General features: G+C 65.7%; 106 protein-coding genes, 1 tRNA gene and 1 pseudogene (2 of these 108 only partly in view). 29 read left to right on the top strand and 79 right to left on the bottom strand.

What is annotated here, in order from left to right:
• From IY145_RS07250 to IY145_RS07205, 10 genes are all read right to left on the bottom strand, one after another.
• A protein-coding gene (locus IY145_RS07250; protein ID WP_196407589.1) for a protein-glutamate O-methyltransferase CheR crosses the window boundary here: on the bottom strand, positions 1-406 show its 5' portion. Its footprint begins 431 nt before the window's first position; the window shows 406 of its 837 coding nt (coding positions 1-406); its start codon is at positions 404-406; its stop codon lies beyond the left edge, outside the window.
• A gap of 103 nt (positions 407-509) precedes the next feature.
• Positions 510-875, bottom strand: coding sequence for a response regulator (locus tag IY145_RS07245; protein WP_196407588.1), 366 nt, complete (start codon positions 873-875; stop codon positions 510-512).
• Positions 872-1,417, bottom strand: coding sequence for a chemotaxis protein CheW (locus IY145_RS07240; protein ID WP_196407587.1), 546 nt, complete (start codon positions 1,415-1,417; stop codon positions 872-874). The genes IY145_RS07245 and IY145_RS07240 overlap by 4 nt, the downstream gene beginning before the upstream one ends.
• Positions 1,414-3,984 (bottom strand): chemotaxis protein CheW, encoded by a 2,571-nt coding sequence (locus IY145_RS07235; protein ID WP_246721837.1) that lies wholly within the window; start codon positions 3,982-3,984, stop codon positions 1,414-1,416. Before IY145_RS07235 ends, IY145_RS07240 begins: the two co-directional genes overlap by 4 nt.
• A 146-nt stretch (positions 3,985-4,130) precedes the next feature.
• Entirely contained in the window at positions 4,131-4,820 is a 690-nt protein-coding gene (chpT, locus tag IY145_RS07230) for a histidine phosphotransferase ChpT (protein ID WP_196407585.1), read from the bottom strand.
• A 171-nt stretch (positions 4,821-4,991) separates the two neighbouring features.
• The gene (locus IY145_RS07225; RefSeq protein ID WP_196407584.1) at positions 4,992-7,121 is read right to left on the bottom strand and encodes a TonB-dependent siderophore receptor; all 2,130 of its coding nucleotides are present in this window, start codon (positions 7,119-7,121) and stop codon (positions 4,992-4,994) included.
• A gap of 232 nt (positions 7,122-7,353) precedes the next feature.
• Complete coding sequence (locus IY145_RS07220; RefSeq protein WP_196407583.1) at positions 7,354-8,673, bottom strand: di-heme oxidoredictase family protein; 1,320 nt, start codon at positions 8,671-8,673, stop codon at positions 7,354-7,356.
• Positions 8,670-10,052 carry an ABC transporter substrate-binding protein gene (locus IY145_RS07215; protein ID WP_246721836.1) on the bottom strand — a complete coding sequence of 461 codons (1,383 nt, stop codon included), beginning with the start codon at positions 10,050-10,052 and terminating at the stop codon, positions 8,670-8,672. The genes IY145_RS07220 and IY145_RS07215 overlap by 4 nt, the downstream gene beginning before the upstream one ends.
• 73 nt (positions 10,053-10,125) lie before the next feature.
• Positions 10,126-10,917: a TOBE domain-containing protein gene (locus IY145_RS07210; RefSeq protein ID WP_196407582.1), complete on the bottom strand. Its 792-nt coding sequence runs from the start codon at positions 10,915-10,917 to the stop codon at positions 10,126-10,128.
• Between the two features lie 88 nt (positions 10,918-11,005).
• A complete protein-coding gene (locus IY145_RS07205; protein WP_196407581.1) occupies positions 11,006-11,896 on the bottom strand; it encodes an N-acetylmuramic acid 6-phosphate etherase in 891 nt (296 codons plus the stop codon).
• Between the two features lie 154 nt (positions 11,897-12,050).
• Between IY145_RS07205 and IY145_RS07200 the strand changes: the two genes are divergently transcribed.
• On the top strand, positions 12,051-13,082 hold the full coding sequence (locus tag IY145_RS07200) for an SIS domain-containing protein (protein WP_196407580.1): 1,032 nt from the start codon (positions 12,051-12,053) through the stop codon (positions 13,080-13,082).
• Complete coding sequence (gene nagA / locus IY145_RS07195; protein WP_196407579.1) at positions 13,079-14,239, top strand: N-acetylglucosamine-6-phosphate deacetylase; 1,161 nt, start codon at positions 13,079-13,081, stop codon at positions 14,237-14,239. The genes IY145_RS07200 and nagA overlap by 4 nt, the downstream gene beginning before the upstream one ends.
• A gap of 9 nt (positions 14,240-14,248) precedes the next feature.
• On the opposite strand, the gene IY145_RS07190 is transcribed toward nagA, so the two are convergent.
• A complete protein-coding gene (locus IY145_RS07190) occupies positions 14,249-15,250 on the bottom strand; it encodes a glycoside hydrolase family 3 protein (protein WP_196407578.1) in 1,002 nt (333 codons plus the stop codon).
• A gap of 170 nt (positions 15,251-15,420) precedes the next feature.
• Here IY145_RS07190 and IY145_RS07185 point away from each other — a divergent pair, with 170 nt between their 5' ends.
• From IY145_RS07185 to IY145_RS07175, 3 genes are all read left to right on the top strand, one after another.
• Positions 15,421-16,350 (top strand): DMT family transporter, encoded by a 930-nt coding sequence (locus IY145_RS07185; RefSeq protein WP_196407577.1) that lies wholly within the window; start codon positions 15,421-15,423, stop codon positions 16,348-16,350.
• A gap of 82 nt (positions 16,351-16,432) precedes the next feature.
• Positions 16,433-16,621 (top strand): DUF3008 family protein, encoded by a 189-nt coding sequence (locus IY145_RS07180; RefSeq protein ID WP_196407576.1) that lies wholly within the window; start codon positions 16,433-16,435, stop codon positions 16,619-16,621.
• Between the two features lie 27 nt (positions 16,622-16,648).
• Entirely contained in the window at positions 16,649-17,050 is a 402-nt protein-coding gene (locus IY145_RS07175; protein WP_196407575.1) for a four-helix bundle copper-binding protein, read from the top strand.
• Between the two features lie 66 nt (positions 17,051-17,116).
• On the opposite strand, the gene IY145_RS07170 is transcribed toward IY145_RS07175, so the two are convergent.
• Positions 17,117-17,758, bottom strand: a complete 642-nt coding sequence (locus tag IY145_RS07170; protein WP_196407574.1) for a TetR/AcrR family transcriptional regulator — start codon at positions 17,756-17,758, stop codon at positions 17,117-17,119.
• 176 nt (positions 17,759-17,934) lie between these two features.
• Here IY145_RS07170 and IY145_RS07165 point away from each other — a divergent pair, with 176 nt between their 5' ends.
• From IY145_RS07165 to IY145_RS07155, 3 genes are read left to right on the top strand one after another with little or no spacing between them, the layout of a single operon-like run.
• A complete protein-coding gene (locus tag IY145_RS07165; protein WP_196407573.1) occupies positions 17,935-19,587 on the top strand; it encodes an efflux transporter outer membrane subunit in 1,653 nt (550 codons plus the stop codon).
• Complete coding sequence (locus IY145_RS07160; RefSeq protein ID WP_196407572.1) at positions 19,577-20,758, top strand: efflux RND transporter periplasmic adaptor subunit; 1,182 nt, start codon at positions 19,577-19,579, stop codon at positions 20,756-20,758. The genes IY145_RS07165 and IY145_RS07160 overlap by 11 nt, the downstream gene beginning before the upstream one ends.
• 15 nt (positions 20,759-20,773) lie before the next feature.
• Entirely contained in the window at positions 20,774-23,893 is a 3,120-nt protein-coding gene (locus IY145_RS07155; RefSeq protein WP_196407571.1) for an efflux RND transporter permease subunit, read from the top strand.
• A 61-nt stretch (positions 23,894-23,954) separates the two neighbouring features.
• On the opposite strand, the gene IY145_RS07150 is transcribed toward IY145_RS07155, so the two are convergent.
• The 22 genes from IY145_RS07150 to IY145_RS07045 form a co-directional block, all read right to left on the bottom strand.
• The gene (locus IY145_RS07150; RefSeq protein WP_196410442.1) at positions 23,955-25,346 is read right to left on the bottom strand and encodes an ATP-binding protein; all 1,392 of its coding nucleotides are present in this window, start codon (positions 25,344-25,346) and stop codon (positions 23,955-23,957) included.
• A complete protein-coding gene (locus IY145_RS07145; protein WP_196407570.1) occupies positions 25,333-26,832 on the bottom strand; it encodes a sigma-54 dependent transcriptional regulator in 1,500 nt (499 codons plus the stop codon). Before IY145_RS07145 ends, IY145_RS07150 begins: the two co-directional genes overlap by 14 nt.
• Positions 26,833-26,845: 13 nt before the next feature.
• Positions 26,846-27,895 carry a hydrogenase expression/formation protein HypE gene (gene hypE, locus IY145_RS07140; protein WP_196407569.1) on the bottom strand — a complete coding sequence of 350 codons (1,050 nt, stop codon included), beginning with the start codon at positions 27,893-27,895 and terminating at the stop codon, positions 26,846-26,848.
• Positions 27,892-29,034 carry a hydrogenase formation protein HypD gene (hypD, locus tag IY145_RS07135; protein WP_196407568.1) on the bottom strand — a complete coding sequence of 381 codons (1,143 nt, stop codon included), beginning with the start codon at positions 29,032-29,034 and terminating at the stop codon, positions 27,892-27,894. The genes hypE and hypD overlap by 4 nt, the downstream gene beginning before the upstream one ends.
• Positions 29,031-29,261, bottom strand: a complete 231-nt coding sequence (locus IY145_RS07130) for a HypC/HybG/HupF family hydrogenase formation chaperone (RefSeq protein WP_196407567.1) — start codon at positions 29,259-29,261, stop codon at positions 29,031-29,033. Before IY145_RS07130 ends, hypD begins: the two co-directional genes overlap by 4 nt.
• 6 nt (positions 29,262-29,267) lie before the next feature.
• The gene (gene hypF, locus IY145_RS07125; RefSeq protein ID WP_196407566.1) at positions 29,268-31,571 is read right to left on the bottom strand and encodes a carbamoyltransferase HypF; all 2,304 of its coding nucleotides are present in this window, start codon (positions 31,569-31,571) and stop codon (positions 29,268-29,270) included.
• 13 nt (positions 31,572-31,584) lie between these two features.
• The gene (gene hypB / locus IY145_RS07120; protein ID WP_196407565.1) at positions 31,585-32,520 is read right to left on the bottom strand and encodes a hydrogenase nickel incorporation protein HypB; all 936 of its coding nucleotides are present in this window, start codon (positions 32,518-32,520) and stop codon (positions 31,585-31,587) included.
• On the bottom strand, positions 32,520-32,861 hold the full coding sequence (gene hypA, locus IY145_RS07115) for a hydrogenase maturation nickel metallochaperone HypA (protein WP_196407564.1): 342 nt from the start codon (positions 32,859-32,861) through the stop codon (positions 32,520-32,522). Before hypA ends, hypB begins: the two co-directional genes overlap by 1 nt.
• Positions 32,854-33,924 carry a nickel-dependent hydrogenase large subunit gene (locus IY145_RS07110; protein ID WP_196407563.1) on the bottom strand — a complete coding sequence of 357 codons (1,071 nt, stop codon included), beginning with the start codon at positions 33,922-33,924 and terminating at the stop codon, positions 32,854-32,856. The genes hypA and IY145_RS07110 overlap by 8 nt, the downstream gene beginning before the upstream one ends.
• The gene (gene hybE, locus IY145_RS07105) at positions 33,921-34,415 is read right to left on the bottom strand and encodes a [NiFe]-hydrogenase assembly chaperone HybE (protein WP_196407562.1); all 495 of its coding nucleotides are present in this window, start codon (positions 34,413-34,415) and stop codon (positions 33,921-33,923) included. Before hybE ends, IY145_RS07110 begins: the two co-directional genes overlap by 4 nt.
• Positions 34,412-34,609 (bottom strand): rubredoxin, encoded by a 198-nt coding sequence (locus tag IY145_RS07100; RefSeq protein ID WP_196407561.1) that lies wholly within the window; start codon positions 34,607-34,609, stop codon positions 34,412-34,414. Before IY145_RS07100 ends, hybE begins: the two co-directional genes overlap by 4 nt.
• Positions 34,606-35,460, bottom strand: coding sequence for a hydrogenase expression/formation protein (locus IY145_RS07095; protein ID WP_196407560.1), 855 nt, complete (start codon positions 35,458-35,460; stop codon positions 34,606-34,608). Before IY145_RS07095 ends, IY145_RS07100 begins: the two co-directional genes overlap by 4 nt.
• A complete protein-coding gene (locus tag IY145_RS07090; RefSeq protein ID WP_246721831.1) occupies positions 35,457-35,897 on the bottom strand; it encodes a hydrogenase accessory protein in 441 nt (146 codons plus the stop codon). The genes IY145_RS07095 and IY145_RS07090 overlap by 4 nt, the downstream gene beginning before the upstream one ends.
• Before the next feature lie 177 nt (positions 35,898-36,074).
• On the bottom strand, positions 36,075-36,368 hold the full coding sequence (locus IY145_RS07085) for a HypC/HybG/HupF family hydrogenase formation chaperone (RefSeq protein ID WP_196407558.1): 294 nt from the start codon (positions 36,366-36,368) through the stop codon (positions 36,075-36,077).
• Positions 36,369-36,381: 13 nt separating this feature from the next.
• Positions 36,382-36,618, bottom strand: a complete 237-nt coding sequence (locus tag IY145_RS07080) for a hypothetical protein (protein ID WP_196407557.1) — start codon at positions 36,616-36,618, stop codon at positions 36,382-36,384.
• The gene (locus IY145_RS07075; RefSeq protein WP_196407556.1) at positions 36,615-37,196 is read right to left on the bottom strand and encodes a HyaD/HybD family hydrogenase maturation endopeptidase; all 582 of its coding nucleotides are present in this window, start codon (positions 37,194-37,196) and stop codon (positions 36,615-36,617) included. Before IY145_RS07075 ends, IY145_RS07080 begins: the two co-directional genes overlap by 4 nt.
• Before the next feature lie 43 nt (positions 37,197-37,239).
• Positions 37,240-37,965 (bottom strand): Ni/Fe-hydrogenase, b-type cytochrome subunit, encoded by a 726-nt coding sequence (gene cybH, locus IY145_RS07070; RefSeq protein WP_196407555.1) that lies wholly within the window; start codon positions 37,963-37,965, stop codon positions 37,240-37,242.
• Positions 37,966-37,979: 14 nt separating this feature from the next.
• Positions 37,980-39,770 (bottom strand): nickel-dependent hydrogenase large subunit, encoded by a 1,791-nt coding sequence (locus IY145_RS07065; protein ID WP_196407554.1) that lies wholly within the window; start codon positions 39,768-39,770, stop codon positions 37,980-37,982.
• A 204-nt stretch (positions 39,771-39,974) separates the two neighbouring features.
• Positions 39,975-41,048, bottom strand: a complete 1,074-nt coding sequence (locus IY145_RS07060; RefSeq protein ID WP_196407553.1) for a hydrogenase small subunit — start codon at positions 41,046-41,048, stop codon at positions 39,975-39,977.
• Positions 41,049-41,238: 190 nt separating this feature from the next.
• A complete protein-coding gene (locus IY145_RS07055) occupies positions 41,239-42,690 on the bottom strand; it encodes a nickel-dependent hydrogenase large subunit (RefSeq protein WP_196407552.1) in 1,452 nt (483 codons plus the stop codon).
• Entirely contained in the window at positions 42,687-43,718 is a 1,032-nt protein-coding gene (locus IY145_RS07050; RefSeq protein ID WP_196407551.1) for a HupU protein, read from the bottom strand. Before IY145_RS07050 ends, IY145_RS07055 begins: the two co-directional genes overlap by 4 nt.
• Before the next feature lie 42 nt (positions 43,719-43,760).
• Positions 43,761-45,998, bottom strand: coding sequence for a carbohydrate porin (locus tag IY145_RS07045; protein WP_196407550.1), 2,238 nt, complete (start codon positions 45,996-45,998; stop codon positions 43,761-43,763).
• 853 nt (positions 45,999-46,851) lie between these two features.
• Here IY145_RS07045 and IY145_RS07040 point away from each other — a divergent pair.
• From IY145_RS07040 to IY145_RS07025, 4 genes are all read left to right on the top strand, one after another.
• Positions 46,852-48,267 (top strand): circularly permuted type 2 ATP-grasp protein, encoded by a 1,416-nt coding sequence (locus IY145_RS07040; protein WP_210332748.1) that lies wholly within the window; start codon positions 46,852-46,854, stop codon positions 48,265-48,267.
• Between the two features lie 42 nt (positions 48,268-48,309).
• Positions 48,310-49,251 (top strand): alpha-E domain-containing protein, encoded by a 942-nt coding sequence (locus IY145_RS07035; RefSeq protein WP_196407548.1) that lies wholly within the window; start codon positions 48,310-48,312, stop codon positions 49,249-49,251.
• Positions 49,252-49,299: 48 nt separating this feature from the next.
• On the top strand, positions 49,300-50,121 hold the full coding sequence (locus IY145_RS07030) for a transglutaminase family protein (RefSeq protein ID WP_196407547.1): 822 nt from the start codon (positions 49,300-49,302) through the stop codon (positions 50,119-50,121).
• A gap of 151 nt (positions 50,122-50,272) precedes the next feature.
• Positions 50,273-50,357: transfer RNA gene (locus IY145_RS07025), tRNA-Tyr, on the top strand.
• Positions 50,358-50,399: 42 nt separating this feature from the next.
• Here IY145_RS07025 and IY145_RS07020 read toward each other — a convergent pair.
• Positions 50,400-52,883, bottom strand: coding sequence for a bifunctional diguanylate cyclase/phosphodiesterase (locus IY145_RS07020; RefSeq protein WP_196407546.1), 2,484 nt, complete (start codon positions 52,881-52,883; stop codon positions 50,400-50,402).
• 271 nt (positions 52,884-53,154) lie between these two features.
• Here IY145_RS07020 and cobT point away from each other — a divergent pair, with 271 nt between their 5' ends.
• A complete protein-coding gene (gene cobT, locus IY145_RS07015) occupies positions 53,155-55,065 on the top strand; it encodes a cobaltochelatase subunit CobT (protein WP_196407545.1) in 1,911 nt (636 codons plus the stop codon).
• Positions 55,066-55,587: 522 nt separating this feature from the next.
• Here the strand turns inward: cobT and rpmB are convergent.
• A complete protein-coding gene (gene rpmB, locus IY145_RS07010) occupies positions 55,588-55,881 on the bottom strand; it encodes a 50S ribosomal protein L28 (protein ID WP_196407544.1) in 294 nt (97 codons plus the stop codon).
• Positions 55,882-56,058: 177 nt separating this feature from the next.
• Positions 56,059-56,460, bottom strand: coding sequence for a nuclear transport factor 2 family protein (locus IY145_RS07005; protein ID WP_196407543.1), 402 nt, complete (start codon positions 56,458-56,460; stop codon positions 56,059-56,061).
• A 154-nt stretch (positions 56,461-56,614) separates the two neighbouring features.
• On the opposite strand from IY145_RS07005, the gene IY145_RS07000 reads away from it, so the two are divergent.
• The 4 genes from IY145_RS07000 (at position 56,615) to IY145_RS06985 (ending at position 59,780) form a co-directional block, all read left to right on the top strand.
• Positions 56,615-56,848 (top strand): hypothetical protein, encoded by a 234-nt coding sequence (locus tag IY145_RS07000; protein ID WP_196407542.1) that lies wholly within the window; start codon positions 56,615-56,617, stop codon positions 56,846-56,848.
• 234 nt (positions 56,849-57,082) lie between these two features.
• The gene (locus tag IY145_RS06995; protein WP_196407541.1) at positions 57,083-57,973 is read left to right on the top strand and encodes an NAD(P)-dependent methylenetetrahydromethanopterin dehydrogenase; all 891 of its coding nucleotides are present in this window, start codon (positions 57,083-57,085) and stop codon (positions 57,971-57,973) included.
• A gap of 183 nt (positions 57,974-58,156) precedes the next feature.
• A complete protein-coding gene (fae, locus tag IY145_RS06990) occupies positions 58,157-58,666 on the top strand; it encodes a formaldehyde-activating enzyme (protein ID WP_196407540.1) in 510 nt (169 codons plus the stop codon).
• Between the two features lie 76 nt (positions 58,667-58,742).
• Positions 58,743-59,780 (top strand): hydantoinase/oxoprolinase family protein, encoded by a 1,038-nt coding sequence (locus IY145_RS06985; RefSeq protein WP_196407539.1) that lies wholly within the window; start codon positions 58,743-58,745, stop codon positions 59,778-59,780.
• A 1-nt stretch (position 59,781) separates the two neighbouring features.
• Here the strand turns inward: IY145_RS06985 and IY145_RS06980 are convergent, their stop codons facing one another.
• The 7 genes from IY145_RS06980 to IY145_RS06950 all read right to left on the bottom strand — a co-directional run bounded on the left by IY145_RS06980 (position 59,782) and on the right by IY145_RS06950 (position 66,748).
• Positions 59,782-61,371, bottom strand: a complete 1,590-nt coding sequence (locus tag IY145_RS06980; RefSeq protein WP_196407538.1) for an ATP-binding protein — start codon at positions 61,369-61,371, stop codon at positions 59,782-59,784.
• A gap of 215 nt (positions 61,372-61,586) precedes the next feature.
• A complete protein-coding gene (locus tag IY145_RS06975; protein WP_196407537.1) occupies positions 61,587-62,153 on the bottom strand; it encodes a DUF4337 family protein in 567 nt (188 codons plus the stop codon).
• A gap of 78 nt (positions 62,154-62,231) precedes the next feature.
• Entirely contained in the window at positions 62,232-62,801 is a 570-nt protein-coding gene (locus IY145_RS06970) for a DUF447 domain-containing protein (protein WP_196407536.1), read from the bottom strand.
• Between the two features lie 34 nt (positions 62,802-62,835).
• Entirely contained in the window at positions 62,836-64,233 is a 1,398-nt protein-coding gene (locus IY145_RS06965; RefSeq protein WP_196407535.1) for a DUF6513 domain-containing protein, read from the bottom strand.
• Entirely contained in the window at positions 64,226-64,795 is a 570-nt protein-coding gene (locus IY145_RS06960) for a flavoprotein (protein WP_196407534.1), read from the bottom strand. The genes IY145_RS06965 and IY145_RS06960 overlap by 8 nt, the downstream gene beginning before the upstream one ends.
• Complete coding sequence (locus tag IY145_RS06955) at positions 64,792-65,589, bottom strand: aspartate kinase (protein WP_196407533.1); 798 nt, start codon at positions 65,587-65,589, stop codon at positions 64,792-64,794. The genes IY145_RS06960 and IY145_RS06955 overlap by 4 nt, the downstream gene beginning before the upstream one ends.
• Positions 65,570-66,748, bottom strand: a complete 1,179-nt coding sequence (locus IY145_RS06950) for a (5-formylfuran-3-yl)methyl phosphate synthase (protein WP_196407532.1) — start codon at positions 66,746-66,748, stop codon at positions 65,570-65,572. The genes IY145_RS06955 and IY145_RS06950 overlap by 20 nt, the downstream gene beginning before the upstream one ends.
• Positions 66,749-66,909: 161 nt before the next feature.
• On the opposite strand from IY145_RS06950, the pseudogene IY145_RS06945 reads away from it, so the two are divergent.
• Positions 66,910-67,595: pseudogene (locus IY145_RS06945) on the top strand (type 1 glutamine amidotransferase domain-containing protein).
• Between the two features lies 1 nt (position 67,596).
• Here the strand turns inward: IY145_RS06945 and IY145_RS06940 are convergent.
• From IY145_RS06940 to trpA, 3 genes are read right to left on the bottom strand one after another with little or no spacing between them, the layout of a single operon-like run.
• The gene (locus IY145_RS06940) at positions 67,597-68,904 is read right to left on the bottom strand and encodes a folylpolyglutamate synthase/dihydrofolate synthase family protein (RefSeq protein WP_196407531.1); all 1,308 of its coding nucleotides are present in this window, start codon (positions 68,902-68,904) and stop codon (positions 67,597-67,599) included.
• Positions 68,905-68,921: 17 nt separating this feature from the next.
• The gene (gene accD, locus IY145_RS06935) at positions 68,922-69,782 is read right to left on the bottom strand and encodes an acetyl-CoA carboxylase, carboxyltransferase subunit beta (RefSeq protein WP_196407530.1); all 861 of its coding nucleotides are present in this window, start codon (positions 69,780-69,782) and stop codon (positions 68,922-68,924) included.
• Positions 69,779-70,675, bottom strand: a complete 897-nt coding sequence (trpA, locus tag IY145_RS06930; protein ID WP_196407529.1) for a tryptophan synthase subunit alpha — start codon at positions 70,673-70,675, stop codon at positions 69,779-69,781. The genes accD and trpA overlap by 4 nt, the downstream gene beginning before the upstream one ends.
• 91 nt (positions 70,676-70,766) lie before the next feature.
• Between trpA and IY145_RS06925 the strand changes: the two genes are divergently transcribed.
• Complete coding sequence (locus IY145_RS06925; RefSeq protein ID WP_196407528.1) at positions 70,767-71,045, top strand: type II toxin-antitoxin system RelE/ParE family toxin; 279 nt, start codon at positions 70,767-70,769, stop codon at positions 71,043-71,045.
• Positions 71,046-71,052: 7 nt separating this feature from the next.
• The gene (locus tag IY145_RS06920) at positions 71,053-71,379 is read left to right on the top strand and encodes a HigA family addiction module antitoxin (RefSeq protein WP_196407527.1); all 327 of its coding nucleotides are present in this window, start codon (positions 71,053-71,055) and stop codon (positions 71,377-71,379) included.
• 16 nt (positions 71,380-71,395) lie between these two features.
• Here IY145_RS06920 and IY145_RS06915 read toward each other — a convergent pair whose 3' ends face one another.
• From IY145_RS06915 to IY145_RS06900, 4 genes are all read right to left on the bottom strand, one after another.
• The gene (locus IY145_RS06915; protein ID WP_196407526.1) at positions 71,396-71,602 is read right to left on the bottom strand and encodes a hypothetical protein; all 207 of its coding nucleotides are present in this window, start codon (positions 71,600-71,602) and stop codon (positions 71,396-71,398) included.
• A gap of 24 nt (positions 71,603-71,626) precedes the next feature.
• Positions 71,627-72,874: a tryptophan synthase subunit beta gene (trpB, locus tag IY145_RS06910; protein WP_064033784.1), complete on the bottom strand. Its 1,248-nt coding sequence runs from the start codon at positions 72,872-72,874 to the stop codon at positions 71,627-71,629.
• A gap of 370 nt (positions 72,875-73,244) precedes the next feature.
• On the bottom strand, positions 73,245-73,538 hold the full coding sequence (locus tag IY145_RS06905; RefSeq protein WP_196407525.1) for a type II toxin-antitoxin system PemK/MazF family toxin: 294 nt from the start codon (positions 73,536-73,538) through the stop codon (positions 73,245-73,247).
• Between the two features lie 199 nt (positions 73,539-73,737).
• Positions 73,738-74,391 carry a phosphoribosylanthranilate isomerase gene (locus IY145_RS06900; protein ID WP_196407524.1) on the bottom strand — a complete coding sequence of 218 codons (654 nt, stop codon included), beginning with the start codon at positions 74,389-74,391 and terminating at the stop codon, positions 73,738-73,740.
• Between the two features lie 238 nt (positions 74,392-74,629).
• On the opposite strand from IY145_RS06900, the gene hpnH reads away from it, so the two are divergent.
• On the top strand, positions 74,630-75,781 hold the full coding sequence (hpnH, locus tag IY145_RS06895; protein WP_196407523.1) for an adenosyl-hopene transferase HpnH: 1,152 nt from the start codon (positions 74,630-74,632) through the stop codon (positions 75,779-75,781).
• On the opposite strand, the gene IY145_RS06890 is transcribed toward hpnH, so the two are convergent.
• The 3 genes from IY145_RS06890 to IY145_RS06880 form a co-directional block, all read right to left on the bottom strand.
• Positions 75,722-76,432 (bottom strand): phosphorylase, encoded by a 711-nt coding sequence (locus tag IY145_RS06890; protein WP_246721829.1) that lies wholly within the window; start codon positions 76,430-76,432, stop codon positions 75,722-75,724. The genes hpnH and IY145_RS06890 overlap by 60 nt on opposite strands.
• Positions 76,433-76,439: 7 nt before the next feature.
• A complete protein-coding gene (gene shc / locus IY145_RS06885) occupies positions 76,440-78,410 on the bottom strand; it encodes a squalene--hopene cyclase (RefSeq protein WP_196407522.1) in 1,971 nt (656 codons plus the stop codon).
• A gap of 87 nt (positions 78,411-78,497) precedes the next feature.
• Positions 78,498-78,797, bottom strand: coding sequence for a helix-turn-helix domain-containing protein (locus IY145_RS06880; protein WP_196407521.1), 300 nt, complete (start codon positions 78,795-78,797; stop codon positions 78,498-78,500).
• Between the two features lie 223 nt (positions 78,798-79,020).
• On the opposite strand from IY145_RS06880, the gene IY145_RS06875 reads away from it, so the two are divergent.
• The 3 genes from IY145_RS06875 to IY145_RS06865 all read left to right on the top strand — a co-directional run bounded on the left by IY145_RS06875 (position 79,021) and on the right by IY145_RS06865 (position 81,175).
• A complete protein-coding gene (locus IY145_RS06875) occupies positions 79,021-79,392 on the top strand; it encodes a Rieske 2Fe-2S domain-containing protein (RefSeq protein ID WP_196407520.1) in 372 nt (123 codons plus the stop codon).
• Positions 79,393-79,435: 43 nt separating this feature from the next.
• Positions 79,436-80,188, top strand: a complete 753-nt coding sequence (locus IY145_RS06870) for a hypothetical protein (RefSeq protein ID WP_196407519.1) — start codon at positions 79,436-79,438, stop codon at positions 80,186-80,188.
• Between the two features lie 99 nt (positions 80,189-80,287).
• On the top strand, positions 80,288-81,175 hold the full coding sequence (locus IY145_RS06865) for a hypothetical protein (RefSeq protein ID WP_196407518.1): 888 nt from the start codon (positions 80,288-80,290) through the stop codon (positions 81,173-81,175).
• A 43-nt stretch (positions 81,176-81,218) separates the two neighbouring features.
• On the opposite strand, the gene rpsD is transcribed toward IY145_RS06865, so the two are convergent.
• The 3 genes from rpsD to IY145_RS06850 all read right to left on the bottom strand — a co-directional run bounded on the left by rpsD (position 81,219) and on the right by IY145_RS06850 (position 83,491).
• Entirely contained in the window at positions 81,219-81,836 is a 618-nt protein-coding gene (rpsD, locus tag IY145_RS06860) for a 30S ribosomal protein S4 (RefSeq protein ID WP_024878548.1), read from the bottom strand.
• Positions 81,837-82,149: 313 nt separating this feature from the next.
• Positions 82,150-82,521: a hypothetical protein gene (locus IY145_RS06855; RefSeq protein ID WP_196407517.1), complete on the bottom strand. Its 372-nt coding sequence runs from the start codon at positions 82,519-82,521 to the stop codon at positions 82,150-82,152.
• A 139-nt stretch (positions 82,522-82,660) separates the two neighbouring features.
• Positions 82,661-83,491: a hypothetical protein gene (locus IY145_RS06850; RefSeq protein WP_196407516.1), complete on the bottom strand. Its 831-nt coding sequence runs from the start codon at positions 83,489-83,491 to the stop codon at positions 82,661-82,663.
• A 285-nt stretch (positions 83,492-83,776) separates the two neighbouring features.
• Here IY145_RS06850 and IY145_RS06845 point away from each other — a divergent pair, with 285 nt between their 5' ends.
• On the top strand, positions 83,777-84,079 hold the full coding sequence (locus IY145_RS06845) for a hypothetical protein (protein WP_196407515.1): 303 nt from the start codon (positions 83,777-83,779) through the stop codon (positions 84,077-84,079).
• A gap of 10 nt (positions 84,080-84,089) precedes the next feature.
• Here the strand turns inward: IY145_RS06845 and IY145_RS06840 are convergent, their stop codons facing one another.
• A complete protein-coding gene (locus tag IY145_RS06840; RefSeq protein ID WP_196407514.1) occupies positions 84,090-84,335 on the bottom strand; it encodes a hypothetical protein in 246 nt (81 codons plus the stop codon).
• Between the two features lie 235 nt (positions 84,336-84,570).
• Between IY145_RS06840 and IY145_RS06835 the strand changes: the two genes are divergently transcribed.
• From IY145_RS06835 to IY145_RS06825, 3 genes are all read left to right on the top strand, one after another.
• The gene (locus IY145_RS06835; protein WP_196407513.1) at positions 84,571-85,047 is read left to right on the top strand and encodes a MarR family winged helix-turn-helix transcriptional regulator; all 477 of its coding nucleotides are present in this window, start codon (positions 84,571-84,573) and stop codon (positions 85,045-85,047) included.
• Between the two features lie 74 nt (positions 85,048-85,121).
• A complete protein-coding gene (locus tag IY145_RS06830) occupies positions 85,122-88,310 on the top strand; it encodes an efflux RND transporter permease subunit (protein WP_196407512.1) in 3,189 nt (1,062 codons plus the stop codon).
• Positions 88,307-89,584 carry an efflux RND transporter periplasmic adaptor subunit gene (locus IY145_RS06825; RefSeq protein ID WP_196407511.1) on the top strand — a complete coding sequence of 426 codons (1,278 nt, stop codon included), beginning with the start codon at positions 88,307-88,309 and terminating at the stop codon, positions 89,582-89,584. The genes IY145_RS06830 and IY145_RS06825 overlap by 4 nt, the downstream gene beginning before the upstream one ends.
• 51 nt (positions 89,585-89,635) lie before the next feature.
• Here IY145_RS06825 and IY145_RS06820 read toward each other — a convergent pair whose 3' ends face one another.
• The 6 genes from IY145_RS06820 to IY145_RS06795 form a co-directional block, all read right to left on the bottom strand.
• The gene (locus IY145_RS06820) at positions 89,636-89,884 is read right to left on the bottom strand and encodes an exodeoxyribonuclease VII small subunit (RefSeq protein WP_196407510.1); all 249 of its coding nucleotides are present in this window, start codon (positions 89,882-89,884) and stop codon (positions 89,636-89,638) included.
• Positions 89,885-89,937: 53 nt separating this feature from the next.
• Positions 89,938-91,293, bottom strand: a complete 1,356-nt coding sequence (locus tag IY145_RS06815; protein WP_196407509.1) for a cytochrome P450 — start codon at positions 91,291-91,293, stop codon at positions 89,938-89,940.
• A 23-nt stretch (positions 91,294-91,316) separates the two neighbouring features.
• Entirely contained in the window at positions 91,317-92,948 is a 1,632-nt protein-coding gene (locus tag IY145_RS06810; protein WP_196407508.1) for a hypothetical protein, read from the bottom strand.
• Between the two features lie 9 nt (positions 92,949-92,957).
• Entirely contained in the window at positions 92,958-93,941 is a 984-nt protein-coding gene (locus IY145_RS06805; RefSeq protein WP_196407507.1) for a hypothetical protein, read from the bottom strand.
• A gap of 42 nt (positions 93,942-93,983) precedes the next feature.
• Positions 93,984-94,649 (bottom strand): hypothetical protein, encoded by a 666-nt coding sequence (locus IY145_RS06800; RefSeq protein ID WP_196407506.1) that lies wholly within the window; start codon positions 94,647-94,649, stop codon positions 93,984-93,986.
• 102 nt (positions 94,650-94,751) lie between these two features.
• Positions 94,752-96,155 carry a cation diffusion facilitator family transporter gene (locus IY145_RS06795; protein WP_196407505.1) on the bottom strand — a complete coding sequence of 468 codons (1,404 nt, stop codon included), beginning with the start codon at positions 96,153-96,155 and terminating at the stop codon, positions 94,752-94,754.
• A 187-nt stretch (positions 96,156-96,342) separates the two neighbouring features.
• Here IY145_RS06795 and IY145_RS06790 point away from each other — a divergent pair, with 187 nt between their 5' ends.
• Positions 96,343-96,852, top strand: a complete 510-nt coding sequence (locus IY145_RS06790) for a thiol-disulfide isomerase (RefSeq protein WP_246721828.1) — start codon at positions 96,343-96,345, stop codon at positions 96,850-96,852.
• A gap of 28 nt (positions 96,853-96,880) precedes the next feature.
• On the opposite strand, the gene IY145_RS06785 is transcribed toward IY145_RS06790, so the two are convergent.
• The 15 genes from IY145_RS06785 to ccoN form a co-directional block, all read right to left on the bottom strand.
• Entirely contained in the window at positions 96,881-97,459 is a 579-nt protein-coding gene (locus IY145_RS06785; RefSeq protein ID WP_196407504.1) for a cob(I)yrinic acid a,c-diamide adenosyltransferase, read from the bottom strand.
• Between the two features lie 29 nt (positions 97,460-97,488).
• Positions 97,489-97,680: a twin transmembrane helix small protein gene (locus IY145_RS06780; protein ID WP_196407503.1), complete on the bottom strand. Its 192-nt coding sequence runs from the start codon at positions 97,678-97,680 to the stop codon at positions 97,489-97,491.
• Positions 97,681-97,941: 261 nt separating this feature from the next.
• Positions 97,942-98,064 carry a hypothetical protein gene (locus IY145_RS26140; protein WP_281433664.1) on the bottom strand — a complete coding sequence of 41 codons (123 nt, stop codon included), beginning with the start codon at positions 98,062-98,064 and terminating at the stop codon, positions 97,942-97,944.
• A gap of 76 nt (positions 98,065-98,140) precedes the next feature.
• A complete protein-coding gene (locus IY145_RS06775) occupies positions 98,141-98,389 on the bottom strand; it encodes a hypothetical protein (RefSeq protein ID WP_196407502.1) in 249 nt (82 codons plus the stop codon).
• Between the two features lie 188 nt (positions 98,390-98,577).
• A complete protein-coding gene (locus IY145_RS06770) occupies positions 98,578-101,067 on the bottom strand; it encodes a TonB-dependent receptor (RefSeq protein WP_196407501.1) in 2,490 nt (829 codons plus the stop codon).
• Between the two features lie 278 nt (positions 101,068-101,345).
• A complete protein-coding gene (locus tag IY145_RS06765) occupies positions 101,346-103,817 on the bottom strand; it encodes a TIGR02302 family protein (protein WP_196407500.1) in 2,472 nt (823 codons plus the stop codon).
• Between the two features lie 113 nt (positions 103,818-103,930).
• Complete coding sequence (locus IY145_RS06760; protein ID WP_196407499.1) at positions 103,931-105,067, bottom strand: hypothetical protein; 1,137 nt, start codon at positions 105,065-105,067, stop codon at positions 103,931-103,933.
• The gene (gene ccoS / locus IY145_RS06755) at positions 105,064-105,222 is read right to left on the bottom strand and encodes a cbb3-type cytochrome oxidase assembly protein CcoS (RefSeq protein WP_196407498.1); all 159 of its coding nucleotides are present in this window, start codon (positions 105,220-105,222) and stop codon (positions 105,064-105,066) included. Before ccoS ends, IY145_RS06760 begins: the two co-directional genes overlap by 4 nt.
• A complete protein-coding gene (locus IY145_RS06750) occupies positions 105,219-107,435 on the bottom strand; it encodes a heavy metal translocating P-type ATPase (RefSeq protein ID WP_196407497.1) in 2,217 nt (738 codons plus the stop codon). Before IY145_RS06750 ends, ccoS begins: the two co-directional genes overlap by 4 nt.
• A gap of 9 nt (positions 107,436-107,444) precedes the next feature.
• The gene (locus tag IY145_RS06745) at positions 107,445-107,951 is read right to left on the bottom strand and encodes a FixH family protein (RefSeq protein ID WP_196407496.1); all 507 of its coding nucleotides are present in this window, start codon (positions 107,949-107,951) and stop codon (positions 107,445-107,447) included.
• A gap of 10 nt (positions 107,952-107,961) precedes the next feature.
• Positions 107,962-109,413 carry a cytochrome c oxidase accessory protein CcoG gene (gene ccoG / locus IY145_RS06740; RefSeq protein ID WP_196407495.1) on the bottom strand — a complete coding sequence of 484 codons (1,452 nt, stop codon included), beginning with the start codon at positions 109,411-109,413 and terminating at the stop codon, positions 107,962-107,964.
• 32 nt (positions 109,414-109,445) lie between these two features.
• Positions 109,446-110,333: a cytochrome-c oxidase, cbb3-type subunit III gene (ccoP, locus tag IY145_RS06735; protein WP_196407494.1), complete on the bottom strand. Its 888-nt coding sequence runs from the start codon at positions 110,331-110,333 to the stop codon at positions 109,446-109,448.
• Positions 110,334-110,337: 4 nt separating this feature from the next.
• Positions 110,338-110,490 carry a cbb3-type cytochrome c oxidase subunit 3 gene (locus IY145_RS06730; protein WP_196407493.1) on the bottom strand — a complete coding sequence of 51 codons (153 nt, stop codon included), beginning with the start codon at positions 110,488-110,490 and terminating at the stop codon, positions 110,338-110,340.
• A gap of 4 nt (positions 110,491-110,494) precedes the next feature.
• Complete coding sequence (gene ccoO / locus IY145_RS06725; protein WP_196407492.1) at positions 110,495-111,253, bottom strand: cytochrome-c oxidase, cbb3-type subunit II; 759 nt, start codon at positions 111,251-111,253, stop codon at positions 110,495-110,497.
• A gap of 12 nt (positions 111,254-111,265) precedes the next feature.
• Positions 111,266-111,672, bottom strand: partial view of a cytochrome-c oxidase, cbb3-type subunit I gene (gene ccoN / locus IY145_RS06720; RefSeq protein ID WP_196407491.1) — the 3' end only. The gene runs 1,249 nt beyond the window's last position; 407 of the gene's 1,656 nt are visible here — the last part of the coding sequence; its start codon lies off the right edge, out of view; the stop codon is at positions 111,266-111,268.

Here is a 111,672-nt window from a genome sequence, read left to right as displayed (position 1 = left end):
TTTCGACGGTCCAGTCCTCGAGGTCCGGCTCGGACTCCTCGAGCGCCATGGCGATGGAATAGGCCTCCTGGCCCGTCGAGCAGGCCGCCGACCAGATGCGCAGGCGGCGCGTCGCGGCGCGCCGCGCCATGAGATCGGGCAGCCATTCCTGCTTCAGCTTCTCGAAGGGGACGCGGTCGCGAAAAAAGGAGGTCTCGTTGTTCGTCATCGCGTCGATGACGCGCTGCAGCAACGATTCGTCCTCGCGCTTCTCGATCAGGCGCATGAGCTGGGCGAGGTCGAAGCAGCCATGCGCGCGCATGATCGGCTCGAGCCGGCTTTGGGCGAAATAGAGCTTGTCGGCGTCGAGCGATATTCCTGCGAGCGAGCCGATCAGACGCCGCAGCCGCGCGAAGGCGACGCTCATCGCCGCCTCCAGCTGCGCGCCGCGCCGGAACAAAGGTCGGGAGCCGCCCCCTCTTGTCGCATTCCGCCGCCGCTCGAATGAGCGTCCCTCGTTCTCGGCGCGCTCAGATGACGCCGATGTCCTCGAGCTTGGAGCGCACGACATGCTGGTCGAACGGCTTCATTATGTATTCGTCGGCGCCCGCGTCCATCGCCTGCGCGATATGGCTCGCCTCGTTCTCGGTGGTGCAGAACACCACTTTCGGCCCGGCGCCGCCCGGCATTTTGCGCAGCGCGCGCAGGAATTCGACGCCGTCCATCTCCGGCATGTTCCAGTCGAGCAGGATCGCGTCCGGCATCGCCTGCTCGCAGGCGACGAGCGCCTTGCGGCCGTTCTCGGCCTCCACAGTGGTGAACTGCATCCCTTCGAGAATGCGGCGCGCGACTTTGCGGATGACCGCCGAATCGTCGACGACCAGAATCTGCTTCATATGTCTCCTCCTCGGGATGCGTCTCTCGTATGCCCGTCGCGTCCGCCGCTCTCGCTCGGCCTCGACAGGCGCCTGACCAGCGCGCCAATGTCGAGGATCGGCAAAAAGTCGTCGTCGAGGCGGTAGCAGGCGTTGGTGGTTTCGACGAATTGCAGTCCGACATGAGTCGGGCAGCCGATGCGGTCGTCCTCGTCGCAGGTGACGACGTCGCCGGTCTCGTCGATGAGCAAAGCGTAGCGTTCGCCATTATGTTCTATGCAGACGGCGAGAGTCGTGTCGGGACGGGCGCCATCGTCGATCTCTAGGCAGCGATCGAGGCGCAGAGTGGTGACGATGCGGCCGCGCAGATTGGCGAGGCCGGCGATCTCGCGCGGGGCGAGCGGGACTGGCGTCACCTGATCGACGTGGAAGATCGTCTTCACGCATTCGACGGGCAGGCCGAAGGTCTGCCCACGCACCTTTATGGTGAAATTGCGCGTCTGCACCCTCGGCGTATCGCCGGGGCGGCGCCGTCCGTTGGCCTCGCGTTGCGGCTGCGTCATGCGGCGAGCTCCGACATGATGCGCAATTCGAGATCGCGCGGCGCCGTGTCCGCCTTGTCGAGCAGGCGGCCGACGCATTCGATCAGCGCGCGTCGATCGAATTTGCCGGTTACGGCGGCGATGCCGCAGGCGTTGGCGGCGGCGAGCACGCTCGGCGCCGCCTGCGCGGCCAGCGCCACCACCGGCAGCTCGGCGAGGCCGGGCAAAGCGTGCAGCGCGCGGGCGAAACTATAGCCGTCCATCTCCGGCATGTCGGTATCCGTCACCACGGCCTCGACGGAGAGTCCCTTGCGCAGGAAGGACAGAGCCTCCGGCGCCGAGGCGGCGGTCGTCACGTCATAGCCCGCGGAGCCGAGGATGGGCGCCAGCATGTCGCGGAAGAACGCCTTGTCGTCGACGAGCAGGATGCGGTGCCGCTTGTTGACGCCGCGCGCCAGAGCGGCGGGGCAGGCGATGCGCATGAAATAAGTGGCGTCGAGGAATTCGACGATCTCGCCGCCGAGCTGGATCGAGCCGAGGATATGCGCCGAGCTGCTCTCTTTCTGCAGATCCAATATTTCGTCGGTGACGTCGACGATGTCCTCGACCAGCAGACCCATGGACTGGCCCGCCCCCGACAGCACGAGTATCGGGCAGGAGGGCCGGTCGAGCGACATGTCCGCCGTCGCCGGAATAATCGGCAGAAGGCTGTCGCGATAGGCCATGACGAAGGCCCCATCCGAGGCGATCAGCCGCTCGCGCGGCACGTCCTCTATGCGCAGCACGAGCGACAGCGGCAGAGCCTTCAACGGGCCGGGGCCCGCCTTGACGAGGATGATGCGCGTCTTTTCCGCGCGCGGAACGAAAACCTCCGGCGTCGTCGCTTCGGCCGGCCGTTCGGCGAGCCGCTGCAGCCCGGCATGCTCGAGCAGCGCGGCCGGATCGAGAATGAGCACCACCGATCCGTCGCCGAGGATCGTCTGACCGGAAAAAACGCCGAGCCGCGCCAGCGCGCTCACCAGAGGCTCGATGACGACCTCCTGCACATCGGCGATCATCTCGACCAGCAGGCCGAAACGCGCGCTGCCGACGCGCAGCACGACGACGAAGCCGTCGCGCGTCTCCTCCTCGTCCTCCGCCGGGCGGCCGAGGCCCAGCGTCGCGGCGAGATCGAGCAGGAACAGCACGTCATTGCGCAGGCGCAGCACCGGAGCGTCGTGAATATATTGGATCGTGTGCTCGAAGCCGCGGCCGACCCCGACGAGCTCGACGACGGTCATCTGCGGAATGGCGAATCGTGAGCCATTGCTCGACAGAATCAGCGCTGGCGTGATGGCCAGCGTCAACGGAATGCGCAGCGTCACGCTGGCGCCCCGGCCGAAGCGCGAGCTCAGCGAGACGGAGCCGCCGATCGATTGAATATTCTCGCGCACCACATCCATGCCGACCCCGCGGCCGGATACTTTGGTGACGCCGTCCGCGGTCGAGAAGCCGGGCGCAAAGGCGAATTCGAACAGCTCGCTGTCGGTGAATTTGGAAATATCCGGCTCGGAGACGAGCCCTACGGCCAAGGCCTTGGCGTGGATGCGCGCGACGTCGAGCCCGCGGCCGTCGTCGGCGATGTCGATGATGATCTGGCCGGCGTCATAGGCCGCGCGCACGGTGATGACGCCCGTCTCGCTCTTGCCGATGCGCGCGCGCTCGGCGGGCGGCTCGATGCCGTGATCGGCGCAATTGCGGATGATATGCGTCAGCGGCGCGCGAATGAGCTCGATCACCTGCCGGTCGAGCTCGGTGTCGGAGCCTTCCGTCGTGATGACGATCTTCTTGCCGAGATCATGGGCGAGATCGCGCACCAGCCGCGGCAGCGTCGAGAACAGCCGTCCGACCGGCTGCATTCGCGCGCTCATCACCGCATCCTGCAGGTCGCTGGTGATGTTGGAGAGCGTCTGCACCGTGCTGGTCATGGCCTCGTCGCCGCCGCCCCAGGCGCCCGACAATTCGAGCAGCCGATTGCGGGTCGAGACGAGCTCGGAGACGATGCCCATCAGCCGATCCAGCACATTGACCGAGACGCGCACCGTCTCGCCGATATGGGCGACGCCGGAGGCATGCCCGTCGCCCGGCGCCGGGGCGGCCCGCGACACGGGAGTGAGGGGAGCGGCGGTTTCCGTCTCCGCGACATCGGGCTGCGGCTCGTCCTCGCCGAGGCGCGCGCGTCGTGTCGCTTCCTCCATGGCGGCGACGAGCTCTTCGTCGTCGCCCGGCGGCTCCTCCTCGGCGCGGCCCATCTCGGCGAGAATGTCCTTCAGCCGGTCCACGGCGGCGAAGATCAGCGTGATATGGATGGCGCGGACCGGCGCGCCGTCGCGCAGCGCGCCGATGAGCGCCTCGGCCGAATGGGTCAGCCGGCCGACGCGCGGCAGCTTCAAAAAGCCGCTGGTGCCTTTGATCGTGTGAATATGCCGGAACAGGCTGGCGATGAGCGCCTGATCGCCCGGATCCTTCTCGAGACAGACGAGCTCCATCGTCGCCGAGTCTATGTGCTCGGCGGTCTCGACGAGGAAATCGTTGAGAAGTTCGTCCATGGCGTCGTTTGTCTCGGGCCGCTCGCGCGGCGTCGACGCCATTCTTGACGCATTCTGGTTAAGAGAACTGAAATTCCCTCGCTCGAGCTCGGCCCGCTGCGGCGATCGTCGACGGGAACGCGCCGAATCGGCGGCGCGCCTTCGTCTCAGGCTTCGATCGCCGTCTGCGTCTCGATCTCTTGCGCCGGCTCCGCGGCGGCCGGCCGGGCGGTGATCGTCACATGTTCCGGCTGGGCGGAGATCACGACATCGAGCCCGCTCGCTTTGGCGACGAGGCCGGCGTAATAGGCCTGAATGGCGCGCGCGTCGACGACGCCTTCTTCCGGCTCGCCGGCCAGCAGGCCGGGAATCGCCGCGGCGATGCGGGCGTTCACGCCTTTGGCGTCGAGGGTGAAGGCGATCTCGTCGCCAGAGCCGGTCGAAGCGACGGAGATCACGCCGCCGCGCGGAATCGCCGCATCGGCGATCAGGCAGAGATTGAGCAGCAGCTTCACTTTGTTCTTCGACATCAGCACGCGCGGCACGCTCCATTCGAGCTTGGTGCGCTCGTCGGCGAGCAATTGGCGCGTCACATGCTCGGCGTCGCCGGTGTCGATCTCGGCGCCCTTGGAGCCGGCGGCGCCGAAGGCGAGTCGGCAGAATTGCAGCCGGGCGGAGGCCTCCGCCGCGCTCGATTTGATGAGCGCCAGCGCATGGCCGCGCATCTCGGCGTCCTTCTCCTCCTCGAGCACCTCGAGCCCGTTGACGATCGCGCCGACGGGCGAGATCACGTCATGGCAGACGCGGGAGGAGAGAAGCGCGGCGAGATCGAGGGAGTCGAGCGCGAATTTGGTCATGAGGCCATCCGAAGGAGCCGCCGGAGCGCTGTAGGCACCGGCCGAAGCGGGAACGTCGGCGAAACGAATCACCCGCGTCCCTTTGCCCCATTGGTAGCCGCGCCGCGTCCGCTTGCAAAGCGTCGCTGCGGGGAGGGCCGGGGCCGAGAGTCGGCCCCGGCGTCAACTGCCTCAGAAGGTCGCCTTGGCGCCCAAAAAGAAGCTCCGCCCGGCCTCGGGATAGCCGTCGGTGAAAGTATAGGCCGTGTCGAACATGTTGCGCACGCCGCCTTCCAGCTTGAAATTGGGGTGAAGCTGATATTCGGCCGAGAAATTGGCCAGGAAATAGGCGCCGGTCCGATAATAGATCGTCCCCGCCGTGTTCGAGGTCCAGCGATTGCTGTTCATTTCGACATTGGGCGTCAGCGTCAGCCCCTCGAGCGGCCGCCAGCCGGCGTAGAGGAACATTTTGCCGTCCGGCACGCCGGTCGGCTGGAAGTTGAGGATGTAAGGCGCATAGACCGAGCGGCGCATCAGCGTCAGATTGCCGCCGAGCGAAAGTTCGTCGGCGACGCGATAGTCGACCGAGACTTCCCCGCCCCAGAAGCTGGCGTCGCCGACATTCTGGCTCTGGGTGACGCTCGCGCCATAGGCGGGCGCGGGCACGGATTGGATCAGATTGCGAACGATCGAGTGGAAGGCGTCCAATTGAATGCGGCTGCCCGGCGCGAATTCGCTCGCCCAGCCGAGATCGAAATTGATCGCGCGCTCGGGCATCAGCCCCGGGTTGGAGGTGGCGCCGCCGAAACGCGAGCTGAAACGCTCGAAGATGGTGGGGAAGCGCTCGCGGTCGGAGACGTTGAAATAGATTTTGTTCGTGTCGCTGTAGCGCCAGATCGCCGCGCCCTGGAAATTGGGCGCCTGCGCATCCCGCAGCTGATAGCCCATGACGCCCGTGTTGAAGACGAAATCCTCCGCCTTGCGCAGATGGCGCCAGTCATAGGCGAAGCCGCCGACGAGATCGATATCCTTGGTCGGATGAAAGGTGTTCTCGATAGCGATCGAATAAGTGTCTTCCTGCGTGTAGACGATCGGCTGGGTGAAGCAGATGACGTTTATGACGCATCCAGTCGATTTATTGGCGACATTGACGCCGTAATATTCCTGCCAGGTGGCGTGCTCGTCGAAACGGTAGTGGCCGGCGATCTTCAGCGTGTCGACCTCGCCGAAATCATGCCCCACCTCTATATCGGCGCCGAGCGCGTAGTCCTGATAATAGCTGCGGAAGGCCTTGGCCGAGGATTGATAGGCGAGGAAGGGGTCGTTGTAGGAGAAGAGGTCGTTGTCGAACTTGCTCCAATAGGCCTTGGTCTTCACATAGGACGAATCGCCGATCTTGGTGTTCGACAGAAAATAGAGGTTCTGCACGCGCCAATAGGGCCAGCGCCAGTAGCGCTGGCTGTTCAGCCCGTCGGTGGTGTGGAAGGGCGCGCCTTTCTTGCCGTCCTGACGGATGAAGCTCAGCGAATATTCGTCGGTGGCGTTGGGCGTGAAGCCGGCCTTGGCGTTGAGGCTCCAATCATAGGTCGCCGAATTGCCACGGAAGCCATCGCCCTGATTATTGGTCGGCGTATAGCTCTCGGGCAGCATCCAGCCGCGCAGATCGCGCCAGGCGCCGCTGAGCTGCAGATAATAATTCTCCTGCTTCGTGCCGAGCAGGCCATAGGTCTTTATGCCTTCATAGCTGCCGTCGCGGCCGAATTCGAGGCCGGTGCGCAGCTCGCCCTCTATCTCCTTCGTCGGCTTGCGCGAGACGAGATTGATCTGGCCGCCCATGCCGCCCGGCCCGTCCAGCACGGAGACATAGCCCTTGGCGATCTGCACAGAGGCGATGTCCGGTGTCAGGAACCGCGCGAAATCGAGACGATTGTCGGCCGGCAGATAGACGCGCACGCCGTCTATGGTGAGCGGAACCTGCCAGCGGTCGAAGCCGCGCACATAGATGTTCTGCTCATTGCGCGTGCCGCCGGTCGAATTGCTGACGACGCCGGCCGCGAGATTGACGGCGCGATCGAGCGAATCGCGCTGGAACGTCTCGTTCTGGCGATTGCTGATGGTGACGCCGCCATAGGAATCCGTGTGCTGCGCGGGCGCCGGGGCGTCGTCCTTTTTCTTGTCGGGCGAGGCGCTCTTGCGCTCTGCGCCGACATGGATTTCGCCGAGATCGAAGGGCTGCGGCTGCTCTGCGGCCAGCGCCGCGCCGCTCCCGAGAAGCGCGACGACGCTGGCGGCGCCGAAGGGCGTGAGTTTGCTTGGTTTCATGGTTCTTCCCCCGATTGCCCACATTGTCCCGACGCCCCCTCCCCAGCCCTCCCCCGCTTCGCGGGATAGGGGGCAGATTCCGAGCTTCATCGAAATTTCGCGATGCGCCGGCCGTCTCCCTCTCCCGCAAAGCGGGCTATCGAATGCCCGCATCGTCCTCCTCCCCGCGACGTCATGGCCGGGACAAGCCCGGCCATGACGGCCGCAGCGTCTCGTGATGTGTGCGATCGCATTAGAGCGACCCCAAAAATGCGAGCAGCGCCTCGCGCTCCGCGCGCGTCAGGCCGCGAAACCGCTGCGCTGCGGACTCCGCTTCTCCGGCGTGCCAGAGGATCGCCTCGGTGACGCTGCGGGCGCGGCCGTCATGGAGGAAATCCGCGGGCGTTCCATAGCGGCCGGCGAGGCCGAGGCCCCAGAGCGGCGGCGTGCGCCAGTCGCGCGGACCGGCTTCGAAATCCTCACGCCCGTCGGCGAGCCCTTCGCTCATGTCGTGCAGCAGAAGGTCGCTATAGGGATGAATCTCCGTCCCGCTGAGCCACGGCGCGAAACCGACCGGGCCGAGCTTCATCGTCTCGCGATGGCAGGAGGCGCAGCCGATATCGCGGAACAGCGCCTCGCCGCGTGTGACGCGCGCATCGTCGATATCGCGCCGGGCCGGCACGGCGAGGCCGCGCATATAAGCGAGCGAGGCCTCGAGCCGCGCATAGGAGAGCTCGATCTGCGATCCCGCCGCGGCGTGGCATTCCTTCTCGACCTCGGTGCAATTGGGCTCGGGGAAGAGATAGGAGGAAATGCCGATATCCTCGGCGAAGGCGTTGGCGATCTGCTGCCGCAGATCCGGCTGATTGGCCTTGAGGCCGAAGCGGCCGAGCGCCATGCGGCCGGCCGCCATGTCGTAGACATGGTTCGGCCGGCCGCGGCTCTGGCCCACCGCATGGCGCGTTATCTCATCGTCCGGCACGGCCTCGAGCAGGCCGAGGCCGAAGACCGGCGGCGCATTGCGCAGCGATATCCGCACATTGTCGCCGAGCGGCCCGTAGGCGAGATCGCGGAAGGAAAGGCGCGGCCGGCGCAGCGAGACGGTCTCGCCATCGGCGAAACGCGTCTCGACCTCGTCGAATTCGACGATCGCGCGACCCTCGCCGGCGACGCCCGGATTGCCCTCGGGATTGAGCTGCCCGCCATAGGCGGGATGGGGCAAAGGGCCGCCATGGGCGTCGCGGCCGGGGAGGCCGAGCCGCACCACCATGGCGCGGGCGATGCCATTCTCCGGGTCCGGCGCCGGGCCGCGGCCGTTCTTCACATGGCAGGCGATGCAGGAGAGCCGATTATAGAGCGGGCCGAGCCCGGTGATCTCGGTCTGGTCCTGCGAGGGGCCGATCACCCAGGCCTGGCGGAACAGCGCATTTCCCTGCCGAAAGGCGCGCAAAAAGCTCTCGTCCAGCCCGGCGAGCGGCCGGAAGAAGGAGTCGCCATCGAGCTTGGCGTTTTCATAGGGCGCGCCGGCGGACAGAAAGATCAGCGCCAATGGAAGGAGAAGCCGCCGCCTCACAGACGCGGCTCGGCGGAAGCGACGAGGCTCAGCGCCTCGGCTCGGGCCGATGAAATTTCTGCGCGCCAGCGGGCGGCGAGATCGCCGTCCTCCAGCTTGCGGTTGGAAAAACGATCGAGAAATGCGGAATCTTTCGCCTGCGCCTCGGAAATAGGCGTGAATCCGGCGAGCTTGCGCGCCCTGGCGACGGCGGCGCTTCCAGCTGCGTCGGGGGCGGCGGCGAGCCGCGCCTCGACGGCGTGGATGGCGCGCCAAAGGCGCTGCGTCTCGCCATGGCGCTCCGTGATGGCGAGATCGAACAGCACGCTGACGGCGCCGGGCCGACGCCGGCCGATCTCGGCGTCATAAGGGTAGAATGTCCCCGGCGGCAGAGCGAAGGGGTCGACGACCGCCGCCGGCTTGCCGGCATAGGCGTCGGGCCGCGCCGGATGGCGGCTGCTGTCGGCCTCCATCATCAGCTTCTGACCCTTGGAAGAGAGCGCGAAATCGACGAAGGCCTTGGCCGCCGCGAAGCGCTGCGCGCCTGCCGTGACGGCGATATGGGCGGGCAGAAAGGCGGTCTTCTCGGGATAGACGAAGGCGATCGACTCGCCATTGGCCAGGGCGTTGAAGGCGAAGAAATCGATCGTCAGGCCGAGCGCCGCGCGCCCCTCCTTGACGGTCGCGGTCGGACCGGCGCCCGAGCCGAGCAGCTCCGCGCCGCCGGCGATTTCGGCCAGCAGCGCCCAGCCGCGCTCCCAGCCCTCCGACTGCAGAATGATGTCATAAAGCGCTGGAGAAAAACCGACCTTGGCCGGAATCGGCATGACGATGCGGCCGGCATAGGCAGGGGAGGCGAGGTCGCTCCAGCTCTTGGGCGGCTTCAGCCCATCGCGCGCGAGCGCGGCCGGGTCGACCACGATCCCATAGCCGGCGACGTCATAAGCCTCGAACAGCCCATTCGGGTCCGATAGGATTTGCCCGCCGAGCCGGCCCGGTAGCGCCGCCCGGTCGACCGAGAATTTCTGGAACGCGCCGCGGTCGCGCAATATAGGGAAGTTTCCGAGAGCGGGGGCCCAATAGACGTCGGCGCCGCCCTGGTCCTTCTCGCTCAGCAGGGCGAGCGCGTCGCGCGACTGCTTCCAGACGAATTGGACGTGAACGCCCGGATGGAGCTTCTCGAACTCGGATTCATAGCGTGTCGTCAGCTCTTCCGGGAAAGAGGTGACGACGATGAGGCGCTCGTCCGCGGCCCGCGCCGGCCGGCCGAGCAGGGCGACGCCGAGCGCAGATGGGATGGCCGCGACGACGCTGCGTCGGCTGGGGCGGAGGGCGATCCGATTCGTTATGTTGCGGCGATACATAATGAAAACATAAAAGCGCCGCCGCGGCCGTGTCAATCGACACGAGCGCTCATTTTCTCGGCGGGACGCCCGCCGATTGATCGTTCTTCCAGCGAAATGGAATTCGAGGTCAGTCCACCGCGAGAATGACGTCGGTCGGGCTGAAGCTCGCGACGGCGCGCTCGCCTTCGGCGATGCCGAGGTCTTCCGCCGTCTGCCGTGGCACGACGGCGTGCATCGTCTTACCCGCGCCTATGTCGAGCAGCACCTCGCTGTTGCGCTCTGCGTCGATTCGTCGCCGCACCACGCCGGCGAATTGATTGCGCACGCCAGCGGGCGTGTGCTCGGCCGGGGTGAGATGGACGAAGGAGGATTTGATGAGCGCCAGCGTCTTGCGTCCCGGCTCGAGGCCGAGCTCGACGGCCGAATCATTGGTGACGATGGCGTGGATGGTCGTCTCCGGCGAGACGCGCAGCGTCACCTCGACGTCGACCGGCCATTTCTTCACCGACACGACTTCCGTCTGGAATACATTGCGCGCCGAAATTTTGACGCCCACGCTCCAGAGCAGAAAATCATCCTGATCCTCGAGACCCTCCTCGGCGATGAGCGAGGAGATGCGCGACAGCCGCTCCTCCAGCCGGTGGAAGGTGGCGATGAGTCGGCGGCCTTCCGCCGTCACCTCGGCGCCGCCGCCCGAGCGGCCGCCGGCCTTGGTGACGAAGGCGGGGTTCGGCAGCAGATTGTTAATGGCGTTGACGGCGTCCCAGGCGGTCTTGTAGCTGAAACCAACGACCTTTGCGGCCTTGGTGATGCTGCCATATTCGGCCACGGCCTCCAGCAGCTTGATGCGGTCCCGCCCGACGAGAAAGCGCCCTTCCCGGCGCAGAGCCAGCAGCGCGTCGATCTTATTGACTGTCATGCTCTCGCGATCCTCTTTGGCGAGTATTTATACGTCAGCGCGGCGAAGACGCATCAAAAATCGGGCCCGCCGGTCAGAAAGATCGAGATTACGTCCCGGCGGCGAGCGCCTCCACCGCGCGGCGCAAATGTCCGCGCGAGCGATCGAGAGCCGTTCGCGCCTCGCCGAGCGCATGGCCCTCCAGCAGAAGATAGGCCAGTTTGACGCTGCCGTCTGCGCGCTCGAGCGCCGCGTCGATCTCGGCGCTTCCGCGGCCGGTGAGCCGCGCGAGAATGCGCTCGCTGCGGCGCACGAGCTTTTTGTTGGAGGCCTGCACGTCCACCATCAGCCCCTCATAGACTCTGCCCTGCAGAATCATCACGAGCGACGACAGCATCAGCAGCGCGATGCGCTGCGCCGTGCCGGCCTTCATCCGCGTCGAGCCGGCGATCGCCTCCGATCCCGTATCGAGAAACACCGCATGGTCTGCTTGCGTGAGCAATGGCGCGTCGCGATTATTGGCGACGCCGATCGTCAGCGCGCCGCGTCGTCCCGCTTCTCGCAGGCAGGCGAGGGTGAAGGGAGTCGTGCCGCTCGCGGCGACGGCGATGACGACATCGGCCTCGCCGATTTCGTGGCGGCGGATCAGCTCGGCGCCGAGGCCGGACTCGTCCTCCGCGCCTTCTACGGCTTTCAGCAGCGCGTCGTCGCCGCCCGCCATCAGCAGCAGCAGACGCTCCTGCGGCCAGCTGAAGGTCGGCGTCAGCTCGGCGCCGTCCTGCACGGCGAGCCGGCCGGAGGTGCCGGCGCCGACATAGACGATGCGTCCGCCGCGCGCCAATCGCTGCACGACGGCGAGCGCTGCCGCCTCCATCGCAGGGCGCGCCGCGCGAACGGCGGCGACGGCGGCGAACTGCCCTTCGATCATCGCGTCGAGAATCTCGCGCGGCTCCCAAGCGTCGATCGACGTATAGCGTGGGCTCGGACGTTCCGTTTCCATTGACGCGCCTCCTCGAGAGAAGAGTTCGGCCCTCTGAGCGAAAATCGCAAGCGAAGACGCAGCCACGTAAGGGATTTCGCGCTCGCTCGACGCGCGCTCTTGTGACATAAGGGCGCGGGCGGGGGGCGACGACAAAGCTGCAGCAGAGCCGCCGATGATCACGCATGACAATCAAATGGCGATCGAAGCGCGCGAGGCGCCGCATGCGGTCGCGCGACAACAGGAGCAGATCGCTCCACGTCTCGCGCCGCTCGTCGCGCGCCTGCGCGAAGTCTCTCCGCGCGTCATCGTGACGTGCGCGCGCGGCAGCTCCGCTCACGCAGCGACATTCGCCAAACATCTCATAGAGCGCGGCCTCGGCCTGCCGGTCGCCGCCGCGGCGCCGAATATAACCAGCGTCTACGGCGGCTCGCTGCGGCTCGACGGCCAATTCTTTCTGGCGATCTCGCAATCTGGCGGCAGCAATGATCTCATCGAGCAGGCCGCCGCCGCGCGTCGCAGCGGCGCCGTCACCGCCTGTCTCGTCAATGAGACCGAGAGCGATCTCGCCGCGCAATGCGAATTCGTCCTGCCCATGGCGGCGGGGCCGGAATTCGCCGTGCCGGCGACGAAGACCTTCATCGCTTCGCTCGCGGCGCTCGCGCGTCTCGTCGCGCTCTGGTCGCAGGATCGCGCGCTCGATGCGGCGCTCGAGCGCTTGCCGGAGCGGCTCGCGCGCGCGGCCGAGCTCGATTGGTCGCGCATTATCGACGCCTTTTCGCGCGCCGAGAGTCTCGTCGCCATCGGTCGCGGGCCGACGCTTGCCATCGCGCGCGAAGCGGCGCTGAAGCTGAAGGAGACCGCCAATCTCCACGCCGAGGCGTTCAGCTCGGCGGAGTTCATGCACGGGCCGGTGTCGCTCGTCTCGCCGCTCTATCCGATCTTGATGCTGACGCCGACCGACGAAGCGGCGATCGGCATGCGCCGCTTGGCCGATGATCTGCGCGGCAAGGGCGCGGCGCTGTTCACCACCGATCGCGAGGACGAAACGCGCTGCCGCCTGCCGACGCTCGCGCCGGATCATCCAGAGACGGATGCGATCTGCCTCATCCAGAGCTTCTATGCGATGGCGGCGCGGCTCGCCGCGGCGCGCGGCGTCGATGTCGATCGCCCGCGGCATTTGCAGAAGGTGACGCGCACGCGATGACAGAGGAGGCGCGCCGAACGATCGCCGCGGATATCGTGTTCGACGGCGAGTCGGCGCATCGCGACTGCGCCGTGGTGACAGAGGGCGAAGACATCGTCTCTCTGATTTTGCGCCGCGAGATTCCGCGCGGCGCGAATGTCGTCGAGCTGCCGAAAGGCGCATGGCTCGCGCCGGGCTTCATCGACATTCAGGTGAATGGCGGCGGCGATGTCTTGTTCAACGACGAGCCGACGCCGGAAGGGATCGCGACGATCCTTCACGCGCATCGCAAATTCGGCACGACCTCGCTGCTGCCCACTCTCATCACCGACACGGATGAGAAGATGATCGCCGCAAAGCGCGCCGTGGCGGAGATCATGCCCCATGCGCCAGGCGCGCTCGGCGTGCATTTCGAAGGGCCCTTCTTGTCGTCGGAGCGGCTCGGCGTGCATCGCGCCGATCTGCGCCGCGCGCCGCAGCCGCATCATGTCGAAATGCTCGCGCCGCCGCCGGGCGGCGTTTCACTCGTCACGCTGGCGCCGGAAGAGGCGCCGCCGGGCTTCGTTTCAGAGCTGGTGGCGGCCGGCTGCAAGCTCGCGCTCGGCCATTCCATGGCGACCTATGCGCAGACGCGCGAGGCGATGAGCGAAGGCCTCACCGGCTTCACCCATCTCTTCAACGCCATGCGCCCGCTCGCCAGCCGTGAGCCCGGTCCGATCGCCGCCGCGCTCGAATCTCCGTTCGCCTATTATGGCCTCATCGTCGATGGCGAGCATGTCGATCCGGCGATGCTGCGCCTTGCTCTGCGCGCCGGCCTCGGCCATCCCATGCTCGTCACCGACGCCATGCCTCCGGTCGGCGGGTGCGCGCAGGAATTCGTGCTGCAGGGGCGGACGATTCTGGCGCAGGACGGTCGCTGCGTGACGGCGGACGGCACGCTCGCCGGCGCGGCGCTCGATATGGCGAGCGCGGTGCGCAATTGCGTTGCGCTGCTCGATCTCCCGCTCGAGCGCGCGCTCGTCTTCGCCTCGACGAATCCGGCGAATTTCCTGGGGCTCGGAAAGCGGCTCGGCCGGCTCGTCGCGGGCTATCGCGCCGATATGACGGCTTTCGATCCGCAGAGTCTTCGCGTCATTTCGACCTGGGTCGCCGGCGAACGTTCCGCCGAAGAGTGGTGAGCTCGCCTCCTACCGAGTTTTCAGCCGCCGGATGCGCTCGATCGCGGCGCGCGCATTGTCGCGCAGCGAAGCGTCCGTCTCGCAGGCGTCGAGCAGATTCTTCGCATAGCGCGCGGAGTCTTCCTGCTCGTCCTTCATATTATTGCCGATGAGGATGAAATCGACGCCGGCGCGCAATGCGCGCAAAGAGGCTTCGCCCGTCGTCATCAACTTCTGCACGCCCTGCATCTGAAGGTCGTCGGTCAATATGACCGCATCCGGCGCCCATTGGCGCAATTTGCGCACGGCGACGGAGGAGAGACAGGTCGGCGTGTTCTTCTCCCACTGATTCACCACGCCATGGCTGAATAAAACCATCGGAACGCGTGGCGCCAGCGTCTCGAATATCTTCACCTGCGTGTCGGTGAGGCAGTCGGAGAGATCCATCACATGGTCGTGCGGATTGACCTTGGCGCCGCCGGTTCCGGGAAAATGTTTGAGGCAGAGCTTCAAGCCGGTGGAGCGCGCGACTTCGACGAGCGCCGCGACGCATTCTTCGACGATCTGCGGATCGGCGGAAAAGCTGCGCTGCGCCGAGCCTATGTCGGGACTGTCCGGATCGATGTCGAGATCGACCACGGGCGCGAGATCGGCGTCTATGCCGAGATCGCGCAATTCGAGATAGGCGGGCCGCAGAACCTCGAGCCGTTCGAGCGCCGTCAGCCGACCGAATTGACGCGCGCTCGGCAATGGACGAAAGCCGCGCTCCTCCTTGAGCCGGCGGACCTTGCCGCCTTCCTGGTCGATGAAGATCAGCGGGCGCGAGGGAAGCGCGTGAATCTCCTCGCAGAGCGCCTTCACCTGAGCGGGATCGAAGATGTTGCGCTCATATTTTTGATCGGCGCAGTCGTAGTCGAACAGGATGACGCCGCCGAGTCCATGGTCGCGCGCGAAATCGCGCATCCACGGCGGGACATGCGGCGTGCGGAAGCCGAGCAAAAAGAGCTCGCCGATCTGGAGAGAGGCGGGCATGGGCGCAGAAGAGGAGAGGGGCGCGGAAGGCATGGGCGTGAGATGGCGCGCGCGCCGCTGCGGTCAAACGCGGCCGCGGTGAAATTGCGGCGAAAAGGAGAGGCTCGCGCTTTCGCTCCGGCTCGACTATGAGTGCGGCGCAGCGAAGTCTCGAGTGGGAAGGACGGATGATGAGCGAGGAGATCGTCGAAAGCGCTCCGCAGACGGCGCGATATGCGACGGGCGCGATGTTCGGCGTCTCCGCCGTCACAATCTGGGCGACCTGGATCGCGGTCACGCGACTCGGCGTGACGACGACGCTGTCGGTCTATGATCTCACAATGTTGCGTTTCGGCGCGGCCGGCGTGCTGCTCTTTCCCGTCGTGCTGCGCAAGGGCATCGCGCTCGAGCGGCTCGGCGCCTTGCGCCTGCTCATTCTCGTCTGCAGCGCCGGCGCGCCCTATGTGCTCGTCGCCGCGAGCGGTCTGCGTCTCGCGCCCGCCGCCCATGCCGGCGCGCTTCTGCCCGGCTCCATGCCTCTGTTCGTCGCGCTGCTTTCCGCTGTGCTGACGCGGGAACGGTTCACATCGAGCCGCCTGATCGGCTATGCGCTGATCGCCATAGGCGGCGCTGCGATCGCCGGGCCTACGGCTTTTTCTCTCGGCGAGACGCAGCTCGGCCACCTGCTGCTATTGAGCGCGGCCTTCATTTGGGCGTGCTATGCGATCGTGCTGCGCGCGTCCGGACTCGAGTCGCTGCACGCCGCGGCGCTGGTCTCGACGGGCTCTCTCATTCTCTATGCGCCGGTCTATTTCGCCTTTCATGGCTTGCATGGGCTCGATGCGCCATTGCGCGACATTGTGATTCAGACCTTGTTCCAAGGCGTCATGGTCTCGGTGGTCGCGCTCTTTCTCTTCGGCAAGGGCATCGAGATTCTCGGCGCTTCGGCGGGCGCGGCTTTCTCCGCTCTCGTGCCGCCCATGGCGGCGCTGATCGCTATTCCGATCCTCGGCGAAACGCCCTCTCTCGTCGAGCAGATCGCGCTGCTCTGCGTCTCGATCGGCGTCTATCTCGCGAGCGGCGGCAAAGCCCCGCGCCTGCACATGCTGCGGCGCGGCTGACGGAACCCGTCTCTCCCGCAGGGGTTATCCTGTGCCCCGCGCCGCCTTCCCGCGGCGCGGCGACATCGAACGGGAGGAGCCCATGCCCGCCAGATCCAAGGCTCAGCAAATGGCCGCCGGCGCTGCGCTCGCGGCCAAGCGCGGTGAGATTCCAAAGAGCGCGCTCAAAGGCGCGTCGCGATCCATGCTGGAATCGATGAGCGAAAGACAGCTCGCGGAGTTCGCCGGAACGAAGCGCAAGGGAAAGCCCGAGCATGCCGCAAAATCGTGAGCGAAGGTGAAACGAGGAGGACGCCCCATGCATGTGCAAGCCATCATCGCCAGCCATCCGCAGATGCGCGGCCGCGCCGACGCCGCGCTGGTCGATTGCGTCGAGGCTTGTTTCGATTGCGCGCAGGCCTGCTCGGTCTGCGCCGACGCCTGCCTCTCCGAGGAGAATGTCGCGGATCTGCGCCGTTGCATAAGGCTCGATCAGGATTGCGCGGATATTTGCCTCGCGGCGGGCGCCATCGCCTCGCGCCGCAGCGCGACGGATGAGACGGCGATGCGCGCCATTCTGCAGGCATGTGTCGATATGTGTCGCGCCTGTGAGAAGGAATGCCGGCGCCACGCCAAGCATCACGAGCATTGTCGCATCTGCGCGGATGTCTGCAAGGAATGCGAGAGCGCCTGCCGCCGCGCGATGGGCTCTGCGCATTAGCGACGGTCGGAGGGCTCTCTCCTCACACTCCGGCGGCGGGCTGGGGAGGGGGCGCTGCGGCCCGTCTCAGGCGCCCGTCCCATAGGCCTTCAAAAACACCGCGAGACCAGACTCCATCACCCGCTCATATTCCGCTTCGCTGCGCAGCTCCAACCCCAGCGCGACGCGCATCGGCAGGTCAGAGACAGTGAGATTCAGCAATTGCTCCGCCGCCATATGGGCGTCGTCGAAGACGAGCAGGCCTCGCGCTTTCGCCTCGCCGAGATAGGCGGCGACGAAATCGAGGACATTCTTCTTGCCGCTGTTGAAGTAGAGATGGCAGAGCTCTGGGAAGCGCCAACGCTCGCTCGACACCGCCTGGAAAAAGGCGGCCGATTCCTTCGTCAGAAAACGCACGACGAAATGTCCGCAGAGCTCGCGCAGCGCCGGCTTTATGCCTGTGTCGAGAGCGGGTGAGGGAACGTTGACGCATTTCTCATTGCATTCGGTCTCGATGAGATTGCGAAACAACGCCTCCTTGCTGGGGAAATAGGCGTAGAGCGTCGCTTTCGACACGCCTGCCGTGCGCGCGATCGCGTCCATGGACGTGTCGGCGAAGCCTTGCTCCAGAAACTGTGTCCGCGCCGCCGAGAGGATCTGACATTCCTTTCGACTCGGGACATGCTCCCCGGCCGGCTCGATGGTGGTCGACTCCGCTCCCTCGGTCATATCGTTCGGCAGACCCCCGTCATCCTACGCCCCCGCCCTGCACCCGCGACCCAGTCTCTTACAGGCTTTTGCGCCTCCGGTTCATCCCCGGGAAAAACTGAACCGTTCAGTTTTAGCATTGACACATCGCCTCTGCATTAATATTAAAACTGAACGGTTCAGTTTTCGAGAGGGTCATGTCGAAATTTTCCCGAATCGGTATCCGACAAGCGAAAACTGCGCCTTTTCGGAGACAGGGGCGGACGATTGCGCGCGGCGTAGCGACGCTCGCCGCTTTGGCGCTTTCCGCTTGCGCGGTCGGGCCGGATTTTGTTCCGCCTCCGGCGCCGGCAGAGGCCGGCTATGGCAAGATCGGGGCTGGCACCCAATCGGCGGCGGTCGCCGGCGGCGCCGCGCAGCGCTACGCCCATGGCCGCGACGTGCCCGGCGAATGGTGGAAGCTGTTCCGCTCCAAGCAGATATCGGCGCTCGTCGCCGAAGCGGTGGCGAATCACCCGGATATAATGGCGGCCGAGGCGGCGTTGCGTCAGGCGCGCGAGACGATCGAGGCCAATGCGGCCACCTTTCTGCCGCAGGCGACGCTCGGCGACAGCTATACGCGGCAGCAGTCGACGACGGCGCAATACGCCGGCCTCACTTCCTCGAGCTCGTCGTCTTCGTCCTCCTCGTCATCCAGCTCCAGCTCGACCTTCGTCTATGGGCTGCACAACGCCAATGTCTCGGTCTCCTTCGCGCCGGACGTGTTCGGCAAGTCCTGGCGCACATTGGAGAGCGACACGGCCGCTGCCGAGCAGAAGCGTTTCCAGCTCGAGGCGACCTATCTCGCGCTGACCGCCAATGTCGTCACCGCGGCGATCTCCGACGCCTCTTACGCCTCGCAGATCAAGGTGACGCGCGATCTCATCGCCGCCTACCGCACCCAGCTCGATCTGCTCGAGAAGCGCTTCGAGCTCGGCGCCGTCAGCCAGGCCGATGTGCTCTCCGAGCGCGCGCAGCTGGCGCAGGCGCAGGCGACGCTGCCGCCGCTCGAGAAGGCGCGTGCGCAGACGCGCAATCTGCTGATGGCCTATCTCGGCCGTTTCCCCAACGCCGACAAAGGCGAGGCGGTCGATCTCTCCGGCCTGCGCCTGCCCGGCGAATTGCCGATCAGCCTGCCCTCGACGCTGGTGCGCCAGCGGCCGGATATTCTCGCCTCCGAGAATCAGCTGCATCAGGCGAGCGCGGAGATCGGCGTGGCGACGGCGAATATGCTGCCGCAATTCTCGCTCAGCGCCACGGGCGGCGCTCAGGCGACGAATTTCACGACGCTCTTCTCGCCGCAGACATTGGTCTACACGCTCGCCGCGCAAGCCTCGGCCAAGGCCTTCGACGCCGGCTCGCTGTTCCATACGCGCGAGGCGAAGGTGGCGGCCTTCGAGCAGGCGGCGTCGCAATATCGCTCTACGGTCATCTCCGCCTTCCAGAATGTCGCCGACTCTCTGCAGGCGGTGAAGTTCGACGCCAACACTTTGCGCGCGCAGGTCGCGGCGGAGAAGGCGGCCGCCGAGAGCCTCGAGATCGCCCGCGCGCAATATCGCGCCGGCTCGACGACCTATTCGATCGTGCTCAACGCCGAGCAGACTCTGCTCAACGCCCGTCTCGCCCGCGTGAAGGCGCAGGCGGCGCGCTTCGCCGATACGGCGGCGCTGTTGCAATCGCTCGGCGGCGGCTGGTGGAACCGCATCGACGAGACGCCGGCCTCGCAGGCCAAGCCCACCGATATCATCGCCACATCGCCGATCGCCGCGGCGATCAGAGCCCAGGCGGAGGACGCTCAAAATGGTCGCTAGAACTTTGCTGCAGGATCGTTTCGGCCCCATGGCGAAGCCGATGGCGATCATGCTCGCGATCGTCGCTCTCGTCTTTGGCGGACTCTATGGCTTCAACGCCTTCCGCAATGTGATGATCAAAGGCTTCCTCGCCTCCATGGCCAATCCGCCGCAAACCGTGTCGGTAACGACGGCGGGCTTTCAGGAATGGCGGCCGAAGCTCACCGCGGTCGGCTCGTTCCGCGCCGTCAATGGCGCCGATCTCTCGCTCGAGGCGTCGGGCATCGTCGAGAAGATCCATTTCCAATCGGGTCAGGAAGTGACGGAAGGCCAGCTCCTGCTCGAATTGCGCAAGGACACCGATCTCGCCAAGCTCGCCTCGCAAAAGGCGGCCGCCGAGCTCGCCGGCATAAATCTGCGCCGCGACCAGGCGCAATTGAAGATTCACGCCGCGAGCCAGGCGAGCGTCGACACCGATCTCGCCAATCTCAAGAGCGCGGAGGCGGAAGTCGCGCAGCAAGAGGCTGTCATCGCGCAGAAGACTTTGCGCGCGCCCTTCACTGGGCGTCTGGGCATTCGCGCCGTCGATCTCGGCCAATATATCGGCGCCGGCTCCGTCATCGTGACGCTGCAGGCGCTGGACCCGATCTATCTCGATTTCACTTTGCCGCAGCAGGCGCTGAACGGCATAGAGGTCGGCCAGCCGATCGGCGCGAGCGTCGACGCTTTCTCCGGACAGGCCTTCACCGGCAAGATCGTCGCGATCAACTCCAAGGTCGATCAGGCGAGCCGCAATGTGCAGGTGCGCGCCAGCCTCGCCAACGCCGATCACAAGCTGAAGCCGGGCATGTTCGCCCAGGTCGACATAGTGACCGGAAAGTCCGAGCGGCTGATCACTCTGCCGCAGACGGCGATCGTCTATGCGCCTTTCGGCAATTCCGTGTTTCTCGTGCAAAAGAGCGGAGCGGAGGGCGGCAAGGCCGCGCCGGCGGGCTCCGGTCTCGTGGCGCAGCAGACTTTCGTGCGTCTCGGCGCGACGCGCGGCGACGAGGTCGCTGTGCTGGAAGGCGTCCCGGAAGGCGCGAGCGTCGTCACGGCCGGACAAGTGAAGCTGCGAAACGGCGCGCCGCTGAATATTTCCGACACGCCACAGCCGCCCGTCGACGCCAATCCCAAGCCCGTGGATCAGTGAACGGAGACCTCGACAATGCGTTTCACCGACATTTTCGTGCGTCGTCCGGTGCTCGCCTCCGTGGTGAGCCTGCTGATACTGGTGCTGGGCCTGCGCTCGCTCTTCACCCTGCCGACGCTGCAATATCCGCGCACGCAGAACGCCGTCGTCACGGTGACGACCTCCTATTTCGGCGCCGATCCGGCGACCGTCGCCGGCTTCGTCACCACGCCGCTCGAGAACGCCATCGCCCAGGCGAACGGCATCGACTATCTCACCTCGACGAGCCAGATCGCAACGAGCACGATCACCGCCCATCTGCGGCTCAACTATGATTCCGGCAAGGCGCTGACCGAGATCAGCACCAAGATCGATTCTGTGCTCAATCAGCTGCCGTCGGCCGTGCAGCGGCCGGTCATCACCGTGAAGATCGGCCAGACGACCGACGCCATGTATATCGGCTTCAATAGCGATATTCTGACGTCGAGCCAGGTCACCGACTATCTGATCCGCGTCGTGCAGCCGCGCCTGCAATCCGTGCCCGGCGTGCAGACGGCCGAGCTCATCGGCGGCAAGACTTTCGCCCTGAGGGCGTGGCTCGATCCTGTCAAGCTCGCCGCCTATGGTCTCACCGCCAGCGAGCTCAGCGCCGCGCTGCAAGGCAATGACTATATCGCCGGCCTCGGCTCGACGAAGGGCCAGATGGTGCAGGTGACGCTCACCGCCGCCACGTCGCTGCATTCGCTCGAGGAGTTTCGTAATCTCGTCGTCAAGCAGGTGAACGGAGCCAATGTGAAGCTGCGCGACGTCGCCAATGTGACGCTCGGCTCGGAGGATTACGAATCCGCGGTGGCCTTCAATGGCAAGCAGGCGGTCTATATCGGCATTCTCGTCGCGCCGAACGCCAATCTTCTCGATGTCGTCAAGGGCGTCAAAGAGGCCTATCCGGACATTCTCAAAACGCTGCCGCAGGGATTGAGCAGCGACATCGTCTATGACACGACCGACTTCGTGAACAGCTCGATCGACGAGGTGATCCACACGCTGATCGAGGCCATTCTCATCGTCACCGGCGTCGTGTTCATGTTCCTCGGCTCGTGGCGTTCGGTGGTGATTCCGATCGTGGCGATCCCGTTGTCGCTCATCGGCGCCTTCACCATTCTGCTGGCGCTCGGCTTTTCGATCAATCTCCTGACGCTGCTGGCGCTGGTGCTGGCGATCGGCCTCGTCGTCGACGACGCCATCATCGTCGTCGAAAACGTCAATCGACATCTCGCCGACGGATTGAAGCCATTCGACGCCGCTTTGCAGGCGGCGCGCGAGCTCGCCGGGCCGATCATCGCAATGACCATCGTGCTGATCGCCGTCTATGTGCCGATCGGTTTCCAGGGCGGCCTCACCGGCGCGCTATTCGTCGAATTCGCCTTCACTCTGGCGGGAGCCGTGACGGTCTCCGCCGTCATCGCGCTGACGCTGTCGCCGGTAAGCTGCGCGCTGGTGTTGAAAGCGCCGCAGCGCGGCGAGGAGACGCTGGAGACGAAAATCGTCGAATTCATCGATACCAAGATGGATTGGGTCAAAGAGCGCTATCGCCGCCTGCTCGAGCGCTCGCTGCATTTCGTGCCGGTGACGCTCACATTCGGCGTCCTCGTGCTGGTGAGCATCTATTGGCTCTATACCAATTCGAAGAACGAGCTCGCGCCCAATGAGGATCAGGGCGTCGTCTTCGCGATGTCGACATCGGCGCCCAACGCCACTCTGCAGCAGAAGCTATTCTATGGCGATCAGGTCTATAAGACTTTCGCCAAACATCCGGAGATGACGAGCTCCTTCCAGATCGTCTCGCCGGGAATGATCTTCGGCGGCCTCGTGCTCACTTCGGCCGACAAGCGCAAGATCGGCGCGGAGCAGCTTCAGCAGACGCTTCAGCAGGAGCTTTCGGTCACTGTGCCGGGACAGCGTCTCGTCACCTTCCAACCGCAGCCATTGCCGGGCTCCGATGGCCTGCCGATCCAGTTCGTTGTGCAGAGCACCGATAGTTTCGACAAGATCAACGGCATTTCGCGCGAGTTCCTCTCCAAGGCGCTGGCGACGGGCAAATTCATGTTTCTCGACACCGATCTGAAGGTCGACCAACCGCAGATGTCGCTCGTCATCGATCGCGAGAAGACGGCGCAGCTCGGCTTGCGGATGGTCGACGTCGGCGGCGCCCTCACCACGGGATTGAGCGGCGGCTACACGCAATATTTCGGGTTGGACGGGCGATCGTACAAGGTCATTCCGCAGATGGCGCAGCAGTTCCGGCTCAATCCGGATCAGATCTTGAACTATTATATCAAGACTGCGGACGGCTCCTCTGTGCCGCTGTCGACGGTGGCGAAGTTCGAGACCCAGGTCGTTCCGGAGTCGCTCAATCACTTTCAGCAGATCAACTCCTTCACCATCTCTGGAGTGGCCGCGCCCGGCATTATCGCCGGCGAGGCGCTGGAGGCGTTGAAGGAGGTCGCCGCGCAGACGCTGCCGCCGGCCTATACGATCGACTACGCCGGCGCGTCCCGACAGTTCGTGCAGGAGTCGAGCGGCTTCGCGACGACCTTCGGCTTCGCGCTGATCATCATCTTTCTGGCGCTCGCGGCGCAATTCGAGAGCTTCCGTGATCCGCTCATCATTCTCGTCTCCGTGCCCATGTCGATCGCCGGCGCGCTCGTCTTCATCATGCTGGGCTTCGGCGGCGCGAGCATCAACATCTACACGCAAGTGGGTTTGGTGACGCTGATGGGCCTCATCAGCAAGCACGGCATTCTCATTGTCGAATTCGCCAATGAGCAGCAGCACCTCGGCAAGACGAAATATGAGGCGATTCTCGAGGCGACCTCGATCCGCCTGCGGCCGATCCTGATGACGACAGCGGCGATGGTTCTCGGCGTCGTGCCGCTGATCATGGCGACCGGCGCCGGCGCGGCGTCGCGCTATAACATGGGCCTCGTCATCGCCTCGGGCCTCTCGATCGGCACTTTGTTCACGCTGTTCGTGCTGCCAGCGGTCTATCTGGTGCTCGCCGCCGACCATTCGAAGGCGCGCGAACAGAGCGCTGTCGGCTTCGATGACGAGCATGACGCTCGCGCCAAGAAGACGATTCGCGTCGTCGCCTCATGAGGCGACGACAGATGCGAGCCGAAGACTCGCGGCCCACCGCCCCCCCTCGGGCCGCGGGTCTTCAGGTTCGCAGGTCGCGCGTCTCGCCTTCCATCGCGCGCGGCAGCCGCAGCGTGAAACGTGCGCCGCCTTCGGGCGGCGTGTCGTATTCGATCGAGCCGCCATGCTCATGGGCGATCGAATAGCTGATCCATAATCCGAGCCCCGTGCCTTCGCCGACCGCCTTGGTGGTGAAGAAGGGCTCGAAGATGCGGCTGCGCAACGCCTCCGGCACGCCCTTGCCATTGTCCGCGACGGCGACGATCGCCGCATCGCCTTCGCCGCGCATGGTGATGGTGACGAGCGGCGCCTCCATATCGCGCACGGCGTCGAGCGCATTGTCGATGAGATTGACCAGCACCGAATGAATCTGCCCGCTCTGCCCGGAGGCGTAGAGCGCGGGCTCGAGGCGCGTCACGATTTTCGCTTTGGCCTTCTTGCTGCGCGAGGCCCATTGCGCGGCGGTTTCCACGACCTTCGACAATGACACCGCCTCGCGCGGCGCCTTGGTGCTGAAGGAGAGGCGACGCAAATTCTTCACGATCTCGCTGATGCGCACAGCGCCTTCCAGCGTGCCGTCGATCAGCGGCTCGAGATCGGCGAGAATGGCGTCTATGCCGCTCGCTCGGCGAAGCTTGTCGCGCTCCTTCGCACTCGCGCCTGCATGGATCGCCTCGAGATAGGCGGCGATCGCCTTGCGATAGCGGTCGAGCGTATGGATATTGCCGTAGACGAAGCTGATCGGATTATTGAGCTCATGTGCGACGCCGGCGACGAGTCGGCCGAGGCTCGCCATCTTCTCCTGCTCGACGAGGCGCGACTGCGCCTGTTGCAGATCGACATGGGCGCGATGCAGCGCCTCATAGGCGCGGCGCAATTCGCCGATCGGCCGGCCGGTGAAGACAGCGCCGGCGCGCCGTCCATCCGAGTCGAACAGTGGCGAGCAATTGATCGCCATCAGATCGGAAGGGCCGTTGCTGGTGCGAAAGCGCAGCTCGACGCTGGTCGGATCGCGCGCCTGGCCGGCGACGATGGCGGCGGCGCGCGCTTCGTCTTCCTCGACGAACAGCGCTGCGATGGAGGCGCCTTTCAGCTCCGCCTCGCCGCGGCCGGCGAGCTCCTCGAAAGCGGGATTGACCTGCAATATCGCGCCGCGCTCGTCGCAGACGATCAGCACGTCCGAGACGGAGGCGATGACGCTCTGAATGAAATTGCGCGCCGCCTCGAGCTCGCCATTCTTGCTTTCGAGATCCGCTTCATAGCCGATGAGGTCCGCATAGACCTCGTCCATCTTCTTGATGACCTCGAGCCAGACCGATTCGCCGCCGTCCGACAGCGCGATCTCCTCCTTGCCCGCCACCAGCGCGATGAGATCGCCATGTTTGGCGTAGGATTTGACGTCAGCTTTCGTCATCGACGACACGGGAAATGTCATAGCGGGCGATCTTGCTGCGTAATCCGACGCGCGACAGACCGAGCTCGTCGGCGACGTGGCTGATGTTGCGTCCGTTGCGCTCGAGCGACTCCTTGATCAGCGCGCACTCCAGCATTTCGACGCGCTCCTTCAGCGTGAAGCGGCCCTGTGTCTCGTCTGGCGTCGTCGCCGCGCGGTGATCGGCGATCGTCGGCGACAAGAGGTCGGGAGGAAGATTGGCGTCGCCGTCGCTCAGCACCACCATGCGCTGGATCTCATTGTGCAGCTCGCGCACATTGCCGGGCCAGTCGTAGCGCTCCATCAGCCGCAGCGTCTCCGGCTCGAAGCCGGGCACGCGGCGATTGAAGGTCTGATTCACGCTGACGAGGATGCGCGCCGCGATGATGGCGATGTCGCAGCGCCGCTCGGCCAGCGTCGGCAGATGGATGGGAAAAGTGGCGAGGCGATAATAGAGGTCGCGCCGAAAGCGCCCCGCTTCCACCTCGGCGACAATATTGCGATTGGTGGCGGCGATGACGCGCACGTCGACGCGGCGCGGCCGTTGCGCGCCGAGCGGGCGAATCTCGCCCTCCTGCAGCACGCGCAGCAGCTTCACTTGAAACGATGGCGATGTCTCGCCGATCTCGTCCAGAAAGATCGAGCCGCCGTCGGCGACTTCGAACAGGCCGACGCGATCCTGATAGGCGCCGGTGAATGCGCCCTTCTTGCAGCCAAATAATTCGCTCTCGAGCAATTCGTCCGGCAGCGCGCCGCAATTTTCGACGACGAAAGTCTTCTCGCCGCGCGCCGAGCCGTGATGAATGGCGCGCGCGAGCAGCTCCTTGCCAGTGCCGGACGCGCCGGTGATGAGCACGGAAATATCATATTCCGCAGCGCGGCGGGCGAGGGCGATCGCCGCGCGCATCGGGCTCTCCGGCGCATGGACGATGCGGCCGAATTCGAACATGCGCCGCTCCGCGCGCCGCCTGTCGCTGGCGAGACGCTGCAGACGCTCATTGGAGGGCTTGGCCTCGAGCGGCGGCGCTGCGCCGCCGTCCTTCTGGAAAGCGTAGAGCTGCGCCGCCTCGCGCACCGATTGCACGAGCTTGTCGGGATCCCAGGGCTTGGTCACATATTGAAATATGCCGGCCTCGTTGACGCCGGCGATAATGTCTTCCGCATCCGTATAGCCGGAGATGATCATGCGCACAGGCTCCGGCCAATTCTCGCGCACGCGCGTCAGAAATTCGACGCCGCTCTCGCCCGGCATGCGCTGATCGCAGAGGATCACTTGCACGAGATCGCCGGCGAGCACAGCCTCGGCCTCGGTGGCGTTGTTGGCGCAGACGATCTGAAATTCGCCGCCGAGCACGCGGCGCAGCGATTCGAGCGAGCGCTTCTCATCGTCGACGATGAGCACGGTGGCGCCGCGGGAGATCGGCGTCGCCTCGCTCTCCATTTCGCTGCGGTCCTCGCGCTTGTTCATCTCGGAGCCTCACTCAGCAGATGCGGGGCAATTGCTCGCCGGAGAGCCAGTCGATGACGCGTCCGCCGCCGAAGGCGGTCGTCATCTGCACGAAACAATGCTCATCGGCGACGATCTCGCCGATGCGCGCGGCCTGCGCGCCCAGAGGATGCGCGCGCATAGCCGTGAGCAGCGCATCCGCCGCCTCGCGCGCGACGATTGCGAGCAGCTTGCCCTCATTGGCGACATGCAGCGGATCGAGCCCCAATAATTCGCAGGCGGCGGCGACCTGCGGCGCGACGGGGATGGCCTTTTCCTCGATCCGCACGCCGACGCGCGACTGATGCGCGATCTCGTTGAGCGTCGCCGCGACGCCGCCGCGCGTCGGATCGCGCATCAGGCGAATGGCGGCACCGGCCGTCTCCACCATCAGCGCGACGAGCTCGTGCAGCGCGGCCGTGTCCGAAAGCACTTGCGTCTCGAAGGAGAGATTCTCGCGTTTCGACATCACCGCGACGCCATGATCGCCGATGGAGCCCGAGAGCAGCACGACATCGCCCGGCCGCGCTTTGTCGCCGGACAGCTCGAGCCCTGGCGGAACAACGCCGACGCAAGTGGTCGAGACGAAGACGCCATCGGCTTTGCCGCGCTCGACGACCTTGGTGTCGCCGGTGACGATGGCGACGCCCGCGGCGCGCGAAGCTTCGCCCATGCTCTGCGCTATGCGCTCGAGCTCGGCGAGCGGAAAGCCCTCCTCTATGATGAAGCTCGCCGACATATGCAGCGGTCGTGCGCCCGCCATGGCGATATCGTTGATCGTGCCATGCACCGCGAGCTTGCCGATATCTCCGCCGGGGAAAAACAGCGGCGAGACGACATAGCCGTCCGTCGTCATCGCCATGCGCCCGGACGGAATGTCGAAAACAGCTTGGTCATTGCCTGCGGAGAGCCATTCATTGTCGAAGGCCGCATGAAAAATCTCTCCGATGAGCCGCGCCATGGCGCGGCCGCCCGAGCCATGCGAAAGCTCGACGCGGCCATTGCGGAGATCGAGCTTGCGGCCGAGAGGCTCGTGCTTGTTCATGACGCTTTCCGCGCTTCGTTTCGCCGGGGTTCATATTGCCGGAATCTTCCATAAGCCCAATAGGCGGCGCAAGAGCCTTCCGAGGACACCATGCAGGAGCCCATGGGCGTCTCCGGCGTGCAGGCGACGCCGAATAATTTGCAGTCCTGCGGCCGCTTCTGGCCGCGCAATATCGCGCCGCATTCGCAGGCCGGATTGTCGCGCGCCGGCTGTGTCACCATCGAGAAGCGCCGTTCGGCGTCGAATTGCGCGTAAGGCTCGCGCAGCTTGAGCGCGCTTTGCGGAATCTCGCCGAGCCCGCGCCATTCGAAGGCTTCGCGCAGCTCGAATATCTCCGCCATTTCGTCGATCGCCTTGGCGTTTCCGCTCTCGGTCACGGCGCGGCGATATTGGTTCTCGATCTCGCAGCGGCCCTCGTCGATTTGCCGCACCAGCATCAAAATGGCCTGTAAAACATCGAGCGGCTCGAAGCCGGCGATGACAACGGGCTTGTGATAGTCGGTCGCAAAACGCCGATAGGGCGCCGAGCCGATGACGGTCGAGACATGGGCGGGGCCGATGAAACCTTCGATTTCCACGCCGTCCTGCGTATCGAGAATGGCCTGCATCGCCGCGGGCGTCAGCACGTGATTGCAGAAGATGGAGAAATTGGCGAGGCGCTTCTTCTGCGCGAGGCGAATGGCGAGCGCGGTCGGCGGCGTCGTGGTCTCGAAGCCTATGGCGAAGAAAACGACTTCACGATTCGGCTCCTTCTCGGCGATGGCGATGGCGTCGAGCGTCGAGTAGACCATGCGAATATCGGCGCCGTTGGCCTTGGCCTTCATCAGGCTGGAGCCGCCAGAGGCCGGCACGCGCATCAGATCGGCATAGGTGCAGAGCGTGACCTCTTTGCGCTCGGCGAGGCGGATGGCGTCGTCTATGCGCCCCATCGGCAGCACGCAGACGGGGCAGCCGGGGCCGTGAATGAGGCGGATGTTCTCGGGCAGAAGGTCTTCTATACCGTAGCGCGAGATCGCATGCGTATGGCCGCCGCAGAATTCCATGAAGCGATAGGCGCGCTCGCTCTGGGCTTCTTCCCTTATCCTCTGCGCGATGGCGCGCGCGAGCTCGCCGTCGCGATATTCGTCGACATGTTTCATGGCTGCGCTCCGAGCGCGGCGGCCTCGCGCAGCAGAGCGAGCGTCGCCATCGCTTCTTCCTCGTCGATCTTGGCGAGCGCATAGCCGACATGCAGCACGACATAATCGCCGATCGCGAGATCGTCGACGAGCGCGACGGAAATGATCTTGCCGACACCGTCGACGCTCACGCGCGCCATCTGATCCGGCAGCAGCTCCTCCACGCGAGCGGGTATGGCGAGACACATTTTGCTTCAGGCCTTTCTCTGTCGCGCGATATGGGCTTGCCCCAATGAGAGTCCGCCGTCGTTCGTCGGCGCCTTGCGGGCGAGCAGCGCTTCGATCCCCTGTTCACGAAGGCGCGAGACGAGGCCTTCGGCGAGAATTTTGTTCATCATGCAGCCGCCGCCGAGCGCGACACGGCTCTCGCCGCGCGCTCGCGCCGCCTCGAAAATCCAGCTCGCGAGCGCTTCGATCAGCGTTCCGTGAAACAGCTCGGAGCCTCTAGCCGCGTCGAGGCCGGGCTTCAGCAGCGCGGCGAAGAGCTTCGTCAAATCGAGAACGCCGCTCTCGATCTTGTAGCCATTGGCGAGCGCGAACGGACGCTCGCACAGCGCCTCGAGCTCCATCGCCGCCTGCCCTTCATATTGCTGAAGCTGCCGGACGCCCAGCAGCGCGGCGGCGGCGTCGAACATGCGGCCGAGACTCGTCGTTCGCGCGACATTGGGCGCGCTCGCCAGCATTGCGACCTTGCCTGCGAGCTCGACGCCGGGAAAACGATCGAAGACGTCGCCGCAGCGATCCTGCGCGACCAGCGCGGCGACGCCCATGCGCCAGGGCTCGCGCGCGGCGCGGTCGCCGCCGGGCAGCGGCAGAGGCGCGAGATGGCCGAGTCGGCGCCAATGGCCGGCGTCCACCAGCATCAGCTCGCCGCCCCAGGCGCCGCCGTCGTCGCCGTATCCATAGCCGTCGAGCGCTGCGCCGAGGATCGGGCCTGCGATTCCATGTTCGGCGGCGATGGCGGCGATATGCGCGGCATGATGCTGCACGCGCATGATCGGGAGCCCCGTCTCCTCCGCATAGCGCGTCGAAGCGAGATCTGGATGAAGATCGCAGGCGACGATTTGCGGCGTCATGTCGAGAATATCGAGCATACGTGCGATGGTCTCGCGATAAAAATCGATCGTTGCGCGATCGTCGAGCGAGCCGATATGCGTCGAGATGAAAGCCTCGCGTCCGCGCGTCACGGTGATCGTCGTCTTCAGATGAGCGCCGAGCGCGAGCGTATCGGGCCCGTCGTCTGCGAGCGCGATCGGCTCAGGCGTGAAGCCGCGCGCGCGGCGCAAAATGGCCGGCGCGCCGGCGATGACGGATGTCACGCTATCGTCGGCGCGGGCGACGATAGCGCGGTCATGGCCGATGATGAGATCGGCGATGGATGCGAGATTCGCGCATGCCTCCTCGTCGTCGACGATGAGCGGCTCGCCGCTCGGATTGGCGCTGGTCGCGACGAGCGCGAAATCCTGCGGCGCCATGCGCCAGTCTGCGCCCGCGGCGGCGTGGAAGAGAAGATGATGCAGCGGCGCATAGGGCAGCAGCAGGCCGATACGCGACAGGCCGGGCGCGACAGAGGGCGCGAAGTCTTCGCGCTTTTCCACGACGACGATCGGCCGCGCGATCGATTGCAGCAGGCGCAATTCTTCGGCGTCGAGGACGCCGGCGCGCCTCGCGGAGGCCGCATCGGCTACCATCACGGCGAAAGGCTTGGCGTCGCGGCCCTTGCGGCGACGCAGCTCTGCGACGGCCGTTTCGTTGCGCGCGTCGCAGAGCAGATGAAAGCCGCCGATCCCTTTGAGCGCGACAATGCCGCCGCTCCGGATCGTTGTGACGATCTCTTCGATGATGGCGGCATGATGGGCGCCCGAAGGCTCGTAGTCCTTTGCGGCGTCAGGACCGAGGGCCTTCAGGCTCGCATCTTCCGGCGACAGACGCGAAAGCCGCGGCCCGCATTTCGGACAGGCGATCGGCTGCGCGTGAAAACGTCTGTTCGTCGGATCGGCATAGTCGCGCGCGCAATCCTCGCACATTGCGAAAGCCGCCATCGAGGTCTGCGCGCGATCATAGGGCAGGCGCCGCGTCAGCGTGTAGCGCGGCCCGCAATGGGTGCAATTGACGAAAGGATAGAGATAAAAGCGGCTCTTCGGATCGAAGAGATCCTCGAGGCAATCGTCGCAGACGGCGGCGTCGGGCGTGATGCGTGTTCGCGTGCGGCCGTCGCGGCTCGGCTCGATGGAGAATTTCGCGTCGCGCAGCGGCGTGATGGCTTCGCATTCGAGACTGTCGATGCGCGCGAGCGGCGGCGGCTCGCGCTTCAGCGCCGCGACGAAATCCTCGACGCGCGCGCCTTCCACCTCCATCAGCACGCCTTGCGAATCATTGCGCACGAAGCCAGCGAGCGCATAGCGATCCGCGAGCGAATGCACGAAAGGCCGAAAGCCGACGCCTTGCACGGCGCCGGTCACTCGCAGCCTCAGCCTCGTCGCATCGCTCGACGGCATGAGCTTCTTCTCCTCACTTGGCCGCGGCTGCTCGCGCATGTCGCGCCGCCAGCCGCGCGGCGCGCGCCTCGATCCAGGCGTAGAAGGCGGCCATGCCCTCGCCGGTGCGCGCGGAGACGACCAATGTCTGGAGATCGGGATTGACCTTCAGCGCATTGGCGAGGCAGCGTCCGACGTCGAACTCCAAATGTGGCAGCAGATCGGATTTGTTGAGCAGCATCAGATCGGACGCCGCGAACATTTCCGGATATTTGAGCGGCTTGTCCTCGCCCTCGGTCACCGAGAGCACGACGACCTTATGCGCCTCGCCGAGATCGAAGGCCGCCGGGCAGACGAGATTGCCGACATTCTCGATGAAGAGCAGAGAGGAGGGCGCGACGGTGAGCTCGCAGAGCGCATGCGAGACCATATGCGCATCGAGATGACAGCCCTTGCCGGTGTTGATCTGCAGCGCGGGAACGCCGGTCGCGCGAATGCGCTCGGCGTCATTGGAGGTCTGCTGATCGCCCTCTATGACCGAGATCGAGAAGCGATCTTTCAGGTCCGAGATCGTGCGCACGAGGAGTTGCGTCTTGCCCGAGCCGGGGCTGGAGACGAAGTTGAGCGCGAAGACGCCCGACTGCTCGAGCCGCACCCGATTCTCGCGGGCGTGGTCGTTGTTCTTGGAGAGTATGTCGCGCTCTATGCGGACGATGCGCTCCTGGCTGAGGCCGGGCGCATGGACGCCCGCCGGCCCGGCGCCATAGTCGTGACGATGGCCGTGATCATGCGCGTGGCCGTGGTCATGGTCGTGGTGATGTGCATGGTCGTGATGATCATGGCCATGGTCGTGGTGGTGATCATGGTCGTGATCGTGAGCGTGGCCATCCGCATGATCATGTGGATGATCGTGGCTGTGCTCTGGTTTTCCTTCGATGCTGGAAGTTCCGCAGCCGCAGACCGTACACATTAGTCGACCTCCAGTTCCTGCACCCGCATATCCTCGCCACCCGTGACTTGGACGTGATATCCGCCGCACTCCGGGCAAGGCCCAAATCTTTCTTCGACGGCGACGGTTTTCGCGCAATCGAGGCACCAGCCTTCGCCGGGAATCCGTAAAATGTCGAGGCGCGCGCCTTCGACGATTCCGCCGCGCGCCACAGCCTCGAAGCAAAAGCGAATCGCCTCCGGCTCCACATGGCTCAGCGCGCCGATCTCGAGGCGCACGACGCGCACGCGTGAAAAGCCCTGCTTGTGGCTCTCTTCCTCGATCAATTCGACGATGCTCTCGGTCAGCGCCATCTCATGCATAGGCGGCGTCCCGGACCTCGACGCGAAAGGCGACGCAGGGGTCGAACAGCCCGGCCAGCCGCGTGATCGTCTGCGTCGCTTCGGCGCGCGGAACGCGCGCGCCGAGCAGAGCGGCGACGAAAGGGCCGGCGGGATGAAAATTCCATTCGGTTGGCGCGACGATCGCATAGTTTTCGATCCTGTCGTCCGGTGTGAGCCGAACCCAATGATATAATTCTCCGCGCGATGTTTCGAGCGCGCAATAGGCTTCGCGCGTGGCGAAAGCGGCGCTGCGGGACTCGTCTTCCGGTGACGCCGACTCGAGCCGCGCCAATAGTTGCGCGAGATCGATCATGCGGGCGCGAAAGCGCGCGCAGAGCGCTCCACGCGGCAATTCGGTCTCGCGCCAATGACGTGCGAAGGCGCCTGTTTCCGGCGCCCGGCCGGCGATGCTCGGCGCGGCGGCGAAGCTTTCGCCCTGTGTCCTTATCCCTTCGAGCGCCGAGGCGTCGTCCTCTGCGCGCAGCGCATCGGGCGCGGTCGCGGCGATCATCGGCCCGCGCTCCAGCTCGCGCCACAGCCGTCCGAAGGGCGTCTCCGGCGCGGGGGCGGCCCTCGCCGGATCAGCGGGAAGGCCGAGCGCCGCCGTCTCGGCGCGCAGCCGCGCCGCGATGTTTCGGTGGTCGCGCGATTGCGCCGCCGCGAGCTCGCGGGTCAGCGCCATCGCCTCGCGCAAGGTCGCCGGCGGAATCGCGTCCTCCGCCATGCTCGCCAGAGCGCGCAGCGTCTCGGCGAGGCGCTCGCAATCGAGCGCGACGAGGTTTTGCGGCGCGGCGCGCTGTTGCTCTCCGCGCGCCGCGGCGATGGCGCGGGCGGCGGCGAAGGCGTGCGAAAGGCCGCACAATGAGAAGAGCCGCGCGGCGAGCGGCGGAATTTCTGCGGCCGGGCGGCCGAGAAACAGGCGCGTCAAATGAACGGGCCGGCTCGATCGCACGCGCACCGAGCAGACGCGATCGTCGGCGAGTTCGGCGATGATGGAGATCGCGCCTGGTCCCAGCGCGCCGAGATCGGCTTGGCCGCTCATGACGCGAGCTCTCCGGCGGCGCGGCGGCGGCCTCCGAACAATGTTCTCCTGTCGAGCTCGGCCGCGGGTTCGGGCTCTCGCTTTGGCGCTTCGTGGAGATTGGGATCGAAGAGCGCGTCGAGCGACGCCTGTGCCGCAAGCGTCGCCGCCTCATGGTCGGCGAAGTCGTCCATAGGTGAAAACAAGGAGCAGGAGGCGATCCGCCCGAATCCCGCGATCTCGCTCACATTGAATTCGACATCGCCGGCGGGGAAGCGCAGCTTCAGCTGCGCGTGGTCCGGGAAAGGCGCGTCGGGGCCGGGCGCCGTGACGACGAGATTGGCGAACCAGGGCGTGACCACCACGCCGAGGACATAGGGGCCGAAATCGCGAAAGCCGAGCGCCTCCACCGCGAGCGCCTCATTGCAGACGGGGGAGTCGCGCATCGCCGTCTCGTGGACGCCGCGATAGAAATCCGCGAGCCTCGCGCCTCTCGCAGCGGCGTCGCTCAAGTGTCGCACCTCAGGAACTTCTCGCGCGGCGCGTCGCATTCGGGGCAGCGCCAGTCTCGCGGAAGATCGGCGAAGGCGACGCCGGGCGGCACCTGCCAGACGGGATCGCCCTCGGCGGGGTCATACACATGCCAGCAAACGCCGCATTCCATGCGCGCGTCGGGCGCGATATCGCGAAGCGCTTCGTCGCTCATGTGAAATAGGCCTCGTGAATTTCGCGCAGACGCTCCGCCGAATCGTGGAAATCTTCGTCGGCGGCGCACGCGGCCGCCGGCGTGTCGCCGATCTCCAGCGTGTCGAGGATGATCGTGCCCATGGCGTTGAAGAACTGCACCGACCAGACATGGCGCGCGCCGGTCGCGGTGATCTTGGCCGAGCCATAGCCGTGCGAGATCAGTTGCACGGGGCCGTTGCCGAGCGTCTGCTGCAGATGCTCCATATCGATCTCCGACACGGGCAGCAGCGAGAAATTGACGACATGGGAAGGATCCCCGGGCCGATGCGCGCGCATGCGGGCGTCGATCTCTGCGAGCATGGGCATGACATTCATGGCGCCCTCGGGCTCCGCGCCGATCGTCAGCCGTTCCGCGGTGAAGCCTGCAGCGCGCTCGACGACATGAGGTATGGCGGCGATCTCGAGATAATCGGCGGAGAGCCGGCCTTCGGCGTCGGAGAAGCGGACGCGCCACAGGCCCGCCATAGTGGCCTCTTGTATTTGCGCGGTGACGCCGTCGGGGAGGACGGCGAGGCCGCTCACCTCGCCCTCGCCGAGCACTTGGCCCATCAGCTCGCGTTCTTTCTCCTCATAATCGGTGATGTCGAACAGTCGGCTGGGGGCGTCGGCGCGCTGCGCTCGAAGCGCGTCGGCGAGCTGCGGCAGCAGCGCGGCCGTGCGCGGGCATTCGGCGACGGCCTGCTCGCCGCTCGCCGTCGCCAGAAAAGAGATGACGCTGCGTTTGGTCTCCGCCTCGGCGTCATAGCCGATCGGCATCACCGTCATCGCGTCGTCGGAGCCCTCCGGCGAGATCCAGAATCCGGCTTTCATGAGCTCGTTTCCCCTTCGGTGAAGGTGATGCGCACGCGCGGCTCTTTCGCGGGCGGCGTCTGCAATTGCAGCAGCGCCTCGATCCGCGAGAGATATTCCGCCCAATCATAGACTTTCGGCAGCACGCCGAGCGTCTCGCGCCCATAGGTCACGACGAGGCTCGGATAGACGCAGACGCTGAAGCGCGCTTCGAGCGCCTTTTCGGCGGCCGGTGCGACAATTGCGGCGCGCAGGCGATCGGCGAAGGTTTCGATCAGCTGCGGAAAGATGATCGCCACATCATGGGTCTCGCTGCGCTGCTGCGGATCGCCGCCGAAGAAGAGCAGCGTATGCGCGGGCGCGCCGGGCGAGGGCGCGAGAAAGGCGTCGATCGTAGTCTCGTCCAGCAGAGTGACGCCGGCTTTCTCGCTCAGCGCCAGCTGCAACGACCCGGACATGCGAAACCCTCCCTTTTTGCTTTCTCGAAAGGCCGCAATCGCCATGCCATAGGCGCTCGGAGAGGGCGCCAAGCTAGGTGACTGAGTCGAAAGCAGCTTTCCAGATCGCGGCTGCGGATCGGCGTCGGTGTTCTGGAAAGATGCTTACCGCCTTGTGGGGCAGCTTTCCAGCGGCTGCTATTTTCTCAGGAAATCCGGCAGCTGCGGCTCGCGGTCGACGAGATCGGCGAAGAGGTGATCGACATTCTCGCCGGCGAGCGCTTTTTCCACGGCGTCGAGCGCGTCGTCGATCTGCGCGGCCTCGAGCGGGTCCAGAACGCGGATCGCCGAATCGATATGCACCAGCACTTTCGTCCCGGGCGGCTGCGCGCCGACGAGCGCCATGGACACGGGGCGTCTCTCGCCCCGGCGCTCGCACAGCGCTCCGAAGGCGTCGCCTTCGATCACCGTCATGGGAAAGCCGACGCACATCGCCTGCGGTCCGTCAACGCCAAGAAGACGCGCGCCAAGACGATGCGCGCCAAGGCTTGAACCAATAGGCCGCGGCGACGATCATCGCGCCCCAGGCGAGCGACAATGTCATCGTCAGGAGATGATCCGGCTCGGTCAAGGCGTGGGCGATGTCATAAGCCAGATCGTCCGGATGCAGGCCGGGATGCGCCATGGCCGTCGCCGGAAGCAGCCAAGCGGCGGCGGACGCCGCGAAACGGATCGCTTTCATGGTCTCGTCTCCTCATCGGCGCCGTCGAGGCGCCTCTCATAAGCGTTTTGGTCGAGGTCATGCGCCAGCAAGCGTTGGAATGTTTCCGCGCTTCTCGCTCGCGGGCGGAGCTCCACGCCCCATTCTTTGAGCGTTTCGAGCGCCGCAGCGAGCGCCGGCTCGATCGCGGTGGCGACCGGCGCCGTCAGCGGGCCGCCCCAGTCCTCGAGGTCTTGCGGTTGGCAACCGATGAGCGCGAGGCGCGACGGATAGCGGCCGAGCAGATCGGCGGCGGAGAGCACCTCCTGAAAGCCGGTCTGATGCAGGCTCATCTTTTTCGCGCCCATGAAGCGCGGAACCTCTGAGTCGCGCACGATGCGCAAGGTTCCGGGCTCGAGGCCGTAATCGATCGCGTCGAAGACGAGAAGCTGGTCGCAGGCTTCGACGAATTGCACGAGATAGAGGCCCTGCGTGCCGCCGTCGAGCACGGTCACATCGGGGCCGGTTTCATAGCGCGCGTGGAATTCCTCGACGACGCGGACGCCGAAGCCTTCGTCCGCCCAGAGAATATTGCCTATGCCGAGAATGAGAGTGCGCATGGCGTCTCCTCAGCTGTCCCTCGCCCCGTCGCCGCGCGACGACTCACTTGTCGGCCTCGTCGCGGAACACGCGCTCGCCGGAGACCATCGAGGAGATGAGGCTCTGGCGCGACACGATATCCTCGCGCACCGCGGTGTAGATATGGATGATGACGAAGAGAATGACGCCCCACATGGCCAAATGATGCCAAGTGTGGACGTCCTGGCTGTTCGGCCAGATCAAGAACACCCAGCCGAACAATTTATATTGCCAGCTGTCGCGCCCCTCCCCCTCCGAGTAGAGCGCGAAGCCCGTCACCACCAGGAAGGTCAGCAGCAGCATGAAGAAGAACATGATGAGATGGCCGAGCGGATTATGCCCGATATATTTCTTCGGCTGCTTCACGAGAAAGGCGTACCAACGCGCCTCGTAGAGAACGCCCGACAGCCATTGGCGGTCCCACACCGGCAGATAGAAAATCTGCTTGGCGTGCTCATTGCCGACAAAGGCCCAATAGATGCGCATCAGCAGGGCCACGGCCAGCACATAGCCCGCCGAGAAATGCGCGAAGCGGATGTAGCCCATCAGGAATTGCGAGCTCGCCTCGCCGGGCGTCGAGGGCAAGGGCGAGGCGATGAAATAGCCCGTCGTCGCCAGCACGACGATCGCCGCGGCATTGATCCAGTGCCATAGCCGCACCGGCGCTTCATAGACATAGACGCTCTGCAGTTCCGCGGCTTTCTCGCCGTGGCTGTCCAGAACGCCATGGACTTGCGTCGCCTCGGTCATGATCTTGCCTCCGCTCAGCGAACCGTGACTTTCGTCATCTCCTGTCCGTCCTCGCTCATCACATGGGTCGAGCAGGCGAGGCAGGGGTCGAACGAATGGATCGTGCGCAAAATTTCGAGCGGCTTTTGCGGATCGGCGAGCGGCGTGTCCATCAGCGAGGCCTCGAAGGTGCCGATATTGCCCTTGGGATCGCGCGGGCTGCCGTTCCATGTGGTCGGCACGACGCATTGATAATTCTCGATCTTGCCGTCCTTCACCTTGATCCAATGGGCGAGCGCGCCGCGCGGCGCCTCGGTGAAGCCGAAGCCCTTGGCCTCCTTCGGCCAGGCCTGCGGGTTCCATTTGTCGATATTGGCGGTGGAGGAATCGCCGGCCTTGATATTGGCGATCAGCTTGTTCTGGAAGTGCTCCATCTTGCGCACCGCCCATTGCGCCTCGAGCGCGCGGGCCGCCGTGCGGCCGAGCGTCGAGAACAGCGCCGTGACCGGAACGCCGAGCTTCTTTAAAAACTCGTCGGTCGGCTCCTTGAACTCCGGCTTGCCCTGGGCGTAGCCGACGATATAGCGCGCCAGCGGCCCCACCTCGACGGCGTTGCCGCGCCAGCGCGGGGCCTTGATCCAGGAATATTTGCCGGCTTCGTCCAGCTCCTGAATATTGGTCGGCGTGCCCTTGGCCGCCGGGCCCAGCTTGTAATGGGGATCGGTGATTCCATCCCAAGGATGCAGGCCCTTGGTTTCGTCCGGATATTTGTACCAGGAATGGGTGACGAACTCCTGGATCTGCTCCGGATCGGTATGATCGACCGGGAAAATCTCTTTCAGATTGCCGTTGAGGATCACGCCGCGCGGCAGGCCGAGATTGCCGGGGGAAAAGTCGTTGGCGTGCTCGGGAATGTCGCCATAGGCCATGACATTCTTGCCCGAGAGGCCGCCGCCATAGAGCCAATCCTTGTAGAAGGAGCCGATGGCGAGCACGTCGGGCACATAGACCTTCTCGACGAACTCGATCGACTGCTCGATAATGGAGGTCACCAGATTGAGGCGCTCCATATTGATCGCGCCGACCGCGCCATTGCCGTCGACATTGATCGCGCAGGGCACGCCGCCGACCAGCCAGTTCGGATGCGGATTCTTACCGCCGAAGATCGTCTGGATCTTCACGATCTCCTTCTGGAAATCGAGCGCCTCGAGATAATGCGCGACCGCCATCAGATTGGCCTCGGGCGGCAGCTTATAGGCCGGATGACCCCAATAGCCATTCTTGAACGGGCCGAGCTGTCCGGACTCGACGAATTTCTTCAGACGGATCTGCAGATCCTTGAAATAGCCGGGCGAGGAGAGCGGCCAATCGGAGATCGATTGCGCCAGAGCCGAGGTCGCCTTGGGATCGGCGGAGAGCGCCGAGACCACATCGACCCAATCGAGCGCATGCAGATGATAGAAATGCACGAGATGATCGTGAACCTGCAGCGCCAGCTGCATCATATTGCGGATAGAGTTGGCGTTCTCGGGGATGGTGATGCCGAGGGCGTTCTCCACCGCGCGCACCGAGGTGAGCGCATGTGTGCCGGTGCAGACGCCGCAGATGCGCTGCGTGAAGGCCCAAGCGTCGCGCGGATCGCGGCCCTTCAGAATGACCTCTATGCCGCGCCACATGGTGCCGGTCGAGACGGCGTTGCGGATCACATTGTTCTTGTCGACATTGACCTCGACGCGCAGATGACCCTCGATGCGCGTGACCGGATCGACGACGATGCGCTTGCCGGAATTGTCGAGATTGAAGCCGTTCGGCGTCTGAATGCCCATGATCGCGTTTCCTCGGCGGCGTTTGCTTCTTGTGTTCAGGGTATTGGGCGAAGGCTCCCTCATCCTGAGGAGCGGCCGCAGGCCGCGTCTCGAAGGACGAGGGAGCCGTCACGCGCGCCCTCTGGAGCCTCGCCCTCGTGCTTTTAAGACGGCTCCTGCGGAGCCTCCTCAGCATGAGGGCGAGGGGGCGCGCGCTTTTGCTCCCTACCCTTCGTGCTTGGTCGTGATGCGCTTCACCGCGGTGACGCCCGCATGGACGGCGACGGCGCCGCCGACGACGGCTGCGGCCGCGAGGCCCACCTCATCGGCGTTATGCTCTATGCCGAACTGGTTGATCTTGGTCAGCCGGTCGTAGAAGGAGCCCTTGTCCCAGAAATCCTCTTCCGAGCAGCCGATGCAGCCATGGCCGGACTGGATGGGGAAGGAGACGCCGCCATTCCAGCGCACGGTGGAGCAGGCGTTGTAGGTGGTCGGACCCTTGCAGCCCATTTTATAGAGGCAATGGCCCTTGCGCGCCGCCTCATCGTCCCATTCCTCGACGAATTGGCCGGCGTCGAAATGCGGGCGGCGGTAGCATTTGTCGTGGATGCGCTGCGAATAGAACATTTTCGGCCGGCCCTGCCGGTCGAGCTCCGGCAGTCTGCCGAAAGTGGTGACGAAGGTGACGACGCCGGTCATCACCTCGGCGATGGGCGGGCAGCCCGGCACCTTGATGATCGGCTTGTCCTTGATGACCTTGTCGATCGGCGTCGCCTGCGTCGGATTGGGCTTGGCCGCCTGCACGCAGCCCCAGGAGGCGCAGGCGCCCCAGGCGATGATCGCCATGGCGTCCTCGGCCATCCATTTCAGCTTTTCGACGAAGGGCTTGCCGCCGTCGATGCAGAACATGCCGCCTTCGTTCAGCGGCGGATTGCCCTCGACGGCCAGAATATACTTGCCCTTGTACTTTTCCTTCGTCTCCTCGAGGATCGCCTCGGCCTGATGTCCGGCGGCGGCCATGATCGTGTCGTCATAGTCGAGCGAGATCATCGACAGCACGACGTCCTTGGCGAGCGGATGCGCCGAGCGGATGAAGCTCTCCGAGCAGCAGGTGCATTCGAGCCCATGCATCCAGATCACTGGAATGCGCGGCTTGGTCTCCAGCGCCTGCGCCATTTGCGTCGCCGCGGTCTGACCGAGGCCGAGGCTCGCGGCGGTGAGCGAGCAGAATTTCGTGAAGCTGCGGCGCGTGACGCCCTGACGACGAATGACGTCGTAGAAGGTTTCGATGGCGGCCATGTCCTTCCCCACCCTTGTGCAATGCGGCATTCGCGCGACGGCGCCGCTTGCAGGAATGTGCGCAAGTTGCGGGCCAGCGCGAGGGTAAGGAGAATCTTTCCAGGCTGTCAGGCGATTGCCGAAAATTCGGCGCTCCCCGAGGGCTCCGCGAGGAGAAGTGGCTTTCCAGCCGCGGAAAGCCACTAGACAGTCAATGCGCCGTGCAGACCATGCAAGGATCGAAGGAGCGCACGATATGCTGCACTGCGACATTCGTCGCGCCCTCTTCGCCGACCGCGAGGCCGGCGAGCGCCTGCTCCAGCGGGCCGGGATTGCCGGCGGCGTCGCGCGGGGAGAAGTTCCAGGTCGTCGGCGCGATGATCTGATAGCGCTCGATCTGGCCGTCGCGGAAGGTCGCCCAATGGCCGAGCGTCCCGCGCGCCGCCTCCACGAAGCCGACGAAAGGTCCATCGGCGAGCGGCGCGTCGGCGACGCAATAGGGCTCGCGCGGCGCCAGCGCGCGCGTCCAGTCCTCCATCGCGCGCGTCAGCAGTGCGATCTCCAGAACTCGCGCGACGATGCGGGCGAAGACATTGGAGGCGCCGCGCCGCGCCAGAAGATCGCGGATCAGCGGATGGCCGGCGACGGCCTGGCGCGCCAATGCGCCGACCTCGACGGCGCGCCCCTCGAGCCGCGGCGCCTTGGCGAAACTATAGGCCCCCTCGCGGCGCATGTCGGGAAGCGTCTCGGCGCGGGCGGGGTCGGCGGCGGTGTCGCGCATATAGGCGTGGGAGACATCTTCCTCGACGCGCGAGAGCGGCGGCTCGCGCAGCAGGGCGGTCGCGCAGTCGAGCAGGCCGGCGGGAAAGCGATGGCCTTCCGGCCCCAGATAGGCTCCGGCGGTGAGCAGCAGGCCAGGACCGGGCCCCATCTCCTCGAGGCCAAGATCGCGCGCGATGCGGATGAAGGTCGCGAAATCTCCGGCCGCGCCGGCGCCTTCCACGAAACGATCGAGCTCTCGCGCCGAGGCGAGGCCGATCACCGCGTCGAGCGGCGCGGAAAAGAGCGCGCGCTCGAGGAAGGCGCGAAAATCCGCGATGAGAGCGAGGAGCCGCATTTCATCGCCGAGCGCCAGCGCCCGCGTGACGCCGCCGGGCCGGAAGGCGAGGCTGTGCGGCCATTTGCCGGCGATCAGCCCCATCGTCTCGAGCAGCCGCGCCCGCGCCGGCAGCGCCTCGCGCAGCGCCGCGCCGGAGACGGCCTTGAAGCGCGCTTCTGTCGCTTCGTGCCAAGGCCGGCCGGCATAGGCGGCGCGGGCGAAATCCGGCATGAAGAAAACGTAGAAATGCGTCAGATGGTCGGCGATATTCTCGGCCGCATGGGCGATATTGGTCGCGATGAGCCCATTTGGCGCCGGCGCGATCGGCTGAGCGGCGCGCAGCACGGCGGCGGCGGCCAGAGATTGCGAGACCGAGCATATGCCGCAGATGCGCGGGGCGATCGCCAGCGCGTCGCCGGCGGGACGGCCGAGCAGCAATTGCTCGAAGCCTCTATAGAGCGAGGCCGAGACGCGCGCCTCGCGCACGATTCCGTTTTCGACATCGAGCGTCACCTCGAGATCGCCCTCGACGCGATTGAACGGCCCGATGACGATGCGGCTCATGTCTTCTTCTCGCCGCCCGGCTTTTTCTCCGCGCCGGGCGTCGGCCCGCGCGCGATACGGTCGCTGCGGGCGTTCTCGCGCACGCGCTTGGGCGTCGCCGATTTGGAGAGCGCGGCCAGCGCGACGAACCAGGCCTTGGGCATGTCGAGCGGCAGGCCGACCGGAATGCCGCCGATCTTGGGCGTGCGATGGACGCCGCGCGTCGCCTCGAAGCCCGGCGAGGTGCAGGCGATGCAGGTCGAGCCCGCCTGCGTGCAGGAGCCGCCGCCGTTCCAGGCGCGCTGATTGCAGTCGCCCACGGCCTGCGTCGCCTTGCAGCCCAAATGCTCCATCAGACAGCCGCGCTCGGAGAACTCCTCGGCGCTGGCCTTGAACTCGTAGAATTCATTGCGGCTGCAGCCGTGATGGGCGAGATGGTCGGCGAAAATGCGCGGCCGGCCGTAATCATCCATATCCGCCCGCGTGAAACGGCCGAGCGAAAGCGCGAGCAGCGTCTCCATGATCCAGCCCGGATGCGGCGCGCAGCCGGAGACATTGACGACCGGCAGCCCTTTGACCGAGCGATAATCCGGCCCGAGCGCCCCGCCCATATCGACGCCGGAATATTGCAGCCCGCTGGCGTCGGTCGGATCGGGCGCGCCGGCGGGCACGCCGCCGAAGGAGGCGCAACTGCCCACCGCCACGCAATATTGGGCGCGCGGCGCGAGGGCGCGCGCCCAATCGAGCATGCTGCGGCCGGTGCCCGAGAGCTTGTTGAAGAGGCCGGTGCCCTCCGGGCCGTGCAGTATCGAGCCCTCTATGCAGAGCGCGCCGAGCCTCGTTTCGCCGCGCTCGACGCGCGCGAGAATGGCGCGCGCTTCCTCGCCGGTCTCCTCGCTGACGCTCGGATGCCAGAGGAGGCGGATGCCGAAGCCGCGCAGCTCCTCGAACCAGCCGGCGGCGCCGCGCTCCAGCGTCGCCATCGTGCAGCCGCCGCAGCTGCCGGCCTGCAGCCAGAGCAGGGTGAAGTCGTCGCGCGCCTTTGTCATCGGGCGGTGATTGTAGAACAATCGGCGACGGCGCCCAAATCTTCAAAACTGCGCGTGCAGCCGCAGGCCGAAGATATTGATCGGCCCGCGCGCGGCATTATGCGCGGGATTGCCGATGAGCTGATAGTCGAGCGTCAGCTCGACGCCGTCGCGAACATTGTATTTGTAATAGGTCTCCAGCACTTTTTCGCCGGCGTAGGAGAGGCCGCCGTCGCCGATATAGACGCTGGTTCCGCCGAGGTCGAAATAGCTCACGCGCGGGCCGGCGAGGCCGGAGAACACCATGGCGCCGCCGATCTCGTCCTTGTCGCGGCCCCAGAGCGCGCCGGCCGCGGTGAAGCCGGTCGAGAGCGAGCGGTCTATGTCGGTGTAGTCGACCGTCTCGAAGCGGCCGTCCGACATGCTGGCGCGCAGGAAGAAGCCGATCTCCTTGGAGAGCTGCTGCTGCACATTGACGCCGCCGCCGACTTTGACATGGCGCTTGCGAATCCATGGATTGTTCACATCCGGCGGAAAACTGCCGGCGAGATAAGCGAAGTCGATGGCGTTCTGCACCTTGGCGAGATTGCCATTGTCGGCGAAGGCCAGGAATTTGATCACGCCCGGCTGATCGAAGAGATCATAGCGCGCCTCGAATTCGGCGACGCCCATGAATTGGCGGCCGATCTGCGGCTCGATAGAGGGGCCGTTCGGAATTTCCGAGAGCTGGAACAGGCCGCCGCGCGCGGTCCACCAATCCTGCTTCCACTCGAGCGCGGCGCCATAGGTGTAGCCCCAGGAATCGGCGGCGTAGTCGAAGGCGCCGAGCGTGTTCACGCCGAAGTTCAAGAAGCCCGTCGTCGGGTCGTGGGCGTATTTATTGTCGTCGAAAATATCAGGCACGCTGAATTTGCCGATGGTGAGGATCAGCCGATCCTTGTCGACCTTGCCGGAGAGCTGGTTCTGCGTCGATTCCAGCACTTCGTTGAAGGAGCCCGTCTCGGGATCCTCGACCTTCTCGCCGCCGTCGAGACCGATGATCTGGCGCAGGAAATAACGCTGGAAGCGCATATAGGGGGCGGCGCGTCCGACTTTCGCGACGGCGCCGTTGACATAGGAGGCGGCGCCGACGGAATTGGCGAGGCCATAGCCCATGTCGATCTCCGGATTGAGATAGACGGCGGCGCCGCGCCACAGCCGCATGCCGAAGAAGAGATTGCTCGTCGTGCCCGCGTCGGCGAGGCCCTTGGGCGGAAAGCTGTGCGAGCCCGAGTAGAGCGCCGGGAATTTGGGATAGCCCTGCAGCACGGCGGTCGTCTGGCCGTGAAAGCTGTAGCGCTCCTCGTCGTTCTTCGACTTCTCGTCGTTCTTTTCTTTTTCTTTTCCCTTGTCCGCGCTTTTCGCTTTTTCGGCGCCGCGTTTTTTCGCTTCGGCGTCCTTGCTCGGGGACTCGTTCCCGCGCTCGTCGGCTGTCTTGTCCTCGTCGCTCCTCGCTTCGTTCCCGCGCGCTTCGTCCTGCGGATCGAAACGATAATTCAGGCCGAGCCGCAGCACATGCGCTTCGCTGCGCTGGCGCGCAGCGAATTGAAACGAGAAATTATTGTCATAGACGCGGTTCTGCAATTGCTGGTTCAGATAGACATATTCTAGCCGCGCGGAGAGATGGTCGTAGAGCGCATATTCGACGCCGGCGCCGACGGCATATTTCATGCGCGAGGATTTCGAGACCGGCGCGAAGAAGAGGCCGAGCGGCCCCGCGTCATAGAAAACGAGGTTCGACGCGCCGCGCCCGCCGCCGGCCGCGACGCCGCCGGTCGCATAGAACAGCGTGCGGTCGACGGCGTAGCCGAGGCGGGCGCGAATGCTGGCGAAATAATCGCCGTTCTCGTCCGATGTCAGCCCATAGGCGGTGATCCCGAGCGGCCGATAGGCGGCGGGCGCCGGAAAGACGCCGGTGGAGGCGCGGCGAAGCCCCAGAAAATTCAGATCGGTTTCGAGCCCATAGACCCAGGGGCCGTGCTGCCAGTCATAGCCGATCTGCGCGCCGAAGCTCGCTCCGGCGCGATCACGATTCGGCGCGGGGAGATCGAAGGCGCGGCTCGTGAAGCCGCTGCCCGCCTCCAGCGCGCCGCCGCTCACTATCGGAAGGCCGGCGCCGGCGTTCAATCCGATATGCAGCCCCGCCCAGGTGAAAGCGGGCGGGGCGCTGGTCTCGGACGGCTTGTCGGCGGCCGCCGACGGGCTCGCGCAGCTGTACGCGAGAGTCAGCGTCGCCAGAGTGGCGAGGCATTTGGGCTTCATCGGCTCGTCGTCGGTCTCTTACGCGATTCGTATATTGGCAGAGTTTCTTGTCGCACGCGCGAAAGCGGAAAACGTACGAGCGCGACCGTTACAGTTCAGCGACATGAAACTTTGATGACGCGAATGGACCGCGCCGGCGGAACGGAAAGCGCGTCGTATCGCGCGATATGACGGCGGAAGCTTCGAGGGCGACTCTGCGCGTCCTCGTCCTCGCCGCGGCCGAATTCTTCCGCCTGCGAGCCCCAGAGACAAACGGGCCGGTGGGAGGCGGGGTCGATCGTCCAGGCGGCGGCGGGCCTGCGGCGTCCAATGATGCGCAGGTTACCGAGGTCCGCCGGCGCGGCGACTGGAATGATTGCGCCTCCGCGGCGCGCAGAGCGCATGCGGAGGGAGGGATAGGGGCGGGGGAAAATCATCATCGCTCTCGTCCTTCTGGCCGTTGTCGCGGCCGAAGGCGTGAGCGGGCGCGGGTGGGAGCCTCAGGCTCGGGCGACGCCTCTCACGCGGTCCTTGCGGCCGCGGGTTTCTTTCGAGTGCGGCGCGGCGCGCGCAGACGAGGCTGCGGCGACGGCGCCATAGCGGCTACTGCCCATGAGTCCTTCGCAAGGGTCGGTTGAGTCGTGCGACCGAAAATCGCGCCGACGGTTTTGCTTCTGATCCGCGTCGCATGGCTTGTCAACGATTATCGGACTAGAAGATAGAGTGAGCGGGCTTGCCATCGGCGACGCTTTCGTCATCTGGCTCGCTTCTTGCCACGCCTTGTCACAAAGGCGCAGCGCCGGCGCGAGCGGCCGTTCGCCGAAACCCGAGGGAGAGCGAGAACGTGCTTTCGAAGGTGGCGCAATTCGACGAAATGAGCGGTGTCGACGGGCTGATCCGCCTGCCATACGAAAAGCTTTCCAAATGGCTGGCCTCGGTCGAGCCGGAATTCCTGGCCTCGCGCCGGGCGCAGGCCGAATTGCTGTTTCGGCGCATCGGCATCACCTTCGCCGTCTATGGATCGCAGGAGGCGACCGAGCGGCTCATCCCCTTCGACATTCTGCCGCGCATCATCGCGCGCGCCGAATGGGCCCAGCTCGAGAAAGGGCTGATCCAGCGTGTGAAGGCGTTGAATCTGTTCTTGGCCGATCTCTACGGCCCCGGCGAAATATTGAAGGCGGGCGTCGTTCCGTCCGAGCTCGTCTATCGCAATCCCGCCTTCCGGCCGGAGATGGCCGGACGCCGCGTGCCGCATGATATTTTCGTGCATATCGCCGGCATCGACATCATCCGCACCGACGATGACGGCTTCTTCGTGCTGGAGGACAACGCCCGCACGCCGTCGGGCGTCTCTTATATGCTGGAGAATCGCGAAGTGATGATGCGGCTCCTGCCGGATCTCTTCGCGCTCCACCGCGTCGCGCCGATCGAGAATTATCCCGATCAGCTGCTCGCCACGCTGCGCTCCGCCGCGCCGCGCGGAGCGGGGGCCGATCCGGTGAGCGTGCTGCTGACGCCCGGCCAATATAATTCAGCCTTCTATGAACATTCCTTCCTCGCCGACAAGCTCGGGATCGAGCTGGTCGAGGGGCGCGATCTCTTCGTCAAGGACGACGTCGTCTTCATGCGAACCACGGAGGGGCCGCGCCGGGTCGATGTGATCTATCGCCGTCTCGACGACGACTTCCTCGACCCGCTCGCTTTCCGCCCCGATTCCGCTTTGGGCGTCGCCGGTCTGATGGGCGCCTATCATGCAGGCAATGTGACGCTCGCCAATGCAGTCGGCACGGGCGTGGCCGATGACAAGGCGATTTACACCTATATGCCGGAGGTGATTCGCTTCTATCTCGGCGAGGAGCCGCTGCTGAAGAACGTCCCCACCTGGCGCTGCCGTGAGAAGGAGGCGCTTCGCTATGTTCTCGACCATCTGGACGAGCTGGTGGTGAAGGAGGTCAATGGCTCCGGCGGCTATGGCATGCTCGTCGGTCCCCACGCCACAAAGGCGCAGATAGCGGAATTCGCCGAGAAGCTCGCCGACAATCCCACAAATTTCATCGCCCAGCCGACGCTCGCGCTCTCCACCTGCCCGGTGTCGGTGGCGAGCGGCGTCGCGCCCCGCCATGTCGATCTGAGGCCTTTCGTGCTCTATGGCCCCAATGGCGCGAGCGTGGTGCCCGGCGGCTTGACGCGCGTCGCCATGACGGAGAATTCTCTCGTCGTGAATTCCAGCCAGGGCGGCGGAACCAAGGACACATGGATCATCGACGACGCGCCGCTCGCGCGCGCATGACGAATTCGCAGTAAGAACAGCGCGCCGAAACGACGGGATCTCATGCTCTCACGCACCGCAGACAACCTCTTCTGGCTGGCCCGATATATGGAACGCGCGGATTTCCTCGCGCGCATACTGCAGGCGTCCAGGCGCCTCGCCACGCTTCCCCGCGCCTATGGCGGCGTGGAGACGGAATGGGAGAGCGCGCTGCTCTCCTCCGGCGCCGCGCCCGCCTTTCACGCGGCGGGGCTGACGGTCGACGAGGCCAATGTCACGCAATTCCTGGCTTTCTCGCCGGATAATCCGAGCTCGATCCGCAATTGCATCGAGCTCGCGCGCGTCAACGCCCGCGCGGTTCGCACAGCGCTCACAGTGGAGATGTGGGAGGCGATCAACGGCGCCTTCCTCGAGCTCAAGGCCTTCGAGCAGGCGAGCCGCTCCGCCGAGGAGGTGACGCGCTTTCTCGATTTCGTGAAGCAGGTCTCCGCCGCCTATGACGGCGGCGCGCATCGGACCATGCTGCGCAACGACGCCTATTGGTTCTCGCGCGTCGGCCTCTATCTCGAGCGCGCCGACAATACGGCGCGCCTGCTCGACGTGAAATATCACGTGCTGCTGCCGGAGACGGAGGCGGTCGGCGGCTCGCTCGACTATTTCCAATGGACGGCGATCCTGCGCGCCGTCTCTGCTCACACCGCTTATCATTGGGTCTATCGTGACAGTCTGAAGCCCTGGCTCGTCGCCGATCTCCTGATCCTGCGGCCGGAAATGCCGCGCTCGCTGATCGCCTGTTATGAGAGCGTGGTGCAGAACCTCGACCGTCTCGGCAAATCCCATGGCAAGCACGGGCCGGCGCAGCGTCATGCGCGGACCGTGTTCGGCCAGCTCGAGCATGCCACGATCGAGAGCGTCTTCCACAATGGGCTGCACGATTTCATCCAGGTTTTCATCGCCGATAATCAACGGCTGGGGGCCCTGGTGTCGGAGCAGTATCTTTTCTAGAATGCCGCTCGTCGGAGCGACGCCTCGAAGCTCCCTTTGCGGTGCGAGATGCATATAAGAGTCAGGCGCGAGACGATCTATCGATATGCCGAGCCCGCCAAGGCGGCGATTCAGAAACTGGCGCTGACGCCTCGCAATTACGATGGTCAGCATGTTCTCGACTGGCGGATCGACGTCGATCGCGACTGCCGGCTGCGCGCCTGCGAGGACGCCTTCGGCAATGTCGTGCATAACATCTATGTCGAGGGGCCGCTCGAGGCGCTGACGACTGTGGTGGAGGGCGCGGTCGAGACCTTCGACACGGCCGGCGTGGCGCGCGGCGCCATCGAGCGTTTTCCCCCTGAGCTCTATCTGCGTGAGACGCCGCTGACCGAGGCGGATCAGGCGATCTACGACTTCGCGGCCGAGGCGAGCTCGCGGCCCACAGATGCGCTGTCGAAGCTTCACGGTCTGGTCGGCGCGCTGCACGAGGCGTTGGTCGTCGAGGAGGGGCCGGCGAGCGGCGCCGTGGCTGCGGCCGACGTCTTCGCGCGCCGCCGCGGCGCGGCCCAGGATTTGGCGCATGTCTTCATCGCCTGCGCGCGCAGCCTCGAGATTCCCTCGCGCTACGTCTCCGGCTACGCCCTGCGCGCCGACGCCGGCGCCGCCGTCCACGCCTGGGCGGAGAGCCATATACCGGGGCTCGGCTGGGTGGGTTTCGATCCGACGCGGGGCGCTTCTCCGGACGAGACCTATGTGCGCGTCGCCGTCGCGCTCGATCATTTGGGCGCGGCGCCCACCCGCGCGGCGCACACAGGCGGCGGCGAGGAGACGATGGAGGTGCGCGTGAGCGTCGCCCGCGCGCAGAGCCAGTTCCAGAGCCAGTCCTGAGCCGACGGGGGGCGGCGACGCCCTGGTCGTTTTCGGCTGTCATTTTCAGGTTGACAGCGGGGGAGCAAATTCCCCATATGCGCCTGCTTCACCGGCCTCTCGCGAGGCCGTCGCTCGCGGGACCGTTCTTTTCAGGATCCGTCGAGAAGCTGGGGGAATGTCCCGAGCGGCAAAGGGGGCGGACTGTAAATCCGCTGGCTATGCCTTCGTAGGTTCGAGTCCTACTTCCCCCACCATTTCCGTGGCTACAGCCGTCGGCGCGGTGAACGCGCGCATTCTCACGCCGCGCTCGCGTCCTCTCCCCATCGCTCGCCGGGGTCGGCGAGCATGCGACGCATCTCGGCGGCCGGGGCCGGGCGGCTGAACAGGAAGCCCTGCATCTGTGTGCAGCCTTCTTCGCGCAGACGCGCCAATTGCTCGTGTGTCTCCACGCCCTCGGCCACTGTCGCGACGCCGAGGCACTGCCCGATCCCCGCCACCGCGCGCACGATCGCCCCGCATTCGTGATTGTCGGGCAACTCCTTCACGAAGGAGCGGTCGATCTTGATCTTGTCGAAGGGGAAGGAGCGCAGATAGCTCAGGCTCGAATAGCCGGTGCCGAAATCATCCATCGATATGCACACGCCGAGGCTGCGCAATTGGTGCAGCACGGCGAGATGGGCCTGATTTTCGGCGAGCAGCACCGATTCGGTGATCTCGAGCTCGAGCCGCTGCGGCGCGAGGCCGCTCGTCGCCAGCGCCGACAGAACCGACGCCGCCAGCGCGCGCGAGCGGAATTGCGCGGGCGAGAGATTGACGCAGACGCCGATCGGCTCCGACCAGCTCGCCGCCTCGCGACAGGCCTCGCGCAGCACCCATTCGCCGATCGGCGTGATGAGGCCGGTCTCCTCGGCGAGGGGGATGAAATCGATGGGCGGAACCGAGCCGCGGGTGGGATGGAACCAGCGCAGCAAAGCCTCGGCGGCGACGATGCGGCCCGATTCGATATCGATGAGCGGCTGGTAATAGATCTGGAACTCGCCGACGAGGAGCGCATGGCGCAGATCCGCCTCCAGCGTGCGCCGCACGAGGATGGAGGCCGCCATCTCCGGCTCGAAGAAACGATGCAGGCCGCGCCCGTCGGCCTTGGCGCGATAGAGCGCGATATCGGCGTTCTTGAGCAGAATATCGGCGTCGCCGCTGTCGATCGGCGCAACCGATATGCCGACGCTCGCGCCGACGGTCGCCGCATGGCCGTCGATCTCATAGGCGAGGCTCACCTCCGTCACGATACGTTCGGCGAGCCGGTCCGCCTCCGGCGCTCCGGCGCCGAATTGAACGATGGCGAATTCGTCGCCGCCGACGCGCGCCACGATATCCCCCGGCTCCAGAGTGTGACGCAGCCGCTCGGCGACGGCGATCAGCAGCCTGTCGCCGATCGGATGGCCGAAGGCGTCGTTCACATCCTTGAATCCGTCGAGATCGAGATAGAGCACGGAAAGGCGATCCTCCGATCCCTCGAGCCGCTGCAAGCCTTCCGTCAGGCGCATGCGGAACAACACGCGATTGGCGAGGCCGGTCAGCGGGTCGTGATGGGCGAGATGGGCGATGCGGGCGGCCTGCTCGCGCTGCTCGGTGACGTCGACGATGGCGAGCAATATCGCCGGAGAATCGTCGAACATGATCTCGCGCGCGTAATTCTGCACCTTTATCGCGCGCCCATCCGCGGTGCGATTGGCCCAGACGCGGTCGGAGGGACGCCGATTCGCCGGATTTTCATGGGCGATCGTCACCGCCGGCCATTCCTCCTCCGCATAGAGATCGAACAAGGTCGAGCCGAGAAAACGCTCGCGCGGATAGCCGTAATGGGCGACGGCCGCGTCATTGACGGCGACGATGCGCAGGCTCTGCGGGTCGTGGACCCACATGGGCATGGGATTGCTCTCGAACAGCAGACGGAACGAGGCCTCGCGCGCCTTGAGCGCGGTGATGTCGGTGAGCGTCACGCCGATGAGATCGCCCATAGGCGCGGCGGAGAGCCGCAGATGCAGAACGCCGCCGTCCGCCGCGCGATGCGAGACCTCGAATGTGTCGTGAATCGCCGAATGGAAAATGGTCGAGAGCCGCTCGAAGGCTCCATTGGCCATCCACGCGGGGACGATCTCGCTGAGGCGTCGCCATTGGAGGTCGCGCTCCGCGCCGCCGAACAGGCGGCTCGCGCTGGCGTTGAGGCTCACAATGTCGAAGTCGACGATGCGGCGTCCGGCGTGGACGGCGGCGAGCGTCGCCAGCCCGTCGTCGGTCGCGCGATAGATCGCGTCGACGAGATCATATTTCGAGGCGCGCTCGCGCGCGAACACCAGAAACAGCGTGACGCCCCAATGGCTCGAGAGCGGAAAGGCGACGATCTCGCGGGTTCGCACCAGCCCGTCGCGAATGCTGCGCGCGATCGTCGCGGCCGGCGTCCGGCGCGAGCGCGCCGCTTCGAGCGCGTCGCCGATGGCGTCACGGAAATTGCGTTCGAGTCCGTCGATCGGCAGGCCGCGCAGCGACGCGCCCAGCCAGGCCTCGAAGGCGCCGCCGCCATAGAGAAATTCGAACGCGCCATCGTCCCGGCGCCCGGCCAGAGCCACATCGTCGGCGAGCCGGCCGAGGCTGCCGAGCGCGATCTGCTCATAAGGCGGCAAGCCTCCGGCCGGAGCCTCGACCTGCCAAGTGAAACAAAGCTCGTCCACATCGCGAAATTCGGTGACGACGCCATATTGGGAGGCGATCTTATACATGGCTCGACTCAACTCCGCTGGCCGTTGGCGCGCGAGAGAATGACTTGAAGCTTTGAAAAAACAGTAAAATTTTCAACAGCTTAGATGAAAATTGCGTCACCTGGTCGTCACAAGTCTGGCGAAGTCATTGATACACAACGAGAAAATTGCCCATCGCGTGGGTCGCCGCGCGATTTCGCCTTCCTCTATTTTCATAACTCGCGATCCGACTTAGGCTATATAGGCTCGTTCGCCCGGAGGCGGGCGGAGAGCGGATATCGAACGGACTCCCATGGCATCCAATCGCAAAGCAGCCACGCCGAAGGAGGCTCCGCAGGAGCCGTTCAAGCGCGCCGTCGCCGGCGCGATGCGCGCCATGGCGAAACGCTCGGAGCTGGAAGTGTCGTTTTCGCCGGAGCGCGCCGCGCTGCTCGGCGCCGACGACAAGGCCAAGGCGCGCCTGCCGGAGCCGCCGCGCAAGCTCACCGCCCATGACGCCGCCATCGTGCGCGGCCACGCCGATTCGATCGCCCTGCGCCTCGCCTGCCATGACGAGGCGATCCATCGCCGCGTGCAGCCACAGTCTCCCGACGCCCGCGCCGCCTTCGACGCGCTCGAGCAGGCGCGCGTCGAATCGATCGGCTCCCGCCGCATGGACGGCGTCGCCGCCAATATCGGGGCGATGCTCGACGATCGCTATCAGCGCGCGCGCTTCTCCGAGATCGACTCCCGCGAGGACGCGCCGCTCGAGGAGGCTCTGGCGCTCATCGCCCGTCAGCGCCTCACCGGCCTCACGCCGCCGGCCCATGGCCAGAAGGTCGTCGATCTCTGGCGGCCTTGGATCGAGGAGCGCGCCGGCGCCGATCTCGACAAGCTCGTCGGCGCGCTGGAGAATCAGCGCGGCTTCGCCCAGCTCGCGCATCGTCTGCTCGCGGCGCTCGAGCTCGAGGGCGAGAGCGCCGGCGGCGAGGAGGATTCCGAGGAGCCGAGCGAGGACCAGCCGCAAAATCCCGACGAGGCCGAGGGCGAGGAGACCGAGGAGGAGAAGCAGTCCGGCTCCTCCGAGATGGAGACCGCGACGGCCTCCGAAGAAGCCCTCGAAAAGGGCGAGAGCGAAGCCGCGGACGTTCTCGACAGTGAAATGCTGGAGGAGATCGAATCCGGCGACATAGACGAGGCGATGGAGACCCGCCGGCCGCAGGTCACCTCCTCCGACCGCTCCGGCGGCGAATACAGGGCCTATACGACCCGCTTCGACGAGACGGTGAAGGCCGAGGAGCTCTGCGACGCCGAGGAGCTCGACCGGCTCCGCTCCTATCTCGACAAGCAGCTCCTGCATCTCTCCTCGGTCGTGGGACGGCTCGCCAACCGCCTGCAGCGTCGTCTGATGGCGCAGCAGAACCGCGCCTGGGAGTTCGATCTCGAGGAGGGGATGCTCGATCCCGCGCGCCTGCCGCGCGTCGTCATCGATCCGCAGCAGCCGCTCTCCTTCAAGCGCGAGAAGGACACGAATTTCCGCGATACGGTGGTCACGCTGCTGCTCGACAATTCGGGCTCCATGCGCGGCCGGCCGATCACCGTGGCGGCGACCTGCGCCGATATTCTCGCCCGCACGCTGGAGCGCTGCGGCGTGAAGGTGGAGATTTTGGGCTTCACCACCAAAGCCTGGAAGGGCGGCCAGTCGCGCGAGACCTGGATCGCCGATGGCAAGCGGCCCAATCCCGGCCGTCTCAACGATATACGCCACATCATCTACAAGGCCGCCGACGCGCCCTGGCGGCGCGCGCGCCGCAATCTCGGCCTGATGATGCGTGAGGGCCTGCTCAAGGAGAATATCGATGGGGAGGCGCTCGACTGGGCGCATCGCCGTCTGATGGCGCGCCAGGAGCAGCGCCGCATTCTGATGATGATCTCCGACGGCGCCCCGGTCGACGATTCCACTCTGTCGGTCAATCCGGGCAATTATCTCGAGCGCCATTTGCGCCATGTCATTCAGGAAATCGAGACCAAATCGCCGGTCGAGCTCATCGCCATCGGCATCGGCCATGACGTGACGCGCTATTATCGGCGCGCGGTGACGATCGTCGACGCCGAGGAGCTCGGCGGCGCGATGACGGAGAAGCTCGCCGAGCTGTTCAGCGAGAACGCCGCTTCCGCGCCGCAGCGCGCCGCGCCGCGTCCGCGGGTTCTCGCGACGTCTTGAGTGGTTCACCGGAATGGTGAACAAGTTTAAATCGCGTTAATTTCGTAACCAGCGCTCAACCGCGCCGAAACGAGAGTCGGCGGGGAACCTTCAGGGCGGCTGTTGCATTAATATTTCGGCGCGACCGTCGTGTGCGCGTTCAAGTGACGATCGGACGTCCGAGCGATTGGCCCGTCCGGGAGTGACGAGGGAGTTGCGTATGATTTCCTTTGGCAAAGTTCGAAATGCGGGATTGCCCGCGGCGTCTCACGAGCCGCTCGACGTCCAGAGGGTTCTCTGCGTCGCCGCGATCTTCTCGCTGGCCTCCCTTCCCCTGCTGCTCAGCGTAGCTTTGTCGATCTGGGGCTGACACGCCCCCAGAGCGATTGTCGGCGCGCGTCTGGGGGCTCGCGTCGGCAAGGGCGGCTAAAACGGGCAAGACCCCGCGCTCGCTTCGGGCGCGGGGTCTATTTTTCAAATGGTGACGCAAAAAGGGAGCGAGCCTTCAGGCCCGCGGCGAGAGCGCTCGCCCGGAAACCCCTATCAGGCCGTCGCGACGGCGAGCTTCTTGACGATCTCGCGCTTCAGCGCGCGGGCGTCGTCCGAGAGCTCCGTGTCGCGCGCCTTGACGAGGAAGGCGTCCAGCCCGCCGCGATGCTCGACCGAGCGAAGCGCCGCCGCCGAGACGCGCAGCCGCACGGAGCGCGCGAGTGCGTCCGAGGCCAGCGTCACATTGACCAGATTGGGCAGAAAGCGGGTGCGCGTCTTGTGATTGGAGTGGCTGACGAGATTGCCCGTCTGCACGCCTTTGCCGGTCAGTTCGCAACGGCGGGACATGGTCTTTTCCTTTCGATCGGCGCAGAGCGCGGAAGCCGCGCCATTCGATGGCCGTATGACATGAAAACCGCACAAAGGCTACGCGCCCCGGGAGGCGAGCCCTTGGTTGGGCGGACTTATAGAGGCTCGGGCGCTGGAACGTCAACAGGGATGTCGCGTTCCTGGCGCTTTCCCCGCTCAGTGCAGCGAGCGGGGCGACGTCTGCGGGGGCGGCTCGCTCTCGACCATCAGCGGGCTCGCTTGATGATGCACCAGCCGCCAGGCGCCGTCGACGAGGCGGAAGCAATTGGTGGCGACGAGCGCCGCCTGGCCGACAATCTCTATGCAGACGATGCGTCCGTCCGCGCCGCTGATCAGCGCGCGCTCGCTGCGGCGAAGAACGGGATCTTGCATAGGGTTGCGCAGAATGTCGCGAAACGAGGCGAGCACCTGCTCGCGTCCGAAGATCGGCGGCCATCCCGGATGGATGCAGCAGATTTCGTCATCGCCCCAGATCGCCGCCATCCCGTCCAGATCGGCGGCGACGAAGGCCCGGTAATAAGCGGCGTTGGCCGCGAGAAGAGACGCTTCGTCCGACATGGGCGGCGAGAATGCGCCGAGGTCGAGTCGAAGGCAATGGGAGAAGCGGAAAACTGGACGAAAGCCGCCGCGCCTCTCGACCCTTGACGTCGCCGGGCGCCGCCCGATTTCCCTTCCTCGGGACCGCATCGCGGCCTGTGGAGGGGGAAGGTCCATGAAAATTGGCGGCTTCGCGATCGTCGTCCTCGCCGGCGCGTTCATCGCCGCCGCTCCCGCTCAGGCGAAGCGGCCGAGCTACCGTCCGGCCTATGCGCCGCCGCCCGCCGCCCCCGTCTATGTCGCGCCGGCCGCGCCGGTCCGATCCGCGCCGGTCTGGGGCGCCGACGGCTATCGTTTCGATCCGCCGGCGGGAGCCGCGCCCTTCGCGCCTTCGCCCTACGGCTATTGAGGCCTTCGGCCTGCATCGGCCGCCTCGGCCGACGCGTCCGGCCAAGGACAATAGGCTGGACATTCGCCCCGTTCTGCGGTCTATGCGTCTCGCCATTCGAGACCGGGGCTCCGCCCGCGCCCGCCGTCCCGGGATCGCTCATCCGAAAGCTGCCTCGAGCTCGGGCGTCACGCAGGCGCTGCGCGTTCGCGCGCCGGAACGCTGAAGAACGGACAGAAAGGTTAGGAATTTCCCATGGCCGCCAAATCGATCCTTCATATGTTGAGCACGCTGAAGCATATGAGCCCGTTCGACGTCAACATGGCGCTCGACGCGGGCTTCGACGCGGCGATCCCCTACACGAATGTCACTCTGGACGAGGTGACCGCGCTGGTGCAGGACGCGATGTTCTCCCGCGCGCCGTCCGCCGCTCTGCGCACAGGCATCTTCTTCGCCGGCCGCGACGCCATTCTCGCGCTCGACATGCTGGACGCCGCCCAGAAGGCGCTGCTGAAGCCGTTCGAGATTTCGCTCTTCGCTGACCCCTATGGCTCCTTCACCACGGCCGGCGCCATGGTCGCCTTCGTGGAGAAGGTGCTGCGCGACAAGAAGGGCCGCGAGCTCAAGGGCGCGAAGGTCGTCGTCTATGGCGCGACCGGCGTCGTCGGCTTTTCCTCCGCCGTCATCGCGGCGCTCGAGGGCGCCGATGTGACCATCGTCGGCTATAGCGGCCTCGAGCGTGTCTCCGCGCAGGCGCAGGAGATCGAGACCCGATTCGGCGTGAAGGTGAAGCCGGCCGACGGCAGCAAGCCCGAGCAGGTGCGCGAGCTTCTCATCGAGCACGAGATCGCGCTCTGCGCGGCGCGCGCCGGCGTTCAGGTGCTCTCCAAGGATGATCTCGCGGCGGCCAAGTCGCTGCTCATCGCCGCCGACGTCAACGCCGTGCCGCCGCTCGGCGTCGAAGGCGTCAAGCTGCACGACAAGGGCGTCGAGCTGCCTTCCGGCGCGCTCGGCATCGGCGCGCTCGCGATCGGCGACATCAAATACGGGACGGAGGCCGGCCTCTTCAAGCAGATGACCACCTCCGACAAGCCGCTGTGCCTCGACTTCCGCCACGCCTTCGCGCTGGCGCGCAGCCTCCTCTGAGTAGCGCGCAGGACGGTTTCGTCCCGACGGTTTCGTCCCGAGGGTTCGTTTCCCGACGGTTTGTTTCCCGACTTGCCGCTGTCACCCGAAAATGATTGATGACGGCGGCGCGTCTTCGACAGCGCGACGCCCGAGAACGGCTCGGAGTATCCGAAGCGACATGTCGATAAGAAAGAAGAGAAAATGGCCCTCATCAACAAGCTCATGATCGGCGAGTCGCTCGTCGGCGAAGGCAATGAAGTCGCCCACATCGACCTGCTGATCGGACCGCGCGGCAGCGCGGCCGAGACCGCTTTCGCCAATGCGCTGGTCAACAACAAGGACGGCTTCACGACGCTGCTCGCCGTCGTCGCGCCGAACCTGCTGGCCAAGCCGAACACGATCCTCTTCAACAAGGTCACCATCAAGAACGCCAAGCAGGCCGTTCAGATGTTTGGACCGGCTCAGGCCGGCGTCGCCAAGGCCGTCGCCGATTCGGTCGCCGAAGGCGTGATCCCGCTCGCCGAGGCCGATGACCTGTTCATCTCGGTCGGCGTGTTCATTCATTGGGAAGCCAACGACGACAAGAAGATCCAAGAGTACAACTATCAGGCCACGAAGGAAGCCATCGCGCGCGCCATCAAGGGCGAGCCGAAGGCCGCCGAGGTCGTCGCCAAGCGCAACGACGTCAAGCATCCTTTCGGCGCCAACTGACGGCTTCGTCCGAGGCTCGAGGATTATCGGGGGAGCCGTTCGCGGCTCCCCTTTGCTTTTTAAAAAGAGAGCGAGTGTGACGAGCGTCATCGGCTTCGACATAGGCGGCGCGCATCTGAAAGCCGCGCGCGCCTGCGACGGCCGGATCGTCGAGGTCCTGCTGCTGCCGTGCAATCCGCATTATGGCGTCGCGCGGCTCGAGGCCGCGATAGAGGAGGCGGTCGCCCGCCTCGCCGCCGCCGAGCGTTTCGCCGTCACTTGTTTCGCCGTCACCATGACGGCCGAGCTTTCCGACGCCTTCGAGACGCGCGCCGCCGGCGTCGCGACGATCGCCTCCGCTGTCGCGCGGCGCACGAAAGGCGCCGAGACGCTGTTCTATGCGGGCGAGGCCGGCTTCCTTCCCTTCGCCGAGGTCGGTGCCGCCGCGCAGGCGATCGCATCCGCCAATTGGCGGGCGAGCGCGGAGCTGGTGGCGCGGCGCATTCCAGAGGCGCTCTTTGTCGACATGGGCTCGACGACGACCGATCTCGTGCCCGTCTGCGGCGGCCGCGTGAGCGCTCTGGGCGGCGGCGACGCCGAGCGGCTCGCCAATGGCGAGCTGGTCTATACGGGATTGTCGCGCGGCGATCCGCTCGCCGGCGTGACGCAGGCGCCCTTCGCCGGCCGCTGGACTCCGCTGGCGCGCGAAAATTTCGCGACCATGGCGGATGTTCGCCGCGTGCTGGGCGATCTCGCCGAGGACGCCGACGCCGAGCCGACCGCCGATGGGCGCGGCAAGAGCGTCGCCGAATCGATCGCCCGTCTCGCGCGCCTCGCCGGCCGCGACGCCGCCGAGGCCTCGCCCGCGCAATGGCGCGCCTTCGCGGCTTACCTCGCGCGCGCGCAAATACGGTCGATCGAGGATCAAATCGCTCTGCTGCGCTCGCGCGGCGCGGTGGCGGAGGACGCGCCCATCGTCGGCGCCGGCGTCGGCCGGGCGCTCGTCGCGCGCCTCGCGCTGTCCCAGGGTCGCGCCTACCGCGATGTCGCCTATTTCATCGATGCGACGCCGCAGGCCACGACAGCCGCCGCCGATTGCGCGCCGGCCTGCGCGGTCGCTCTGCTCGCAATATGACCTAGCCGGCGGCGGCGGTCCGCGCCAGCAAGGCGCGCACCCGCTCGGTCAATTCCTCGAGCGTGAAGGGCTTGCGCAGAATTTCTATGTTGGACGCGAGATCGAGGCTGTCGAGCGATTTGCCCGCATAGCCGGTGATGAGCAGGATCGGAAGCTCTGGCCGAGCGGCGCGGGCGGCTTCGGCGAGCTGGCGTCCGCTCACGCCCGGCAGGCCGACATCTGTGACCAGCAGGCGCAAGCTTTCCCCCGACTCGAGCACCTTCAGTCCGGCGATTCCGTCATCCGCCTCTATGACGTCGCAGCCCATCTCCTCGAGCGTGTCGGCGATCTGGAGGCGCACCTCCAGCTGATCCTCGACGAGCAGGGTTTTTCCGCATGGCGCGGCGGCGCATTCCTCGCTCGGCTCGTCGAGCGCTACGGCGCTCGCCGGCTCCGCGGCGACGGCCGGCTGGTCGCGTCCCGGCAGATAGATTCGCACGCTGGTCCCTTGGCCCGGCGCGCTGTCGATGCGCACGAAGCCGCCCGATTGCTTCGCGAAGCCATAGATCTGCGACAGGCCGAGGCCGGTGCCGCGCCCGGTCGGCTTGGTCGTGAAGAAGGGCTCGAAGACATGCGCCAGCACATCGCGGCTCATGCCGGAGCCATTGTCCTTCACCGTGATCTCGACATAATCGCCGGGCGTTATGTCCGGATCGGAGGGATCGGCGGCGAGCCGGCGATCGGCCGTCGCGATCTCGAGCACGCCGCCGGCCGGCATGGCGTCGCGCGAATTGATCGCGAGATTGAGCAGCGCGCTCTCGAGCTGCGAGGGGTCGCAGACGACATTGCGCCGGCAGCGGCCGAGACGCAGATCGAGATCGATGCCGCCGCCCAGCGTGCGCCGAAGCAAATCCTCGAGTTCGACGACGAGCTTGTCCGGCTCGATGACGCGTGGCAGCAGCGTCTGGCGGCGGGAGAAGGACAGCAGCCGATCGATGAGACTGGAGGCGGAGCTCGTCGCTTTGCGTATCGCCGCGACGGCGGGGCCGATCTCCTCGGCGCGGCCGCGCGCCAATTGGCGCTCGATCACGCCGACCGAGCCGGTGACGACTTGCAGCACATTGTTGAAGTCATGCGCTATGCCGCCGGTCAGCTGGCCGATCGCCTCCATCTTCTGCGAATGGACCAGACGCGCCTCGCTCTCGCGCAGAGCGGCGTTGGCCTTGCGCAGCTGCTCGGGCGAGGGAAGCGCGAGAAAGCTCGGCAGCCACCACCACAGAGCGATCGACGTGCCGAGAGAGACCATCGCGGTCACCGCTTTGACGATTCCCTGCACGCCATAGACCGGCTTCCACAGCGTAACGACATCGAGCCAATGAGTGGCGCCGCAGAGCAGGATGAAAGCGGCGAACAGCCACAACAAGGGGCGAAACACGAGGTCGGAGCGTCTCTGCCCGATGATGACCAGCGCCAGCGGGATGGAGAAATAGGCCAGCGCGATCAAGCCGTCGGAGATCGCGAAAAGCCAGATCAGTCCCGGCTCCCAGAGGAGGCAGAAACCATGCGGCGTCAGATTGTCGACGCCGAAGAGCCATTCGCTCAATGCAGACATTGGAGGCACTCCTCCACCGGAGAGATTGCGATGGAGACGGAAAAAACAACCCACGCTCGCAAAGCGGCGAAATGGCCTCGGCCGGGCGTCGCATGCGCAAAAAATGAGACAAGTCGACGAAATTGCGAACGAAAACTCGGCAATGCGCGGATTTCAGGCTGGCTTCGGCCGGGCGGCCGCGGCGCTCCGCCGCGGGCCCGGCCGTCCTCTCACGCTCAGATATAGGCGTAGCCGGCCAGGACGACGCCCGAGGCGGCCAGAGCGAGGCCGGAATACCACGGCCATCTGCTGCCGCGGGTGATGATCGCGATCGTCGCTATGGCGATGGCCGCATGCAGCAGCGTGACCGCCATCGTCAGAATGTGATGGCGATGCTCGTGATGCTCGGCCTCGTGCAGATGCTCCTCGACCCGATGCTCCAGCCCCTCGGCCTCGGTCTTGATCGCCTTGCTCTCGTCGTCATAGCGCTTGGCCTCGCGGCCGAGCGGCTCGGCCTGCGGGCCGCCCTGCCGCGCCGCGACCTCGTTCACGCTCTTCTTGATGCTCTTGGCCTGGAAGAAGGCCCATTGGTCGCTGGCCTTGCTTTGGCTGAGCGCGGCGGCGTTCTGCGCGCCGAGCGTGGCGGCCGTCTCGATCGTCTCCAGGCTGCCGATGGTCGCGGCGATCACCGCGAATATGGCGATCGTCATCGAGACCTGCGTCATGAAGGGCGTGCCTTCATGGGCCACATGCTCGGCATGTTCCGCATGCTCGAGATGTTCTGTCGTCATAGCTTCGGACATGGTCCATCCTTCGTGAAAAATTGCGTCGAAATTCGCGCGCGGGGCGCTGCGCCGTTCCGCTCCCGAAGGGCGAATCGGTCATTCCGACTGTGTTTGAAGATAAGCCTCGATCTTGGCTGTCACCAGCTCCCACGCCTCGCGCTCGGCGGCTCCGGCCGTCTTGTCGATCGCGATCTGGAGATAGGCCAGTTCTGTGTCGATTTTTTCTCGGGGCAGCATGCCGAGCCGCGTCGCGAGGATGGCGGCCTCGACGACCGCGGACTGGGCGCGGTTGAACCCCAAAAAGGGCTTGTGGGAGACGATTTTTCTAATACGGCAGAAAAAACGCGGGCGCTGCTGATCGGGCTCGTTGCGCGCGACTTCCAGCTCGGCGTGCGAGAGGGCTGCGGTGAGGCGCGCGGCCGGCCAGCCGGGGACGGCCTCCTGCGGCCAGTCGCTCCTGCCGCAGACGCAGCCGGCGAAAATACGCACATCGTCGATGAAGCTCGCGGTGGCGAAGGGCGCGGCCTCGAGATTGGCCAGCGTCGTCGAGGGGCGGAAGGGCGCGATGACCCAGAATTCGTCCTGCTCGATCAGCCCCAGAGGCGCGATATGCGTCTGGCCATTGGTTCCGACCGTGGTGACGATGCATTCGCGGATCATGGGCATCGGCTGCTCCTATTCGCCAATAGCGCTCGCAACTTCATCGATCCCGCGCCTTGCGCAGCGTGTGGCCGGCTTCACGCTGGCGCGTTTCATCCTCGCGCGATCTGTCCAAAGCGCAGCCGAAGTCCAGAGGCTCGTCCTGCCGATAGCGCTTGCCTAGACGAAAAGCGATTTCCGCCTTCATGAGTTCCGCGCCGAGATAGAAGGCGTGGGCTCCGTCCTTCTCGACGCCGAGCTCTGGAAACAGCGACATGGCGTCCTGCGCGACGCGATGAAAGCCGCGCGCATAGATGTGAATCCCGTCCTCGGCGACTTCTATGCGGAAATTCTCGTCACGCAGCTCGCGCGCGAGCTCGGCGATTTCGCTCGGGGTCGCGGCGTAGGGCCGCTTGTCGTGGACCTGCAGCAGCGCGTCGCTATAGCCTTTGGGCAGAGCGCGATCGGCGCGGGCGGCGTAGAGCATGCGCCGCGCGGCGTCATGCTCCTGCACGGTGCGGCGCGTGTGCGGGCTCACCTGCACGGTGAGCAGATGGCGAATGTCGAGCTCTGAGCACAGACCCAGCAGCACAGCGGTCACGCCCGAGGAATCGGCGTCGGTCAATTCGGTGAGATTGCCCGTGCCCATCATGATCTCGGCCTGCGGCTCGCGGCGCCGCGTCTCCACATAGCGCTCGATGGAGGCGGCGAGGCCGAAGTGAATGGGATCGAGGATCGGGTCGAGAATATAGGAGATTCCTCGGCGCTCCGCGATGCGCGCGGCGCGCTGCAGCGAATCGAGATCGCCATGCGGATTGGCCACGAGAATCGGAACGAGCGGTGAATGATCGGGCAGGAGGGAGAGGCTGTGCTCGTCGAGGCTGAGCAGATGATCCGCGCCGGCGCGCGCGCCGCGCTCCAATTCCTCGCGCTTCGCCGAATCGAGGCTGACGGCGAAGCCGCGCTCTTTGAGCGCTCGAATCGTCTCCTCCATATGCGGAAAGGGCGTGTCCGGCAGGCAGCCGAGATCGATGACGTCGGCGCCCGCCTCGCGCAGCATGGTCGCGCGCGCGATCACGTCGTCGACGCTCATGATGGAGGCGTCGACGATCTCGGCGAAAATGCGCATGTCGTGGCGCGTCAGATCGGCCTTGCCGCCGCGCTTGCCGAGAAAAGCGGGAAGATCGGCGATCTCCTCCGGCCCACGCTCGAAGGGCGCGCCGAAGGCCTCTGCGAGAGCGGAAAGATCGGCGCGGCAACGGCCGGGCAATATGACGCGATCGGCCTCCAGCGGGCGCGGCAGGCGGCGCAGGATGATCTCCTGCGTCATCAGCGCCGCGACCTTCACGCCAATGTCGTGGATGCGCCAGTCCCTCGCCTCCTCGCCGAAGCCCGCCAGCATGCGCTCGAGGCGCGGCAGGGCCAAATGGCCGGTGAGGAACAGCAGGCGCTCAGACATTCCCGATCGGCTCCCGAGCGGAAAGCTCGCGGCGCCTTCGCTCGACGGCCTCGTGCAAAGCGGCGAGGCTCTCGGCGACCTGCGTCGATTCGAAGGATTTGAGCTTGTCGGTGTTCTCGAGGTCGATGCGGCGCGGATAGACCATCACCTTGCGGTCGGGCGCTTGCGTCTCCAGCTCCGGCGCCGTGTCGCAGGCGAAGACGACCGTCGGCACACGGCATTTGCCGGCCTGGGCGAACACATTGGTCGCGAGATTGTCGGAGATGCCATAGACGAATTTCGCGACCGTGTTGGAGGTCGCCGGCGCGACGATCAGCGTGTGATAGGCGTTGTGATAGAAGCCGCCGACCGGCGCCGCGCTCGCCGTCGTGTCGCGAAAGACGCGGACATGATCGGGCATGTCGTCGAGCCGGTGCTTATACATGCGGATCACTTCGGCCGCCGCCTTGCTGACGAAGAGATCGACATGGTCGAGCGAGCGGATGATATCGAGGCATTCGGTGAAGAAATGCCCCGAGCCGGTGAGCGCCCAACCCCACCGCGGCGTGACCACCTTTTTCATGATGCGATGCTTTGCTCTCTGGTGAAATCGAAGGACGCGCCGGGAATGGCGCCGCGCGCGAGACTTTCGTCCGCCTCGCGCAACGCCGCGGGGCCGGCGATGAAGACGTCGAGCCCTCGCGCATGATGCGCGAAGCAGGGATCGACGATCGGTTGCTTCGGCGGCGCGTCACTACCCTCCCCGTCAGGGGGAGGGTCGGACCGTGAAACGGTCCGGGGTGGGGTGAGCCCCGAGACTCGGGGCGTCACCCCCTCCCGATCGCCTTCGGCGCTCGACCTCCCCCCTCCAGGGGGAGGTGGAAACGCCCTCTGGGGGAGGAAATCGACGCTCTTTATCAGCAGCAGAGCGCTTGCTCCCGCTTCGCGCGCATACCAGGCCGCGAGACTGTCGGACGTCATCTCCCAGCTCTGCGGAATCTGGGGAGCGGCGCGCGTCATCGCAACCGGGCGCCAGATGGCCGCGGCGCCGCGCCGATGCGCCGCCTCGGCCTCCTGCGGCGTCGAGACGGGGACGAGCTGCGGCTCGAGGTCGCAAAGTGCGCGCCCATATTGCTCCATGGCCATGATCGCCATCTCATGCGCGGCTTCGTCGGAAAAGCGCAGCGTCTCCTGCGCGCGGCGCACGGCGTCGGCGAAAGGGCCGCCGCCGGGGACGATCGTCAGAGGGCCGGCGTAGCGCAACAGCGCCGCGAGCCATTGGCGCAGCACGGGCGAGGCCGAGAGGCTCCCGCCGAGCTTGGCGACCAGATGGCGCGCGTCAGCTTTTGGGCGCGCTTCAGCTCTTGGGCTCGGCATCGGGGAGGCCCGGAAAGAGGTGATGGACCTTGGCGGTCTCGGCCTGGCGCTCGCGGCGGATGCGCACGCCGACCGCGCCCGGCGCGACATCGAGCTTCTCCACCTGCACATTCACGCCCTGCACGCGCTCGTGCCGCAGCACCAGCTCGGCGAGGCGCTCGGCGATCGTCTCCACCATCTCTATATGGCCGGAGGCGAGGATCATTTTGATCGCATCCATGATGACGTCATAGGAGAAGACATTGCGCATGTCGTCGCCGCCGGCGGAAACGCGCGTCACATCCACATCGACATTGAAGCGAACGCGCTGCGTGCGGCCGCGCTCGAAATCATAGGCGCCGATCTCGACCGGAATGACGAGGTCGCGCACGAATATGTGATCGATCTCGCGGCTGCGCTCGCGGCTCTCGAGATAGCCGCGTCCGACGACGAGCGACCAGTCGACATTGGCGGCGAGCCGCGCGCCTTTTGCGTCCGAGCGCGTCGGGCCGCCGGGGATGAGGTCGCGAATCAGCGCGACGGCTTGCGCGTCGATCGCGTTCTTGCGGTCATGGCCCGCGCAGAGCGCGCCGCGGAAGCCCAGCACCTCGGCGCCCGTCACCAGCAGACGTGGCACGTCCGGCGCCTCCAGCGAGCCGGCGAGGCCCGCCTCGAGGCCGAGCGCATGGCAGCGCTCGACGAAGGCGGAGAGTGCGCCAATGTCGAAATGCTCGAGCAGCCGGCCCTTGCCTTTATGCGCGGTGTCGAGCAGCGCGCCGGCGAAACCGGCGCGGGCGAGGCGCGGCAGCAGCTCCAGATCCGGCCCGAGATCGGCGAAGAGGACGGAGACCAGCCGCATGCGCTGCGCGAGAGGCGCCAGCGCCTCGATCAGCGCCTCGGCGTCCGGCGTCGCGGGCAGAGCGAATTTCACGAAAGCGACGCCGAGCGCGGCGGCCTCCTCTATGGCGCGTCGCGCCAGCTCGGGGTCATGCGAGAGCTCGACGACGGCGCTGACCGGACGCCGTCCGGCGACGGCTGCGACGATCGCGGAGATATCGGCCAGGGGCAGGGCCCCCAGCGCGCCGCGGGAGGCGTCCTTGCAGTCGATGACGTCCGCCCCTCCGGCCAGAACGATCTCGGCCTCGGCCACGCAGGCGACGCTCGTCAACATCAGGGTCATTCACTTCGCTCCGTCCACGCGAGACGCTTCTTGCGCGCTTGTGGAGCAAATTTTCCCCGAATCCAAGTAGGCTCGAGCGCGCGCCCCTCATCGGGACGGGCGCCGGCCGCGGGGGCGCGCCATTTCTCCACGACGACGAGCGCGCGAACAGGGAGAAATCTATGAAAATCCTCATCGTCCTCACCTCGCACGACCGGCTCGGCGACACCGGCCACAAGACCGGCTTCTGGCTGGAGGAACTCGCCGCGCCCTATTACGTCTTCCAGGACGCCGGGGCCGAGGTCGTTCTGGCCTCCCCCGCGGGCGGGCGGCCTCCGCTGGACCCCAAGAGCAACGAGCCGGATTTCCAGACCGATCTCACCCGCAGATTCGAGGCGGATGCGGCGGCTAAGGCGCGGCTCGCCGATACGGCGCGCCTCGACAGCCTTCGCGAGGCCGATTTCGACACGGTTTTCTACCCCGGCGGCCATGGGCCTTTGTGGGATCTCGCCGAGGACGCGCATTCGATCGCGCTGATCCGATCCTTCGTCGCGGCGGGGGCAAGCCCGTCGCCCTCGTCTGTCACGCTCCAGGGGTGCTGCGCCATGTCGTCGGCGCGGACGGTAAGCCGCTGGTCGCGGGCAAAAATGTGACCGGCTTCGCCAATAGCGAGGAGGAGGCCGTCGGCCTCACCAATATCGTTCCCTTCCTGGTCGAGGACGAGCTGCGGGCGAAGGGCGGGCTGTTCTCCAAGGGCCCCGATTGGGCGCCTCATGTCGTTCAGGACGGCCTGCTGATCACCGGGCAAAATCCGGCCTCCTCGAGCCCGGCGGCCCGCAGGCTGCTGGAGGCGCTCGCCAAGGCGTGAGCTATTCGATCACCGAGCCGTTGAGCGCCAGCACGCCGGCGGCGAGGTAGAGCGAACCGGCGATCAAAATGCGCGGCGGAGTCTCGTAATTTCGTTGCGAGATGATCGCCAGCGCCTTCTCGACGCTGTCGGCGGCGGCTGTCCGCATGCCCTCGGCGCAGGCGAGGGCGGCGATCTCCTCCGGCGGCCAGCTCTTGTGCTCGCCCTCCACCGGCACGGCGACGACCTCGCGGGCGAGGCCGACGAAATGTTTGATCAGCGCGCGCACGTCCTTGGTCACCTGCGCGCCGCAGACGAAGACCAGCGGCCGAGCGTTCTTCTCCTCGAATTCGGCCATGGCTTCGGCGAGCACGCGGCCGCCGTCGTCATTATGGCCGCCGTCGAGCCAGACTTCCGAGCCCGACGGAACCAGCTCCGCCACCCGCCCGCGCGAAAGCAGCTGCAGCCGCGCCGGCCATTCCGCGCGCGTGAGGCCGGCCTCTATATGCTCGGGGCCGATCTGAGGCGCGACGGCGCGCAGGGCGGCGATGGAGCCGGCGGCGTTGGCCTGCTGATGGCGGCCGGGCAGGCGCGGCAGCGGCAGGTCCAGCAGGCCGCGCTCGTCCTCATAGACGAAGCGGCCGTTCTCCTCGCGAATATGGAAATCCTCGCCGGCGATGGTCAGCGGCGCGCCGAGCCGGCGCGCCTCGCGCTCCAGCACAGCGCGGGCGCCGTCCTGCTGTTGAAAGCCGATGATCGCCGGAACGCCGCGCTTGAAGATGCCGGCTTTCTCATAAGCGATCTTCTCGATCGTATCGCCGAGGAATTCGGTGTGGTCGTGCGAGATGGAGGTGACGATCGTCGCCTTGGGGCGCTCGATCACATTGGTCGAATCATAGCGTCCGCCGAGGCCGGTCTCCAGCAGCAGCCAGTCCGCCGGCTCCTCGGCGAACAGGGTGAAGGCGGCGACAGTGGTGATCTCGAAGAAGGTCACGGGACGCTGGCCGTTGGCGCGCTCGCAATCTTCCAGTGCGCGCTTCAGCCGCTCGTCGTCGACGAGGCGGCCGGCGAGGCGGATGCGCTCGTTGAAGCGCAGCAGATGCGGCGAGGTGTAGACATGCACGCGCTGTCCGGCCGCCTCCAGAATGGCGCGCAGAAAGGCGAGCGTCGAGCCTTTGCCATTGGTGCCGGCGACATGGATGGTCGGCGGCAGGCGCTGCTCGGGATGACCCATCTCGGCCAGCAGCCTTTCGGTCCGTCCGAGCGACAGATCGATCTTCTTTGGATGAAGGTCCAGCAAGCGCGTCAGAATCGCGTCGCGCTGATCCATGGGAGTTGCTTTCGCTCTTAGGCCGCGCGGCGCGGCGCTTTGGTCAGCAGCGCGCAGAGCCGCGCCAGAGTCTCGCGCATCTCCTGGCGCGGCACGACCATGTCGACCATGCCATGGTCCTTGAGATACTCCGCGCGTTGAAAGCCCTCGGGGAGCTTCTCGCGGATCGTCTGCTCGATGACGCGAGCGCCGGCGAAGCCGATGATCGCGCCGGGCTCGGCGATGTGAATGTCGCCAAGCATGGCGTAGGAGGCGGTGACGCCGCCGGTCGTCGGATTGGTGAGCACGACGATATAGGGCAGGCGCGCCTCGCGCAGCCGGCGCACGGCGATCGTCGTGCGCGGCATCTGCATCAGCGAGAACATGCCCTCCTGCATGCGGGCGCCGCCGGAGGCGGTGAAGATGATGAAGGGCGTGCGCTTCTCTATGGCGTGCGTCATGCCGGCGATGATCGCCTCGCCCGCCGCCATGCCGAGCGAGCCGCCCATGAATTCGAAGTCCTGCACCGCGACGGTGACGGCTGCGCCCTCGAGCTTGCCATGGGCGATCGTCACCGCATCCGTGCGGCCGGTCTTCAAGCGATATTCCTTGATCTTGTCGACATAGCGCTTGATGTCACGGAATTTCAGCGGATCGCTCGGAACTTCCGGCGTCGCGATCAGCTCATGCGCGCCATCGTCGAAGACGCTCGCGAGCCGCGCCTCCACGGGGATACGCATGTGATAGCCGGAGCCCGGCACGACATAGAGATTGTCCTCTATGTCCTTGTGGAACACGAGCTGTCCGCTCTCCGGGCATTTGACCCAGGCGTTCTCGGGCGCCTCGCGCTTGATGAGGGCTTTGATCTTGGGCGGAACGACGTTCGAATACCAGTTCATGACCAGAGCCTCGCGAGCGCTCCGAAGGCGGTTTTCAGCGAGAAGGGCTGCTCCTTCTTCGCGCCTTGCGTCCGTGCGCCGCGCACGCCGCGGGAAAGATCGGCGACGAGCTTTGTGACCGCCTCCACCGTCTGCGGTCCAGCGCGTTTCTCGGCGTCGAGCGAGCCCGCCAGCGCGTCGACCAGCGCCGTGCCCACCACGACGCCGTCTGCGTATCTCGCAATAGCGGCGGCGTTCTCCGCCGTTTTGACGCCGAAGCCGACAGCGATCGGCAGAGGCGTGCTCCGCTTGAGGCGCGCGACCGCCTCCGACACGCCCGAATAATCCGAGAGCGCCGCGCCGGTGATGCCGGTGAGCGAGACATAGTAGACGAAGCCGCTCGTGTTTTCGAGCACTTTGGGCAGGCGTTTGTCATCTGTCGTCGGCGTCGCGAGGCGGATGAAGTTCAGCCCCGCCGCGCGCGCCGGCAGGCAGAGCTCCGCATCCTCCTCCGCCGGAAGATCGACGATGATGAGCCCGTCGACGCCGGCCGCTTTCGCCTCCTCGAGGAAGGCGGCGACGCCATGGACATAGACCGGGTTGTAATAGCCCATCAGCACGAGCGGCGTGGCCTGATCTACGGCGCGGAAGGCGCGGACCAGAGCGAGCGTCTTGTTCAGCGTCGTGCCCGCCTTCAGCGCTCGCAGTCCGGCCGCCTGGATGGAGGGGCCGTCGGCCATGGGATCGGTGAAGGGCATGCCGAGCTCGATCACGTCGGCGCCGGCCTTGGGCAGGCTCTTCAACAGAGCGAGCGAGGTCTCGAGGTCCGGGTCGCCGGCCATGACGAAGGTCACGAGGGCGGCGCGGCCCTCGGCGCGCAGGGCTTGGAAGCGGGCGTCGATGCGTGTGGTCATGGCGGCAGGCGATAGCATAGGGGAGGGCGAAGGGGAATGGCGGGGTGGGGTTCGAGTTGCTTGCTTGCGGATAGCGTCATACGCTCCACATATGATACGATCCGTCAAAGGAACGGCGACGCGCCAGTTTCTCGAAACCGGCAAGTCGAAGTTCTCGGGCCTCGACGCGGAATTGGCGCGCCAGCGTCTGGCGGAGCTCGACAGCGCCGCCTCGCTCGACGATGTGCCGCAGCTGCGCAGCGTCGGGCTGCATAGGCTGTCGGGCGACCGCAAGGGCCAATGGGCGATCAAGGTCAATGGGCCGTGGCGAATCGCCTTTCGTTTCGAAGGCGGCGACGCCTTCGAGGTCGAGATCGTCGACTATCATTGAGGTCATTATGGCGAAGAAGGGCGAAGACGTCTTCGAAGCGCCCGCAGGCGGTTTCCGATTCGGGCCGGTCCATCCGGGGCGCACGCTGGCCGCGGAACTCGAGGCGCGCGGGCTCAGCGCGCATGCGTTCGCGCTGAAACTGCGCGTGCCGGCCAATCGGATCGGCGAGATCGTCGCCGGCAAGCGCGGCGTCAGCGCGGAGACGGCGCTGCGACTGGGGCGCTACTTCGGCAACAGCGCGGCGTTCTGGATGAATTTGCAGACGAAATATGATCTCGAGATCGCGGAACGCGAATTCGGCGAACGCATCAAGGCGGAAGTCGAGGCGGCGTGATCGTCGCCTCGCGCGTTCAGAGCAATTCACGGCCGATTGGCGGCGAATTCATCCAGCCTTTGGTAGCCACAGAGGGATTCGAAGGCGCTTCCGACAGAAGCTCGTCGAGCGCGTAGCGGCGCTCGACTTTCGGTGAATTGATCGGGCGGCCCGCCTTCCATGGCGCGCTGTCGCGCTTTCGGCCTCGCGGGGCGGAGCCGTAACGGTCATAGGGCTTGGACATCAGCGACCCTCTGAGCCGGCAAGCTCACATTCCCCCCAAATGCTCCGCCACGGCGAAAATATCCTTGTCGCCGCGTCCGCACAGATTCATCACCATCAGATGATCCTGCGGCTTCTGCGGCGCCAGCTCCATGACCTTGGCCAGCGCATGGGAGGGCTCCAGCGCGGGGATGATGCCCTCGAGCTTGGAGCAGAGCTGGAAGGCGGCGAGCGCCTCCTTGTCGGTGGCCGAGAGATAGGTCACGCGGCCGATGTCGCGCAGCCAGGAATGCTCCGGGCCGATTCCCGGATAATCGAGGCCGGCGGAGATCGAATGGCCTTCGAGAATCTGGCCGTCGTCGTCCATCAGCAGATAGGTGCGATTGCCGTGCAGCACGCCCGGCCGTCCGCCCGCCAGCGAGGCGGCGTGGCCGTTCTCCACGTCTAGGCCGTGGCCGGCGGCTTCCACGCCGTAAATCTCCACCGACGCGTCGTCGAGGAAGGGGTGGAACAGGCCGATGGCGTTGGAGCCGCCGCCGATGCAGGCGACCAGCGAGTCGGGAAGCCGACCTTCCGCCTCGAGCATTTGCTCCTTCGCCTCATTGCCGATCACCGATTGGAAATCGCGCACCATGGCGGGGTAGGGATGCGGGCCGGCGGCGGTGCCGATGCAATAAAAAGTGTCGGAGACATTGGTGACCCAGTCGCGCAGCGCCTCGTTCATCGCGTCTTTCAGCGTGCGCGCGCCGGACTGCACCGGGCGGACCTCGGCGCCCAGCATCTTCATGCGGAAGACATTGGGCTTTTGTCGCTCGACATCGACGGCGCCCATATAGACGACGCAGTCCAGCCCGAAGCGGGCGCAGGCGGTGGCGGTGGCGACGCCATGCTGGCCGGCGCCGGTCTCGGCGATGATGCGCTTCTTGCCCATGCGGCGGGCGAGCAGAATCTGGCCGAGCACATTGTTGATCTTATGCGCGCCGGTGTGGTTTAGCTCGTCGCGCTTGAAATAGATTTTGGCGCCGCCCTCGCCGCCGACCGCCGCCGTGAGGCCGCGCAAATATTCGGTCATGCGCTCGGCGTAATAGAGCGGGCTCGGACGGCCGACATAATGTTTCAGCAGGCTGTCCAGCTCGGCCTGGAAGGACGGGTCGGCCTTGGCCTCACCATAGGCGCGCTCGAGGTCGAGGATGAGCGGCATCAAGGTCTCGGCGACGAAGCGGCCGCCGAACAGGCCGAAGCGGCCGTTCTCGTCCGGGCCGTTGCGGAAGGAATTGGGGGTCTGCTCGTTCAACGCCGTTCGTCCTCGGGGCTGTTCGCTGCCGGTCTCTTTCAGAGCCGACTCTCATAGACGTTCAGCCGCTAGGATGAAAGCGTCAGCGGTCTCTCGTTTGGAGTCGACGTCCCCTGATCGAGCGATGCGGCGCTCGATTCGGACGCCGGGAAGAAAGGGAACGGCTCGGTCGCGCACTCGCGTCCGTTGCAGCGAATTGCTCTCGAAGATAAACGAAAGGGGACCTTTTCGGTCCCCTTCGCCTTTCACTCCCCTCGCGGAGAAACGGACACCCTTTCGGGGCCGCAGGTAACGTTACATCTAGCGATGGTCGCTAATTCCGTCAACGGAAAAACCCGTTGTTCGAGAACGCGGGCGGCCTCCACAAAAGTCAATCGAGCTTTGGAAGCCAAGCCATGAGCTTATCGATTATCAGCCTGAATTCCTGAATATCGAGCCGAGGCGTGCTCTTTCCCCAGAGCATCTGAAGTCTGGCCGTCGAAACCGTGTGCGGGTGGTTGCAGACGACGTAGGACATCTTTCCCTTCTCGATCTCGAGCGACAGCTTGTGCGCCCATCTCCCGCTCTCGCCTTCCTGTGGGTCTGTGGATGTCGGAAGGACGAGGCAGTGCCCAGTGAGCGTATGCTTGAACGACACGATGACGGCAGGGCGTGTCTTACCCATTTCGGGTCGCACCAATAAATTTGTCGAATGGCCGGAACGGCTTTAATTCGCGGACGAATACGGCGAGGCTTGTATTCAGAACCGTTTCCGGCGGATTTTATTGCATTACTGGCTGTCGGCGGCCTTTCTTCATCATTCATTTTCGAGAATGTCCCCGATAAATTCGATCGTTCTACGCAACGCTGGCGAATTTCGCGCGCTAGAGAACCGTTCCACATTTTCGCGCCGCCGCGACAAAGACCGCGATCTTCGCCTCGTCCTTGACGCCGCGGGCGCTCTCCACCCCGGATGAAACATCCACCGCCGGCGCGGCGGTGCGTCGCAGCGCCTCCGCCACATTGGCGGGGTCGAGGCCGCCGGAGAGCATCCAGTCGCCGCCGCCATAGCCGCGCATCAGCTCCCAATCGAAGACGGTTCCGGCGCCTCCGGGAACGGCGGCGTTCGGCGCGGGCTTGGCGTCGAAGAGGAGGATGTCGGCGGCCTCCCGAAAAGCCGCAGCGCGCGCGACATCCTCGGCGGTGGCGACGCCGACCGCCTTGATGACGGGCAGGCCGAAGCTCGCTTTCACGGCGGCGACGCGCTCGGGCGTCTCTGCGCCGTGCAATTGCAGCAGGTCCGGCGCCAGGGCGGCGACGATGGCGTCGAGCGTGGAATCGTCGGCGTCGACGCAGAGCGCCACCTTGCGGATGCGGTCCTGCGCAGCGCGACCCAGCGCGCGCGCCGTCTCGAGAGAGACGTGGCGCGGGCTTTTCTCGAAGAAGACGAAGCCAGCCATATCGGCGCCGGCGGCGATCGTCGCCTCGAGCGTCGGCGAAGTGGACAATCCGCAGATTTTGACGATCACGCCGGCCAAGCTTCCCTCTCGCGGCTTCCGTAACGGGGCGGCGACCCTATCATGATCCGCTCGGGCCCGAAAAACGCCACATGCTCGAGGCGAAATCGCCGGAGCCGGCGATCGATGGCTCGCCGGTTTGCGCAGTCGAGCTTTCGTGTTAGACGAAACGTTCCGACGCTGTGTTTCGCGCGCGTCGAAGCCGGGCGGCCCGCGCGCCGCTCTGTCGAAGAGCCGGTCCCTGGAAGGAACAGCTTTCTTGTCCATTCCGCTTCGCTACATCATGTCGATCGGCGGCTATATTCTCCGCCAGCATCTCGCCGGCCGGAAGCGCTATCCGCTGGTGCTGATGCTCGAGCCGCTGTTCCGCTGCAATCTCGCTTGCGCCGGCTGCGGCAAGATCGACTATCCGGACCCTATTCTCGACAAGCGCCTCTCGGCCGAGGACTGTCTCGCCTCCGTCGACGAATGCGGCGCGCCGGTCGTCGTCATCGCCGGCGGCGAGCCGCTGCTACACAAGGAGCTGCCGCAGATCGTCGAAGGCATAATGGCGCGCAAGAAATTCGCCATCGTCTGCACCAATGCGCTGCTGCTCGCCAAAAAGATCGATCAATATAAGCCCAGCCCTTATTTCACCTGGTCGATCCATCTCGACGGCGACGAGGAGATGCATGATCGCGCGGTGAGCCAGAAGGGCGTCTACAAGCGCGCCGTCGAGGCGATCGCGCTGGCGAAGTCCAAGGGCTTCCGCGTCACCATCAACAGCACCTTCTTCCAGGACGCCGATCCGGCCCGCGTCGCCGATTTCTTCGACGAGGTGAAGCGCATCGGCATAGACGGCATGACTGTGTCGCCGGGCTATGCCTATGAGCGCGCGCCCAATCAGGCGCATTTCCTCAATCGCGCCCGCACCAAGGAGCTGTTCCGCGGCATTCTGAAGCGCGGACGCGGCGGACGCGACTGGGCCTTTGTGCAGTCGGGCCTGTTCCTCGACTTTCTGGCCGGCAATCAGACCTATCATTGCACGCCCTGGGGCAATCCGGCGCGCACCGTCTTCGGCTGGCAGCGCCCCTGCTATCTCTTGGGCGAGGGCTATGTCCCGACCTTCAAGCAGCTGATGGACGAGACCGATTGGGACTCGTACGGCGTCGGCAATTACGAGAAATGCGCCGATTGCATGGTCCATTGCGGCTTCGAGGCCACGGCGGTGAAGGACGCCGTCGCGCGGCCGTGGAAGGCGGCGCTGGTGGCTCTGCGCGGCGTGAGGACGGAAGGCGATTTCGCGCCCGACATCTCGCTGGAGAAGCAGCGGCCGGCGCAATATGTCTTCGACAAGAATATAGCGACGTTGTCAGAGCTCCGAGAGGCCGAGGCTAAGGAGCGGGCCGAGAAGACGCCCACAGCGGCCTAAGGTCGCCGATGATTTGCGGAAATCCAGACCGGCGAGAATGAGATCGCCGATCTGGCGCGGCTCGCGGGCGAGATCGCGAAACACCGCCCGGAAATCGACGCCGCCGTCCGGTGTGACGGCGGAGGTGGCGAGCGGCGGCAGCGCCCGCGCCGCCGGATCATTGACCACGCGCACCACGGCGAGCGGCAGGCGCCGGCGCTCGGCGAATTCCGCGGCGATATGCGTCTCCATATCGACCACGGCGGCGCCGGTCCTCGTTCGCAGCGCCGATTTGGCCTTGGGGTCGAGCACGGGCGCCTCGACGCCGGCGATGACGCCAGAGACGATCTTGCCGCCCGAGGCGCCCAGACCTTCGCTCAGAATGGACGAGAGCTCGGCGCTCGTCGCATAGCGCTTGCCCTCGGCGACGACGGCCGAGCCGATGACGACGTCGCCGGGCCGCAGCGCCGGGTCCAGCCCGCCCGCTATGCCGAAGCTGACGACGCCGGCGAGCGCGAAGCCCTGCGTGCGCTCGAGCGCGGCGCGCAGGCCCTCTGTGTCGGCGCCGCTGCAAATCGGCACCAGACCTTCGCCCTCGGCGCAGGCGCGCTCGCTGAGCAGCCCCGTGATGATGAGGAAGCGCGGGGGCTCCACCTCATCCGGGCCGTCCAAGCGGCGTCTAGAGTCCGGTCTGGACAATTTTGCTGTTGCCCCTCTCGAGGTTACGGTAGCGCGCGAGCGCCCAGAGCGGGAAGAACTTCGCATAGCCGTGATAGCGCAGATAGAAGACCCGGGGGAAGCCCGTGGCGGTGAAGCGCTCCTCTTTCCACAAACCGTCCGCGTCCTGATTGGCTTGCAGATAGGCGACGCCGCGGGCGACCGCGGGATGGCCGACCTCGCCCGCCGCCATCAGCGCGAGCACGCCCCACGCCGTCTGCGAGGCCGTGCTCGGAGCCTTCTCATAGCCCCGATAGTCGAGCTTGTAGCTGTCGCCGTCCTCTCCCCAGCCGCCGTCCTCGTTCTGGATCGCGACGAGCCAGTCGACGGCGCGGCGCATGGCGCGATGCTCGCCCTTCAGCCCCGCGGCGTTGAGAGCGCAGAGCGTCGACCAGGTTCCGTATATATAGTTCATTCCCCAGCGGCCGAACCAGCTTCCGTCCGGTTCCTGCTCGGCGAGCAGATATTCGACGCCGGTCTTCAAGCTCGGGCTGGTCTCGATCGTGTCGCCCAGCTGGGCGAGCATGGAGACGCAGCGGGCCGAGACGTCCGAGGTCGGCGGATCGAGCAGCGCGCCATGATCGGCGAAGGGGATGTGGTTGAGATAGTAATATTCATTGTCGGCGTCGAAGGCGCCCCAGCCGCCATTCTTGCTTTGCAGCCCCTCGACCCACTCGCGCGCGCGGGCGATGCGCTCGTCATAGGGCCGGTCGGAGCGGCCGCCGTAAGAGCGATCCATGGCGGTCACCACGACGGCGGTGTCGTCGACATCGGGATAATAGGCGTTGGCGTATTGGAAGGCCCAGCCGCCCGGACGCACATTCGGTCGCTGCACGGCCCAATCGCCCTTCACATCCAGCACCTGCAACGGCGCGAGCCAATCGAGGCCTGCGCGAGCCTGCGCCTCCTCCTCCTCGCCGCCGACCTCGAGCAGCGTGTGACAGGCGAGCGCCGTGTCCCACACCGGCGAGACGCAGGGCTGGCAATAGGCCTCGTCCTCCTTGACGACGAGCAGACGCTCGATCGATTCGCGCGCGAGCTTCACGCGCTCGTCCTCGGCGGGAACGCCGAGCACGTCATACATCAGCAGGCTGTTGACCATCGCCGGGAAGATCGCGCCGAGCCCGTCGACGCCGTTCAGCCGCTCGGTCACGAAGGCTTCCGCAGCGGCGACGGCGCGCTTGCGCGGACCCTTGGGAAAATAGGGCTCGGCGGCGCGCAAGATTTTGTCGATCGCGCCGAAGAGGGCGATCAGCGCCTTATGCTGATGCGCGCCTTTGGGCCATTCCTTCACCTCGTCCGGCGGAGTCGTGAACAGCTCGCCGATATGCACGCCGAGCCGGTTGACGGCCTTCGGCTTCAGCGTCTGCAGCACCAGCAGCGGCACGAGGACGGTGCGGCCCCAATAGGAGATTTTGTCGATATGGAAGGGAAACCATTTCGGCAGCAGCATGATCTCCACCGGCATGGCCGGCACGCCGCGCCAGGGAATCTCGCGATAGAGCGCGAGCAGCGCGCGCGTGAACACATTGCTGCGCGCCGCGCCGCCATGGGCGAGGATCGCCTCCCGCGCGCGCTTCATATGCGGCGCGTCTATGTCGTCGCCGATCATCTTCAGCGCGAAATAGGCCTTCACGCTGGCGCTCATATCGAAGCCGCCCTCGTGAAACAGAGGCCAGCCGCCATGCGCGCCCTGAATGCGGCGTAGATAGACGGCGATCTTGCCCTCGAGCGCATGGTCGATCGGCTCGTCGCGGAAATGGCGCATCAGCACATATTCCGCTGGGATCGTGGCGTCCGCCTCCAGCTCGAAGCACCAATGGCCGTCGCCTCTGGCGAGCGCCCGCAGCGCTCCCGACGCGCGCGCTATGCTGTCGTCGAGCGCCTCGGCGCGCGGTTGCGGCGTCTCGATCGCGCGGGCGGTGGCGGTCATCTAGTCGCGCTCCTTCGCTTCGGCTTTCGATCGGTCATTGCGATCCTTTCGTTTCTCTCGATTTCAAAAAAATGCGCTCGTCCCGTGTTACAGACGCGCGACGCGAAGCGCGGGCGCCTCCGCGCCGCTCGGCGGCTTGACGACGATTTCGACATCCTGCCCCAATGCGACCAGGAAACGCAGCAGCCGCTCGACCGAGAACTGGCGGAAGTCGCCGCGCAGCATTTTGGACACGTCCGGCTGCTTGACCCCGAGCAGGCCCGCGGCCTCGACCTGTTTCAAGCCGCGTTCTTTCATCAGCCGGCCGATCTTGCCTATGAGTTGCGCCTTGAGCGTGTTTTCCGCGCAGGAGCCGGCGGCGGTCTCATCTGTCTCGGGCGCATTCATCGTCCGAATCCTCAAAAATTCCGGGAGTCCCCCTCCCTCATCCTTCCCCGCTTCGCGGGAGAGGGCGCTGCGAGCGCGATCCGACGCTCTCGAAACCGGTTCGTATAGTGATTTGACCATATCGTCAAGGGTCTGCCGGGGCTGGCTCGTCGATTGCTAATCGTTTCAAGGGTACGCTCCCGGTCGCAGGGAGCGTGGGTGTTTGTTCGAAAGGGGTCAGCCCATGGACGATCTTTTTGTGATTTGTCGCACAGGCCACATAGAGGACGGCCAAGCCACCGGCTTCGTCCTGATGCGCGCCTATGAGAATGGCGACAGCAATCCCTGGCCGATCATCATCACCCGCAAGGGCAATAATTTCTACGGTTTCGAGAATTCCTGCCCGCATGAGCAGATGCGTCTCGACACCTCCCCAGGCAACTTTCTCGACGAGAGCGGCAATTTCCTCGAGTGCGGGCGGCATCACTCACAATTCGACCTCGACACCGGCCATTGCTTCATCGGCCCGTGCCAGGGCGGGAAGCTGACGCCGCTCTCGCTCGTCGTCGACGACGGCGACCTCTGCATCACCGGCGTGATGTTGGCGGACGAATAAGGGGACCGAGAACCGGGATCAGAGAGGACAGCGAGGACAATTCATGACGGACATGGCGGAACTGCAAAAGCGCAAGCAGCCTCTCAATTTGGCGATCGTCTATGTCGATCCCGACGCCTTCATCGCCAATTATATGGGCTGGCTGGAGATCACGACCTTCATCACGGCGCTGCGCGCCGGCGATGTGACGGTTCCCGCCGACGGCGTCACGCCCAAGCTCACGGACCAGCAATTGAAGGCCGCCTCGGCGGTCACTTACGGCGGTGACGCGCTGTTCGCCTTCTTCATGACGGCGGCGCTCAAGGGCGACAAGGCGGCGGCCGACAAGGTCGAGGCTGCGCTCGTCGAGAGCATGGGCAAGGATTTCCCCGGCGCCACCTCGCTGTGGAGCTTCCGCACGCCGATGGATCCACCCATCAGCCTCGAGGATCATGTCGGCGCCGCCGGCAAGAAGCTGCTCATCGGCGATATTCCGCCGCCGCCGCTGCGCGCCAAGGAGAATTGGAACACCGGCATTCGCTTCTTCGAGCAGGCCCGGAAATCCAACTTCGTCCATGAGATCATGTATCCGCTGGCTCTGTGGAGCCGCGAGCGCTGGACGGACACGCTCGAGAAGGGCATCTCCTTCCTCACCCATATCGAGGACAATGTGCCCGTGCTGCGGGAAGTGCTCGAGGAAAAGCGCAACGATCAGGCATTCGTCGCCAATCTGCTGCTGAAATTGGCGCCCGCCATCGATCAGGAGCTCACCGAGGACATGGAGGGCTTCCTGCGCTCCCTGGCGCGCCGCAACTGAGCGAGCTCGAGCGCGGCGTATGATGATCTGTCATACGCCGTCGCTAGCCTCGCCCCCTTCCGATTCGCCGCCGGCGACGGGAGAAGTGGGGAGGCCGCCATGAATAATTCGCCGCTGCTCGTCGCGGTGACGATAGAGCCCAAGCTCGAACGCGATTGGGAGGAGCTCGTCGAGGCGCTCGCGCGGCTGTCCGCCGGCGCGCCCGGACTGCGCGTCTCCGATCTGGATGTGATCGGCGGCGGGATGCAGGCGCTGCTCGAAGCGGCGAGCGAGGAGCGGCTACGAGACATTGTCGCCCGCTTCCAGGAGCTGTCACCCGTCGAGGCGATCATCGGCCCCCCGCGCGTCGCTTATCGCGAGCGCCTGTCGCGGCGCCAGGAAATCGACTTCACCCATAAGCGGCCCGGCCAATACGCCCGCGTGAAGCTCATTTTCGACACGGATGGCGCAGGCGGCGAGATTTTCGAGAATCGCGCGCCGCACAGCGCCGTTCCGGCCGAATTCGTCGACGGTGTCGAGCGCGGCGTCGTCTCTGTGGTGGAGAGCGGGGTCATTCTCGGACGGCCAGTAGTGGAGCTGAAAGCGGCTCTGGTGGACGGCGCCGGCCATGGCTCGGATTCGTCGGTGCTCGCCTTCGAGATCGCCGCGCGCGCCGCGACGCGGGAGGCTCTGGCCAAAAGCAGCGAATTGCTCGAGCCGATCATGAGCGTCGAGACAGTGGCGCCCAATGACATTGCGGAAGCGGTGATCGAGGATTTGCGTGGCCGGCGCGCGCAGGCTCTGAAGGCGGAGCAGGGCGACGAGACCACGCGGATCACGGCGACCGCGCCGCTCGCGGAACTGCTCGGCTATGGCGATGCGCTGAGCGCGCTGACCAAAGGGCGCGCGAGCCAAAATCTGCGGTTCGGCCATTATGCGCCGATAGCGCCCGAGGACGATACGCCCTTCCGCCCCGCGGCGGCCGCGCGACCCAGCGCCGCGGCCTAAAAGAGACGCCGGCCCAAAAGATATTCGGGCCGGCGAAGTTCGATCAGCGCGAGTAGAACTCGATGACCAGGTTCGGCTCCATCTGCACCGGATAGGGCACTTCGGAGGGCAGCGGCACGCGCGAGAGCTTGGCCGTCATCTTCTGATGGTCGACCTCGTAATATTCCGGCACGTCACGCTCGGCGAGACCGACCGCCTCGAGGACGATGAGGATCTGCCTGGAGCTCTCCTTCACCTCGACGACGTCGCCCGGCTTCACGAGATAGGACGGAATGTTCACGCGGCGGCCATTCACTTTGATATGGCCGTGATTGATGAACTGGCGCGAGGCGAAGACGGTCGGCACGAATTTGGCGCGATAGACCACGGCGTCGAGACGGCGCTCGAGCAGGCCGATCAGATTGTCTCCCGAGTCGCCTTTCAGCCGGATGGCCTCCGCATAATATTTGCGGAACTGCTTCTCGGAGATGTTTCCGTAATAGCCCTTGAGCTTCTGCTTGGCCTTGAGCTGCGTGCCGAAGTCGGAGGGCTTGCCCTTGCGGCGCTGGCCGTGCTGGCCGGGGCCGTATTCGCGACGGTTCACCGGGCTCTTCGGGCGGCCCCAAATGTTCTGTCCGAGACGACGGTCGATTTTATATTTGGCTTCGGCGCGTTTCGTCACTTGCCGGCGTCCTTTTCTGTGGCTGCCACGCAAGGCGCGACAACGACGGGACGTCGCGCCCGGCCCCTGTCGAGGCGAGCGTCGCCGAACCACGTTCCCGCGCTGCGAGGCATTGCCTCTAGCGTCAAAAGAACGCGCCCTCCTCTGCCGGAATTCCGGCCGACAGGTCGTTCCAGGAACGGCCACGGGTGCGGGCCGGCGAAGGTCTCCCCGCGCCGGACCGAGGGTGAATATCCGCGTCAGCCGCGCAAGTCAAGAAAAAGGCCGGCTCGCGGGGCGGACCGGCCGGTTTCGGCTGAACGAGAGGCGGGGCTCAGGGCCACCAGATCGGCGCGATGCCGTCGCGATAGGGCAGAACCTCGAAGCGGCGGCGGTTCGGCAGCGTCTCCTGCATGAACCAGCTGCGCTGATTGTCCTCGACCGGCTGATAGGCGAAATAGGTGGCCTCCACCATATAGCGATTGGTCGAGCCGACCGGGACGACTGGGCCCGGATCGAGCCAGCTGCGGCGCGGAACGACGAGCGGCTGGCGCACATAGGGGATGGGGCCGGTCGCAACGACGATGGGCGTCGCATAGACGGGATGGCGATGCGCCGCGCGATGAGTCTTGGCGAGCGCGTCGCCGGCCGTCGCGAAGGCGAGAAGGCAGGCGAGACCGGCCGACAAACTGACGAAATGACGCATCCTCATCTCCTGATTCCAATAATCGACGCGATCATAACCAATCACGCCGCCGGGCGATACGGGCCGTCGTGCGGCGCGCCTCACGAAAGCTGAAAGCGATCCGACGAAAGCGCCGGGCCGCCCCTAAGCAGCGCCGAGCTCAGTGGCGCGCTGCGCGTTTTTTGGGCGCCGGCTTCGCCGCCTCCGTCTCGCCTGTGGAGGGGGCGGCGAGGCAACCGGGCCCTTCGACCTTGGGGAAGGAGCGGGCCAGCGCCTTGTTCTCGCCGGACGGCAGATAATAGACGCGGTCGAGCAGGCAGCCCATGGCGCGACGGTCCATGGGCTTTGCGCCGGCGCCGCAGGCGATGCCGGCGATCTCCATCGAAAGGCTGGCGTTGACGAGCCGCACGGCGAGACAGGAGCGCTCGCCCACGGCGGCGGCGGCCACGCCGCCGTCACGCAGCGACAATTTGATCTCGGCCGCTTCGAAGGCGCCGGCGCGGGTCACCAGCGGCGTCGGCTGGCCGATGCGGACGACGCCCAGGCCGGCCTGGGCGGCGTGGCGCGCCACATCGAGGAAGAAGTCCGAATTGCCGAGCTTCTCGCCGGCGGGCTGCAGAATATCGAGCCGCAGATAGGCCCTGCCTGTGTCGAAGCCGCCGAAAGCGTGCGTCTCCTGGCGCCCGCCCGAGGGAAGCGCCGGATCGAAGGCGATCTTCGGCTCCCTGTCGATCTCGGGAGCCTCGAGCCGGAAGGCGGCGACGCGCTCCGGCGCGACGACAGGCGCGGGGGCCGATTTGACGAGGGCCGGCGGCGCGGCGGCGACGCTTGTCGTCGCATCCTGGGGAGCGCGCACGAAGGCGAGCGACCCCGCCAGCACAAAAAGCGCCGCGACGCCCATCAGCGATGCGGCCAGATTGCCGAGCGGGCGCGCCCGTAGAGGGCCGCCCGAGACATAGGGGAGGTCATCGCCGGAAACCGACAAACTCATGACGCAACTCCAACGGCCCGACTTCACGCGGGCTTCACAAATCCTGATCGGGCCGATGTGTCCCGAGGTCGAGGTAATCTGCCCATGACCATTGGCGTTAAGCGTAAACATTCCGTTGAAAATGGCGGAGGTTGCGCTCGCCCGGCCGCGTGGGCCCTCCTTCGCGCGGCCCCGCGCGAAGGAGAGACAAATTTCGGTCAAGAAGTTCCACGAGAGAGAAAGCGTCAGACACGCCTATCCGCGCGACATCTGGTCGCTCTCATTCTGTAACGTCGAGGAAATGGTATGAAAATTCTCGTAACGGCGGCCGTAGCGACTTTGATCTCTTTTCCCGCATGCGCCGAGAAGGTCGCATTCGGCTGCCAGTTGGTGACGCAATACAGCGAAGATCAAGTCGGTTATCTTCTCGGCGAAGCCCGATCGGTCATCGGCGATCAGGAAACCAATCGTATCTACGGCCATTACGTCAGCCTGCGCAGCGCCTGCCAATATGACGGCGCCGCCACCCGCGTGGTGAATCTCCCGCCGGCCTTGCGCGATCTGCTCGCTCAAAACGGCGTCGACATCCGCCGCTTCGCGCGGCGCTGAGACCGGCCCGTCAGTGACGGCGGCCGCGTTTTCGGGCGGCCGCAGCCCCCTGAATCTGCGCCTTGCACGCCCGACTGAGGCCGCCGATATTGGCCTTCAGACAGTTCTCCACCGCGGCGGCGTCGGGCACATAGCGCTCGCAGAATTTATAGGCGTCGTCCGTGCAGGCCGAGCGTTGGCGGGTGGTTCCATGAGGGGCGGCCTCGGCCGACGCCGCGCAGGCCAGCAAGAACGCGCATCCCAAGAGCAGCCTCATCCCCGTCCTCCCTCTGAGCGTTCCGCGCCGGAGCGGCGCTAAATTGCCACAATCGAGATTTTAGGCCCGGGGGTCTCCGCGGCAATCGGCTCACATGTTCATCCTAAATAGGGCCCAACCCGCGCGAGGACGACGCTTGGGACGCGAGCCGGCTCGGGCGGGGGCTTGAAATCGGCGCGGCGCACCTATTTAATAAGCACACTTATCAAAAGCATCGCTATAGAAAGTTCGCTCAATGCCTTCGCCGCCGCCGACGACTTTCTGCTTCCTGCTGCATGACGCGGCGCGGCTGATGCGCAAGCGCTTCGAGCAGAACGCCCGCGAATTGGGCCTGACGCGCGCGCAGACCCAGGCACTGGCCTATCTGTCGCGCAATGAGGGCGTCAGCCAGTGCATCCTCGCAGAAATGCTCGATCTGGAGCCGATCACCCTCGGCCGCACGGTCGACCGGCTGCAGGCGCTGGGCCTCGTCGAGCGGCGACCGCATGAGACCGATCGCCGCGTATGGCTGTTGTTTCTGACCGATAGGGCCTGGCCCCTCGTCGAGGCCATCGCTCCGATCTCCGAGGCGACGCGCCAGGAGGCGCTCGTCGGCGTCAGCGATGAGGATCGGGCGACCTTGATGCGCGTGCTGGAGTCGGCGCGCGCCAATCTCATCGAAACGATGAGTTGTTCCGCGAAGAAGGCGAAGGCGAGGAGCACGGGCGGCTGAGCGTTCTGTAGGAAACCCCGGCGAGAGGGATGCGGACGGCGGCGCGCGCATCGCAGTGAGAGTGGAAGACGGCCATGGAACTCGTCAAATATGCGCTCAAATTTCGGCTGACGTTCTACGTCCTGGCCATTCTGATGACGTTCCTCGGCGGGGCGGCGATCGTCTCGACGCCCAAGGACGTGTTTCCGAACGTCGATATTCCGGTCGTGACGGTCATCTGGTCCTATACGGGTCTCTCCACCGCCGAGATGGAGAGCCGCGTCACCACCTATGCCGAGCTCTCGACGAGCAATAACGTCAACGGCATTCGCAATCTCGAGAGCCAGACGCTGCAAGGCGTCACGGTGATGAAAATCTATTTCCAGCCCGATGTGAACATAGAGCTCGCCATCGCGCAGGTCGTTTCGGCGATGAACTCCATCCGCGCGCTTATGCCGCCCGGCATCAATCCGCCGACAGTCGTGCGCTATTCGGCCTCGCAAGTGCCGGTCATTCAGCTCGCTCTGTCGAGCAAGACGCTGAACGAGCAGCAGCTCTACGACATGGGCCTCTATCGCGTGCGCCAGCAGCTGACCACGACGCCCGGCGTGACGCTGCCGACGCCCTGGGGCGGCAAGCAGCGCCAGATCATGGTCGATCTCGACACGGCGACGCTGCAGGCGCGCGGCCTCACGCCGCTCGACGTCGTCAACGCCGTCACCGCCGGCAATCTGGTCGTCCCTTCGGGCCTCGCGAAATTCGGCGATCTGCAATATGTCATGCGTCTCAATTCGACGCCCGACGCGCTGGCGACGCTCAATAATATTCCGATCCGCGTCGCGGACGGCGCGCCGCTCTTGATCCGCGACGTGGCGCAAGTGCGCGACGGCAGCCCGCCGCAGCAGAATATCGTGCGCGTCGACGGCTCGCGCGCGGTGCTGCTGACCATATTGAAGAACGGCAACGCCTCGACGCTCAATGTCGTCGAGAATGTGAAGGCCGGCATCGCCAAGCTCCGTGAGGCGATCCCCAAGGACACGAATATCGCCGAATTGTTCGATCAGTCGGTCTTCGTCTCCAACGCCATATCCGACGTGCTGCACGAGGGCGTCATCGCCGCCGGCCTCACGGCGCTGATGATCCTCCTGTTCCTCGGCTCCTGGCGCTCGACTCTGATCGTCATCATCTCCATTCCGCTGTCGATCTTGACCTCGCTGGCCATGCTCAGCGCGCTCGGTCATACGATCAACATCATGACGCTCGGCGGCATGGCGCTCGCGGTCGGCATATTGGTGGACGATGCGACGGTGGCGATCGAGAACACCTATCGCCTGTTCGAGGAGGGCAAGGAGTTCCGCTATGCGGTGGCAGAGGGCGCCGCCGGCATCGCCAAGCCGGCGCTGATCTCGACGCTCGCGATCTGCGCCGCCTTCGTCTCAGTGCTCTTCCTGACCGATGCGGCGCGCTATCTCTTCGTGCCGCAGGCGCTCGCCGTCGTCTTCGCCATGCTGGTCTCTTACTTCCTGTCGCGAACGCTGGTTCCCATATTGATGGACCAGCTGCTCATCCATGAGCATCACGCGGAACGCGAGCGCGAGAACGACGCGCGAGGCTTTGGCTTTGCAGCGATATTGACGCGCGTCCAGCTCGGCTTCGAGCATGGCTTCGAGAAAATGCGCGGCCAATATGCGCTGCTGCTGACCGCAGTGCTGCGGCGCAAGGGCCGCACGCTCGCCTTCGTCGCCGGCGTCTTGGCCTTCGGCGCCTTTCTATTCGCGTCGGTCGGCGAGGATTATTATCCGCAGATCGACGCCGGCCAGATGACGCTGCATGTGCGCGGCCGCTCCGGCCTTCGCATCGAAGAGGCAGAGCGCCTCTTCCAAAAGGTCGAGGATGTCATCCGCGAGGTGATCCCGCCGCATGATCTGGCTCTGCTCATCGACAATATCGGCTTGCCGCAGATCACCTATAATTACGCCTTCTCCGATGGCACGACGGTCGGCTACAATGACGGACAGATCATGGTCTCGCTCGCCCATGGGCATGCGCCGACGGCGAGCTATATGCGGCGGCTGCGCGAAATTCTGCCGCAGCGCTTCCCCGATTCGATCTTCTATTTCCAGCCGGCCGACATCGTCACGCAGATCCTGAACTTCGGCCTTCCCGCGCCGATCGCGCTGCGCATCGTGGGCCGTGACGCGCCCGGCAATAAGCTCGTCGTGCGCAAGCTGCTCGATCGCGTCAAAGAGGTGCGTGGCGTCGTCGACGCGCATATTCATCAGATCCTCGACGCGCCGGAGTTCTTCGTCGACATAGATCGCTGGAAGGGTCAGCAGCTCGGCGTCAGCGTCCAGCAGGTCGCCAATAATGTGAACATATCGCTGAGCTCGTCCTTCCAGGTGACGCCTAATTTCTGGTCGGACCCGGTCACGGGCATTCCCTATCAGGTGGCGGTGCAGACGCCGGAATATCGCATCGCCTCGCTCAACGCCTTCGCCAACACGCCTGTCTCCGATCTGACCGGCGCATCCTCGGCGCAGGTCGATCTCTTGACCAATGTCGCGCAATGGAAGCGCGGCGTGGAGCAGACCGTCGCCACCCATTCCAACACGCAGCCGACCTATGACGTCTACGCCAATGTTCAGGATCGCGATCTCGGCAGCGTCGAGCGGGATTTGCGCAAGGCGATCGCGGAGATCGAGCCGGAGTTGAAGCCCGGCAACTACATCGTCATCCGCGGCCAGATCGAGAGCAAGAATCAGGCGTTCGCGCGCATCGGCCTCGGCCTCGTCGCATCCATGATCTTCGTCTATCTGCTGATGGTGGTGAACTTCCAGAGCTGGGGCGATCCTTTCGTCGTCATTCTCGCTCTGCCGATCGCCTTTTGCGGCATCGTCTTCGCGCTATTCGTGACCGGAACGACCTTCTCCATTCCTTCGTTGATGGGCGCCATAATGTCGGTCGGCGTCGCCTCGGCCAATTCCATTCTGCTCGTCACCTTCGCGCGCGAGCATCGCGAGGCGACCGGCGTCTCGGCGGAAGAGGCGGCGATCGAGGCCGGGCTGACGCGCATTCGTCCCGTCATCATGACCGCGGCGGCGATGTTCGTCGGCCTTCTGCCCATGTCGCTCGCGCTCGGCGACGGCGCCGAGCAGAACGCCGCGCTGGCGCGCGCCGTGATGGGCGGCATCGCCTTCGGTACATGTTCGACTCTGCTCTTCGTGCCCTTTCTCTATTCGATCCTGCGGCGCGCAGACGTGAAGCCTCTGAGGGATTATCTATGACCGAGATGTCGCAGCCGCAGGGACGCGGATTCGCTTCGACCGGCGTCGGCGTGCGCGAGGCGCCGCCGCCGCGTTTGAGAAAGCTGCCTTTCCTGATTCTGCTCGCTCTGCTCGCCATCGTGCTGCTCATCGGCATGCGCCGCCATGCGGCGCGCGAGCATGACGCGCAGGTCTTCCAGCAGGAGCAGGCCAACGCGCTGCTCAATTTGCGCGCGGCCAAGGTCACCAAGATCGCCGGCCCCGTGCATATAGAGCTGCCCGGCCAGACGCTCGCATGGGAGCAGGCGCGTCTCTTCGCGCGCGCGACGGGCTATATCGCCGAGCGTCGCGTCGATATCGGCAGCAAGGTGAAGCAGGGCGATCTGCTCGTTCGCATCTCCGCGCCCGATCTCGACCAGCAATATGCGCAGGCGCAGGCGCAGCTTCTGCTCTACAAGGCGCAGCTGCTGCAATCCAAGGCGCAGGTGGAGCAGACCAAGGCCAATCTGAACCTCGCCAAGCTCACCTACGGCCGCAGCTCGCAGCTCGTCAAAAACAATTATGAGAGCAAGCAGAACAACGACATCAACGCCGCCAATGTCGAGACGCAGACGGCCAATCTTCAATCCGCGCAGGCGGGAGTCGAGGTCGCGCAGGCCAATATCGCCGCAGCGCAGGCCAATGTCGATCGGCTGAAGCAACTCGTCGAATTCAAGCAGGTGTCGGCGCCGTTCAAGGGCGTGGTGACGGCGCGCAATATAGAGGTCGGCGATCTCGTCAGCGCCGACGCCAATAGCGGCACGCCGCTCTTCTCCATGGCGCGCGACGATATTCTGCGTGTGCAGGTCTCGGTGCCGCAGTCGGAGGCGGCGGGCCTCGTCGATGGGCTCGAGTCCAAAGTGCTGGCGCCGGAAATGCCGGGCAAGGTTTTCAAGGGACGCATCGCGCGCAACGCCAACTCGCTCGCCTCGGCCTCGCGCACTCTGCTCACCGAGGTGGACGTGCCCAATCCCACCGGCGAGCTGCGGCCGGGCATGTTCGTGCGCGTGGTGCTGGAAATTCCGCGCCCGCGGCCGCTGGTCAATGTTCCGGCGCAGGCGCTGCTCTTCGGGGCGGACGGGCCGCGCGTCGTGGTGATCGACAAGGACGATGTCGTGCGCGTCGCCAAGATCGTCATCGCCCGCGACTTCGGCGCCAATGTCGATGTGGAGCAGGGCCTCACGGGCGACGAGACGGTCGCCATCGACCCGCCCGTCGACATTCGCGACGGCCGCAAAGTGTCGATCCGCAAGTGAGGCGTTCTGAAGCGAGGCGCTGAGCTCGCGCGCGGAGACGTTGAATAGCTCTCACTCGACGTCGAGCGGCGCTGTTCCTTTGGGCGCGCCATCGGCCCCGAGCGTGATCTTCTCTATGCGGGCCTCGGCCTCGCGCAGCAGCGTGTCGCAGCGCTTTTTCAGCGCTTCGCCGCGCTCATAGAGCTTCACCGAATCGTCGAGCGAGACGCTCGCTTTCTCGAGCTTGCCTACGATCTCCTCGAGCTCCTGGATCGCCTTTTCGAAGGGCAGCGCGTCTATATCGGAATTGGCGTCGGACAATTGGTTTCCCTTCGGCTCGAGGCTGCGCCGCCGGGAGAGCTGCGGCGGGCGCTTCAGTCGCTTTCTACCACGAAATGCTGCGGGAAGGGGGTGCCGCCGCCGTCGATCTGGCCTGCGGCGCCGGCCGCGCGGCGCAGGTTGGGCCGCGCCAGCACGGGGCGCAGAATGGCCGGGATCACGGCGCGGTTGATATAGGCGCCGAAGCAGGTGTGCAGGCCATAGCCCCACAAAATATACTCGCCCCAGGGACGATCGACGCGGAACTCGTTGGGCTTCTCGATGCGCAGCGGATCGAACATGGCCGACAGATTGGCGGCGAGCACCATGGCGCCCTCCGGAATCTTGCGGGCGCGGAATGTGTTGGCGGCGATCACCGTCGAGCGGTTGGCGCGGCGATAGATGACCGGATTGACCGGATTGAAGCGCAGCGCCTCGAAGAGATAGGCGCCGAGCAGCGCTTCGTCCCCGGCCTGCGCCGCCGCCTGCGCGCCGGCCAGCGCCTCGGGCCGGTCGAGCAATTGGTCGAGCGCCTGCACTGAGGCTTTGGAAATGGTCGGGATCGCGCCGATGACGAGGCCGATGAGATTGTTGCGTATCGCGAGATCGTCGAATTCCGGCGCGCCCTTCTGCAGTTCCAGCGCGCGGCCGAGCACATCATCCTTCTTCTCGCCGCTCGCCTTGCGCGCCACGATCGCCGCGTCTATGGCGGCGCGTAGATTTGCGGCCGCCATCAGCGCCCTGGTCTCGATCGCCGGATCGCCCTTGAGATCGACGAACAGCCACCAGAACAAATTCGTCGCCCATTGGATGGCGTCCGTCTCGGCCTGCGCCGACACGCCGAAATAATCGGCGACGATGGCGGAAGGGACGCGCAGCGTCAGCTCCTGCGGCACGTCGATGCGCGTCGGAAAGGCCGCGGCGTAGGCCTCGGCGCGGGCGCGGGCGAGCGGCGTCACCAGGGCCTCGACGTCGTCGCGGCGCATGGCCAGCTTCATCAGCGAGGTGTCGTGCTGATATTGCGCCGTATTCTGCATGCCGAGGAAGAAATTGGCGCCGCCGGTGATGGCGCGCATCTTCGGCTCGTAGACGACGGCGAAATCCTCCTCGCGGTCGAGCACCTCGATCACATCGCTGGCGCGCGTGACGATCGCCGTGGCGTTGTTCTCGTAGCTGGTGATCAGTTGCTTGCCGATGACGAAATTCGGCAGCACGGCGCGCAGCACCGCGAAAGCCTTGATCTGCGAGCTCGGCAGAGTGAGCGCGCCGAGCGCTCTCTCCTTCAGCGTTCCCTTGCCGGTGAGCAGCGCGCGCAACGTCACTCCCAGCAGGGAGAAGAAGGCGACGACGGCGTCCGCGAGCGTCAGCGCGTAGGCGCGTAGAGCGGCGAAGATATTCTTCAACAATGTCATCGTCTTCTATCCTGCTCGCAGCTTCAGGTCGGATCGACCGTGCCCATGCCGATCATGCGCAGAGCGGTGAGGCTCGGCACGAAGAAATATTCGCCGCCGCGCGTCTCCACGAATTGCGGCAGACCCTCGGCGATGTAAGGCGGCTTGCCGGACGCCGGGTCGGACGGCACCACGAATTTCGCCTTCGGCCCGTTGCGCTCGCGCGCATAATCGTCCGGCGTGGCGGCGCCTTGCGAGTGATTGCCCACGATGGGGCAGGTGTCGTTGCCCGCGCGCGCGTCGACGCCGTAGTGGATCCATTGCTGCTGAACGAATTCGAACTGGCGCGCCAGGCTCGAGCATACGACCAGCATCACAATGCCATGGTCGTCGGCGTCCGTCGTGTCGGGGCCGGAGGAGCCATAGGGCAAGCCGCGACGCAGGATGCGGCGGCGATTGTTGAGCACCGAGCCCGCCGCCTGCTTGGGCTGGCCGGCCGCGACCCATGGGTCGAGCGCGTCGCGCGTATTGACGCGGCGCGTATGCGAGGTCATCGGGCAGGCGCCGCCGTCGGGATCGTCGCCATAGGTGAAGTCGACGAGCGCCCGCTCGCGTTCGGCCGAGCCTTCCGGATATTGCTCGTTGAACGCCTGCCAGGCGGCGAAATCCTTCGCCTTGACGAGCGGCACGCCATCCGACCAGCGGCCGGCCATTTTGGCGACCAGAGTCTCGCGCGCCACATTCACATCGGCTATGCCGCGGACGGCGGCGAATTTCGCGGCCTGATCGTCGATGAATTTACGCCAGGAGGCGACATTCTCGTGCAATTTGCGATAGGCCAGGAATGTGCCGTTGCGGCTGAAGGCGAGCGGCATGGCGGAGCCCGGAATCTCCTGCGCTTCGTCCGGATAGCCGAGCAGGAATTCGCCCGCCGCCAGCGCGCGCCAATTGCCTTTGCCGTCGACGGCGCCCTGGCCGATGGCCGCGGCCTGCTCCTTGGCGGCGGGATATTGCCCCTCGAACACCGGATCGCTGATGCCGTCGGAGAAGCCGAAATGCTCCTTGGGCGTCGGCCGACCCTGGGCGTCGAACAAAGCGGTCAGATCCTGATAGAGCGGCTGGTCCGCATGGCCCGGCGGATTATGGCCGCCGCGCACCTCGATCCGATATTGCTTGCCGAGCGAGACGATCGAGTCCGTCGCCGCGTCCAGATCCGCGGCGCTGGCCGTGTAGCGCTGATTGAGGACGACGAGGATATGGACCGCATCCTCCGGCGCCGCCTGCTGCCAGACCTCGTCCCATTTCGAGCGCCAGTCCGCGCCGGAAAAATCGTCGCCGAGCATACGCGCGCGCTTGGCCATGCCGTCGATGAATTCATCCGGCAGGCCGCGCAGCGTGCGCGTCGGCACGCCGAGCGTCAGCAGGCCGTAGAAGGTGAAGGCGATATTGACCGTAATCGCCGGCGGCTGCGCGGCGTCGCCGGAGCCGCTGGTCGCCAGCGCCGAAGTGACGCGCGGAAGCAGCTGCGTCACGAAGTGGCGGCCATTGGCGGCGCGACTCTTTTCTGTGTCGCCGCCGATGTTCAGCAGAATGGTGCGGCCCTTGAAATAGCCCTGCTTGGGATAGGCTTCGAGAATATTGCCCTGAATATCCGCGAGGTCGAGAACGACTGACATTTTCCGCCCCTAGATTCCGATGGCGCCGGCCTTTTGCGTCGGCTCTGCGACGTCGTCCGGCTTGTTGGCGTCGATGAAAGACTTGAAAGAGTCGTAGAGGCGCTGCGCCGAAGCGTCGTCATCGCCCGCCGCGTCGAATTGCCCGTCGATCGCGAAGCGTGTGAATTCGCGGCGCAGATACAGCGCCTTCAGAACCTCCGGCAGAGTGGAGTTCGGCGCCGCGGGGAAAGGCTTCTTGCCGAAGTCGAGGACGTAGGAATAGATCGAGAGGCCCGCCGCCGCGACGCCTGCGGTAAGCGCGAGCAGCGCGCCGAGGAAGCCCTGCAGGAAGTGCGGAAGCAGCCAGAAATAGACGAGCCCCGCGGCGACGACGAGAATCCCCAAAGCCACGAGGCCCAGCTTCTGCAGCGACACGCTAGGCAGCTGGTCCGCCGGCACGCCGTCGAGCCAATAATCGTGGAACGGCATCGTCGTCTCGATCTGACAATCGGCGATATATTTCGCGAAGCTCGCGGCGTCGGTGACGCGCGCCTCGAAGCCGAGGCAATATTTGAAGACCTCCTTCAACTCGGCTTCCGAGCGCGTCCAGAGATCGCGAAGATAGGAGTCGCGCTCGGAGTCGGCGCCGCTCGCCGCGTCGAAATCCGAGGAGAAGAACAGGAAGGGACAGGAGAGATGATCTTGCGGCTGCGCGATCACCGGATTGAGCATGTCCTTGTATTTCTGGTCGATGGATAGAGCCGGGCCGGCCGCCACGAGCAGCGTGTTGGGTTGCTCGCGCCCATTGTAGGCGACGTCGTCGATGACGACGAAACGGGCGAAATGATTGCGCGTGCTGCGCGCGAAGGGGCTGCGCTCGCCGCGCGGCAATAGCGAGAGCCGCTTGCGCAGCGCATGCACGGGCGAGGTCGGAACGCCGCCGTCGACGATCGGCGCGGCGCCGATCGGAATGAGCGTCGTGAGGAAATAGGCTCCGCTGTCGAAGGTCGGCATGACGTCCTCTTTAATCGAGAATTCTGTCGTCGAACGTATGTGTCAGCGGGGCGCAGTCGCGAGTTCGCCGGCGAAATGCAGATAGTCGTCGCGGTTGATCTCGGCGTTTTCGGTGTCATTGCTGGCGACCGGCGCATAGCCTTCGTAGCCGAGGTCGTTCTGCACGGCGACGAGCTGGCGCACATAGAGCTCGCGAAACTGCTGCGGCGTCAGGGAGGCGTGGCTCTGCGCCAGCGCGAGCAGCGCGCGACGCACGCGCAGCGCCGCCTTCACATCGGGCTGGGCCGCGCCGGGAACGGAATTGTAATAATAATTCGTGTCGATCTGATTGGCGCGAATGTAATTTTTGAACGGGGTGATCGGCACCGAATGCGGATATTTCGTGCTCGTGAACCAGAGCAGGTCGAGGCCGTTGGGCAGGCCGTCGGCGAAGGCGTCGATATATTGATCCCAGGTTCCGTTGAAATTGCTGCAGAACAGCAGATAATCATTGGAGAGAGTCTGCTTGCCCTGGCCGAGATCGGGCCATTGGTCACGCTTGACGATGGCCCAGCGCGCGAAATGGATGAAGGAGAGGCCGAGCAGTCCTCCGAGGGAGGACGGAATCGACCGGGAAATCATGAAGCTGAAACGATTGAACCATGTCCGCCAGGGTTTCATCGGCGTAATGACGTTCATTCCATAGGTTTTGCCCGTGACGTTCGACATGATCGCGGCCTCGAAAATACATTCGACTATTCCCGGCTACGGATAGCGGTATTCGGTTCAAAAGACAATATGCCGGACGCGGCGCGAAGGCCCCGGAAGCGCTCACGAATGGTCGTTTATTTCCGCATGTCCCGCAATTCGCAGGATGTTCGGAAATTCGCCGCGCATCGCGCGCTCCACCTCGTCGACGGCCGCGTGAGTGAGGTCGACGGAGAGCTCCGGATCGACGCAGCAATGATAATTGACGACGAGTCCGTCCGCCGTCTCTCGCGCGCGCACATCGTGGATGTCGGTTATTTTTCCGCCTCGAGCGGCGTGACGCGCCAGCGCGTCCGCGATCGCGCGACGGGTTTGCGGCTCGGCGTCCTGGCCGGTCAACAGCTGCGGCTCGGAGGGCTCGATATGAGTCTCGATCTCGATCGCTTCGCCGAACTCCTCGCGGATCGCCTGTTCGAGATCGGAGGCGATCGTATGGGCGCGTCCATGCGACATCGCGCCGTCGAGCTCGAGATCGAGCGTGATGGACAGGCGCTCGCCCACCAATTGCGCGATGATGTGATGGACTTGTATGCGTCGACGCGCGGCGACGAGCAGAATGCGCTCGAGCACGGTCTCGTCGTCGAGCGCGATCGGATGGGTGGCGAGCGCGATCTGCGCGCCGGGGATCGCGCGCGTGATGGCGGCGTTGGCGTCTTCCTTGATGCGGGCGGCGCGCTCCAGCGGCAGCGTCCGCGCGACGCCGATGACGGCCTCGCCCATCACCTTCGGCCCGGCGGTGCGCAGGCGCAGGCTCTCCACCGCTATGACGCCGGGCGTGGCGCGCAATATCTCCTCGATCTGCGGCACCAGCTCCTGCGGCGCGGCGTCGAGCAGCGTCGCCACAGTGCGGCGGCCGAGCCTGTAGCCCGCGACGGCGATGAAGACGGCGACGCCGATGGCCGCCAGCGCGTCGCCCTGCGCGAAGCCGGCGCGGGTGGCGGCGAGGCCGAGAATCACCAGCGCCGAGGAGACGAGGTCGCTGGAGAAATGCAGCGCGTCGGCGGCGAGCGCGTCGCTCTGCGTCTCCTCGGCGACGGCGCCGAGGCGCCGCGCGCGCACGAAATCGACGACGATGGAGAGCAGGAGCACGGCGAAGACGGGCCAGCCGGCGTCGATCTCGACCTCCGTCTGCCCGAGCCGTTGCGCGGCTTGGCCGGCGACGACGAGCGCGAGGCCGAAGAGGAATCCGGTCTCGATCAGCGCGGCGAGCGATTCGACCTTGCCATGGCCATAATGATGCTTCTCGTCGGCCGGCTTCTCGGCCTGACGCACGGCGAAATAGGTGAGCACGGTGGCGGCGACGTCGGCCGCCGAATGGCCGGCCTCCGAGATCAGCGCCAGCGAGCCGGAGGCGAGGCCCGCGGCGAGCTTGGCGAGCGTCAGCACGGCGCTCGCGGCGATAGAGGCCTTGGCGGCCGCGGCTTTGCGGGCCGCCGCGCCAGTGGAGAGGTCGGCTGTTTCGGACATGGGCCGGTCGGTTGGTCGGCGTCCCCGCGCGCCGCTGGCCGCTGGCATAACAATACATTGCGACAGGAGCAATCGGCTCGGCCGATCTTCGGCTTCCGTCGGCGCGCGCGCAATGGCCTCTCGATGCTCGCCTCCGCCTCCGATTTCCGCTATGTGGTGGAAAAGAGCGGCAGAACCAGGAGAGGTCATGCGCGCGAGGATGAGACAAGCGCTGTTCGCCGCCGGCCTCGCCGCCTGCGCCGTGGCGCAATTCGCCGGCGGGTCGGCCATAGCGGCGCAGGAGATCGCGCCCTTTTCGCGCGGCTCTTTCGACAGCATCCGCAAGGCGCATGCGGGCCGCCCGCTCGTCGTGCATTTCTGGTCGGTGACCTGCGCGATCTGCGTCTCCGAGCTGGCCGATTGGGCCAAGCTCGCCCGCGAGACGCCGGGCGTCGATTTCGTCTTCGTCAACGCCGACCCCGAGAACGACCGCCGTCGCGCCGAGGCCCGCATGGAGAAGGCGGGCCTGAGGCAGGCGGCCAATTTCGCCTTCGCCGATCGTTTCGTAGAGCGGCTCTATTTCGAGGTCGACCGCCATTGGGAGGGCGAATTGCCCTTCACGGCTCTGGTGGCGGCCAGTGGCGGGACGCAGACGGTGATCGGCGCGCTGGACGAGACGCAGATCAAGAGCTGGATCGGCGGCAAAGGCGCGCGCTGAGCGATCCGATAGGGGCTCGCGGGCCGAATCAGCGCGTCGCGCCCGGCGTCCACAGCACGTCGCCGGCTTTGCTGTTGGCGTAGCGCGCGGCGACGAAGAGGAAATCCGAGAGGCGGTTGACATAGCGCAGCGCCGTGGCGCCGACGGCCTCGTCCGGCGCGTTGGCGAGCGCCACCATTATGCGCTCGGCGCGCCGGCTCACCGTGCGGGCGAGATGGAGATGCGCGGCGGCCGCCGTTCCGCCCGGCAGCACGAAGGATTTGAGCGGCGCGAGCGAGGCGTTGAGCTCGTCGATCTCACGCTCCAGCCGATCGACCTGCGACTGCACGATGGCGAGGCTGTTCTCCGGCGGCGGCTCGCCGGGCTTGCCCGGCGTCGCCAGCTCCGCGCCGAGGTCGAAGAGGTCGTTCTGTATGCGCGCCAGCATGGTGTCGAGCGCGGCGTCGGAGGCCGTGGCGAGACGCGCGAGGCCGATCGTCGCATTGGTCTCGTCCACGGCGCCATAGGCCTCGACGCGCAAATCATCCTTGCGCCGACGCTCCCCGCCGACGAGGGAGGTGGCGCCGGCGTCGCCGCCGCGCGTGTAGATTTTGTCGAGACGGACCATCGGCGGCTCTTCCAGTGGCGGCAGTTCTTCTAGTGACGTGAGGCGAGGATCGCCAGGATCAGCAGCAGAGCGCAAAATTGCAAGCCCACGCGCCAGCGCATGAGCTTTTGCGAGAGATTGCCATCGCCGCCGCGCAGCACATTGCCGAGACCGAGCATGACGATAATGGCGACCGAGGCGACAGCGACCATGACGGCGATGTTGGACCAGCTGGACATCATGGGGCCGCTCCTCCCGGAGGCGCTCGCTCTATTGCGGTTTCATGACTAATGGAGCGTGGGGCGTTGGGCAAGCGGGGAGGGGAACTGGTCGCGTCGCGGTGGATTTTCGACCGAAGGGGGCATTCCCATACGCGAACGGACCGACGGACCGACCTCGGACCAAAGCGGCGCTCGACTTTCGGGCGTGCCTTTTGTACGTGCAACCCATTGAAGTTAAAAGAGTCGTGCCGACTTACGAAAGTCTCGACAGACCCGCAACGGCTACGCCACGCTCGCCTGACCACGCTGCTCGACGCCAAGCTCGCCGAAGTGCGCGACTTTCTCGCCGTCGCCCTCCCCGGCGAGCACATTGGCGGATAATGTGAGCTTGCCACCCACTCCCATTGTCAACTCGTCCGAGTAGAAATCGCGACTGTTTGCGAGCACGAGATCCGATGATGCGAGCAGCTGCGCCGAGCGATCAGTGATGATGCCCGCCTCCGCCGCCTCCGTGGCCCGCCGCTTCGACCTCGTCGTCGTTCTGCAATTGCCCGACCCGCTTCAGAAACGCCGCGTGCTGCTCAGGTGTATGATGGGCGTGAATGCCGCCGAGTTTCTTATAGTCGGTGTTGTCGGCGGCGGCTGCCGCCGGCTTGGGAGTGTTGGTCGAATTACACGCCGCGAGCGCGAGCGCGCCGCCCAGCACGACGATCAGATATAACGGTTTCACTCGCTTCTTCTCCCAATCGATTTCGTGATCCTAGAAGGGAAATCCGCACGTCCGGTTCGATGAGCGGGGAGGGGAAACGGAGCGTGACGATCCGCGCGACCGCGCCCTTCCTTGACTCCCCTCTGTCTCGTGTGTCGCCTCACCAAGAGGTCGCGCCATACTGTCCCCCGCTCGCGGCGAAAGCGCGCTCAGTCGAGCACCACGCTCAACGTGCCGCCATAGGTGACCGGCGGCATGCCGAGGGTGACAGAGGTGGGCGTGCTTCCGCTGCCGGGCGACCAAGACATGAAAGGCACCACATTGAAGAGGTTCTTACCCCAGAATGTCAGCCTGTAGCGGTTGTCGCTGGTCTTCAAGCCGGCGCCGACGCTGAGGTCGACATAGGGCCGGTTCCAATATTGCACTACCGACCACGGATTTGTCAGCTGAACCTTATCCGTGTAGGCGACGTTGAAATAGCCGAACGCGCTGATCGGTTGCTCGGCCCACGGCCCCAATCCCGAGCCGCTGAACACCGCTCCGAGAGGCTGCTCGTAATTGGCTCCGGCCCTGAACGCCCATCTCGGAAGATTCGTCCAGCGCGTGTTGGACAGCGACATATACTGCGGCGCTTTGACGAAGCCGGCGGGCGCATTCGCAGGCGTCGACCAAGCCCAGTCGCTCGGCGCGGGCGCTTGCGTATATTTGACCCAGCGCGCGTCCGACAGCGAGCCAGAAAAAGTGATCCATAGTTTCTCGATGGGGCTCCATCGTCCATCGAATTCGACGCCGCGCATTCTCGCCTGCTCGGCGTTGCCGACATTGCTGACGGAGATCGGCGCGCCATTGGTGTCGTAGCTCGTCTTGCTTTGAACGACCTGAAAATTATACAGGTCGGTCCAATAGGCGGTCAGGTTGAGAAACAGGCGCTCATCCAGCCAGTTCGTCTTCACGCCCAGCTCATAATCCCACGACACCTCGGGTTTATTGCCGAGAAGCGGAGCATGATCCACGAGGTAGTAGACTCCGTCGCGTTTCACATAGATTGGACCTGTGCCCGTTATGTTGACCGCCGAGGCTTTCTCTCCGCGGCCGACGAGACCGAACAGAGTGATATTGTCGTTGTATTTGTATTCCGGGTTGACGAGCGCGGTGAGCATGTTGCGGTATTTCGCCTGATGGCCGGTGTCGGACCACCCCCAGCCGCCGGAAGCGATGATCGCCTGCTCCTGCTGGAAAGCCGAATATTGGGCGCCGTAATACAGCGACGGCCGGTGACTCGCGGACCCGCCCCTCCGCTCCCAGGAATCCCTTATGCCGAAGGTGATCGCCGCCTGCTCGTCTATATGATAGGTGGCGTTGGCGTATCCGGCTGCCTGGTGCGAGGTCGCTTTGACGTGCCACCAGTCCGTGACGCCGGGGAGAGCCGCCGGGAGGCTGTACCATTTGGTCGCGTCGGCGCCGAATTGGACATGATGCATCTGGCTCAGCACGTCTTCCGCGAAACCGTAGAGCCCGACTTGCCACTCGAATGGCTGCCCCTTCGGCGAGGAGAAGCGCAACTCCTGCGAGCCCTGGCCGGCATATGTATCCATGGAGCCACTGCGAATGGCGGCCAATTGGTTGCCATCGGAAAAGCCTCGCTCGAGGCCTCGCTCGAAACCATAGGCCGATATCGACGTCAGCAGATAGTCGCCTATGCCTACGTTCAGCTCGTTCGAGACGGTGTAATTGCGTTGGGGATCGGTGCCTTCGCGCGCCATGTACGGCTTGTATGGATCGAAGGTGAGAACGGGCCGACCGAGCCTGCTCGCGAAGTTCTGAGCGTAGCTGGTCGCCGGAACCGTGCCATTCGCATAGATGAGGCTCGAATTGCCGATCGGAATGGCGCTGCGAAAATAGTTCCGGTACTCGTTCGAGCTAGCGTAGCTGAAGATGAGGCGGTCGCTTATCTCGTCCCCGACGAAGAGTAATTGGCCGCGCACGCCCCAACGATCGAAGTTACCGTAGCCCGCGCCGGTGATTTGGTCGTGAATGAACCCGTTGTCCCGGTCGAAGTAGGCGGTCACGCGATAGGCGAGCGCGTCCTCGATGATCGGGCCGGTGACGTTCACCTTTTCGGTCGTGCGTCCATAACTTCCATAGGATGTCTCGAGTGTCGCCTTGCGCGCGAAGGATGGAACCTGCGAGTGGACGACGACACTGCCCATCGTCGTGTTCTTGCCGCCCGCCGTGCCCTGGGGGCCATAGGCGACTTCGAACGAAGATATGCCGGTGAAGTTCATCCACTGGAAGCCCGGCGCTTGCCAGAACACATTGTCGAGCACGAATCCGGTCGCGGAATGCGCGCCGACCCCGGTGTTCGAGCCGGCGCCGACGCCGCGGATCGACGCGAAGGACCATTGCGCGGTGCTGGTGTTCGGCCTGTAATTGGAGATCTTCAAGGCGAAGTCGTCGAGGGTCTGGAGCTGCTGCTCCTCGATCGTGTCCGACGTGATGACCTTGATGGCGCGCGGCGCTTTCTGCGCCTGCGCTTCGCGGCGCGCACCGGCTTCGTCGCCCCGCACGATCACGTCCTCGATCTGCGCGTCCTGCGCGAACGCCGGAGCGTTCGGGAACGGTCCGACCAACAACGCGCCGCCGAGCAGCGAATAGGGAGCCAATGACGCACAAGAGAACAACCAACGCCTGAATTTCATCGACCCGACGCCCATTTCCGATAAGTGTATCTAGACGATCGGAAATAGCGATTAACGTACGTAGTAACAAGCCGAAACGTGGCGCTAACCGGCGGGTGCGTGGCGTAAGCGAATAAAAATCGAACACTGTGACTTATCTGCAACGGCGCCAGCCCGGTCGGCTGCCGGCGGGTCGTGGAAATTCAAAAACCGAGGCAGGACGGGGCGATCCTCATCTCCCTATCGCGAGACACGGGCCGCATGCCATCCGAGAGCCGACGGTGCGAGGCGCAAACCCGTCATCGCCGCAGCAGCCGCTCGAAATAATCCAGCTCCTCGGCCGGGCGCTCGGGCTGGCCGAGGCGGCGGCGCAGCTCCTCTTGCACGCGGCGGGCGCGCACGGCGGGAGGCAGGCCGAGTGGATCGTAGCGGGCGCCGGCCTCCTGGCCGCGCTGGCGTCCCGTCGGGCGGCCGAGCGGGTCGGCGCCCTCGCCGGGGCGCATTCCGGCGCGGCGGCCGGCGCGGCCGGATTGGCCCTCGCCCTCTTCGCCTTCGCCCTGCATGCGCGAGGCGAGCTGGTCCGCGCCGCGTCGCAGCGCTTGTAGCGCGCGGCCCTGCGCGTCCACCGCGCGGCCTGTTCCCTCGCCGCCGGGGCCGAGCGCCTTCTCCGCTTCCTTCATCGCCTTGTCGGCGTCGGCGAGATCGGGCGAGGCCTCGCCGGAGCGGCGCAGCCGGTCCTGCTCGCGCTCCAGCCGGTCGCGCAGCGATTTCTGCCGCGCGCGCGTTTCGTCGGAGGCGGAGGACTGGCCCTTGCCGCCGCGCCGCGGCTCGCCGCCGGATTGCTGGCCGCCGGATTGTTGGCCGCGATTGGTCTCGTCGCGCAATTGCTGCTCCTCGCGCGTCAGTTTGTCGATCTCCTCCAGCGCGCGCGACATTTCCCGCGCGCGGGGGTCGGCGCGGCCGGCCTGCGCCGGGCGCAGATTCTCGAGCACGTCCTGCAGATCGTCGAGCAGCCTTTGCGCCTCCGCGAAATCGCCGGCGCGCTCGGCCTTCTCGATCTCGCTCAGCATGGATTGCAGATCGTCTTCCGTCAGCACGCGCTGGTCGCCGCGCTCCGGCGCGGAGCGCTCGGCGTTCTTGCCGTTCTTCTGGCCGAGGCCGTTCAGGAAATTCTCCAGCGCGGCGCGCATGTCCTGCGTCAGCTTCGCGATTTCTTCCTCGCTGGCGCCGCGCGCCAAGGCCTCGCGCAGATCCTTTTGCGCCGCGCGCAGATCGCGCTCGGCCTGCGAGACGTCGCCCTCCTCGAGCGAGAGCGCCATGGCCCAGATCAGATCGGCGACCTCGCGCAGATCGGCGTCGTCGCGCGCCGTCTCCAGCCGCCCCTTCGCCGCGCTGAGGCCCAGAAAGACGGAGGAGGGCGTCTCGAACAACGCCGAGCCCAGCGACAGCGCGCCGACCGCCGTCAGCACGCGGGCGTGATGATCGGGATCGAGCGCCAGATTGCGGCGCTGCTCGGCGAGCGCGCGCGCCAGCGGCTTGGCGAAGCGGCGCTCCGGCAGAGTGACGTCCAGCGGCGCGGAGTGACCGTCATTGCCGCCCTCGTCATGGGCGACGAGGGTCAGCGCGACGCGCGCGCCGGCCCAGGGGTGATCGGAGAAGTCCAGCGTCGCCTTGGTCTCGCCGAGGCCGCCGCGCGTCGGCGGCGCGGGCAGAGCGAGCCGCGGCGGCGGATAGAGCGAGCGGCTCGGATGGGCGGCGGCGGGCAGAGCCGCGACCGCCTCCGCCGAGACGACGCCGTAATCATCGTCGGTGCGGAAGCCGAGCGTCATGGTGCCCCGGGCGTTGTTGCGCGGCGGCTGGGTGATTTCGATCGTCGGCGCCCGGTCGGGGATCGCCTGAATGCGGAACTCGCCGGCGCCGCGCAGCGCGATCGCGGCGTCGCCGGTGAGCTTGAAGCGCTCCTCGGTCTCGCCGCTCGCCTGTCGCTGCTTGCCGCCCTCGATCGGCGCGAGTCCGCCGCTCGCCGCCGCGGCGCCGCGCGCGCCAAAACTGTGCACGACCAGCGTGGCGTTCACCGGAACCGAAACCTGCGCCCAGGGCCCCTCGGCGCGCTGCGGCAGCACGATGGGCGGTCGCCCGGTATAGGCCGGCGGATCGAACCAGGCGTCGACCCTGGCGCCCGAGGCGGCGCCGGCGCCGCTCTCCCAATCGAAGGCGGAGAGCAGCCGGGCCGTGCGATCCGGTCCGGCGACGAAGGCGGCGGCGACGGCGGCGACCAGCGCGGCGGCGCGCAAGGCGAAGGGATCGCGCCGCGGCAGGCCCGGGTCCGGCGGCGCGACCTCTATCGTCGCCAGCTTTCGCTCGAGCCGGCTGCGATGCAGCGCCCAGAGCGCGCTCGTCGCGGAATCGGGGGCGTCCCCGGAGAGCGTGTCCTCAAGCGAGGCGGCCGGGCGATGCGCGCCCGCGGAAGCGTCGAGCCGGGCCAGAGCCTCGCGCCGCCGCGGCGTCCCGGCGACGAGGCCGCGTCCGACGATCCACAGCGCGGCCACGGCGAAGGCGCCGACGCCGAGCGCGCGGCCTGTCGCGCCGATCTCCAGCCAGAGGCCAGAGAAGGAGACCGCGAGGAAGAAGAGAAGGAGAGTGGCGAGCCCGGCGGCGATGCGCGACAGACGTTCGACGGCGAGCGCCGTCAAAGAACGCCGCACCAGCCGCTCCAGCGTCGGCGAGGCGTCGGTCCGGCCGTCGCTGTTTCTCTTGCGCCAGAATGTCATTTTCGATTCCTCGCGGGGCATTTAGCGCGCGAGCGCTCGGGCGCGCAGCCTCGCCCGAAGGGAGAGTCTACGCCGTTTCCGGCAGATTGCGAAAATCTTGCGGCGAAATCAGGTCAGAAGGCCAATGCGCCGGCCGCCGCCGCGCCCAGCAGGCAGAGGTCGTGCAGCGCCAGCGCGGGGCGGGAGACCGGGCCTCTCTCATGCAGCAGACGCAGCGCGCCTATGTTGGCGAGCGACCAGGACGCGCCGATCGCCGCCATGCCCGCCGCCAGCAGCGCGGGCGAGGCCGACAGGCGGAGCAGGGCGAAAGCCGCCGCGAGCAGGACGAGCCCGGCGCAAAGGCTCGGCAATGGCGGGAAGCAAGCGGGCCAGCGCGCCGCCAGCGCGGCCGGGCCATACATGGCGAGGAGATGCCAGGCCATCGCCCCGCCGACGAAGCTCTGCGCGGCTCCGCACAGGGAGAGCGACAGCGGACCCCGCAACATGGCCGCCGCCATGATCGCCCAAGCCGCGGCGCAGGCGATCGTCAGCAGAGCGAAACGCGAGCCGAGGGCGGAAGGGCGAGCGGATGACAGAGCGCTTTTCTCTGCTTCATCGCATCGCCCGGCGTCTTCGTTAACCTCCGCGAAACCATGCGGCAGACGCACCGCCAGAGCGAGGGCCGCGACCTGGAGCAGCGCCGCGCAGAGCAATGTCGCCGCTCCGCCTCCCGCGAGCTCGGACAGAAAGACGACGAGCGGCGCGCCCAACGCCGCCAGCGCGCCGCCAGCCAGCACGCCCACGCCGCCGCCCGAGCCGAAGGCTGCGACATGGCGATAGAAGAGGCCGAAGCCCTGCGCCAGGCCGAGCCACAGCGCGGCGAGGCAGAGCGCCGGAAAATGTCCGCGCGTCATGGCGAATGCGCCGAGCGCGCCGCCCGCGACCCCGAGGCTGGCGCCGAGCGCGAAGGCGCCGCTGCGGCCGAAGCCGTCGACGAGCAGCGCCGCCGGAAAAGACGCCAGCGCCGCGCCGACGAGCAGCAGCGCCAGCGGCCAGCCGATGCGGTCGGCGCTGGGCGCGATGAGCCGCGCGGCCTCCGGCAGTTGTGAAAGCGCCAGCGCTTGCGCCAGCACGGCGAGGCCGAAACCGAGCGCGAGCCGTCGTGTCATGGCCGCATCCGCAACGCCGTCGCCTATTGGCCCGCTCTTGCGCGGGCAGAGGCACAGCGTCTCGCTCGGACGCGCGATCGGCGGATCGAATTCGAGACTCATGTCTGCGTGTCCTCGAGGTCGTCGTCCGAGAGCGCGCGTGCGGCGGCGCCTTCGAGATCCTCATATTGACCCGCATTCAGCGACCAGACGAAGGCCATGAGGCCGAGCGCGCCGAGCAGTAGCGCCAGCGGAACGAGAAACAGCAGGACAGTCATGCGGCGGCCTCTCTCTGCTGCGCGGGCTGCATCGACGGCTCCCGCTTCGTCTCGCCGCCGGCGCGCAGCGCGTTGAGCGTGACGACGAGCGAGGAGCTCGACATTGCGACGGCGGCGATGAGCGGCGTCAGCATTCCCGCCATGGCCAATGGCGCGGCGATGGCGTTGTAGAGAAGCGAGAGCGCGAGATTCTGGCGCATCAGCGTATGCGCCTGTCGCGCGGCGTCGATCGTCGTAACGATGGGCGCGAGGCCGTCGCCGAGAAAGACCGCATCGGCCGCCGCTTGCGCGATCTCCGTGGCGTCGATCGGCGACAGCGACACATGAGCGGCGGCGAGCGCCGGCGCGTCGTTGATTCCATCGCCGATCATGAGGATTTTGCGCCCCTGCGCGCGCAGCGCCTCGAGACGCCCCACCTTGTCCGCCGGCTTCATAGCGCCGCGCCACTCCGCGATGTGAAGCGCGCGCGCCGTAGCCTCCACCGGCGCCACGCGATCGCCGGACAAAAGGATGACGCGCAAGCCGCGGGCCGCGAGCGCTTCGATCGTTTCGCGCGCATCCGCGCGCAATGTCTGCCGCACGACGAGCGCCGCCGTGCGCTCGCCATGGCGGAAGGCGATGATGGAGGCCTCCTCGCGCGCAGCGGCGGCGCAGTCGCGCTCGAGCCCACAAAAGCGCGGATCGCCGAGACGCGCCTCGACTCCGTCGACGATCGCGACGACGCCCGCGCCTTGTTCCTCGCGCGCGCCATCGAGCGTCGCGGCGCGCGGATATTCGCGCGCCACCGCGCGTGCGAGCGGATGACGGCTCGAATGGGCGAGACGCGCGGCGAGCTCGAGCAAGGAAGGCTCGATCTCCCGTGCATTGGCGACGCGCGGCTCCGGCGTCGTCAGCGTGCCGGTCTTGTCGAAAACCACTGTGTCGATCTCGGCGAGGCGCTCCAGCGCATCCGCCGAATTGAGCAGCACGCCGGCGCGAAACAGTGCGCCGCTCGCCGCCACTTGAACAGCGGGAACGGCCAGCGCCAGCGCGCAGGGGCAGGTGACGACGAGCACGGCGATCGCCGTCACCAGCGCATCATGCAGCGAGGCGCCGGCCGCGAGCCAGGCGAGCGCCGTGGCCAAAGCGGCGATATGCACCAGCGGCGCATAGAGTCGCGAGACGCGATCGGCGAGACGCATATAGCGCGAGCGCGCAGCCGTCGCTTTGTCCAAGAGGCGCTCGATCTCATCGATGAGCGAGCCGCCGGCCGCGGCTTCGACTCTCATCGTCAGCGCGCCGTCGAAATTCATGGCGCCGGCATAGACGCTATCGCCCGCCGTCACGGCGCGGCGCTGCGTTTCGCCGGTGACGACGCTCTCGTCGAGACTCGCTTGGCCGCAGACGACGACGCCATCCGCCGGGATGCGCTCGCCCGGCCGCGCCAGCACGCGATCGCCCGGCGCGAGCGCGGCGAGCGGAACAAAGGATTTCGCGCCATCCGTGTCGAGGCGGCAGGCGACGGGCGCGCGCAGCGCCGCGAGATTGGCGGCGACCGCGCGCGTCTTGCGGCGCATGGCGTGATCGAGATAACGCGCGAGCAGCAGAAAGGCGAGCAGCATCGTCGCCGAGTCGAAATAGGCGTGCGGCGCGTGGGTAAGCGTCTCATAGACCGACATTGCGAGCGACAGCAGCACGCCGAGCGAGATCGGCACATCTATATTCAGGCGGCGCGCGCGCAGCGCCGCGAAGGCGCTGGTGAAGAAGGGCTGGCCGGCGAAAGCGGCCGCCGGCAGAGCGATGAGCGCGGAGACGCCGTGAAAGAAATCGCGCGTCACCGTGTCCATGTCGCCGCCGAGCCAGACAGCCTCGGAGAGCAGCATCACATTGACGCTGGCGAAACCGGCGACGGCGAGACAGCGCAGAAGCCGCCGCGACGTCTCGCGCTCCTCGCGCTCACCGCTCTCGCGCTCGAAGGGCCGCGCGCGATAGCCCATGCGCCGTAGGCGTTCCGTCACGAGACCGAAATCGAAGGTCGGCGCCGTCCATTCGAGCGAGAGGCGCCGGTCGGCGTAATTCACCCGCGCCGCGGCGAGGTGTGGAACGCGCTTCAGCGCCGCCTCTATCTCGAAGATGCAAGCGGCGCAGGTCATGCCGTCCAGCGCCAATTCGAGGCGGCGCGCGCCATCTGGACCCTGCGTCGCGAGCGCGGAAAAATCGACGTCCATCGTCATTGCGAAAACTCAATCGATGCGGATGCGGCTCTTGGAGCGGAACATTTCGCGGCCGTCGCGCGAGGCGATCAGCACGAGATCGCGCCAGCCGGATTCGATGGCCAGCGGCGCCTCGTAGCGGCCGGGCGCAGCCTCGACGAGAACGACGGCCACATCCTTGCGTCCGTCGACCGGCGCGCGAACTTCGGCGGTGAGCTTCAGCCCGGTCAGCGCGCCACTGCGATCGCGCAGCGTGACGGAGACGAGGCTCTCCCATGCGCCGCGGCCGAGAATGGTCGCCTCCACCTTCCAGTCGCGCGCGCTCTGCTCGCGCGCGCCGGCGATGTCGAGATTGTAGGCGAGGCCTTTCTCATAGGCGCGGCCGATCTCCTCGCCGCGGAAAGTGGTGACGGCGGCGTAGATCATCACGCCATTCACCGCGGCGACGGCGCCGAAGAAGAAGATGAGCAGCGCGAGAACTTCCGCGCCGCCGAGGCGGCGCTGCGGCGCCGCGCGCATCAGATGGGTCTGCGACATGGTCTTCTCCTCACGGTATCACGAAAACGTCTCTCATCGCGACCGACGCTCCGCTCTCCACATCCTTGGAGGTGAAGAGAATCGGCGTCTGTCCCTTGGCCTTGCGGCCGCCGCGCAGCGTGACGAGCGCGCGCGCCTCGCGCGTCTGATCCGGACCGACGCCGACGATCATGCGGCCTTCGGCGTCCGGCTCGACGCCGACGATCTCGAGCTCGGCGTCGTCGATCCCGCTCATTTCCAGCAGGAAGCGGCGTGGCTCGGCGTTCATATTGGCGAAGCGGATCGTATAGGCGTTGCGAACGCCGCCGTCGGCGAGAGCGACGGCGAGCGGATTGCGGTCATGCAGCACGGAGAGGCGCGCGTCGTCGCGCGTCGCGAGCTTCGCCGACATGAGCCCGCCGATCGCCACTATCAGCGCCGCATAGACGATGGTGCGGGCGCGCAGCGGCTTGTAGATCGGCGCCTCGCCCCTGTGGCGGCGCTCGCAATTCATCTGTGTGTCATAAGCGATGAGCCGCGCCGAGCGACCGATCTTCGCCATCACCGCGTCGCAGGCGTCTATGCACAAGCCACATTGCACGCAGCCGAGCGAGGCGCCATTACGAATATCGACGCCCGTGGGGCAGACGGCGACGCATTGACCGCAATCGACGCAATCGCCCGCCGGCGCGCCGGCGGAGCGCAGCGCGCTCGCCTGCTTCAGCGACATGCGCGGGTCGCCGCGATCATAGCGATAGGTGACATTCAGCGCATATTCGTCGGTGAGCGCGGCCTGTATGCGCGGCCAGGGGCACATGTAGAGGCACACCTGCTCGCGCATATGGCCGGCGAGCATATAGGTGGTGAAAGCGAGAATGCCGATCCAGACATAGGCCTCGGAGATTCCCGGCTGGAAGGTCGCGAGCTCATAGACCAGCGTCGGCGCATCGGCGAAATAGAGCACCCAGGCGCCGCCGGTCCACCAGGCGATGGCGAGCCACAGCGCATGTTTGGCGATCTTCTCGCGCCAGATTTTTGCCGTGCGCGGACCGGCGTCCTTGCGGGCGCGCTCGCGCGCGTCGCCCTCGATCCAGCGTTCGGCGGCGAGATAGAGATCGGTCCACACCGTTTGTGGACAGAGATAGCCGCACCACACGCGCCCGGCGAGCGCATTCATCAGGAACAGAATGAGCGCGGCGAGGATCAGCAGGCCGGTGAGGTAATAGACCTCCTGCGGCCAGATCTCGATGAAGAAGAAATAGAAGCGTCGATGCGGGAAATCGACGAGCACCGCTTGGGCAGGCGCATTCGGGCCGCGATCCCAGCGCAGGAAGGGCAGGAGATAGTAGACCGCCAGAGTGAAGGCGAGCAGCCCCCATTTGATGCGGCGGAATTGTCCCTCGACTCGCCTGGGATAGATCGCTTTGCGCGGCGCATAGAGCGAACCGCTCTTCGCTTTGCCCATATCGGCGCTCGTCGTCATTTTCCCGCTCCCGCTCCCGCTCCCGCTCCCGCTCACTCGCCGCCGCCGAGCGTATGCACATAAATGGCGAGCGCCTTGATCGTCGGCTCGTCGAGGCGATCGCCCCACGCCGGCATTACGCCGCCGCCGCCATTCGCGATGCGGCCGACGATGGTGTCCTTGTCCGAGCCGAACAGCCAGAGAGCGTCGGTCAGATTTGGCGCGCCCATGTCGTGATTGCCCTTGCCGCCGACGCCATGGCAGACGGAGCAATTGTCGTCATAGAGCTTCGCGCCTTGCGCGGTCGCTCTGCCGCCGGGGAGCGCGGCCATAGCGCGCACTTGATCGGCGACGAGCGAAATCTGCTCGGCGTCGAGCATTCCGTCGCGGCCGAAGGCCGGCATGGTCTCGGTGCGCGTGTCCTTGTCGGCGTCCCAGCGCACGCCATGCTCTATGGTGCGGCGAATGTCGGAGAGCTTGCCGCCCCACAGCCAATCATCGTCGTTGAGATTGGGATAGCCCTTCGCGCCCTGCGCGCCGGCGCCGTGGCAGCCGGCGCAATTATTGGCGAAGGCGGCCGCGCCCAGTGCGCGCACGGCGCTCAGCAATTGCGGCCGCGCCTCTATCTCCTCGAGCGGCGCATTGGCGAGCCGCTCCAGCACCGGGCCGCGAATCTCTGTCAGCTGCTCCATGTCGCGGGCGACCGATGCGCGCGAATGCCAGCCGATGAGGCCTTGCGTTCCGCCAGAGAGCGTCGGCAGCGCCGGATAGGCCAAAAAATAGCCGATCGACCATAGGATCGTCGCATAGAAGGTGACGACCCACCAGCGCGGCAGCGGCGTGTCGAGCTCTTCTATGCCATCCCATTCATGGCCGGTGGTCTTTGTCTTGGTGTGCGGATCGATGCGGACCGCGTCGCTCGGAGCTTCTCGCGTCGACATATCTTCAATCCTCTCGCAATGGCGTCTCGGCCGCCCGGCGGAATTTTTCGCGATTGGATGGCCACAGCGCATAGGTCGTGGCTCCGGCGAACAGCAGAATGAAGAAGAGAAGGCCCGAATTCGCCGCGAATTCGCGCCATGATTCGTAAGTGGTCATGACGTCACCTCACATTCACCGCCGCCTTGTCGTCATAGAGCTTGAAATTCACCGAGACGCCGAGATGCTGCAGATAGGCGATCAGCGCATCCTCCTCGCTGACGCCGCTTTTGCTCGCGATGTCGTTGACGATCGCGTTCGGATAGCGGCGGCGCAGCGCCTCGGCGCCCGGATCGTCCGGCGCGCTCTGCGCCGAGAGATCGGCCTTGGCGTTGTCGATCTGCGCATCCGTGTAGGGCACGCCGACGAGACGCAGCGTTTTCATCTGCTCCACGATATGCGCAGCGTCGAGCGGCGTCTGCGCGAGGAAGGGATAGCCCGGCATGATCGATGTGGGGACGACGGAGCGCGGATCGCGCAAATGGTCGCGGTGCCAATCATTGGAATAGCGGCCGCCGACGCGCGCGAGATCGGGGCCGTTGCGCTTCGAGCCCCATTGGAACGGATGGTCGTACATGCTCTCGGCGGCGAGCGAATAATGGCCGTAGCGCTCCACCTCGTCGCGCAGCGGGCGGATCATCTGCGAATGGCAGGTGTAGCAGCCTTCGCGCACATAGATATTGTAGCCGGAAAGCTCGAGCGGCGAATAGGGACGCACGCCTTCGACCTTCTCGATCGTGTTGTGGAGATAGAAGAGCGGCACGATCTCGATGATTCCGCCGATCGAGACGAGCAGCAGTATGGCGAGCAGCAGCAGGATCGAATTGGTCTCGAGCCGCTTCTGCAAGCCGCCGGTGGGCGCATTGCGCGCAATGTCGGACATCTTGCCCTCCTCTTATTGCGCAGGCTGCGGAAAGGGCGCGAATTCGGTCGCGCGATTCGGAGCGGGCGAGCGAAGCGTCTTGTAGATGTTGTAGACCATGATCAGCGCGCCGATGAGGAAGAGGCCGCCGCCCGCCGCGCGGATCACATATTCCGGATGCAGCGCATCGGTGGTCTCGATGAAGGAATATTCCAGGAATCCCTGCGGCGTATAGGCGCGCCACATCAGTCCTTGCATGATGCCCGCCACCCACATGGCGGAGATGTAGAAGACGATGCCGATCGTCGCGATCCAGAAGTGCCAGTCGACGAGCTTCAGCGAATAGAGCTTGCGGCCGAACACCCAGGGAATGAGGCAGTAGAGCGCGCCGAAGGAGACGAAGCCGACCCAGCCCAGACTTCCCGAATGCACATGGCCTA

It is taken from the genome of Methylosinus sp. H3A (assembly GCF_015709455.1).
Classification (GTDB): Bacteria; Pseudomonadota; Alphaproteobacteria; order Rhizobiales; family Beijerinckiaceae; genus Methylosinus.
The sequence above is the reverse complement of the archived record's forward strand: the minus strand, read 5'-3'. Positions and strand labels throughout refer to the sequence as shown.

What these genes read in the sequence shown, in the direction of transcription:
- IY145_RS06745 (WP_196407496.1), bottom strand. Translation starts at nt 107,951, where the DNA reads ATGTCGCAGACCCATCTGATGCGCGCGGCGCCGCAGCGCCGCCTCGGC.
- IY145_RS07170 (WP_196407574.1), bottom strand. Translation starts at nt 17,758, where the DNA reads ATGACCGAGGGAGCGGAGTCGACCACCATCGAGCCGGCCGGGGAGCAT.
- IY145_RS07065 (WP_196407554.1), bottom strand. Translation starts at nt 39,770, where the DNA reads ATGGGCATTCAGACGCCGAACGGCTTCAATCTCGACAATTCCGGCAAG.
- IY145_RS06905 (WP_196407525.1), bottom strand. Translation starts at nt 73,538, where the DNA reads ATGGGTAAGACACGCCCTGCCGTCATCGTGTCGTTCAAGCATACGCTC.
- IY145_RS06960 (WP_196407534.1), bottom strand. Translation starts at nt 64,795, where the DNA reads ATGAAAAAGGTGGTCACGCCGCGGTGGGGTTGGGCGCTCACCGGCTCG.
- hypD (WP_196407568.1), bottom strand. Translation starts at nt 29,034, where the DNA reads ATGAAACATGTCGACGAATATCGCGACGGCGAGCTCGCGCGCGCCATC.
- IY145_RS06880 (WP_196407521.1), bottom strand. Translation starts at nt 78,797, where the DNA reads ATGAATGCGCCCGAGACAGATGAGACCGCCGCCGGCTCCTGCGCGGAA.
- accD (WP_196407530.1), bottom strand. Translation starts at nt 69,782, where the DNA reads ATGAACTGGTATTCGAACGTCGTTCCGCCCAAGATCAAAGCCCTCATC.
- IY145_RS06975 (WP_196407537.1), bottom strand. Translation starts at nt 62,153, where the DNA reads ATGTCCGAAGCTATGACGACAGAACATCTCGAGCATGCGGAACATGCC.
- IY145_RS07225 (WP_196407584.1), bottom strand. Translation starts at nt 7,121, where the DNA reads ATGAAACCAAGCAAACTCACGCCCTTCGGCGCCGCCAGCGTCGTCGCG.
- IY145_RS07050 (WP_196407551.1), bottom strand. Translation starts at nt 43,718, where the DNA reads ATGACAAAGGCGCGCGACGACTTCACCCTGCTCTGGCTGCAGGCCGGC.
- IY145_RS06765 (WP_196407500.1), bottom strand. Translation starts at nt 103,817, where the DNA reads ATGACATTCTGGCGCAAGAGAAACAGCGACGGCCGGACCGACGCCTCG.
- IY145_RS06850 (WP_196407516.1), bottom strand. Translation starts at nt 83,491, where the DNA reads ATGAGTTTGTCGGTTTCCGGCGATGACCTCCCCTATGTCTCGGGCGGC.
- IY145_RS07080 (WP_196407557.1), bottom strand. Translation starts at nt 36,618, where the DNA reads ATGAAAGCGATCCGTTTCGCGGCGTCCGCCGCCGCTTGGCTGCTTCCG.
- IY145_RS07055 (WP_196407552.1), bottom strand. Translation starts at nt 42,690, where the DNA reads ATGAGCCGCATCGTCATCGGGCCGTTCAATCGCGTCGAGGGCGATCTC.
- IY145_RS07160 (WP_196407572.1), top strand. Translation starts at nt 19,577, where the DNA reads ATGGTCGCTAGAACTTTGCTGCAGGATCGTTTCGGCCCCATGGCGAAG.
- nagA (WP_196407579.1), top strand. Translation starts at nt 13,079, where the DNA reads ATGACAGAGGAGGCGCGCCGAACGATCGCCGCGGATATCGTGTTCGAC.
- IY145_RS06950 (WP_196407532.1), bottom strand. Translation starts at nt 66,748, where the DNA reads ATGACCCTGATGTTGACGAGCGTCGCCTGCGTGGCCGAGGCCGAGATC.
- hypF (WP_196407566.1), bottom strand. Translation starts at nt 31,571, where the DNA reads ATGCCGTCGAGCGATGCGACGAGGCTGAGGCTGCGAGTGACCGGCGCC.
- IY145_RS07100 (WP_196407561.1), bottom strand. Translation starts at nt 34,609, where the DNA reads ATGAGCGACGAAGCGCTTCGCGATATCGCGCCCGACGCGCGCATGGAA.
- shc (WP_196407522.1), bottom strand. Translation starts at nt 78,410, where the DNA reads ATGACCGCCACCGCCCGCGCGATCGAGACGCCGCAACCGCGCGCCGAG.
- IY145_RS06830 (WP_196407512.1), top strand. Translation starts at nt 85,122, where the DNA reads ATGGAACTCGTCAAATATGCGCTCAAATTTCGGCTGACGTTCTACGTC.
- IY145_RS07085 (WP_196407558.1), bottom strand. Translation starts at nt 36,368, where the DNA reads ATGTGCGTCGGCTTTCCCATGACGGTGATCGAAGGCGACGCCTTCGGA.
- chpT (WP_196407585.1), bottom strand. Translation starts at nt 4,820, where the DNA reads ATGACCAAATTCGCGCTCGACTCCCTCGATCTCGCCGCGCTTCTCTCC.
- hypB (WP_196407565.1), bottom strand. Translation starts at nt 32,520, where the DNA reads ATGTGTACGGTCTGCGGCTGCGGAACTTCCAGCATCGAAGGAAAACCA.
- IY145_RS06790 (WP_246721828.1), top strand. Translation starts at nt 96,343, where the DNA reads ATGCGCGCGAGGATGAGACAAGCGCTGTTCGCCGCCGGCCTCGCCGCC.
- hypA (WP_196407564.1), bottom strand. Translation starts at nt 32,861, where the DNA reads ATGCATGAGATGGCGCTGACCGAGAGCATCGTCGAATTGATCGAGGAA.
- IY145_RS06920 (WP_196407527.1), top strand. Translation starts at nt 71,053, where the DNA reads ATGGCGAAGAAGGGCGAAGACGTCTTCGAAGCGCCCGCAGGCGGTTTC.
- IY145_RS06825 (WP_196407511.1), top strand. Translation starts at nt 88,307, where the DNA reads ATGACCGAGATGTCGCAGCCGCAGGGACGCGGATTCGCTTCGACCGGC.
- IY145_RS07165 (WP_196407573.1), top strand. Translation starts at nt 17,935, where the DNA reads ATGTCGAAATTTTCCCGAATCGGTATCCGACAAGCGAAAACTGCGCCT.
- IY145_RS07240 (WP_196407587.1), bottom strand. Translation starts at nt 1,417, where the DNA reads ATGACGCAGCCGCAACGCGAGGCCAACGGACGGCGCCGCCCCGGCGAT.
- IY145_RS06800 (WP_196407506.1), bottom strand. Translation starts at nt 94,649, where the DNA reads ATGTCGAACGTCACGGGCAAAACCTATGGAATGAACGTCATTACGCCG.
- IY145_RS07005 (WP_196407543.1), bottom strand. Translation starts at nt 56,460, where the DNA reads ATGTCGGACGAAGCGTCTCTTCTCGCGGCCAACGCCGCTTATTACCGG.
- IY145_RS07200 (WP_196407580.1), top strand. Translation starts at nt 12,051, where the DNA reads ATGATCACGCATGACAATCAAATGGCGATCGAAGCGCGCGAGGCGCCG.
- IY145_RS07110 (WP_196407563.1), bottom strand. Translation starts at nt 33,924, where the DNA reads ATGAGCGGCCAAGCCGATCTCGGCGCGCTGGGACCAGGCGCGATCTCC.
- IY145_RS06915 (WP_196407526.1), bottom strand. Translation starts at nt 71,602, where the DNA reads ATGTCCAAGCCCTATGACCGTTACGGCTCCGCCCCGCGAGGCCGAAAG.
- cybH (WP_196407555.1), bottom strand. Translation starts at nt 37,965, where the DNA reads ATGACCGAGGCGACGCAAGTCCATGGCGTTCTGGACAGCCACGGCGAG.
- IY145_RS07040 (WP_210332748.1), top strand. Translation starts at nt 46,852, where the DNA reads ATGAGCGGTGTCGACGGGCTGATCCGCCTGCCATACGAAAAGCTTTCC.
- IY145_RS06925 (WP_196407528.1), top strand. Translation starts at nt 70,767, where the DNA reads ATGATACGATCCGTCAAAGGAACGGCGACGCGCCAGTTTCTCGAAACC.
- IY145_RS07090 (WP_246721831.1), bottom strand. Translation starts at nt 35,897, where the DNA reads ATGTCCGGGTCGTTGCAGCTGGCGCTGAGCGAGAAAGCCGGCGTCACT.
- IY145_RS07130 (WP_196407567.1), bottom strand. Translation starts at nt 29,261, where the DNA reads ATGTGTCTCGCCATACCCGCTCGCGTGGAGGAGCTGCTGCCGGATCAG.
- IY145_RS06970 (WP_196407536.1), bottom strand. Translation starts at nt 62,801, where the DNA reads ATGCCCATGATCCGCGAATGCATCGTCACCACGGTCGGAACCAATGGC.
- IY145_RS06870 (WP_196407519.1), top strand. Translation starts at nt 79,436, where the DNA reads ATGACGGACATGGCGGAACTGCAAAAGCGCAAGCAGCCTCTCAATTTG.
- cobT (WP_196407545.1), top strand. Translation starts at nt 53,155, where the DNA reads ATGGCATCCAATCGCAAAGCAGCCACGCCGAAGGAGGCTCCGCAGGAG.
- IY145_RS06810 (WP_196407508.1), bottom strand. Translation starts at nt 92,948, where the DNA reads ATGTCAGTCGTTCTCGACCTCGCGGATATTCAGGGCAATATTCTCGAA.
- IY145_RS06865 (WP_196407518.1), top strand. Translation starts at nt 80,288, where the DNA reads ATGAATAATTCGCCGCTGCTCGTCGCGGTGACGATAGAGCCCAAGCTC.
- IY145_RS06980 (WP_196407538.1), bottom strand. Translation starts at nt 61,371, where the DNA reads ATGTCTGCATTGAGCGAATGGCTCTTCGGCGTCGACAATCTGACGCCG.
- IY145_RS06835 (WP_196407513.1), top strand. Translation starts at nt 84,571, where the DNA reads ATGCCTTCGCCGCCGCCGACGACTTTCTGCTTCCTGCTGCATGACGCG.
- hypE (WP_196407569.1), bottom strand. Translation starts at nt 27,895, where the DNA reads ATGAACAAGCACGAGCCTCTCGGCCGCAAGCTCGATCTCCGCAATGGC.
- IY145_RS06815 (WP_196407509.1), bottom strand. Translation starts at nt 91,293, where the DNA reads ATGACATTGTTGAAGAATATCTTCGCCGCTCTACGCGCCTACGCGCTG.
- IY145_RS06995 (WP_196407541.1), top strand. Translation starts at nt 57,083, where the DNA reads ATGGCCGCCAAATCGATCCTTCATATGTTGAGCACGCTGAAGCATATG.
- IY145_RS06760 (WP_196407499.1), bottom strand. Translation starts at nt 105,067, where the DNA reads ATGAGTCTCGAATTCGATCCGCCGATCGCGCGTCCGAGCGAGACGCTG.
- IY145_RS07150 (WP_196410442.1), bottom strand. Translation starts at nt 25,346, where the DNA reads ATGACGAAAGCTGACGTCAAATCCTACGCCAAACATGGCGATCTCATC.
- IY145_RS06750 (WP_196407497.1), bottom strand. Translation starts at nt 107,435, where the DNA reads ATGACGATGGACGTCGATTTTTCCGCGCTCGCGACGCAGGGTCCAGAT.
- IY145_RS07095 (WP_196407560.1), bottom strand. Translation starts at nt 35,460, where the DNA reads ATGAAAGCCGGATTCTGGATCTCGCCGGAGGGCTCCGACGACGCGATG.
- IY145_RS06780 (WP_196407503.1), bottom strand. Translation starts at nt 97,680, where the DNA reads ATGATGTCCAGCTGGTCCAACATCGCCGTCATGGTCGCTGTCGCCTCG.
- IY145_RS07180 (WP_196407576.1), top strand. Translation starts at nt 16,433, where the DNA reads ATGCCCGCCAGATCCAAGGCTCAGCAAATGGCCGCCGGCGCTGCGCTC.
- fae (WP_196407540.1), top strand. Translation starts at nt 58,157, where the DNA reads ATGGCCCTCATCAACAAGCTCATGATCGGCGAGTCGCTCGTCGGCGAA.
- IY145_RS06845 (WP_196407515.1), top strand. Translation starts at nt 83,777, where the DNA reads ATGAAAATTCTCGTAACGGCGGCCGTAGCGACTTTGATCTCTTTTCCC.
- IY145_RS06965 (WP_196407535.1), bottom strand. Translation starts at nt 64,233, where the DNA reads ATGTCTGAGCGCCTGCTGTTCCTCACCGGCCATTTGGCCCTGCCGCGC.
- IY145_RS07235 (WP_246721837.1), bottom strand. Translation starts at nt 3,984, where the DNA reads ATGGACGAACTTCTCAACGATTTCCTCGTCGAGACCGCCGAGCACATA.
- IY145_RS07045 (WP_196407550.1), bottom strand. Translation starts at nt 45,998, where the DNA reads ATGAAGCCCAAATGCCTCGCCACTCTGGCGACGCTGACTCTCGCGTAC.
- IY145_RS06805 (WP_196407507.1), bottom strand. Translation starts at nt 93,941, where the DNA reads ATGCCGACCTTCGACAGCGGAGCCTATTTCCTCACGACGCTCATTCCG.
- IY145_RS26140 (WP_281433664.1), bottom strand. Translation starts at nt 98,064, where the DNA reads ATGGGAGTGGGTGGCAAGCTCACATTATCCGCCAATGTGCTCGCCGGG.
- IY145_RS07245 (WP_196407588.1), bottom strand. Translation starts at nt 875, where the DNA reads ATGAAGCAGATTCTGGTCGTCGACGATTCGGCGGTCATCCGCAAAGTC.
- ccoO (WP_196407492.1), bottom strand. Translation starts at nt 111,253, where the DNA reads ATGTCCGACATTGCGCGCAATGCGCCCACCGGCGGCTTGCAGAAGCGG.
- IY145_RS06730 (WP_196407493.1), bottom strand. Translation starts at nt 110,490, where the DNA reads ATGACCACTTACGAATCATGGCGCGAATTCGCGGCGAATTCGGGCCTT.
- IY145_RS06875 (WP_196407520.1), top strand. Translation starts at nt 79,021, where the DNA reads ATGGACGATCTTTTTGTGATTTGTCGCACAGGCCACATAGAGGACGGC.
- ccoP (WP_196407494.1), bottom strand. Translation starts at nt 110,333, where the DNA reads ATGTCGACGCGAGAAGCTCCGAGCGACGCGGTCCGCATCGATCCGCAC.
- IY145_RS07205 (WP_196407581.1), bottom strand. Translation starts at nt 11,896, where the DNA reads ATGGAAACGGAACGTCCGAGCCCACGCTATACGTCGATCGACGCTTGG.
- IY145_RS07190 (WP_196407578.1), bottom strand. Translation starts at nt 15,250, where the DNA reads ATGCCCGCCTCTCTCCAGATCGGCGAGCTCTTTTTGCTCGGCTTCCGC.
- IY145_RS07145 (WP_196407570.1), bottom strand. Translation starts at nt 26,832, where the DNA reads ATGAACAAGCGCGAGGACCGCAGCGAAATGGAGAGCGAGGCGACGCCG.
- IY145_RS07020 (WP_196407546.1), bottom strand. Translation starts at nt 52,883, where the DNA reads ATGTATAAGATCGCCTCCCAATATGGCGTCGTCACCGAATTTCGCGAT.
- IY145_RS07210 (WP_196407582.1), bottom strand. Translation starts at nt 10,917, where the DNA reads ATGACAGTCAATAAGATCGACGCGCTGCTGGCTCTGCGCCGGGAAGGG.
- IY145_RS06955 (WP_196407533.1), bottom strand. Translation starts at nt 65,589, where the DNA reads ATGCCGAGCCCAAGAGCTGAAGCGCGCCCAAAAGCTGACGCGCGCCAT.
- IY145_RS06840 (WP_196407514.1), bottom strand. Translation starts at nt 84,335, where the DNA reads ATGAGGCTGCTCTTGGGATGCGCGTTCTTGCTGGCCTGCGCGGCGTCG.
- rpmB (WP_196407544.1), bottom strand. Translation starts at nt 55,881, where the DNA reads ATGTCCCGCCGTTGCGAACTGACCGGCAAAGGCGTGCAGACGGGCAAT.
- IY145_RS07035 (WP_196407548.1), top strand. Translation starts at nt 48,310, where the DNA reads ATGCTCTCACGCACCGCAGACAACCTCTTCTGGCTGGCCCGATATATG.
- IY145_RS07155 (WP_196407571.1), top strand. Translation starts at nt 20,774, where the DNA reads ATGCGTTTCACCGACATTTTCGTGCGTCGTCCGGTGCTCGCCTCCGTG.
- IY145_RS06770 (WP_196407501.1), bottom strand. Translation starts at nt 101,067, where the DNA reads ATGAAATTCAGGCGTTGGTTGTTCTCTTGTGCGTCATTGGCTCCCTAT.
- IY145_RS06795 (WP_196407505.1), bottom strand. Translation starts at nt 96,155, where the DNA reads ATGTCCGAAACAGCCGACCTCTCCACTGGCGCGGCGGCCCGCAAAGCC.
- ccoS (WP_196407498.1), bottom strand. Translation starts at nt 105,222, where the DNA reads ATGACTGTCCTGCTGTTTCTCGTTCCGCTGGCGCTACTGCTCGGCGCG.
- IY145_RS07000 (WP_196407542.1), top strand. Translation starts at nt 56,615, where the DNA reads ATGAAAATTGGCGGCTTCGCGATCGTCGTCCTCGCCGGCGCGTTCATC.
- trpA (WP_196407529.1), bottom strand. Translation starts at nt 70,675, where the DNA reads ATGACCACACGCATCGACGCCCGCTTCCAAGCCCTGCGCGCCGAGGGC.
- IY145_RS07175 (WP_196407575.1), top strand. Translation starts at nt 16,649, where the DNA reads ATGCATGTGCAAGCCATCATCGCCAGCCATCCGCAGATGCGCGGCCGC.
- IY145_RS06855 (WP_196407517.1), bottom strand. Translation starts at nt 82,521, where the DNA reads ATGCGTCATTTCGTCAGTTTGTCGGCCGGTCTCGCCTGCCTTCTCGCC.
- IY145_RS06940 (WP_196407531.1), bottom strand. Translation starts at nt 68,904, where the DNA reads ATGGATCAGCGCGACGCGATTCTGACGCGCTTGCTGGACCTTCATCCA.
- IY145_RS07030 (WP_196407547.1), top strand. Translation starts at nt 49,300, where the DNA reads ATGCATATAAGAGTCAGGCGCGAGACGATCTATCGATATGCCGAGCCC.
- IY145_RS07075 (WP_196407556.1), bottom strand. Translation starts at nt 37,196, where the DNA reads ATGCGCACTCTCATTCTCGGCATAGGCAATATTCTCTGGGCGGACGAA.
- ccoG (WP_196407495.1), bottom strand. Translation starts at nt 109,413, where the DNA reads ATGACGACGAGCGCCGATATGGGCAAAGCGAAGAGCGGTTCGCTCTAT.
- IY145_RS07185 (WP_196407577.1), top strand. Translation starts at nt 15,421, where the DNA reads ATGAGCGAGGAGATCGTCGAAAGCGCTCCGCAGACGGCGCGATATGCG.
- IY145_RS06785 (WP_196407504.1), bottom strand. Translation starts at nt 97,459, where the DNA reads ATGGTCCGTCTCGACAAAATCTACACGCGCGGCGGCGACGCCGGCGCC.
- IY145_RS07060 (WP_196407553.1), bottom strand. Translation starts at nt 41,048, where the DNA reads ATGGCCGCCATCGAAACCTTCTACGACGTCATTCGTCGTCAGGGCGTC.